This is a genomic window from Moellerella wisconsensis ATCC 35017 (assembly GCF_001294465.1).
Classification (GTDB): domain Bacteria; phylum Pseudomonadota; class Gammaproteobacteria; order Enterobacterales; family Enterobacteriaceae; genus Moellerella; species Moellerella wisconsensis.
This window is the reverse complement of sequence record NZ_LGAA01000019.1, coordinates 1-115,343: the sequence shown is the minus strand read 5'-3', so window position 1 is coordinate 115,343 and position 115,343 is coordinate 1. Positions and strand designations below refer to the sequence as shown.

The window sequence follows — 115,343 nt, the reverse complement described above, 5'->3', positions numbered from 1 at the left end:
CTTAATTGTTGATAAAGATATCAGCTTTACTAATCTGAAAGGAACATTGCATGATTTCCTGAATAACTTCTTCGAAGAGGAAGTACAGGTGCGTTTCCGTCCTTCTTATTTCCCATTTACTGAGCCGTCTGCAGAAGTTGATGTCATGGGCAAAAATGGTAAATGGCTAGAAGTGTTAGGCTGCGGTATGGTTCATCCAAATGTTCTGCGCAGTGTTGGCATCGATCCTGAAGTTTACTCCGGCTTTGCCTTCGGTATGGGAATGGAGCGTTTAACCATGTTACGTTATGGTGTTACCGATCTCCGTGCATTCTTCGAAAATGATTTACGTTTCCTCAAACAGTTTAAATAAGGCGGGATTATCTCATGAAATTCAGTGAACTCTGGTTACGCGAGTGGGTAAATCCAGCCATTGATAGTGAAGCATTATCTGATCAAATCACAATGACTGGCTTAGAAGTTGATGGTGTTGAGCCGGTTGCGGGTGAATTCCACGGTGTTGTAGTCGGTGAAGTTGTTGAGTGTGGACAGCACCCAAATGCCGATAAACTGCGCGTAACAAAAGTGAATGTAGGCGGTGAACGCTTACTGGATATCGTTTGTGGCGCACCAAATTGCCGTTTAGGGCTAAAAGTGGCTGTAGCTACTGTTGGCGCAGTATTACCAGGTGACTTCAAAATTAAACCGGCTAAATTGCGTGGTGAACCGTCTGAAGGGATGCTGTGCTCATTTTCTGAGTTAGGTATTAAAGAAGATCACAGCGGCATTATAGAATTACCGGCGGATGCTCCGATAGGCACAGATATTCGTGACTATTTAAAATTAAATGATCACGCGATTGAAATCAGCATTACACCAAACCGTGCCGACTGCTTAAGCATTTTAGGTGTGGCTCGCGATGTCGCAGCAACCAACAAAATGACGCTGATTGAACCAGAAATTGCCGCAGTAAAAGCGACAATTAATGACAGTTTTCCTATCCGCGTTGATGCTCCAGAAGCTTGCCCTCGCTTTTTAGGTCGAGTGATTAAAGATATCGATGTAACAGCACCTACGCCAATGTGGATGCAAGAAAAACTGCGTCGTGGCGGTATTCGTTCAATTGATCCGGTGGTAGATATCACTAATTTTGTATTGCTTGAACTGGGTCAACCACAACATGCTTACGATTTAGATAAATTGAACGGTGCTATTATTGTTCGTATGGCGCAACCCGACGAAACGTTAGTCCTACTCGATGGTACACAAGCTAAGTTAACTCAAGATACATTAGTCATTGCAGATGAAACTGGCGCGTTAGGGATTGCGGGTATTTTCGGCGGTGAGCATTCAGGGGTTAACAATGGGACTAAAAACATTCTGTTAGAATGTGCGTTCTTTAATCCATTATCGATCACTGGCCGTGCACGTGGCTACGGATTGCATACTGATGCATCTCATCGTTTTGAGCGCGGTGTTGACCCACAATTACAATTTAAAGCGATGGAGCGTGCTACTCAGCTGATATTGGATATTTGTGGCGGACAAGCTGCGGATATTATTGATGTTACTCATCAAGAGTATTTACCGAAAGCATCTACGATCACTTTAACGCGCAAAAAATTAGATCGCTTATTAGGTCATCATATTGATGATTCACAAGTCACTGATATTTTGACTCGTTTAGGTTGCCAAGTCACAGTTAACTCGGGCTCATGGGATGTAATTGCCCCGTCATGGCGCTTTGATATGGCTATCGAAGAAGATTTAGTCGAGGATGTTGCCCGTTTATACGGTTATAACAATATTCCTGATGTACCAGTGCGTGCTGATTTAATTATGACGCAGCATAAAGAAGCTAAATTGCCATTGAAACGTGTTAAAACTTTGCTGGTTGACCGTGGTTATCAAGAAGCGATTACCTACAGTTTCGTTGATCCAAAAATTCAGGCATTAGTCCATCCAGAACAAGAGGTTCTGATTTTACCTAACCCAATTTCAGCAGATATGTCTGCAATGCGACTCTCGTTATTGACAGGATTACTGACCACTGTAGTCTATAATCAAAATCGTCAGCAAAGTCGTGTGAGATTATTTGAAACGGGTCTGCGCTTTGTTCCTGATACTAAAGCAGAATATGGAATTCGTCAGGAATTAATGCTGGCAGGTGTCATTGCGGGTAATCGTTTTGAAGAACACTGGTCACTTGATAAACAAATTATCGATTTCTTTGATTTAAAAGGGGATCTGGAAGCTGTTTTAGAATTGACTGGCAAGCTGAATCAAATTACATTTAAACAAGAAGCTCATTTTGCGCTTCATCCGGGTCAAAGTGCTGGAATTTATCTGGAAAATGAATATATTGGATTCATCGGTGTTATTCATCCAGAACTTGAACGCAAACTGGATCTAAACAGCCGCACAGTAGTATTTGAAATTCGTTGGGATGCGATTGCAGAGCGTATACTGCCTGACGCGAAACAGATTTCACGCTATCCAGCGAACCGCCGTGATATTGCTGTGGTGATACCTGAAAATGTGGCTGCAGCTGATGTGCTAGCTGAATGTAAAAAAGTTGGCATAAATCATATAGTTGGCATAAACTTGTTTGACGTGTATTGTGGTGAAGGGATAGCAGAAGGTTATAAAAGCCTTGCTATTAGCCTTACCTTCCAAGATACCCAGCGTACCATGGAAGAAGAGGAAATTACCGCGACCGTTGATCAGTGTGTTGCTGCGTTAAAACAGCGATTCCAAGCATCCTTGAGGGACTAAACCTATGGCGCTTACTAAAGCTGAAATGTCAGAAAATCTGTTTGAAAAACTTGGTGTTAGCAAACGCGATGCCAAAGAGCTCGTAGAATATTTCTTCGAAGAAGTTCGCAGTTCTTTAGAAAATGGCGAACAAGTTAAATTATCTGGATTTGGTAATTTTGATTTACGGGATAAGAATCAACGTCCTGGACGCAATCCAAAGACAGGCGAAGATATTCCAATTACAGCTCGCCGTGTTGTCACTTTCCGCCCAGGCCAAAAATTAAAAAGCCGAGTAGAAAAAGCAACACCAAAAGAATAATTGAGTTAGAGTTCAGTTAAAAGACCGCCTAGGCGGTCTTTTATTTTACGCAGCTTGCTAATACGCGGTAGAATTCAATTCTTTATTATCACTGATGACTCATCTAATTTCCCATGCAAACGACAAATCTTATTCAACAGTTTAATCAGCGCCAAAAACGAGCAGATAGCCGCTTTATTCTGCTTTTGGTCGGTTTTTTATTGGTTATTATGTTGTTTGCATTAAGTGCTGGCGAAATTTGGCTGTGGCCGACGTCGTGGAGCAGTGATGCGGCACAGTTATTTGTTTGGAATATTCGCTTGCCACGTGTGTTAGCGGTGATAGTGGTTGGTGCTGGGTTAGCAGTTACCGGCGCAGTTATGCAGGCGCTGTTTGAAAATCCGTTAGCTGAACCGGGATTACTAGGCATCAGTAATGGGGCGGGGGTTGCGGTAGTATTCATTGTTTTACTTTATCACGGGATAGCTCCTTATTGGTTATTGAGCCTTGGGGCGATAGCAGGAGCACTGCTATTAACTTTTATTTTATTATTTTTTGCCCGTCGAAAGCATTTTAGTAACACCAGTCTTTTATTGGTTGGAGTGGCGCTAGGTGTAATTTGTGGCGCCATCATGACATGGATGGTGTATCTCAGTAGCAGCTTAGATTTACGTCAATTATTATATTGGATGATGGGCAGTTTTAGTGGCGTTGATTGGCGACAGAGTTGGATGTTGATAGCCAGTATCCCCTGTTTATTGGGGTTAATATTACAGGGCCGAGTATTAAATTATCTTTCATTAGGGGATATCCAAGCTTATCAATTGGGTGTTTCATCATATTATTGGCGTTTAATTTTGATTGTGATGAGTGGAATTTTAATTGGTCTCAGCGTGGCGATTGCCGGAGCGATTAGTTTTGTTGGCTTAGTAGTACCACATTTGTTACGTTTAGCGGGATTAACTGATAATCGGATGTTATTACCAGCTTGTGCCTTGGCGGGTGCCGCAGGTTTATTACTAGCTGATATATTATCGCGATTATTATTATCTAATGCAGAAATTCCGATTGGCGTAATTACCGCGACTTTGGGGGTCCCTTTATTTATCGGTTTATTAATACGCAATAATCACTGGCGTTGAAATGAGGCTAGATAGCTATTATGCAGCCAATTATTACACCTACGATAAAAACAACAAAACAGCCAAGTATATTAATTGAGATTATTAATTTATTTATTGATCAGCGTCTGAAAAATATTTCTCAACAGGTATACGCTGGTGAACAAATACATTTAATCGGCGCGAATGGTTCGGGTAAAAGTTCATTAATTTCAGCGCTTAGTGGATATTTATCGTATCAAGGTCAAATTTTTATCGGTGGTCATGAGTTAGCTAAATATTCAGCAGCAGAATTGGCAGTAATCCGCAGTTATTTATTACAGCAATCGACATCAATACCCGCATTAAAAGTATTTCAGTTTTTAGCGTTATGTTATCCAACTGTGGCTTTAGACAGTAAGGTGTTGGAATTATTATGTGATGATTTTCAAATACATCCATTATTATCTAAATCTGTCGAACAGTTATCGGGAGGAGAGTGGCAACGGGTGAAAATTATTGCTGCTTTTTTACAGGTCTGGAAGACGGGTTCTTTGGCAGGACATTTTATTTTATTTGATGAGCCAAAGAATAATTTAGACATTATTCATCAAGCTAATTTAGATAAATGGATTAAATATTTCTGTCGGAGAGAAGGAACCGTTATAATGAGCGGGCATGATTTAAATCATTCTTATGAGCATGCCAGCCGAATATGGTTAATGCGGCAAGGTGAATTATTAGCATCGGGTCAACCTGAATATGTTATGACCGAAAAAAATCTTTCAGACGTATTTGGTGCCCCGATAAAATTGAGTGAAAAATCAACTAAACAGTTTTGGCAGGTAATTAATTTTGACGGCTAAACAAAAAGTTGTTTTAATCACTGGTTTTTAGCACATATACATAAAATAAATTAACAGTTGATGCTTGGTTAAATTAGCATTAGCTAAAATATTTTTTCATTTGGCAAAACTAGGCTGCATAGATATGAATAATTTTCTTCCTTTTTCTCGTCCAGCAATTGGAGATGAAGAGGTTAACGCAGTAGAACAGGTGTTGCGTTCTGGGTGGATTACGACAGGGCCGCAGAATCATCAGCTCGAAGAGGATTTTTGTCAGCGTTACGGCTGTAAACATGCCATCGCATTAGCCTCTGCAACTGCGGGTATGCACGTTGCATTAATGGCGCTGGGTATTGGCCCTGGCGATGAAGTGATTACTCCGTCACAAACCTGGGTATCAACTATCAACATGATTACGTTGCTGGGTGCTGAACCGGTCATGATTGATGTCGATCGCGATACATTGATGGTACAGCCAGACGCAGTTAAAAATGCCATTACTGCCAAAACCAAAGCGATTATTCCTGTTCACTATGCAGGGGCGCCATGTGATCTTGACGCTTTACGTGCTATCGCTAAGAACGCAGGTGTGGCGTTAATTGAAGATGCTGCTCATGCTGTTGGTACTCGTTATAAAGATGTTTGGATTGGACAAACAGGCACCGCTATTTTTTCTTTCCATGCAATAAAAAATGTGACTTGTGCGGAAGGGGGATTATTGGCGACTGATGACGATGAACTCGCAGCCCGTGTTCGCTGTCTAAAATTTCATGGATTAGGTGTCGATGCGTTTGATCGTCAAGTTCAAGGTAGAAAACCGCAGGCAGAAGTAGTTGAGCCCGGCTTTAAATATAATCTTTCCGATATTCATGCCGCGATTGCCGTAGTGCAATTATCGCGAGTCGAGCAATTGAATGCTCGTCGTGCTGCTTTAGCTACACGTTATCGCGAAGCATTGAACGATTCGCCATTACAATTATTAAGCGTGCCTGATTATCCACATATTCATGCCAATCATTTATTGATGGTACGAGTAGATAAAGATCGTTGCGGTATTGATCGCGATAGCTTTATGGAAAAATTAAAAGAAAAAAATATTGGGACCGGATTACATTTCCGTGCTGCTCATACTCAAAAATATTATCGTGAGCGTTATCCTGAACTGTCATTACCGCATTCTGAATGGAATTCAGCAACATTATGTTCGCTGCCATTGTTCCCAGATATGACAGATGCTGATGTTGATCGCGTTGTTAAAGCAATAAATGAAATCCTTTTGGAGTCGAAATAGTGTCTTTTAAAGATGAATTTGAAGAAATAAAAAAAGTTTCAGTCGTTATTCCTGTTTATAATGAAGAGCAGAGCCTACCTATTTTGCTGGAACGGACTATTGCTGCGTGTAAGCAATTATCTCAAACTTATGAGTTAATCTTAGTGGATGATGGCAGCAGTGATCGCTCCGCTAAATTATTAACCGAAGCGGCTGAAAATCCAGATAATCATGTTATTGCTATTATCTTAAACCGTAACTACGGTCAGCATTCGGCGATTATGGCCGGTTTTAATCAAGCTGATGGTGATTTAGTTATTACGCTGGATGCTGATTTACAGAATCCGCCTGAGGAGATCCCTCGTTTAGTGAAAACTGCTGAGCAAGGTTACGATGTTGTTGGTACACGTCGTGCGAATCGTCAAGATTCTTGGTTCCGTAAAACCGCTTCAAAAATGATCAACTCAATGATCACTCGTGCAACCGGTCGTTCAATGGGCGATTATGGTTGTATGCTGCGTGCTTATCGTCGCCATATTATTCAGGCAATGTTGCAATGTCATGAAAGAAGTACCTTTATTCCTATTTTGGCCAATACTTTTGCGCGCAGAACTATCGAAATCGATGTAGCGCATGCCGAACGTGAATTTGGCGATTCCAAGTATAGTTTTATGAAGCTGATCAACTTGATGTATGATCTGCTTACCTGTTTGACTACTGCGCCATTACGTTTGCTGAGCGTTGTTGGCAGTGTGATTGCCGTCTCTGGCTTCCTCTTAGCAGTATTATTAATTGTGCTGCGTCTTATTTTTGGGGCAATGTGGGCCGCGGAAGGGGTCTTCACATTATTCGCCATACTCTTTATGTTTATAGGCGCACAGTTTGTTGCTATGGGCCTACTCGGTGAATATATCGGTAGGATTTATAATGATGTACGTGCACGCCCCCGTTATTTTATTCAAAAAGTAGTCGGTACAGATGTTAAAGCCGACAAAAATCAGGAAGAAAACTAATGAAAGCTATTGTTTTTGCCTATCATGATATTGGCTGTGTTGGGCTGAAAGCGCTTAAAGAAGCGGGTTTCGATATTCAAGCTGTCTTTACGCATACCGATGATCCTAGTGAGAATCACTTTTATTCATCTGTCGCGCGTGTCAGTGCGGAGATGGAACTTCCGGTTTATGCGCCAGAAGATGTAAATCACCCATTATGGGTAGAGCGTATCCGTGAACTGAAACCTGAGGTAATCTTCTCTTTCTACTATCGTGATATGTTGAATGAAGAACTGCTGGCATTAGCGCCAAAAGGTGCATTTAATCTGCACGGTTCTTTATTACCAAAATACCGCGGCCGTGCACCGATCAACTGGGCGGTATTGAAAGGCGAAACAGAAACAGGCGTGACGCTGCATAAAATGGTCGCTAAAGCTGATGCTGGTGATATCATCGCACAAGAAAAAGTGACTATTACCGAGACAGATACTTCACTGACTGTGCATGCAAAAGTGCGTGAAGCGGCAGCAACATTGTTAACGCGTGTGTTACCACAAATTGAAAAAGCGACGTACACAGCAATAGCTCAAAATGAGAGCGAAGCGACGTATTTCGGTCGTCGTACCGCGGCTGATGGCTTGATTGACTGGAATCGTTCTGCGAAAGAAGTCTATGACCTGATCCGCGCGGTTACTGAACCCTACCCAGGCGCCTTCACTTACCTCGGTGAGCGTAAGATGATTATCTGGCGTGCACGTATTCTGGCTGAAAATAGCGACAAACGTCCGGGGACGGTTATCTCTACTAACCCGCTACGCATCGTTTGTGCTGAAGGTATAATTGAAGTTATCAGTGGTCAAAGCGAATCTGGCTTATATATGCAGGGTAATCGCTTAGCGACAGAAATGGGGATCGTCACTGATGTCCGTGTTGGCGCTAAACCAACCGCGCTTATCAAACGCCGTAAACGTGTTTTAATTCTGGGCGTCAATGGCTTCATTGGTAACCATTTAACTGAACGTTTATTACGTGATGGTAACTACGAAATCTACGGTATGGATATCAGTTCTTCGGCAATTGACCGTTTTATTGGCGATCCTAATTTCCACTTTATCGAAGGTGATGTCAGTATTCACACCGAATGGATTGAATACCACATTAAAAAATGTGACGTTATTCTGCCATTGGTGGCAATTGCAACGCCTATCGAATATACCCGTAATCCATTACGTGTATTCGAGCTAGATTTTGAAGAAAACTTAAAAGTAGTTCGCTATTGCGCTAAATATAACAAACGCATTATCTTCCCATCGACGTCAGAAGTTTATGGCATGTGTGATGATAAAGAGTTTGATGAAGATAACTCACGTCTGATTGTTGGCCCAATCAATAAACAACGTTGGATTTATTCTGTTTCTAAACAGTTGCTTGACCGAGTTATCTGGGCATACGGCGAGAAAGAGGGCCTGAAATTTACCTTATTCCGTCCATTCAACTGGATGGGACCGCGTTTAGATAGCTTGAATTCTGCGCGTATCGGTAGCTCTCGTGCTATTACTCAGCTTATTTTGAATCTGGTTGAAGGTTCACCTATCAAGTTAGTTGACGGTGGTGAGCAAAAACGTTGTTTCACTGATATTAAAGATGGTATCGAAGCATTGTTCCGTATTATCGAAAATAAAGACGGCAAATGTGACGGCCAGATCATCAATATTGGTAACCCAACTAACGAAGCAAGTATTCGTCAATTAGCAGAAATGCTGCTTGAAAGCTTTGAAAAACATCCATCACGCAAATATTTCCCTCCATTTGCTGGCTTCCGTGAAATTGAAAGCAGCAGCTACTATGGTAAAGGATATCAGGATGTTGAACACCGTAAACCAAGCGTAGAAAACGCCCGTATTCTATTGGATTGGGTACCTACTATTGACATGAAAGATACTATCGATGAAACGTTAGATTTCTTCTTGCAAGGTGCGGTAGAAGAGTTAGGTAAAAACTGATGAAAAAAGTTGGCTTGAGAATTGATGTGGACACCTACCAAGGTACTAAACAAGGGGTTCCACAACTGCTTAAAGCACTCAAAAAGCATGACATTCAGGCCAGCTTTTTCTTCAGTGTTGGGCCGGATAATATGGGGCGTCATTTATGGCGCCTCTTACGGCCTAAATTCTTATGGAAAATGCTAAGGTCAAATGCTGCATCTCTGTACGGGCTGGATATTTTACTGGCAGGCACTGCGTGGCCAGGTAAAAAAATCGCCAAAGATTTAGGTTATCTGATGAAACAAACCTTGGATGAAGGCCACGAAGTCGGTCTGCATGCGTGGGATCATCAGGGATGGCAGGCGAAAGTCGGACGTTGGTCAGAACAGCAACTTAACCAACAAGTTAAGCTGGGTGTTGATGCACTGCAGCAAGCGATTGGGCAGCCAGTTATGTGCTCCGCGGTTGCAGGATGGCGTGCTGATGAACGAGTACTTGATGTTAAGCAGGGCTTTGGTTTTCAGTATAATAGCGATTGTAGAGGGCAGTATCCTTTCCGCCCGATCCTGACTGATGGTTCGATAGGTACGGTACAAATACCTGTGACATTGCCAACTTATGATGAAGTGGTTGGAACTATTATCAGCGATAATGATTTTAATGACTACATCCTACAAGCGATAAAAGACGATCAGGGCGTGCCGGTTTACACCATCCATACTGAAGTCGAAGGGATGTCAAAGGCGGCGCAATTTGATGCGTTACTTGAAAAAATACAACAAGAAAATATTCAATTCTGTAAACTCACTGAGTTACTACCTGATGATATTCAATCGCTTCCGCTCGGTAAAGTTGTGCGTTCATCTTTTCCGGGAAGAGAAGGTTGGCTGGGCTGTCAGCAAAAGGGATAAATAAATATGTTGAATAAGCGGGCTAGCAAAGTAGGCGCCTTTCTGTTGGCTCTGTTTTTTGCCTTGACCTACCTACTACCACTTAATGGTCGCCTTATTTGGCAACCCGATGAAACTCGCTATGCAGAAATTAGTCGTGAAATGCTACAAAGTGGCGACTGGATAGTCCCTTATTTTCTGGATATACGTTATTTTGAAAAGCCAGTCGCAGGATACTGGATTAATAATATCAGCCAGTTACTGTTTGGCGAAAATAACTTTGCGGTTCGATTTGGTTCAGTATTTTGTATTTTTGTGAGTGCCTTATTGATTTATCAAATGGCAAAAATGATGTGGCGTAATAGCCATATTGCCTTTGTCGCCAGTTTTATTTATGTATCGATGTTCTTAGTTTTTGCTGTCGGTACATATAGCGTGCTCGATCCAATGTTCTCCTTATGGATAACCGCCAGTATGTTTTGTTGTTTATGGGCACTGCAAAGTTCCAGTGTGCGTAGCAAAATAGTGGCATGGATTATGTTAGGTTTAGCTTGCGGTATGGCCTTTATGACCAAGGGATTCTTAGCGCTGGCAATTCCGGTTATTGCGATGATCCCGGTGACTTTATACCAGAAAAGATTCCTTGAAATGGTAAAATTTGGTCCACTGGCTATTATTTCTGCGGTATTAATTAGTTTACCGTGGGCATTGGCGGTGGCGAAACAGCAGCCTGACTATTGGAATTATTTTTTCTGGATTGAGCATGTAAAACGCTTTACTGCGGATGATGCTCAGCATGCCTCCCCGTTCTGGTACTATATTCCGGTGATCTTATTAGGGGCTATCCCATGGTTAGGATTGTTGCCGGGGGCGCTAGCTAAAGGCTGGCGGGAGCGTAGATCTCATCCTGAAATGTTCTTCCTCTTTTGCTGGTTAGTGATCCCATTCATATTCTTTAGCATATCTAAAGGTAAATTGCCGACCTACATGCTGCCATTTATGGCACCTCTGGCGTTAATGATGGCTAAATTTGGTGTTGATTGCGTACGTAATGGCAACATGAACCCAATGAAAGCTAACGGCATAATCAATGTTAGCATTGGGGTATTAGCGGTTATCGCGTTAGTTATTATGGGATTATTTGTTAAGCATCCTATTTTTGAACCAGATGAATGGCCAAAATTAGTTTTAGGGATAGTGGCCTTTGCTATTTGGGGTATTATTGGTTATTTGAGCTTAGTTTTAAATGCCAAGCATTGGTTATGGGCAGCAGCATGCTCATTAGCGGTGAGCCTATGTATTGGCAATGCGCTGCCACAAAATACAATTGACTCTAAACTGCCCCAGAATTTTATTCATCAGAATCATGATATTTTGATGGATAGCCGTTATATCGTGGCTAATAATGTGGGGCTGGCGGCTGGATTAGCATGGGAAACCAAACGGTCACAAATTTATCTGTACAATAGCAGTGGCGAGTTAACTTATGGACTGGAATATCCTGACAGTCAACATCGTTTAATCAAAGCGGATAATTTTGCGCAGTGGTTAGCAAAAGCACGTAAAGAAGGGCAAGTTACAGTGGTATTCTTGCTGCGTAAGCGGGAGCCGTTACCGGATATTCCACCGGCTGATGAAGTGTTTAGTAATTCTCGTATGGCACTTGCGGTGTATCATCAACAATGATCGGACAATTATTATTACTGTTGTTGGTGAGTCTACTGACCTGCGCAGGGCAAATCGCCCAGAAACAAGCTGTAGTTTGTTGGCAGGGTGAGCGTATTAACAAGTCAGTATCGGCGATTAAATGGCTGGTGCTGGCGCTGTTATTGCTCGGTTTTGGTATGCTATTTTGGCTTAAACTACTAGAAACTATGCCGTTAAGTTTAGCTTATCCGATGCTTAGTATTAATTTTGTGTTAGTCACCCTTATAGGCCAATGTGTTTATCATGAAAAAACGGGTAAACAACATTGGTTAGGGGTGTTGGCGATTATGGTCGGAATTTTACTTATGAGTCTTAACGGATGAAGGGCTATTTTTGGGGCATTGGCAGTGTGCTATTGGCGACTGCTGCCCAACTTTGCCTGAAAATAGGCGTAGTTGGGCTTCCTTCGTTTGAGTTAGGTTGGCATTGGCTACAAATTGATTGGTTTGTAGCCAATAAAATGGCATTGGGAAGTATTTTTATTGGCTTGATTTTTTATGTACTCTCTATGCTGTGTTGGTTATTAGCATTAAGATATATACCGCTCAATAAGGCTTATCCATTGATTAGTTTGAGTTATGTCTTTGTTTATTTGCTAGCGGTATTCTTACCGTGGTTCAATGAGACAGCCAGCGGTTTAAAAACGTTAGGAATTATTTTTATTCTATTTGGTATTTGGTTGATAAGCCAACCGATGAAACCAGACAAATCGCCAGCGACAAAACAGTAACTCATTATATTGATTAGTTGACACTAAACTTGAGGTTGGGGTATTAATTACTGGGGCGGTTATTGTCCCTACTTTGGGTAATGATTAGCAAGACGGTTATCACATTCAATACGGATAAATAGGCGCCTAATGAGACTAACAATACACCACTGGCCATTATTATTAAGTTTATTATTAATCGGTTGTAGTTCGGGTCCGAAGCATTCGCCCCCGCCATTAAAAACACAACTATCAGACCCTATAATGACTATTGCTCAATTGAAAGATCAGTTAGAACAATGGTACGGTGCGCCTTATCGTTATGGAGGATTAGACCGAGGTGGTGTTGACTGTTCTGGTTTTGTGTATCGTACTTTTAGCGATCGCTTTGCTATACAATTACCGCGAACTACGATTGCTCAAACTTCACTTGGCACACAAATCCGCAAAGATGATTTAATGCCTGGAGATTTAGTATTCTTTAAAACGGGTTCAGGTGAAAATGGATTACATGTTGGTATTTATGATACAGATAATACCTTTATCCACGCCTCGACGAGCAAAGGAGTGATCCGCTCATCGATGGATAATGTCTATTGGCGCAAAGTCTTTTGGCAAGCACGACGAATTTAATTCCAGCCTCTAATATGCGGTTCTCTTGGCGGTACGGCTATCCCCTAAACAGCCTTGATATGCTATCTTATAAAAAAGTCATATTGTTATGAGATAGCTTATGTCATCCCTTCGTTTATTAATATCAGAATCCTATGATCCTTGGTTCAACTTAGCGGTTGAAGAATGTATTTTTCGCCAAATGCCGGCTGATCAGCGGGTTATGTTCCTCTGGCGTAATGCGGATACCGTAGTTATTGGCCGAGCTCAAAATCCGTGGAAAGAGTGCAATACCCAGAAAATGGCTCAAGATGGAATTAAGCTGGCTCGTCGCAGTAGCGGCGGTGGGGCAGTTTTTCATGATTTAGGCAATACTTGCTTCACGTTTATGGCCGGTAAGCCTGAATATGACAAAACGGTGTCGACCCGAATTATTGTTGATGGTTTAGCGAATGTGGGTATTGATGCTGAAATTTCAGGCAGAAACGATTTATTAGTAAATACTACCGAAGGCGCGAGAAAAATATCGGGTTCGGCTTATCGTGAAACACTTGATCGGGGTTTTCATCATGGGACTGTATTGATTAATGCAGATTTGAGCCGTTTGGCTAATTATTTGCATCCAGATCCCAAAAAGTTGCAAGCGAAAGGAATAACTTCTGTACGCAGTCGTGTGGCTAATTTAGCTGAATTGATGCCTGAAATATCACATCAAACTGTTTGCCAAGGAATAATTGATAGTTTCTTTGCCTTTTATGGTGAAACCGTCGCTCCTGAATATATATCGCCAGAAAAACTGCCCGACTTACCTAATTTTAATGCGACTTTTGCTAAACAATCTAGCTGGGCATGGAATTTTGGACAAACACCGCTATTTTCTCAATTAGCAGATACCCGTTTTACTTGGGGTGGGGTTGAGTTGCATTTTAATATTGAGAAGGGCGTGATTAGTGATTGCCAAATTTTTACTGATAGTTTAGATCCGTCACCGCTTGAATGGTTAAGTGAACATTTACACGGGCAAAATTATCAAGTCGATACAATGAGAGCATTAACTCAGCAAATGTATCAGCAATGGCCAGATCTCAGGTCGCAATTAGTCGAGTTGGAAGCGTGGTTGATTCAGCAAGTGAGTTAATTATTGATACAGCAAAGCCGGTATAAAATGACCGGCTTTAATCTGCTTATATTATTGTTGTTTTCTTAAGTGTTCACTTCTTAGCTTTTTGAAGCATTAATTTTTCATTTCTTGATTAATAATCAATGTATCTGGTTATCAAATTAGTGACGGTTACTGCAAGACATAAAACCTTTACATTCAGGGATTTGACCATTTTGACGAAATTTTGCAGGTGTGGTATCAAAATGTTTTTTAAAGATCCGAGTGAAGGTCGCTTGTGAACTAAAACCATATTGTAAAGAAATATCTAAAATAGATGAATTACCTTCGCGTAATGATTTAGCGGCTTCAAGTAAGCGACGTTTACGCACATATTCTCCCAGCGTACAACCTTTGAATTCTTTAAATACTCGCTGTAAATGCCATTTAGAATAACCACTTTTATCAGCGATAGAATCTATTTTAATCCCTTCATTACGCTGTAATTGAGTTTCCAGCCATTTAACAATATCGTTAACTATACTCTCTGACATATTTGACTCCTAACAAGGCGGATGATAACTCATTTAAAATAAATAATAACGTAAGAAACTACAGTCTATTCTTATCAATTCTAGATAAAATCGATAGGCAGAACGTGCTATTTTAAATTGGTAATAATTATCACTGAGATAGGTGAAATCAAACTCAATATCAGTGTAATTGATAAATTTTAAAAATAATACTTAATAATATCAATTAATTATATGTTGGTAGAGACCATTAATTTTGGTTGAATTATAGATGATTGATTTGATTGTTCAGAAATATTGTTGCTCTTCATCGATTTTATTTAGCAAGAAAATGAAAAACCTTCTCTACATTAATTATCATTATTAGAATTATTTTTCTATTTAATAATACGGAATTATCGAGTTATATTGTTTTTTATACACGCTATAAATATTGAATAAGTTAGGGTTAATAACTGGTTTTCATCTAAAAGCTGGTGATAAATAAAACAATATTACATCTCTATTTCAGTGAATTGATTGTGACTCTTTTATTATGATCATGACTAGGATTATAGCTCAATAGCGTAATTATTGTTAAATCGAATCGATAGGCAAAATGTATGCCCCCTTTAAGCTAGATTTATTGACTTAAAGGGGCGAGGAAACAAAAGGCAGGTCGCGTTATGGCGAGCTACTTTTGAAATGATTATTGACGCAGATAAATTTGTGGTACTGCGGATTCAGGGTGAGGGAATACGCCTAAATCAGCTTTATACCAACGATTTAATTGTGTTTCAGTTAGTACTTCTGTAGGAGTACCTGTCGCGACCAGTTGACCTTGATGGATTAAATACACCCGATCCGCATACAGTGCGGTTAGGTTGAGATCATGCAGAATACAACAAATTCCTAGCGGTTGTTCACGGCTTAGGCGATGTAGTAGACGTAAGCTATGTTGCTGATGATATAGATCCAATGCAGAGGTTGGTTCATCTAGAAATAGACAGCTAGGGGTGGGGGTCGGTTGCCACAATTGCGCCAGTACGCGCGCTAATTGAACTCGCTGCTGTTCACCGCCAGAGAGTTGACGATAATCTCGATGGCGTAAATGTAGGCTATCTGTTTGGGTTAATACTGCCAGTAATGCCTGTTCTAAATACGCACTGCCATGCGGTGAGCGCCCCATGGTAATGACATCCTCGACACTGAATGGAAAGTTCAGTTGGCTCTGCTGTTTCATTACGGCGCGCTTTAAGGCTAATGATCTATTATCCCATTGCGTTAGTGGTTTATTGTCTAATAAACATTGTCCGCTGGTGGGTTGGCTAAAACCAGTTAATAGCTTCATTAATGTTGATTTTCCGGCACCATTTGGGCCAATAATTGCAATCAACTCGTGTTGATGAAGCGACACACTAATATCGCGGATAATCTGTTGTTCTCCAAGGGTAAATTGCAGATCCTTGGCTTCGAGTAATAACGTTTTATTCGATATATGCATGATTACATTTTTCCGACAGGCTGGCGCAGGATCAACCATAAAAAGTAAGGTCCACCGATCAGCCCTGTCAGTAAACCGACGGGAATTTCGGCCGGAGCGACTAAGGTTCTGGCAATCGTGTCGGCAATTAATAGCAATATTGCGCCAACCAACGCCGAGCCGGGGAGCAACCAGCGGTGATCAGGCCCAAAAGTCATGCGGATTAAATGGGGGACGACTAAACCGATAAAGCCAATCACACCGCTCATGGCGACAGCACAACCAATTAATAGAGCGCTAAGTAATAGCAGAGTAAATTTAGTACGCTCAACTTGTAATCCTAAATAATGAGCATCTTCATCACCGAGCTGCAATAAATTTAGCTTTTTTCCTTGCAAGAAGCACATAAAGCAGGTGGGTAAAATTACTGAAGTGGCGATTAACAACGATTGCCAATCAACTTTACCTAACGAGCCCATCATCCACAGGCTAAAGGTGCGTAATTGCTGGTCGTCGCTAATGTAGCTAAGCACGCCAACAAATGACATACACAAGGCATTGATAGCGATCCCGGCGAGTAGCAAACGGGAGAGGTTACCGCTCGAGAGTCTATTTAAGCTAAAAATAATCATCGAAACAGCTAAGCTACCGACAAATGCCGCGCTGAGATGACCATAATTAGCTAAAATGCTGGGCAGTGAAAATGGGATCACAATAAAGGCCGCGACCGCTAATGCAGCGCCACTACTAATGCCTAATAACCCAGGATCAGCTAAGGGGTTACGGAATAATCCCTGCATTATTGCCCCTGAAACGGCTAAGGCTAAACCAATGAGAATGGCCAGTAATATTCGCGGCAAACGAATATTGAGCCAAATTTGCCACAGTGGATCTGACATTGGCAGTTGCCATAGCATTGAAAATGAAAGTGACATGGCGCCCAGATTAGACACGATCAACACAATGATAATTAAGCTTAATAGCAATAAACAGAGACCCATCGCAGGATATTTAAAACGGTTCATGGTGTCGTCTCTAACGCTCCACGGATCTGCTGCATAACTTGCGGTGTATTGAGGCTAAATCCAAGCAGCCCCATATCATCGACTACTAACAATGCCCGATGTTTAGCGGCTGGAGTAAGTGCGATGCCGGGCAATTGCCAAATTTTATCGATACCGCCGAGGGATTTAATTCCTTCTTCGGTCATTAAAATCAAATCGGGCTGACTGGCTATCACACCTTCTTGAGAGAGTGGCCGATAGCTAGTAAATCCTTGCATCGCATTTTTAGCGCCAGTGGCTTGGATAATGCTATCGGCGGCGGTTTTTTGCCCGGCAGCCAGTGGCATAACGCCCCCATGGCTCATGATAAATAAAACTTTTTTGTCAATGGGTTGAGTCGATATTTTAGCCAGTTGTTGATTGAATTTAACTATCAACGCTTCACCTTGCTCGGTACTGTCAAGAGCCTCAGCAAGAGTACGTATTTTCTTAGGAATGGCTTCTAATGCAGGTTCACCGGTCACATTGATAATCTTGACGCCACTTTTTTCGATTTGTGTCAATGTAATGGAGGGCTTGACCAGCTCACTGGCTAATACCAATGTCGGGCGCATTGATAATACACCTTCGGCATTAAGCATGCGCATATAACCGACATCTTTCAGCGCCAAAGCCGCTTGTGGATGACGACTGGTGCTGTCACGAGCCACCACCTGTTTTCCTGCACCTAAGGCGAAGACTATCTCGGTGATATCGCCACCTAAAGTAACAATACGTTCAGTGGCCTGGGCTGAAAAAGTGAGCAGGGCAGACACTGCAAGAAGAAACCATTTATTCATATTTTCAGTTCCGAAGATTAAATTTTTGGAAGTGCAGTCACTTGATTGCGCCATTGTGTTTGTTCTGGCGTGCCTTCAGTGCGTTGTCCATACATTTGGACAATTTGATTTCCTTGATTATCAAAAACTTCCAGACTGGTAACAAAACCATCTTGAGTTTGCTTCCGCGTTACCCAGCATTCCGCCACACCGTTCTCAATCATATGCAGTGTAAAATCCGGATTGAAAATGTTCAGCCATTTTAGTGGTGAACCTTCAGCTTGATAAGGCATCAAACGCTCAATTCGGCCAGTAAATATCTGGGTACAGCCACGGTTACCGACAAAAATCATGATTTCATTTTGGTCAGCAAATGCGGTTTGTGTTAATTGATTAAATGAATCTAGCGGAACTTGCCACGCTAAATCATCGCTGACTGCGCGGAACACTTGCTGACGGCTTAAATTATTATTTTTTAATAATTTAAAGAATTGATGAACATCCGTCATATTACGCCATTCTTGCTCTAACTGATTTTTCAGTTCTTCACTGATCGGCGTTTGAGTGAATGGCTCCGCGGGTTTAAGGGCTAATAGTGGATTTTCATCACTCACATATTGTTCGATTAATGCCTGCCATGCTGCCATATCCGTATTTTCGGTGGTATATACCTTATGTATCGCATCACCATGATGGTCGAAAAATTGAATACTATGACGTTCCCCATGTTTCGACGCCTCAGTTAAGGCAAAAACACTGGCCCAGTGACCAAAAAACATTCTTAAATCTAATGCGCGAGGATTGAGGATTAACCCTGCATGTGGGCTAAAGCGAGCGTTTTCATAGCGACCAACTTGTTCGTGTACTACATATTCATTGCGAGTGATTGCTTTTACTTCGCCGACTTTTTCCAATGCGGTTAACAAGGTTGGTGCATCTACATCTAGGCGTTTAGCACCATCAATCCCAACACGCGCATACAGAAGCTCAGCTTCTGAAACGTCGAGATAGGCAGCTAAATCACGAGCGTATTTCGCTTTATTTTCTGTTTTAGCCTGTTGATAACGCTCATAAAGTGATGAATTCACAGTGTATCTCCTTGAATATTAAGTGAATTACCATTGATAGCTGACAAGCAGCTTGGCATTACGGCCATCCTGTGGGATGCCTTGTGATGAATAATATTGTTTATCAAATGCATTGCCTAAAACCACGCTAGAGCCAAATCCATTAAGTGAGCCTTCACCTTGGTAGCTTAGATAGAAATCGCTTACACCATAACCGGATTGCTGTTGCATTTTGTCTGAATCTGAATAATCAGTGTGTTTGGTGAATTCGCCAATCCATCCCACGGCAAAGCCGCTATTTTGAATAGGGACATTTAAGGTACTGGTAATTGAGTCAGGTTTGATAGAAGTTAACGGTGTGCCCGTTTGTGGGCTTTTACCATTACTTGCGGTATGGTTATATGCTAGATCCCAATTGAAATAGTCGGTGTTATAGCTTAGTGTGGCATCGACACCCCAAATTTTAACATCATCAATATTTACCGATTGAGTGGTCATTTTGGCCATATCAACGTAGGTATCGATATAGTTTTTAGCTTTGGTATCAAAGTAACTGGCTTTGAATTGTACGCCATCGTTATCCAGCAGTAGATTGTCGAATCGTAAGCCAAAGCCATATTCTTTGGTTTGAGTCGATTCAGGTTTTAGGTTTGGATTAGGTACCCAATAATTAACTCGTCCACGGATCTCAAAATGTTTCGCATCATTATACATTTCTCCCATACTTGGGGCGCGGAACGCTTCAGAATAGGAGGCAAACAACATCGACCAATCGGTTGGGGTAATACTTACGGCGCCTTTTGAGGACCAATTATTTGCGGTAATATTGCTATTACCATCTGATTGACTTTTGAAATGGTCGTAGCGGGTACCGGCAATAAATGAAATCGGCAGATCTTTAAGTGTAATTTCATCTTGCAAGAAACCCGAGCCATAAGTGATTTTAGCGTTAGGAAAGCTGGTGGTATTTGCAAAAGGATCTTGTTTTTGTTGATAAGTTTCAGCCCCATAAGTCAGATTATGTGCGGCAATAGGCAAATTATATATGTTGCTACGATTGTCTACTTTCAGCCCATAGGTTTTCTGCTGACGGCCTTCATAGCCAGTATTTATCGCTTTGGCGGTTGGTCGGGCCGTAATATTGACCTCTGAATAATAGGCGGTCGTTTTGAGATTCAGCCAATCTTGATCTGCGGGTTTGAGCTGATAAGTGAGCTGTGTATCTCGTTGCCGAGTTGTGCGATTCGTGTCAGGATTAGATTTGTCGTTTGATTTAACTTCTTGCGGGTTTTTAGGCTCGTAAGCATCGTTATTATAATAACGCAATTGCCCGCTTAATTTTTGGCTATCATCAATCAACCAACTCCCTTTGGCTAATAGGTTGCTGATAGTTTCATCGTTTGTCGTTTCTTCGCCACCACCTTGGCGAATATTGCCGACATCTTTGGCAACAAAGCTAAATAAACCATCGAATTTTTCGTTACGACCAAAAGCTGAACCACCAAATCCGAAACTGTGATCGCCACTAGCAGCGGTAGTAAAGACTCTAAAGCCTAAATTTTGATTATCTTTTAATAAATCTTTAGCATCGACAGTTTCCCACGCTATAACACCGCCCATAGCACCACTGCCGTATAATAATGCCGAAGGGCCACGGATAATTTCGACTTGTTTAATTAGGGCGGGATCAATAAAGGTACCATTAATATGCCCAGTATCAGTGCCTTGGCGTACATTATCTACCAGGGTCAATATATCTTTTGGCCCAAAGCCACGCATTGAAACATCTTGGCCATTAGTGCGACCCGTACCAGAAACATCAATTCCTGGTATTTTTTTCAATATATCATTGGCGGTGCTAGCGGTTTGGGTTTGCGGTGAATTATTTTTGATGACGGTCACCATCATCGGAGCTTCAAAGCTGTCACGCTGGTTACCAGTCGCATATACGGTGATGATATCTTTAGATTTTTTTTGTGAGTTTGCTGTCTCTTTTTCTGCAGCTTGTGCAGGGGATAATACACTAGCGATGGTGGCTGCGAGTACTGACAGGCGTAAAATAGCTGACATTAAGACGATCTCCATGACATAAATTTAGGTGGTAATGCGCGTTCAATCGCACTATTACATGGCTATTGTTTAATTAAAAAAATTAATCAATCACCACTAATCGCGAGTATTGAAATGGAGGAACTGGCGCTCAAAGGAGCGACTATATTTTCACTCTCGTTGTTATGATTGCTTGGGGTATGTGTGGAAGTACGCTTAAGCGTCGCATCAGATAAATAGATTTTTTGAGGCGTAACAGCAAATGCAGACATCAGTTTTAACTCCATAGGAAATCCTTTCCTAATTGTATGGATGTGAAAGCTGGCTGCCTGGATACGGAGATCTGGGTGGCTTGCAGAGTAAAATAAACACTAAATTAAGTATATATAATCGATAAAACAGTCGTTATTTGGTTAAAATCAGCTTTCCAGCTTGGGTTTGCCTAAGCTGATAAATTTCACCACGATGGCGAATATGTATCCGTCCGTTTTTACCTAATAGCTGGTGGCTGTCGATATAATCAACAACGTCAGATGATGATTTCTGTGAGTTATCTTCTTTTAAATGCTTAAGATGCAAATCAGACATAGTTTATCAATATAAGTTAATAGTTTATCGTTACAATCTAAGTGATAATCTCTTTAATAGTGAGAATCATTATCTTTAACTTGTGAGATAACATCAAGTATTATTTACAACTAGAATTAATATTTAACATATAATTAGCGATTGATTACCTATCGAGTATTGCTCAATAATTTATTGCCGCAAATCATAATCTAAGAAGCAAGAAGCAAGAAGCAAGAAGCAAGAAGCAAGAGCAAGAAGTCTTTAGTCACTAGAAAACACAGAAAGTCAAAATGAAGAGGGCTGGCAGATGAGGACACCACAGTATAAAAGCCAGAAAGTGAGTGATCTTCTGGCTTTATAGATTACTGCGATTGCTAGTTGTGCAGTATTTGGGCGTGATGATAGACGTTGAATTTAAAAACGACTGTCAACTGCTTCGGCTAATAATGCCAATAACAGTTCAGTATCTTGCCAGCTAAGACAAGGATCGGTAATCGATTGGCCATAAGTCAATGGTTGGCCGGCGATCATTTTTTGTGTGCCTTCTAGCAGAAAACTTTCAGCCATAACGCCGGCGATTGCACTTGAGCCATCTTTGATTTGCTGGGCAATATCACGGGCAACATCTAATTGTCGGCGATGGATTTTCTGGCAATTGCCGTGACTAAAATCGACAACCAAATGCTCTGGTAAATCGAATTCGCGCAATTTATCACAGGCATCGGCAATATCACCGGCTGAGTAATTAGGCCGCTTTCCGCCGCGCATAATGATATGTCCGTACGGGTTGCCTTGGGTTTGATAAATGGTCATTTGTCCGGTCTTATCCGGGGACAAAAACATATGCCCGGCACGTGCAGCACGGATTGCATCAATCGCAATGCGTGTATTGCCATCGGTTCCATTTTTAAAGCCCACAGGACAAGAGAGCGCAGAGGCCATTTCTCGGTGAATTTGGCTTTCAGTCGTACGTGCGCCAATAGCCCCCCAGCTAATGAGGTCGGCAATATATTGGCCTGTGACCATATCGAGAAATTCAGTGGCAGTCGGAATGCCTAATTGATTCACATCGATTAATAATTTTCTTGCTAGGCGAATACCTTTATTTACTTGGCAAGAGTTATCCAGATTAGGATCAGAAATTAAGCCTTTCCAGCCAACCACCGTGCGAGGTTTTTCAAAGTAGGTACGCATGACGATTTCGAGTCGATGGTGATATTTTTCACGTAATACCGTGAGTTTTTGTGCATATTCTAACGCTGCATCAATATCATGGATCGAACAAGGACCAACTATTACTAGTAGGCGAGGATCATCACCGGCTAAAATAGCTTCAATACGTCTGCGTGACATTGTCACATTTTCAGCGACAGCCAAGGAAATCGGGTATTCATCAGCCAGTGTTTGCGGAGTGATCAGGCTCGCAACTCTCTGGGTTCGTAGTTCATCAGTTTTATGCATCTTACTTTCTCAATATGTTTCCAAAGGCCATGCTGCATTAGTGATAGAGATCACAATAAACGAAAACACGTCAAATTCAACCGCTAGCGATAGGTTATTACAGATTTTATGCAAAATAGGAATTTAAAACATACGACGCTGTAGCCCCATAATATCAATCACTTTGGCCGAAATTTCTTCAACCGAATAATTAGTTGTATTTAAATAGTTGATTTTATTCTTTCTAAATAAAGCTTCGACTTCTGCGATTTCAATTCGACATTGGCGTAATGATGCATAGCGACTATTTTCACGGCGTTCTTCACGGATTGCAGCTAATCTTTCTGGGCTGATGGTTAAACCAAATAGTTTATGGATATGCGGTTTTAAATCTACCGGTAATTGCAAATTATCCATATCATCTGCTGTAAAGGGATAGTTAGCCGCTTGAATACCAAATTGCATGGCTAAATACAGGCTGGTGGGCGTTTTTCCGCAGCGTGAAACACCGATTAAAATGACTTGCGCCTGATCTAAATTGCGTAAAGAAACACCATCATCATGCGCTAAGGTATATTCAATTGCCGCTATACGAGCATCATATTGATTTAAATTTTGGCGTGATAATCCATGGGTACGATTTAATATCGGCTCAGGCTCTAAACCCACTTCTTTTTGAATAGGTGCGACTAAGGTTTGCACGATATCTTGGCAAAAACCGGTGCTTTGGGTAATTATTTTGCGCACTGAAGGTGAGATAATTGAATAAAAAACTAACGGTCGGGTGTGTGTGCTTTGATAAATACTGTCTATTTTTTGTTTTATTTCTTCAGCGCGTTGTTCTGTGGTGACAAATGGCAACGTATAAGAAACAAATGTTAGTGGAAATTGAGAAAGAACTGCATGGCCTAAAATTTCTGCCGTAATCGCTGTGCCATCTGAAATGAAAAAAACAGTTCTTTGGGTATTATTAGTTTCATTAATTACGCTATTTGTCAGGGGAGTCATATTGTGACCTTTGAGTTATATAGATAAATATTCAAAATTAGTAGGGTTTTATAAACAAAACTAATAATCTACCGATATTTTATTTAATTTAAAAAAATATTCTTATAAGTGGAACGATTCACCTGTCTATCTCGATGAAAAGTATGTGCTAGTCTATTTCACGCGGCGATATATCGCCAATGGGATTTTAACGATTTGTACTTTGTCACTAGATTGTTTAAAAGGATCGCATTCAATGTCCAATAATGGCAGCACTCCGTCTAATGTACTTTGGTATAACCAATTAGGAATGAACGATGTTGACCGCGTTGGAGGTAAGAATGCCTCCCTCGGGGAAATGATCACTAATTTGTCTGAGCTCGGTGTGTCTGTACCGAATGGATTTGCGACAACATCACAAGCATTCAATGATTTTCTAGAGCAGAGCGGAGTTAATCAGCGTATTTACCAACTGTTGGATCAGGTCGATGTTGATGATGTTAATCAGCTGGCCACCGCAGGTACGCAGATCCGCCAATGGGTAATTGATACGCCGTTTACACCTCAGTTAGAGAAAGATATTCGTTCCGCTTATGAACAACTTGCCGAAGGTGCAGTGGGGGCATCATTTGCAGTTCGTTCTTCAGCCACCGCAGAAGATATGCCTGATGCGTCCTTTGCTGGGCAGCAGGAAACATTTTTAAATGTTCGCGGTATTGACGCGGTCATGGTGGCTATTAAACATGTCTTTGCATCGCTATTTAATGATCGCGCTATTTCTTATCGTGTACACCAAGGATATGACCATCGGGGGATTGCATTATCTGCGGGTATTCAACGTATGGTACGTTCTGATTTAGCCTCCTCTGGGGTGATGTTTACTATTGATACCGAATCGGGCTTCGATCAAGTGGTCTTTATCACTTCGGCTTATGGTCTCGGTGAAATGGTCGTTCAGGGGGCGGTTAATCCTGATGAATTTTATGTTCATAAACCAACGTTGTTGAAAGGTCGTCCTGCGATTGTTCGTCGTAATTTAGGCTCTAAAAAACTACAAATGGTGTACGCAGAAAGCCTAGACCATGGACAACAAGTTAGAATTGAAGATACCCCTGATGCATTATCGCAGCGTTTTTCTCTGGAAGATCACGAAGTCGAAGAGTTGGCTCGTCAAGCGTTGTTAATCGAACAACACTATGGCCGTCCTATGGATATTGAATGGGCAAAGGATGGTGAAACGGGGCGGTTGTATATTGTACAAGCCCGTCCTGAAACCGTTCGCTCTAATCAACAAGTAATGGAGCGCTACCAGCTAAAAGAACAGAGTAATGTGTTAGTAGAAGGGCGTGCGATTGGTCATCGTATTGGTGCTGGAGCTGTAAAAGTTATCCATAATTTGAAAGAGATGGATAGGATCCAACCGGGAGATGTTTTGGTTACAGACATGACTGACCCTGATTGGGAACCCATTATGAAAAAAGCCGCGGCCATTGTGACAAATCGTGGAGGAAGAACTTGTCATGCGGCGATTATCGCCCGTGAATTAGGTATCCCAGCGGTTGTCGGTTGTGGTGATGCAACTGAGCGTTTGCATGAAGGTCAAGAAGTGACTGTCTCATGCTCTGAAGGTGATACAGGGTTTGTCTATGCTGAGAAACTAGACTTTGATATTCACAGCTCACAAGTTGATACCATGCCGGATTTAGCGTTAAAAATCATGATGAACGTTGGTAACCCTGACCGTGCATTTGATTTCGCTTGCTTGCCAAATGAAGGCGTCGGCTTAGCACGTTTAGAATTTATTATTAACCGCATGATTGGTGTGCATCCGCGTGCGTTGCTAGAATTTGACCAACAATCGCCACAGTTGCAAGCGGAAATCCGCAGCATGATGGCGGGGTATAGTGATCCTGTTGAGTTTTATATCAGCAAATTGACCGAAGGCATTTCAACCTTGGCGGCGGCGTTCTGGCCAAAACGGGTGATTGTTCGTTTATCTGATTTTAAATCAAACGAATACGCAAATTTGGTTGGCGGCGATATTTATGAGCCAGAAGAAGAGAACCCAATGCTTGGTTTCCGTGGCGCGGGGCGTTATGTGTCTGATAGCTTCCGCGATTGTTTTGCGCTGGAATGTGAAGCGGTTAAGCGGGTACGTAATGAGATGGATTTGACTAACGTAGAAGTCATGATCCCGTTTGTACGTACCGTGGCTCAAGCTGAAGCTGTAGTTGCTGAGTTGGCAAAACACGGTCTGAAACGTGGCGAAAATGGTTTAAAGCTGATCATGATGTGTGAAATCCCATCCAATGCCTTATTAGCGGATCAATTCTTAGCACACTTTGATGGATTCTCTATTGGTTCGAATGATATGACCCAGTTAACGTTGGGTCTGGACAGGGATTCTGGCGTTGTTTCTGAGCTATTTGATGAGCGTAATGAAGCAGTTAAAGCCTTGTTGTCGATGGCAATTAGCGCGGCTAAACGTCAAGGTAAATACGTCGGTATTTGTGGTCAAGGCCCTTCAGATCATCAAGATTTTGCCCAATGGTTGATGGATGAGGGGATCGATAGCTTGTCATTAAATCCAGATACGGTGGTTCAAACTTGGCTATTATTGGCAGAAAATCAGCACTGATGGTGTTTATTGATGCTTTAATGATTAATCCATCAATATTCGGTCAATAAACCTCCTTAAATGTGATGAATAAATATTTGGCTCAGCAAATCTTGTTTGCTGAGCTTTTTTCATATGTAGGCGCTGAACCTTAGGCTCTTGTGATTAAATTTAGGTTTAATTCAAGAGATTTAAACTATATTTAAGTCATTAAGTCAAATTATAATCTAAGCTAAATCGATTACTATACTTTAGAAAGGGAGAATAATAGCTATGATTGATTTAGTCCTAGGATAAATAAGTTGGTAGATTAATCAATAATGTGGCTAAAATAATCGATTCAGCTAATTGGATATTGAAAAAATTGAATAAATAGTCACTAAAAAGTTAGCTTAAGTTAGCATTAGTATGGCGATATGATATTCGAGTAATAGAGGCTAACTAATTAATAATTAGAGGATATTTAAAAATTATAATTGAGTTTATTCTTTTATAAATAATCAGTTAATCAAGCTGTGAGCAATTAAAATATAATTATTACTTATTCAATATATTGAATGAAATTACGATTATCTATTTTTTATTACGAAAAGATATAATAGCTTGAGGTTTTTAATATAAGAAAAATAAATAAAAAAAAAGCCTATCATGGGCTGACAGGCAAAGACTACACACAGCAATTCTTTTTTAGCAGATAGTATCTAAAATTTTAGATTATATTACCGACCCTATCTTAAATTTATAAACACATTACGTATTCGATTTTTGTATCATAGTATAAGTTAATATAAATAGCACTAAGATTTTTCTCAATGAAATTCTTAGTTATTGTAACTAAACGAAAAAATAATGATTTAAAATATTATTTTGATTAAAAATAACGATAAATAATAACCTAATGTTAAATCATGTTTCTAAATATTTCATATTTACCCGTTTTACGATAAAAAAGAATAAGAGCAAATTACACTCTTATTCTTTTTTATCTGTATTTATTTTTTCATTTTAAATTCTTGTTCTAAAAATCTTTCTGTTTCACTTAAGTCATTGGACGGTTCAGCCACTTCATTCATCCAAGCTCTTAGCAAACTATAAGAGACGGCTAAAACAACCGGACCAATAAACAGACCTATCATGCCAAAAGATAATATTCCGCCAATAACCCCAATTAGAATTAATACCATGGGTAAATCAGCGCCCATTTTAATTAACCAAGGCCTTAATACTCCATCCATAGTCGCTACAACGGCACTCCATACCGCCAAGATAATTGCCCAAGTGGTATCACCGGTCCAAAATAACCAGATTACAGAAGGAACCATAACAAGCAGAGGTCCTAACTGAGCAACACAGCAGACAAACAGAATAATGGTAAAGATAGCGGCATAAGGAATACCAGAAACCGCGAGACCAATCCCCCCCACGACAGCTTGTACTAAGGCAGTAACTACTACGCCCAAGGCAACGGCGCGGATAGATTGTGCCGCCAGCACCACCGCTGCATCACCACGAATACCTGCTAGGCGCGTCGCGAAGTGACGAATACCTAGCATGACACTTTCACCTTTCATATATAACAGTGCACTAAACAGTAACATGATGGCTAAGTGGAACATAAATCGACCAACATTGACGGCTTGAGTTAAAAACCAGCCAGCCGTTTGTCCAATATAAGGTTGCAGTTTAGCTAAAATCGCATTACCTCCGCTGGCAATTAGACTATGCCAGGTGTAATACAGTTTACTTCCTACCATCGGAATACTTTGCAGCCAATCTAAATCTGGTAGCGTGATATTACTCGGCGATTTGGCCAGTTCAAATAATGGCCCACTATTTTGTACAATGCTACCAATTAAAATAGCAAATGGGATAACAAACAGAAGCAAGATTAATAGAGTCATTATACTTGCCGCCAACCAGCGTTTACCGCCGACACGTGCTTCTATTTTTTCCAGCAGTGGCCATGTTGCAATTACCACCATACCGGCCCAAACGAAGCCTAAAATAAACGGATTCAATACCCAAATACAGGCTGCTGTGAGCAATAAAAGTCCCAGTAGACCAAAAACAATCTTGGGTAAATCTGTTCGTTGCTGAGATTTTTCCATCAAATAGAGATCCTTTAACAATGAAAATACTGCGAGTAAGTGTTTTTTCTAGGCAAAAATAATGTAATTCTAATTCCCACTTAAAAAATCACGTTATTATGATATGGTGCTGTATAGACAGTATAAGCCTGACATTCAGCTACCATAATTTCAACGTATAACGTTATTTTAGCGCCCGAAGTTAAAATTATGGGGGATGATTAAACAGCGCGCAGTAAATAAATATCAGAATGTTCGGTTTTTGAAGGACGTTAATCCGATAATGTGAATCAAATTAACTCTCCTCAAGCTAAATTTATAGCGTTCTGATTTAAAATTATCGGTCAATAAGGTGTTTGTGGTGCCGTGAATAATTGATAGTCACGAGTGATACCGTAGGATAATTCTTCGTCACTAGGCGTTAGCCGAATAACCAGCGGTTGAACAATTGTCGGTATGGTATCTGACGCTAGGCTACCCAATAATAATCGTGTACCTAATAATATTGAACTGAAAATAACATATTGTCCTAACGAGCAATGCTAACACTAATTAACAAGAGTCATCCTAAATAATGATCCCTCGTATATCAGAAGCACCTCACCTAAGCGAATTGGCTAAAAATTATTTAACGCAGCTAGAAGCCGCAGGATTTACTGGCGATGTAGAAACCCGTTATTCTGAACGGCTTACTATGGCGACAGATAACAGCATCTATCAATTACTTCCTCAAGCTATTATTTTTCCTCGTTCGACCGCTGATTTACAGCTATTAACCCGAGTAGCAGGTCGCGAACAATTTGCTGCACTAACGTTTACTCCACGCGGTGGTGGAACCGGCACTAATGGCCAGTCCTTGACCGAGGGTATTGTGGTTGATATGTCGCGTTATATGAAACGTATTTTAGATATTAACCTTCAGCAAGGTTGGGTAAAAGTAGAAGCGGGAGTGATTAAAGATCAGCTGAATGAATATTTGAAACCGTTCGGCTATTTTTTCTCACCAGAATTATCCACCAGTAACCGAGCGACACTTGGCGGCATGATTAATACCGATGCTTCAGGGCAGGGATCATTAGTGTACGGTAAGACTTCTGATCATGTTTTAGGGGTGACGGCTGTGCTGCTGGGGGGAGAAATTTTAGAAACCCGGGCTCTGTCAGTCGCTATCGCGGAATCGATTGCCTCGGAAGATTCAGTCGTGGGGCGTATTTATCACACCGTGCTAAATCGTTGCCGCCAACAGCGAGAGCTTATTCTCAAAAAATTTCCTAAATTAAATCGTTTTTTGACTGGTTATGATTTGCGTCATGTCTTTAACGAAGATATGAGTCAATTTGATTTGACGCGTATTTTAACCGGTTCAGAAGGTTCATTAGCTTTTATTACTGAAGCTAAACTGAATATTACCCCCATCCCCAAAGCGCGCCGTTTGGTTAATGTGAAATATGATTCCTTTGATTCTGCGCTGCGTAATGCGCCGTTCATGGTGACAGCTCAAGCATTATCGGTAGAAACGGTTGATTCTAAAGTGCTGAATCTTGCTCGTGAAGATATTGTTTGGCATTCGGTGAATGAACTGATCCTTGATGTGCCTAATAAACAGTTGCTTGGATTGAATATTGTCGAATTTAGTGGTGACGATGAGCAACAAGTTGACGCGCAGATGAACGCGTTATGCCAACAGTTAGATGGGTTGATGGCAGACAATCAAGCGGGGATTATTGGTTATCAGACTTGCCGTGATTTGGCTGATATCAATCGTATTTATGGAATGCGCAAAAAAGCGGTTGGCTTATTGGGCAATGCAAAAGGGGCGGCGAAACCTATTCCTTTTGTTGAAGATACCTGTGTTCCGCCAGAACATTTAGCTGATTATATTGCCGAATTTCGCGCATTATTAGATGGTTATCAATTAGATTACGGAATGTTTGGTCATGTTGATGCCGGGGTATTACATGTGCGTCCGGCATTGGATATGTGCGATCCCCAGCAAGAAATATTGATGAAACAAATTTCTGATCAAATTGTTAAGTTAACTGCCAAATATGGTGGATTACTGTGGGGCGAGCACGGTAAGGGTTTCCGCGCTGAATATAGTCCTGAATTCTTTGGTGAAATTTTATATGGTGAATTACGCCAAATTAAAGCTGCATTTGATCCGCTTAATCGATTAAACCCAGGCAAAATATGTCCACCTGCGGGGGTAGATGCGCCAATGATGCGAGTGGATGCAACTAAACGCGGAACTTACGATAGAACTATTCCGATATCTGTACGGCAGTCATTCCGTGGCGCAATGGACTGTAACGGTAACGGGCTATGTTTTAACTACGATGCGAAAAGCCCGATGTGCCCCTCAATGAAAATCTCACAGCAGCGTATACATTCGCCTAAAGGGCGAGCAACCTTGGTCAGAGAATGGTTACGTTTATTGACTGAACAAGGGGTGACACCACAATTGCTAGAAAATGGCTTTAATATATCGCGTCCATCACTAAAAGGGTTGTTGGATAAAACCCGTAATAGTTGGCGTGCTCGTCACGGAGAATATGATTTTTCTCATGAAGTAAAACAGGCAATGTCAGGGTGTTTAGCCTGCAAAGCGTGTTCAACTCAGTGCCCGATTAAAATAGATGTACCTTCATTTAGGGCTAAATTTTTGGCGCTCTATCATGGGCGATATTTACGTCCTGCTCGTGATCATATTGTGGCAAATGTTGAGGTAACCGCGCCATTAATGGCGAAAGCGCCCGCAGTATTTAATTTCTTTTTAAAACAGCCATGGGTTCAAAAAATCAGTGAGCGCACGATTGGTATGGTTGATTTACCGCTGTTTTCTCAACCTTCACTAAAACAGCAGTTATCTGGGCACACGGCTTCACGGGTAACATTAGAACAATTAGAGCAAATGAACGAGCAGCAACGCCAATCTTATGTGCTGGTGGTGCAAGACCCATTTACCAGCTACTACGATGCTAAAGTGGTGGCAGATTTTGTCCGTTTAATTGAAAAATTGGGTTACCAGCCGGTATTATTACCATTCTCACCAAATGGTAAGGCTCAGCATATTAAAGGTTTTTTAGCTAAATTTGCTAAAACCGCACATAAAACGGCTGATTTTCTTAATCGTGTTGCGCGTTTACAATTACCGATGGTCGGTGTCGATCCAGCATTAGTACTTTGTTATCGTGATGAATATCGTGAAATATTAGGGAGTCAACAGTGTCAATTTACGGTGTTATTAGCCCACGAATGGCTAGATAGTTTACCTGCGCCACAGATTGATTCTAGCCATCAAACATCGAACAATAATCAATCGCCATGGTACTTATTTGGTCATTGTACCGAAACAACCGTATTGCCGAATAGCAGTAAACAGTGGGAAAATATTTTCCGCCGATATGGACAATCATTAGCCAATATTAGTGTAGGATGTTGTGGCATGGCAGGAACTTACGGTCATGAAACGGCTAATTTAGCATATTCAAAAGGGATATACGCACTATCTTGGCAGCCAGCAATAGAGAAATTACCGCCCGCACGTTGTTTAAGTACCGGCTATTCTTGTCGCAGCCAAGTGAAACGCATAGAGGGAATTGAAATGAAACATCCGCTACAAGCACTGTTAGAGGTGCTCGCATGATCTGGCGTCGTGAGTTTACTTTAGAACAACTTAATACTATGGCATCAAGCTGCATGCTGGGAACTTTAGGGATCACTATTACCGCCTGTGGAGATGATTTTATTGAAGCCAGAATGCCCGTGGATCAACGTACCAAACAGCCGTTTGGTTTATTGCATGGCGGAGCATCGGTGGTTTTAGCTGAGTCATTAGGTTCTATGGGCGGTTATTTATGCACTGAAGGGGAGCAAAAAGTGGTTGGGTTAGAAATTAACGCAAATCATTTATGTTCTGTCCGTTCGGGCTGTGTTACCGGTGTCGCCAAACCAATCCATTTGGGACGGCGTCAGCAAGTTTGGTCGATTGAGATTTTTGATGATAAACAACGGTTATGTTGTATTTCACGCTTAACTACCGCAGTATTATCTGATTAATCCAGATTTTTGTGCTGTTATCATATTTAACTCCCTGTTTTGTGAGTATCTAAGTGCAGTTCACGGACAGGGAACCGGAACAAAGCAATATTTACACTATATTTTCATTTTCACTATATCTTCAACATCATCCCCTCACTGTATGTTTAATATCTCCTTTAATACCCACATTTATTTTGTGTTTATCTTTTTTTATCGATGATTTCATTAAGTGGTATAATAAATACCAGTTTATTAATTAATGCTTTTTTTAAATTTAGTTCAGCGAGAATAAAGAAAAAAACATAAAAAATAAATCCTTTTAATTCATTTAGATATACAATATCCATCCAAATGAAATAGATACTTTTATCGCTAATTGTTTAAAAAATGGTCTTAAATAGGTATATCCTCTCAAAACAAATGGTTGAAGTGATAACGGTTATCGCTACCATGGAGTTATTGGGTATAATAATAGGCAACTGGCTGAAAAACCATAGGATTAGTGAGGTCAAAAATGACTCAGAGCTTACAAAATAGTGGGGATAAGCACGCAGAGCAGGGCGTAGAAACATTCTCACTTGATGAAACTAACTGGCAAGGCGTAAGCCTGACCGAAAGCGCCGCTGCACAAATCCGTAAACTGATGCAGCAAAACCCGAAGAGCAAAGGGCTCTCACTAGGGGTTAAACAGTCAGGCTGCGCCGGGTTTGGTTATGTATTTGAAATGATTGATAACCCAACAGATCAATATTTAGTGTTTGAGCAACAAGGCGCATTTTTATTTGTGTCTAAAAAAGCCATGCCGTTTATTGATGGTACTGTGGTTGATTATGTTCGTGAAGGACTTAATCAAATGTTTAAATTTAATAACCCTAAAGCTCAACATGCCTGCGGGTGTGGTGAAAGCTTTGGCGTATAAGTGAAGTCAGATTATGTCTCAGAGCAATGTAGAAATTGGCGATGAAGTTCAAAGCTGGCTGAGCGACAGTCGCTATAAAGAAGGCTTTTTTACTGAACTAGCCACAGATGAAATGGCTAAAGGTCTAAATGAAGACGTTATTCGTGCCATTTCAGCTAAACGAAATGAACCGGATTGGATGCTGCAATTCCGTCTGGATGCTTATAATCATTGGAAAGATATGGAAGAGCCTCACTGGTTGAAGGCTAACTATCCATCGCTTGATTATCAAGATTACAGTTATTATTCCGCACCGTCTTGTGGTTCATGCGACGATAATTGCAGTTCACAAGAGGGGGCGACTCAAAGTACGGGCGCAGAGGCGAACACCAATTATCTGACCGCAGAAGTTGAAGATGCCTTTAATCAGCTCGGTGTTCCGGTGCGTGAAGGTAAAGCTGTTGCTGTGGATGCTATTTTTGATTCAGTATCAGTTTCAACAACTTATCGTGAAGAGTTAGCGGAACATGGTGTGATCTTCTGTTCTTTTGGTGAAGCAATTCATCAATATCCTGAATTAGTAAAACAATATTTAGGATCGGTAGTTTCCAGTCACGATAACTTTTTTGCGGCATTAAATGCAGCAGTCGCCTCAGACGGTACCTTTGTTTATATTCCTAAAGGTGTTCGTTGCCCGATGGAATTATCAACTTATTTTCGTATTAATGCGGCTAAAACCGGACAATTTGAACGAACTATTTTGATCGCAGATGAAGGCAGTTATGTCAGCTATATCGAAGGATGCTCTGCACCTGTTCGCGATAGTTATCAGCTGCATGCGGCAGTAGTTGAAGTGATCATTCATAAAGATGCTGAAGTTAAATATTCTACCGTACAGAATTGGTTCTCGGGTGGTGATAGTGATACTGGCGGGATCCTTAACTTCGTGACTAAACGAGCATTGTGTGAAGGTGAAAATGCTAAAATGTCGTGGACTCAGTCTGAAACTGGCTCGGCGATTACGTGGAAATACCCCAGTGTTATTCTCAAAGGGGATAATTCGGTTGGCGAATTCTTTTCTGTAGCATTGACCAATGGCAACCAGCAAGCAGATACCGGCACTAAGATGATCCATATCGGGAAAAATACCAAGTCAACGATTATCTCGAAGGGAATTTCTGCGGGTAAAAGCCAGAATAGCTATCGTGGATTAGTTAAGATTCTCCCAAGTGCAGAGAATGCACGTAATTTCACTCAGTGCGATTCCATGTTGATTGGTACCGAATGTGGTGCACATACGTTTCCGTATGTTGAAGTTAAAAATAACAGTGCCCAGCTAGAGCACGAAGCGACGACTTCGCGTATTGGTGAAGATCAGTTGTTCTATTGCTTACAGCGCGGTATCAGCGAAGATGATGCTATCTCAATGATCGTCAATGGCTTCTGTAAAGATGTTTTCTCTGAGTTGCCATTAGAATTTGCAGTGGAAGCACAAAAATTATTGGCAATCAGTCTTGAGCATAGCGTTGGCTGATTGAAATTTATTTTCTTAAGAGCGTTATATCGTTCGAAGGCATGTTGATATGTTAAGCGTTAAAAATTTGCATGTGAGTGTTGAAGGTAATGAGATCCTCAAGGGATTGTCGTTAGAAGTAAAACCCGGTGAAATTCATGCCATTATGGGTCCTAATGGATCAGGTAAAAGTACTTTATCTGCGACATTAGCTGGTCGTGAAGAGTATCAGGTCGACAGCGGTGAAGTTCAGTTTAACGGTAAAAACTTACTGGAATTAGACCCTGAAGCTCGCGCTGGCGAAGGGATTTTTCTGGCGTTTCAATACCCAGTTGAAATTCCTGGTGTAAGTAATCAATTCTTTTTACAAACGGCAGTAAATGCGGTTCGTGAATATCGTCAACAAGAGCCATTAGATCGTTTTGATTTTCAAGATTTTATTGAGGATAAAATTGAGTTATTAAAAATGCCTCAAGATTTGCTGACGCGCTCAGTGAATGTTGGTTTCTCCGGCGGTGAGAAAAAACGTAATGATATCTTACAGATGTCAGCGTTAGAGCCACAATTATGTATTCTCGATGAGACTGATTCTGGGCTGGATATTGATGCTCTGAAAATTGTCTCCAATGGTGTTAATGCGCTACGTGATTCTAACCGGTCATTTATTATCGTTACCCATTACCAGCGTATTCTCGATTATGTCAAACCAGACTTTGTACATGTGCTGTATCAAGGCAAAATTATCAAATCTGGAGATTTCAGTTTAGCTAAGAAACTGGAGGAGCAAGGATATGGCTGGCTTATTGACCAACAGTGAAAAAGCAGAGAAACGCCAGCAGCTTGATGAATTAAATCAACAGGCGTTACAGAGTTTTGCTCAGGTATTTAAATTGCGCCATCGCGAGTTATCTCAGCACGCAGCTGGGCATTGGGATAAAGTGCAAGCAATAGGCTTCCCTGCATACCGTGATGAAGATTGGCATTATACACCGCTGGCATCCGTGCTAAAAGCTCAATACCAGTTAAGTTGCCAGCCTGTCGATGAGGCACAGTGTGAAGCCTTAGCCTTGCCGATTGACGCGTATCGGATTGTTTTGGTTGATGGACATTTTATTCCAGCGTTGAGCTCAACCGATTTTGGCGAATTCCAAGTGTCTTTATTAGATAATAAAGATGAGTTACCTGAGGCAATCAAAGGTGAGGTTTTTTTACATCTCACCGAAAGTCTCGCTGAACAGCCGTTATTGATTAATTTGCCGGCGAATAAAATAGCTGCAAAACCATTTTATGTGCTTAATATTTCTCACGGTTCAGAAGATATGTCTAGCGTGACGACGAGTCACTACCGTTATCATTTTAAATTAGGTGCCAATAGCGCGGCAGAAGTGATTGAACATTTTGCCAGTGTGAATGAAGACAGTGTTCACTTGACCGGCGGACGTTTGAGCGCAGAAGTTGGCGATAATGCCCGTTTTCAGCATTTAAAATTAAATTTTGAAAATGCACTCGGTCAGCATTTTGCGCATAATGATATCTTGGTGGGTCGCGATAGCCAAGTACACAGCAGCGCCTTTTTACTCAGTGGATTATTGTCTCGCCACCATACGAGCGTGCGGTTAGAGGGTGAGAATGCCGACCTGAGTTTAAATAGTTTACTGTTGCCAAGAAATAATCAAATTGCAGATACTCGGACATATCTTGAGCATAATAAAGGCTATTGCCAAAGCCGACAATTGCATAAAGTAATTGCGATGGACAAGAGTAAAGCGGTGTTTAATGGCATGATTAAAGTAGCACCTGCGGCATTAAAAACCGACGGCCAAATGACTAATAATAATTTATTATTAGGTGCGAAATCTGAAGTAGATACTAAACCGCAACTCGAGATTTATGCTGACGATGTAAAATGTGGGCATGGTGCGACAATTGGGCGTATCGATAATGAACAACTATTTTATCTGCGCTCGCGGGGTATCAGTGAAAAAGCAGCGAAGCATATGATTATTATTGCTTTTGCTGCGGAATTGACTGAACAGATAGAAAATGAGGTAATTAAAGAGACCTTAATGACTCAGATCCGTAAGCGCTTGGCGGAGGTTTAAGTATGTCATTGCCGGTTAAACAGACTTTAGCTGAACATATGGCTCAAATAAGACAGGATTTTCCGGTCTTAGCACAAGAAATTAATGGGCATCCATTAGTTTATCTTGATAGCGCTGCCAGTGCTCAAAAACCACGCCAAGTGGTGGAGCAAGAAAGCCAATTCACACTTCATCATTATGCTGCGGTACACCGAGGGATCCATACATTAAGCGCCGAAGCGACGGCACGTATGGAACGCGTTCGTCAGCAGGCTGCGGATTTTATTCATGCGGCTTCAGCAGAAGAGATTGTGTTTGTAAAAGGAACGACAGAAGCGATTAATTTAATTGCTAATAGTTTCGGGCGAAAATTTATTCAGCCGGGCGATAATATCGTGATCACGGGTATGGAGCACCACGCTAATATCGTGCCATGGTTTATGTTAGCCGAAACACTGAACTTTGAAATTAGAGTGATCCCAGTTAATACCGAGGGTGAGCTAGTACTAACCGATTTAGCTACGCTAATCGATAGTCGTACCCGTTTATTAAGTTTTACACATATCTCTAATGTATTGGGAACCTTAAATCCCGTACAGTCGCTTATTCAGCAAGCGCGTCAAATTTCCCAGCAATGTGGTGGTAATTTAGCGGTATTGGTGGATGGTGCTCAAGGGATCACTCATCAAATTGTTGATGTGCAGACGCTCGATTGTGATTTTTATGTTTTTTCAGGGCATAAATTATATGGTCCGACTGGTATTGGCATCTTGTACGGCAAAAAAGCGCTGTTAGAGCAACTTCCCCCTTGGGAAGGCGGTGGAGCGATGATAGCTGAAGTTAGTTTAACCCACGGAATTACTTATGCCGGTGTCCCTTGGCGGTTTGAGGCCGGTACACCAAATATTAGTGGCATCATTGGCTTAGGTGCAGCATTTGATTATTTAAATCAACTTGGTTTGGACAATATTTTTGCTTATGAAGCAGAAATTATGGCCTATGCAAGCCAACGACTGGCAGAAGTCGACGGCTTACAACTTTACGGCCCCTCAACACGAGAGGGCGTAATTGCTTTTAATTTAGGTCATCACCATGCCTACGATGTTGGCTCTTTCCTCGATCAATACGGGATTGCTATTCGTACCGGGCATCACTGTGCTTTACCATTGATGGAGCACTATGCAGTACCGGCGATGTGTCGTGCATCAGTTGCACTTTATACAACCAAGGAAGAGATTGATTCGCTGGTGAACGGATTACAGCGGATTAAAAAATTGTTAGGATAACAATTATTATTAAATTGATTAAAGGATGTTGTGATGGCCGCTTTACCAGATGAAAACAAACTGTTACGGAACTTCTCACGTTGTCATAACTGGGAAGAGCGCTATCTGTATATGATTGAGCTGGGTGGCGCATTAGCACCATTGACGGAGCAGCAACGTAGCCAAGATAATCTGATTGCAGGGTGTCAAAGCCAAGTTTGGATTGCTATGGAGCCGCAAGCAGATGGACAGATCCTATTTGCAGGTGACAGCGATGCTTCGATTGTTAAAGGCTTAGTCGCTTTAGTGATTATTTTGTTTCAAGGCAAAACTGCTGAGCAGATCCTTGCGACTGATGTAAAATCGTTTTTTCATCAACTATCATTGGAACAACATCTTACTCCTTCACGGACGCAAGGGTTGAACGCAATGATCAGAACGATATTACAGCGAGCTGAGTTATTACGCCGCTAATCAAGAACTCATAATTAATCATATAATCACTAATTAGCTAATCTATGAACTAACGCTGGCTGAGGCTGGCGTTAGTTTTTTATTCTACTAAATTTTTTAGCCAAGCTAGATTTTTTAGATCTATACATATTCTGGATTGCTGTTGCGACCAAGTAATAATTGCCATGAGTCTATTGCCTCTCATTCATAGTTGAGTATAGTTTAGGTTATGGCTTATATTTGTTTTATATAGCTAAGCTTATCGAATACGTAGTACAACTTTATCTTTAGTATTTAATTCACGTCTCTTGAGCAAACACTTTATGATTTGTGCCTCGATTTATTCAGCGCATATTAGTAAAATACAGCGCGATATAGAAATACCATTAAAACAAGGTTGGATAAAGTTACACCCAAAGGCGGGTTTATTGTAAATACGCTCTAGCCATATTGATTGTATTACTGATTTTCTCTGGAGTAAGTATGAAACGAATATTAGCCCTTGCCGGATTATTAGTCTTTAGCTGTATACTGCCGACGGCGGAAGCGAAAAATTATCTATTGCCAGAAACAACCGCGCGATTAATTGGTGAGAATGAATATTATACAGTTCCTAACGATGGACGACCTTTAGAAGCAATAGCCAGCGAATATCAAATTGGTCTGTTGGCAATGCTGGAAGCAAATCCTGGCACCGATCCCTATTTACCGCAGGCAGGCAAACAATTAATTATTCCTAGCCAAATGTTGCTACCGCCTACGGAAAAAGAAGGCATAGTGATTAACCTGGCTGAATTGCGTCTGTATTATTATCCTGCGGGCAGTAACGAAGTGATTGTTTATCCTATCGGGATAGGGCAGTTAGGGCGAGATACGCCAGAAATGGTTACTTCAGTAAGCCAGTTAATTAAAGATCCGACTTGGACACCGACAGAAAATATTCGCAAAAATTATGCGGCTCAAGGTATTACTTTACCGGCGGTTGTGCCTGCAGGACCTGAAAATCCGATGGGATTATATGCACTGCGGTTAGCTTACGGGCATGGTGAATATTTAATTCACGGGACTAACGCTGATTTTGGTATTGGCCTGCGTGTGAGTTCGGGCTGTATTCGTTTACGACCTAACGATATTGAAGCATTATTTAATACCGTACCTAAAGGCACTCGGGTTCAAGTCATCGATCAGCCAATAAAATTCTCCAAAGAGCCGGATGGCAGCTATTTTATTGAGGTACATCAGCCGTTATCAAAAACAGATTCTGATGACCCACAGACGATGCCGATTGATTATTCCGATGAGTTTAAAGCCTTTCTGGAAGATGAACAAATAGACCAACAATTAGTTCAACAAGCAGTAGAAAGACGTTCGGGATTACCGGTGAAAGTAAATAAAGTTGCTGAGATGAATAGAAAGACTAATTATCGCTCTGAATGGGTAGATTAATCTGCTTAGCCAATCGATATTACTGAGAACATCAAGGTAAAAAAATGAGGATCCCGCAATAGGATCCTCATACCGACAATATTTAGCCCATAAAATGATGAGCCTTAAATAGGCGATTTATTTTTTGTAAGTACGAACTTGGTTGTCTAGACGTTGGTTAGCACGTGTAGCTTCTTGTTGTGCTGCTTGTACGTCAGTACGCAGAGATTGAACATCGTTACTTAATTGATCAACTTTACCATTCAGTGTTTGAACATCTGAAGAGAGTTTCTGCACTTCAGTGCTGTTAGAACAACCCGCCAGTAGTGCTGAAGCTAGAACAATAGAGCCCAGTAGAAGTTTAGTACGAATCATTTTTTTACCCTCTAAATTTGGTTTATCTCAAACTATTGCCGTAAGTATTTGACCGAGTAACAAAGATAGAAATAGTAGTCCTATTTTGGTTACCCTCTCACTCGCAGAATATTTGAGTGTCAGGTAACGTATACTTACTCCTTCTTATGCTAGTACTAAATTTACATTTTGGCTAGAAATACTTTAATTTCATCAGCTAGAAATTAGTTAATGATCAAAAGATAGCAGAAAAATATCTGAGATTTATTCATTATAGAGGGTAAATTGACAGTACATAAGCCACAGGAAAATTAAGCTGGAATGGGACTAGATAAATAAACATAAAAAAACCGCAGAGCGAATTTCCCTGCGGTTCAATTGATTGAGTCTAGATTAGCACCAGGCTCAACAGACTCTATCTCAGATAGCGTCTATTACAGAACATGAACTGATGAAGTATTTGTAGTTCCACTTGGTACTAATGCACCTGAAATCAATACGATAGCATCGCCTGATTTAGCTAAACCACTTTTCAGTGCCGCTTCTTTACCGATACGATAGAAATCATCAGTAGAAGAGAAACCTTCAACCATTTGAGGAATGACGCCTTTAACTAATAATAGTTGACGAGCTGTTTCTTCATTGGTTGTTAGCGCTAAAATAGGCGCAGTTGGGAAGTATTTACGCAGTGATTTTGCTGACTTACCGCCATAGGTCGCAACAACTATCAATGGTACTTCCAGTTTTTCTGACATTTCGACAGCGCCACGGCAGACTGCTTCAGTAACACGTAGTTTCTGACCTGGCTTTTGGCAGTCAATACGTGTATGCATTACACGGTCTGTACGTTCACAGATAGTTGCCATAATAGTCACGGCTTCGATAGGATATTTCCCTTTCGCACTTTCACCCGACAACATGACCGCATCAGTACCATCTAAGATAGCATTTGCTACGTCACCCGCTTCTGCGCGAGTAGGGCGTGGGTTTTTAATCATTGAATCTAACATTTGAGTTGCTGTAATCACGATTTTACGTGCAGCAACACATTTATTGATCATCATTTTTTGTGCGAAGATAACTTCTTCAACAGGGATTTCAACGCCTAAGTCACCACGAGCAACCATAATGCCGTCTGATGCTTCTAAGATCTCGTCAAAGTTATTCAGACCTTCTTGGTTTTCGATTTTAGAAATAATCTGGATATGCTCGCCACCATGCTGTTTTAAATGCGCACGGATTTCTTCGACATCAGAACGTTTACGAATAAATGAAGCGGCAACGAAATCAACGCCTTGCTCACAACCGAAAACTAAATCTTCTTTATCTTTTTCAGCTAAAGCAGGCAAGCCGATAGAAACGCCCGGTAAGTTAACGCCTTTTTTCTCGCCTAAATCACCGCTGTTCAAAACTTCACAAACAACTTCTGTCGCAGTGACATTTTTAACACGCATACCAATTAGACCATCGTCAACCAGTACAGTATCGCCAGCTTTTAGGTCGCGTGGTAAACCTTCATAAGTTACCGCCACGCGATCTTTATTACCGATAACAGAGGTATCGATAGTGAAGGTGAAATCTTGACCAGCAACCAGAGAAACGTCATTGCCGCCTTCCAGTTTCATGGTACGGATTTCAGGGCCTTTAGTATCGAGTAGGATAGCGGCTTGTTTACCTGTTTTAGCGCAGACAGCACGTAAGTTTTTGATACGTTGACCATGTTCTTCATAGTCACCGTGAGAAAAGTTGAGACGCATGACATTCATGCCGGCATCAAGAAGTTGATTCAGTTTTTCTTCTGATTCGGTTTTTGGACCGATGGTACAAACAATTTTAGTTTTTTTCATGGCAGTCTATCTAAGGTTAAAAGGAAAATTGTATACTGCACACCTTGTGTTAGTAGCAATGTAAAATCTTGGTTTGTTGCGCAACAGTCACTACTCACGGGGTGGCGGCAGCCGGTATTTTAACGGGTTAATTTAGTGATGTAGATCACATAGTTAAATTATTAATCTTAGTTATTCACGTGCAATACTATCACTAACTTACTGATTATTCTTTGATGAAACCTTTCAGCTACTGGAATAACATTATAGACATTAATTTATGTGAGTTAAATCAAAATTTAAAAAATCAGTTTAAAAAATATCTATTATCAAAAAAACAGCCAATAAGTAAGAGCTTAGGTAACAGATTGTTAAATGTCGTTGCGCAAATCAACATAATCCAAGGGACATAATCACTCTAGCTGATACAGCAAAAGTGTTATTTCAAATATTATAGGAGATCTAAGATTATTATGCTAATGATTGAATTGATGAATGGGCATATAGAGAATTATTTGTGATTAAGCTTGGAATTTTGGATTAGTAAAACAGGATTTTAGTAAAGCTAAGCAAAATAAATAGTGTTAAGTAAATAATATAATTGATAAATAAGTAGAAATATACCAAGGGAAGGGGATAAGAAAAGTATTGAACAGTAAAATGGTGCGTCCGAGTAGACTCGAACTACCGACCCCCACCATGTCAAGGTGGTGCTCTAACCAACTGAGCTACGGACGCATCGTTAAATCTTTATATTATTACTACTCAACTAACAGTAAATGGTGCGTCCGAGTAGACTCGAACTACCGACCCCCACCATGTCAAGGTGGTGCTCTAACCAACTGAGCTACGGACGCATCGTTGAATTGTCTGGGTGACAACGGGAACGAATATTAACGTTCTGTTGTCATTCTGGCAAGAGGAAAAATGCACTTTATTGTTTGATTGCTCGTATTTGCAGCTATCTGGTTGAAAAACCACAATCGTGGTTGAAAAATTATGCACGATTGTGGTCCATTTAAGTAAACAGCTTAGCGCATAGAGCGTTGCAATACCAAAGCATCTGGTTGACGATGGATCCACCAAATTCGCCATGCCATCATAATAGCGGCGGCGCTCAAACCAATAATAAATCCAATCCAGAATCCTTCAGGGCCCATATGCGGCACGATAATATCGGTTAAACCTAATATATATCCACTCGGTAATCCTAAAATCCAATAGGCAATAAAGGTAATAAAGAAAATTGAACGTGTATCTTTATAGCCACGCAGGATACCAGCCCCAATAACTTGCACTGAATCCGACAGTTGATAGATAGCGGCAAATAGCATCAGGTGCGAGGCCAAAATAACCACTTCTGGATTTTTGTTATACATAAGAGCAATAGGTTCACGTAAGGTCACAGTAACTAATGCAGTCATACAGGCTAGAATTAATCCGACCACGAGACTGGTATATGACGATACTTTTGCCGCCGCGGTTGAATCCTGACCTAAGCTATACCCAATACGGATGGTTGCCGCTATCCCTAATGAAATCGGGAACATAAACATCAACGAACTGAAATTCAGTGCCACTTGGTGCCCTGCGACGGCCACTACACCAAGTGGTGCAACTAACAGTGCGACTATAGCAAACAGCGTAACTTCAAAAAATAGAGCTAAACCGATAGGCAGCCCTAAAACAAAGATACGTTTGAGCATGACTGGATCGGGAGCCGCAAATTTTTTGCTGGCACGAATATCACGTTGTGAAGGAGCTTTTTTAGTATACCAGCGCATAAAGAAAAACATTGCCCAGAATACGGAGGCAGTCGCCACACCACAGCCTACGCCACCAAGTGCTGGTGCGCCAAAGTGACCATAGATAAAAATATAGTTAATCGGGATATTTATTAGTAATCCTAAAAATCCGATCACCATGCCAGGTTTAGTTTTAGATAATCCCTCGCATTGGCTACGATATACTTGATAAAATAAGTATCCCGGTGCTCCCCACATAATAGCGTGCAAAAAACGTACTGCTTTATCGGCTAATTCCGGGTCAATATGTGGCATATTGCCGATGATCCATTTGCTGTTATATAAAACCAAGATCACCATGATGGATAACAGAAATGCCATCCATAAACCTTGTTGGATAGCATTTCCAACTAGATTTCGTCTCCCAGAGCCATTCATTTGAGCGACCACTGGCGTTAATGCCATCAATAAACCGTGGCCAAATAGTATGGTCGGTAGCCAGATAGATGTTCCAACAGCCACTGCTGACATATCTGTTTCACTGACGCTTCCTGCCATGACAGTATCAACGACACCCATCGCAGTTTGCGAGAATTGAGCGAGGATAATAGGGATCCCTAGAGCGAGCAAACTACGCGCTTCGGTAAAGTATTTCTGCACGTATACACCTTTTGTTGAATAATTTATAATGATGAAATAACGATGATTTATGATAAATCAAACGGTTAATCTGATGCTGCATTCTATATACTTTGTTAATTTAAGCCAACAAAGATAATTATGATTTATCGTTCATTTAAACGCTAGATCTATACTATTTGTGAGGTAAACTATGTTGAGAAAGATATAATATGGAGAAGCGTGATGTTTACTGGTATTGTGCAGGGTAAAGCCCTGATTATTGATATTATTGAAAAACCAAATTTTCGTACACATGTAGTCAAATTCCCCCCTGAATTGCTTCCCGGGTTAGAAACCGGAGCCTCTGTTGCTCATAACGGCTGTTGTCTCACTGTGAGTAAAATTGATGGCGATAATATCAGCTTTGATTTAATTAAAGAAACATTGAGATTAACTAATTTAGACCAATTGGAAGTAGGCTCATTGGTTAATATTGAACGTGCAGCTAAATACGGCGATGAAATTGGTGGTCATGTAGTTTCTGGACATATTGTCACTACGGCTGAGATAGTAAAAATCTTCACCTCTGAAAATAATCATCAAATTTGGTTTTCTGTTCATGACAAAACCGTGATGAAGTATATCTTACATAAAGGTTTTATTTCTATTGATGGTATTAGTTTGACCGTTGGTGAAGTGGTTAATAATCGTTTTTGTGTGCATTTGATCCCAGAAACTTTAGAAAGAACCACTTTAGGTGCCAAACGTCTGGGTGATACGGTGAATATCGAAATTGATCCACAGACACAAGCTATCGTAGATACAGTTGAACGTGTGTTGGCGCAGCAGCAGTACAATGTTGTTGGATAGTTGATAAATTGAAAATTATTAAATGGCTAAGGAGTGTTAATAATTATTAAACTTTTTTACCATAATATTTTAAAAAAATAACTCTCCGGCATGAGCTAGAGAGTTATTTTTTATTAAATAATTGAGGCAATGTTTTATTCTCTCGGGATGAGTTAACGCGGAACTCGGATCCCACCTGAAACACCTTCAGGGCTCCACAATATTTGCCACAATTGAATATCTCGAGCTCGGAAGGCTCCGGCACAAGCATTCAAATAATAACTGAACATGCGTTTAAAACGGGGAGTATAATTTTGTTCTATTTCTTCCCATGCGCTCAGAAAACGCTCATACCACGCCATCAATGTGCGGTCATAATCTGCACCAAAATTATGCCAATCTTCCATAATAAATTTACCTTCACTGGCATGGGCAATATTTTCAATTGAGGGCAGACAACCGTTGGGGAATATATATTTGCCAGTCCAAGCATCGACATTGACTTTATGTTCATTGGAGCCAATAGAATGCAATAAGAATAGACCATCATTTTTGATATTACGACGCACGACATCGAAATAAGTGGCATAGTTTTTCGGGCCGACGTGTTCAAACATCCCTACTGAAACCACTCGATCAAACTTATCATTGAGGTCACGATAATCTTGCAGCAGGATAGTAACATCTAAGTCGTGGCAGCGTTGTTGTGCTAACTTTTGCTGTTCTTTTGAAATAGTGACGCCCGTGACGGAAACATGATAATGGCGTGCTGCATAGGCTGATAGTCCGCCCCAACCGCAGCCAATATCCAATAATCTCATTCCCGGCTTTAAGGCTAATTTGCGGCAAATTAAGTCGAGTTTATTTTCTTGTGCTTGGGCTAAATTATCTGCGTTATTCCAGTATCCACATGAATACTGCATATTAGGGTCTAGCATACGAGAAAATAAATCGTTGCCTAGATCATAATGCTCTTCACCGACCATCCAAGAACGTTTTTTAGTTTGTAAATTGCGTAACCGGGCCATGGCTACTTTCATTATATCGGTTAAGTTGTTGGGCAGTTTCTTATCTAATTTAGCGCGTAATACGCGATCGAAAAACATATCTAGCCGCTCACAATCCCACCAGCCATCCATATAACTTTCGCCCAAGCCTAATGAACCTTGCTGCAATACACGCTTGAAGAATTCATTATTATGCACCTGTATATCATAAGGGCGGGTACCGTTAATTTCGATACCGGCTTGATTTAATAATTCACTGGCAATTCGTTGCCAAGAATCGATGCTTGTTTTTGGATCTTCTACATCAGTGCTCATATGCTCTCCAACATAACACGAAGGATTTCGAGATGATTAAATATTTCAAGGGAGTCGATAAGCCTAAATTATTGATATTTTATAAGTTATTACGACAACCTTTTACTATCTATGTAGAGGTAAAAATTAAACTGAGATACTTCCAGACCAATATTTAGACAATTATTACCTAATCAGACGGGATAATGGAACCGATTAAGATTAGACGTTATTATTTAGATGTTATTATTCACCTATTATTATGATCACTCAAAAATCACTTCGTAAAAAATAAGAAGTGACATAAGTATATGAGCCAAAGGTTAATTTCTCAATGACTAAAAAAGCCACTCTTATGAGTGGCTTTTTATTTAAGAATAATCCTAAATTTTATTCGATTATTGCTCGACGGCAGTAATCGTATTTTTAGATACAGCTTTTTTATATTGGATAATATATCCAATAATCATTGGAATAATAGTTCCAGCCATTACTGCGGTTGTTGCGATAAGTGGATTTTCAGCTAAAGCAGAAACCAATAAGCTAGCAAAGAAGCACAGACCTAACTGCAGCGAGTTTTGTAATGCAGCCGCTTTACCGCTGGCATTTGGGAATGCCCCCAACGCGTTCCCCACAGCAATAGGATAAGATGCACCATTCACTGCCGCCATAAAACAGAATGGAATTAAAATTACAAATAAGCTCGGTGAGCTATATACCGATATTATAAATAATATCGCCATACTTATTGCATAACCAATGAGCAGCAGGGGAAATAAAGTTTCACTTTTTATTTTGGCTAATAAGAAACGGCAACCATATCCACCAATAATAAAGGCGATAGTCTGTGGAATATAGCTAAGGCCGATATCCGCAGGGTTATAACCCATATCGCGTAAAATAAAGGGAGAACCGGTGAGCCAAGCAAAAAAACCGGCACTGCAAGAGGCATAAATTAATACATTTCCGCCAAAGGTTTTGGATTTAAATATTTGCCAAAATGACACTTTTTGCTTTGGCTCTGTGGCTTGTGTTTCTTGGTTATAGGCTTGTGGACGAATATTTTTTAATAATAGTGTCGGTATTAATAACAGCAGAGTAACGAACATTAAGATTAAAAATATATATTCCCATTCACCGTGGACTAATACCCAAGCACCTAATAATGGCGCTAATGCCGGAGATAAAGCGACGAGAGGCATAATGGTGGCAAATACTTTTTGCGTCTGAGTTGAATCATAGCGGTCAATCACTAAGGCCTGCCATAAGACGGCTGCCGAGCAAACGCCGACGGCTTGTAAGAAACGTAATACTAATAATTGCGTAGCATCCGTTACCCAGATCATACCGAGGCAACTTAAGGTGAATAGCGATAACCCGATGATTAAAACTGGCTTGCGGCCTAATTTATCAGACAGCGGACCCCACAGTAGTTGAGCAAATGCAAAACCGGCTAAAAAAATACTTAGTGACGCACTAATTGCGCCCTCTGAGGTATTTAATGAGATCTGCATCGCACCAAAGGCGGGCAAATACATATCAATAGCTAGATAGCCAAGCATGCTTAGTCCAGCGAGATAAAATAGAAATCCGGAAGAATTTTTTACAGCGTTCTGTGTCATTTTATTAATCTTTTAGATGAAAAATTGAGTGATATCCACGAGCTATCAAGAGGCTGATGCAGAATTTATTTTACTGACAGCTCAACCTTATTATGACTCACTATTAGCAATCGACTAATAATAATCTTTATTAGTTAGTCTTTATTATTGCTTAAATTTGGATACCCAGCAGGTGTTGAATCGAGATTTATTACGACTCAAATTATTTGGAATATAAATTTAATCGATGCTTCATTGTATCGTCTGTCATTTTTCAAAGTAAAACGGTAATATTTGCATAATGCTGTTAAATTTTTTGAAGGGAAGGTTATGTGGTCAGCGTATTCATTGGAAGTTATAGATGCTGTTGCTAGAACCGGTAGTTTTAGTGCAGCAGCCGTTGAGCTACATCGAGTTCCTTCTGCGATTAGCTATACAGTTAAACAATTGGAAGAATGGCTGGCAATACCATTGTTTGAACGGCGTCATCGTGATGTTGAACTTACTGAAGCTGGGCGGGTATTTATTAAAGAAGCGCGCGCTGTTATCAAAAAAATGGATGATACTCGTCACCATTGTCAACAAATTGCCAACGGTTGGCGTGGACAGCTAAGTATTGCGGTTGATGGAATAGTTAAACCTCAGCGAACGGAACAACTTATTTTAGATTTTTATCAACATTTTCCTGATGTAGAGCTGTATATTTATCCCGAAGTTTTTAATGGCGTTTGGGATGCTTTAGCCGATGGTCGGGTAGATGTTGCTATTGGTGCAACTCGCGCTTCGCCAATTGGAGAACGCTACAGCTTCAAAGATATGGGATTTATGCCGTGGCGCTGTGTGGTTAATCATCGACATCCATTGGCAAGTGTGGCAGGTCCATTGACCGATGATCAATTACGACCGTTTCCCAGTTTATGTTTAGAGGATACTTCAAGAAATTTACCTAAAAGAGAAACGTGGGCGTTGAATAATCAGCAGCGAATGATAGTACCGAGTTGGGAAAATGGGTTAGCGTGTTTAAAAGCAGGATTATGCATGGGAGTAATCCCAGAACATCGGGCTTTACCGTTATGTGAACAAGGGATTTTAGTTGATTTACAACTTTGCCAGCCATTCCCTGAAAGTCCGTGTTGCTTAACGTGGGTCGAAAACCATGCGTCTCCGGCATTAAGTTGGCTGCTCAATTATTTGGGCGACAGCGAAACACTTAATGCCGAATGGTTGCGATAAACGTTATCGGCGGTAATCGATAAAAGGACCGTCCGCTACTGAGCGGCGTTCAACTAAGCGTGGATGCACTTCAATGGTTTGTACATCTTCGCGTTTATTGATAATCCGATCTAACAGCATAGAAAAGGCCATCTGACCTAAACGTTCTTTAGGCTGATGGATTGTGGTCAGTGCTGGCGTAAAATAGCGCGCATTGCGTACATTATCATAACCGATAATTGAAATATCTTGTGGAACGCGCAAGCCCATTTCATCGGCAGCACAAATTGCACCCATCGCCATAATATCCCCACCACAGAATACAGCCGTAGGTTTGTGCTTATGACTTAGAATTTCGCTCATGGCGGAATAACCTGATTCGGGCTCAAAATTGCCTTGGACTATCCACTCATCACGTAAGGTAATTTTAGCTTCTTCCATCGCCTTTTTAAAACCATTTAAGCGCCCAATTCCCGTATTGCGTTCTAATGGACCGGGGATAATCCCTAAATCACGATGACCGCGATCAATAAGATAACGCCCTGCGAGATAACCGCCATGAAACGCATTATCAATAATGGTGTCAGTAAAATCACCTCGTGCTTCTCCCCAATCCATGACAACCATAGGGATGTTCCGATATTCTTCTAACATAGTAATCAAATGGTCAGGGTATTCTGAACACATGACTAATAAGCCATCAACACGTTTTTGCGCTAACATTTGTAAATAGGCTTTTTGTTTGCCTAAATTATTATGAGAATTACATAAAATTAGCGTGTATCCTTTGTCGTAACAGCTATTTTCAACCGATTCAATAACTTCAGCAAAATACGGTGCCTCACTTGAGGTTGCCAGTAATCCAATAGATTTGGTGTGATTAACTTTCAAGCTTCTCGCAACTGCACTAGGTGAATAGTTCAGTTCTTTAATTGCCGTCCAGACGGCAATCTTAGTATTTTCGGCGACGAAACGCGTTTTATTAATAACATGGGATACGGTTGTGGTAGAGACGCCTGCGCGTTTTGCCACATCTTTAATCGTTGCCATGATGTAAAAAGACTCCTGACCAATAAGTGGTCTTATAATATAATTTTATTAAAAGTTGTCAGTATATTGAGGCATAAGAGGTTGTCTGACAATAATTTAGCGATTTGTCATGAATTTTGTCTGATCTAGCGCAAAAACGAAAGTAATAATTGATGTTATAACATGTGATATATTGCGTGGTTTTAATTTTTTACTGTGAGATACTAATTAGTAGCTAGTCAATTTTAGTTATTTGATGGAGCTTTATAAGCATCAGCTAGCATAGTTAAATATTATAGCATCAGCATATAACGTTATTGGAATATCAATAGGAGCAAATATCATGGATACAGATCTTAAATTCGGACTCTGCACCGCATTAGGTGCATTAGTGATGATTATTGCATTTGTAGCACATATTTTTTAATTGTTCTGGCTGCTAAAAGCAACAATTGAAATCATTAGATTAAGGGCGGGATGAATGTCTCGCCCTTAATCTATCAGTAAGAGTCAAAAGCTATCTCTGCTCTTACTTTATTAATCATTAAGCCAGATTTTCTTCAACAAACTTCCAGTTAACCAATGCCCAGAAGTTGTCCATGTATTGAGGACGAGCATTACGGTAATCGATGTAATACGCGTGTTCCCAAACATCAACGGTCAGAAGAGGTTTATCTTCACCTGAGATTGGAGTGGCTGCATTTGACGTATTAACAATAGCTAGGCTGCCATCGGCTTTTTTTACTAACCAAGTCCAACCGGCACCAAAGTTTTTAACCGCAGAATCAGTAAATTGCTGTTTGAATTCAGCAAAAGAACCAAATGCTTGGTTAATAGCTTCTGCGACTTTACCTGTAGGTTCGCCACCTGCATTTGGAGCTAAGCAGTGCCAGTAAAATGTGTGATTCCAAACTTGAGCCGCGTTATTGAATACGCCACCTTCAGAAGATTTGATAATCTGCTCTAAAGATTTATCTTCAAATTCAGTGCCTTTGATCAGATTATTCAGGTTTACAACGTATGTATTGTGGTGTTTACCGTAGTGATACTCAAGAGTCTCAGCAGAGATGTGTGGTTCGAGCGCATTTTTTGCGTAAGGTAGAGCGGGTAATTCAAATGACATTGCATACTCCTTGTTAAACTATTGTATTTCATAGTTTGCTACTTTGGGTTTTGCTCGATAATTGAGCCAAAAGGGTGCTTCTATTTCTAAGGACAGCATCGTTAAGATCAACTGCCTCTATTTTACTTATCATATTAACAACATTAGATAAAAATCACAGTGTCTTATAATACAAAATATTTATATATTATTTATAAGTTCATTTTAATTCATCTTGAGATTAGTCATCAGACGGGTTAATAATAGACACCATGCAGGGATAATGATCCCTTTTTTAAACCGGTAATGTTATAGTAATGTATTATTGTAAACAAAATGCATATTCTAGGTAGTGTGTTTGATTACATGGAGTAGGCAGCCTGCATTGAAACGGCACCGCCCAAAATGTGTGTTTTACTATTATAAGTATACCGATTAGGTATACAGATACTGGATCTGATGTGGTCGGTTTGGTATCGGTATAGACAAAGACACATACAATGTTCAGGTATTGAACTTTTTAATTCAGCTGCAATTGTTTTATCTACAATTGTTTAATATTGTTTATTACAGCAATATTGGGCTGACAGACCAGCACATATTAGTTTTAAGGAAGTAAGAATGACAACTATTGAAAAAATTGAGCGCCAAATCAAAGAAAACCCAATTCTATTATATATGAAAGGCTCTCCAAAACTTCCAAACTGTGGTTTTTCCGCGCAGGCTGTACAAGCACTCTCTGCATGTGGCGAGCGTTTCGCTTATGTGGATATTTTACAGAATCCAGATATTCGTGCCGAGTTACCTAAATATGCTAACTGGCCAACATTTCCTCAATTATGGATCGATGGTGAATTAGTCGGCGGATGTGACATTATTATGGAAATGTATCAGCGCGGCGAATTGCCTAAGTTGATTAAAGAAACTGCGGATAAATATCGTTCAGCTGATGAAACAAAAGCTGAGTAATTATTAAGCTATTTCGCTAGTATAAAAAACCGCAGGAGAATGTTATGTTCTCTGCGGTTTTTTTATGGATTAATTACTCGTTGATTATTCAGTAATAGCTAACGGCCAGCCACCTAATTTTTTCCATTTATTAACTATTTCACAAAACAGTAGGGCAGTGCGATCAGTGTCATAAAGCGCACCATGAGCTTGTTTAGCATCAAAAGGTATGCCCGCAGTCAAACAGGCTTTGGCTAAAATAGTTTGACCAAATACCAAGCCACTTAATGCGGCAGTATCAAAGGTTGCGAAAGGGTGAAATGGATTACGTTTTAATCCCGCGCGTTCTGCCGCATTAATAACAAAACTATGATCGAACGTCGCATTATGAGCAACTATAATTGCCCGGTGGCAATTAGCGTTTTTCATACCCTTACGAACCATTTTAAAAATAGCATGCAGTGCGTCATATTCACTGACTGCACCGCGTAATGGATTGTTGGGGTCGATACCTGTAAAGGCCAGTGCAGCAGGTTCAAGGATAGCACCTTCGAAGGGATTAACATGAAAATGTAAGGTCTCGTCTGTTTTCAGCCAGCCATCGTGATCCATTTTTAAGGTAATTGCTGCTATTTCGAGTAATGCATCTGTTTTGGCATTAAACCCGCCCGTTTCCACATCAATGACCACAGGATAATATCCTCTGAATCTATTAACCAGAGCGTTTAAATTATTTTTATCAGACTTTTCAGACATTAGAATTTCATTTACAGTTTTTGAGGTTAATTCATATTATGCCAAAATCAGCATAATTTTGCAGGGATGAATATTGAAGAACCCTCAGAAAAATCACAGCATAGCGATTTTTCCAAGAGTTAAGCACTCTTAGCGGATGGAGTAGTTAGGATCCGAACTTAGAATGCGTGCCTATAAATCTAGGCGTAATATTAGTTGCCGAGGCCGTGACTAGCACTTTTATTTTCGATGAGCTCAATTTTATAGCCATCGGGATCTTCAACAAAAGCAATAATGGTTGAACCCCCTTTTACTGGACCTGCTTCACGGGTTACCGTACCGCCAGCTTTTTTGATATCGGCGCATGTTTGGGCGACATCATCAACACCAAGAGCGATATGACCATAAGCATTACCCATGTCATAGCTGTCAACACCCCAATTGTAGGTTAACTCAATGACAGCACCTTCGCTTTCATCACTGTAGCCTACAAACGCTAGAGAATATTTATATTCGGTATTTTCGCTAGTACGCAAAAGACGCATTCCTAATACTTTAGTATAGAAATCAATCGAACGTTGCATATCACCAACGCGTAGCATGGTATGAAGTAAGCGCATAATAACCCTCTCTTATGTTGACTATTTGAATCAAAAATCGATTTAGCACCTAATATAACGCGTATGCACATGATAATACAATTGATCTGCCTGATATTTTAAGGGTATAAGTGAAAGAGCTATAATTAATAACATGATAAATGTGATTTTATTTTAGGGGATAACAATGGCGGAGCAACTTGAGTTTTTTGAGCTTCAAAGTCCTTGCCGGGGTATTTGTCAAACTAATGAGCAAGGTTACTGTCGAGGCTGTTATCGTACCCGAGATGAGCGTTTTAATTGGATTAATTATTCAGATAGTCAGAAAAGAAATCTGTTACGTCTTTGTCGTCAGCGATTTATACGCTTTACACGTCAACAAATAGTAGAACAAAATAATGATACACAGCAACAAAGTTTATTTTAATAAATAGCATATTAATTATATTTAATTAGAGCAATAATTGACTCTATTTGTAATTTATTCAAAATAAGTATAATAAAGTGAAGTTCACAAAATCAGATAAATGCTTTTAAGACTAACTATACTACTTTGTTTTTAAATGTGTTTTATTTAATGTTATTCACTTTATGTAAATTAAACATAATATTAATGTAAAAATAAATAGATTAGAATTTAGAGTAAGGATATTCTTATTGCACTGTCTATCTGCGTGACTATTACCTATAGATAAAAAAATGGATTTGATTAAATAATATTAATTGAAATCAGATTATTGTTGTTAGGTCACAATGTATCAGTGTGATAGTTATTATAACGAGGTATTTTTATATTTTTTGTTCGTAAATATAACTATAAATGTTTATATGTTCTGTGAAATAATTTTTTGTTGATGTAATTTTTAACGGCTGAGATATTCTATTTTAAGGAGGGAAAATTGGAATCGAAAATAGGAACTGATCTAGCTCGTTTGGTACGTGTATGGAGGGCTCTGATAGACTATCGATTAAAACCATTGAAACTGACACAGACTCATTGGGTGACATTGCATAATATTAGTCAATTACCGCCCGATCAATCTCAGATTCAGTTGGCTAAAGCGATAGGAATCGAACAACCTTCATTGGTAAGAACGCTTGATCAACTTGAGGAAAAGAAACTTATCACGCGTCATACCTGTGCGAATGATCGACGAGCTAAAAGAATAAAACTAACTGATGAATCAATACCATTCATAAAACAAGTCGATGATGTGATTAGCTCAACTCGAGATGAAATTTTGGGAGGGATCACAGAAGCAGAATTATTCACGTTATCATCACTAATATTAAAATTGGAAAAGAATATTCTTCATTTGCAAAGTAGATAGTTTTTATTTTTTTAATAATAATATGCATATTAAATCATTCATTTATTATATTTAATGTATATTAGTAGCAGCATAGAAAATTATAAACAATCATTGTGTATGCATAATGTATGATTATGGGAACTATCATACGATGATTTATTATGTATATGCTTTGATTGTTGGTAATTAATGAAGCAAAACAAGGCATTACTCTATATTGACACGAATAAAATAGTTTCTTCCAGTACCAATTTTTAATCATATAATTAAATAACCTCTAAATAAATATATACACAATAAAAATAGGATTGCTTTGGGTTCATTGATTTATGATATATTAAATAAGCATCTACAATACATAATAATAATTAATACTATAGCTATATTAAAATCATACTAAGCTCCTATAGAAAAGTATGATCAAGGTCACATCTAAAGTATCTTGATCATAAATAGTTTAAAAAATTATTAATTAATAAACTTAATATTGCATATAGAATAATTCTATTTTTATAATTAAACGCTATTCAGTATGGCGGAGGATAATTAAACCAATCAGAAATGAAGTGCAAAGAATCAAAAAAAATTAAATGTTATTCGAGTGGATCTAAAAGGATTATGGCTTGGAACAGCGAGATTTAGTTCAGTAAACTGCTAATAAGAAATAATTAAATATAAACTCACCTGCAGTGGATGCAGGTGAGTGATAGCAAGGGAGGATTAGCGAGGAGAAACAGTCACTGAACCACCGCTGTTAGCAATTAATACGCGTTGGCCAACAGTAAAGGTACTTGGATCTTCTTTTTGTACCACAACGATATTTTTACCGCTGTCTAGACGAATTTCTAACTGAACGCCTTTGGTTTTATTGACTGCACCTTCGATATTTTGACCAGCGACCCCTCCGGCTATTGCTCCCGCCGCAGTTGCCAATGTGTTCCCTGTGCCACCGCCGATGGTATTACCTAGCAGGCCACCAAGTACGGCGCCTCCGATAGCTCCTAAGATATTTTCATCACCACCGGCTTGGATATTTACCGGACGGACATTAAGAACGGTACCATAAGTGACAGTTTGTACTTGTTTGGCTTGGCCAGCAGAGTATGTATCACCTGAAAGTGTGCTGGTATTCACACAACCTGCGAGCGATGTCACAGCAACCACACCAATGAGAACTTGCTTAAGCATAAAAACTCCTATTAGACTTTACTGATTAGGTTATCGCAGCGCGTAAATAATCATATTCAGTATGGCCTTATCATGCGCTATTAAAGAAATAAGTGATTTCTAAAATATTGATTGTGATCTAAATATCGTCTAAACACTAGGGAAAATTTCTCAAAAATAGTAAATATTAATTTCTCACTCTGTTTATGAATCATACCTCAGTGTAGAGCAATGATTATTTGTTTTAATAAATAACTATTTATATGAAAATAAAGCGCTTTATAGTAGTAACCATATTTATTATTTAAAGGATAAACAAAATGTTGCAATCGGGTCGTTATATCGGCGTTATGTCAGGTACCAGTCTTGATGGTGTTGATGTGGTTATGGCTGCTATTAGCGATAATATGGTTGCTCAGCAAGCCAGCTTATCTTATCCCTTCCCAATAGCATTGAAACAGCGCATTTTAAATATTTGCCAAGGACAGCTGACGACATTGTCTGAAATAGGAAAAATTGATTATCAATTAGGTACATTGTATGCAGAAGCTATTAATACACTACTGGAATCAACGGCTTTAACTGCAGATCAGATACTAGCGGTGGGTTGTCATGGGCAAACAGTGTGGCATGAGCCTGAGGGCGACTTTCCTTTCACCTTGCAGCTGGGCGATAATAATCGGGTGGCTGCATTAACGGGGATCACCACGGTAGGGGACTTTCGTCGCCGTGATATGGCTTACGGTGGTCAAGGCGCACCATTGGTACCTGCGTTTCATTTAGCTGTGCTAGGTGAGCCACATGAAAGGCGCATTGTATTGAATATTGGCGGAATTGCTAATATTACGGCATTGCTGCCAGGTTCTGCGGTGAAAGGTTATGATACGGGACCGGGTAATATGCTGATGGATACTTGGATTTGGCGGCATCAGCAACGCCCGTATGACGAAGCTGGCCAGTGGGCTCAGCAAGGGCAAGTATCTCAATCTTTATTGATAAAGATGCTCAACGATCCTTATTTTGCACGCTCGGCACCAAAAAGTACCGGCAGGGAATATTTCAATATACAGTGGTTAGAATCACAATTAATTGATTACTCTGATTTATCACCGGTTGATGTACAGGCAACATTACTCGAACTAACCGCAATGTCGGTGGCGCAGCAAGTTCTATTATCAGGTGGTTGTGAGCGCTTAATTGTCTGTGGTGGTGGGGCTAAAAATAGTTATTTAATGCAGCGTTTGGCTATTTTATTACCGGGGACAGAAGTCACGAATAGTGATAAATTTGGTTTAAGCGGTGATGATTTAGAGGCGCTAGCATTTGCTTGGTTAGCCGCGAGAACTCTGTCAGGATTGCCCGGGAATTTGGCTTCTGTCACCGGAGCATCACAAGAAACGGTCATAGGCGCCATTTATCCGGCGAATACAATAACTGATTAGCGAGAGGACATACAATAAATGAGTGGCGAACATCAAGTCGATCTTACTGCTATGCGCAGAGAATATATTAAAGGTGGATTGCGCCGTAATGACTTAACCTCTGAGCCATTAGCGTTGTTTGAACATTGGTTAAAACAGGCCTGTGAGGCACAATTGAGTGATCCGACCGCGATGTGCGTTGCTACTGTCGATGAAACCGGTCAGCCTTATCAACGGATTGTATTACTTAAGCATTTTGATCAACATGGGTTGGTTTTTTATACCAATCTCGGCAGTCGCAAAGCGCAACAATTAAAACATAATAATAAAGTCAGCTTGCATTTTCCGTGGTATCCGTTAGAGCGGCAAGTCTGTTTTCTTGGCGTAGCTGAAAAACTATCGCCCTTAGAAGTGCTTAAATATTTCCATAGCCGACCTAAAGATAGCCAGATAGCTGCATGGGCATCACATCAATCATCGCGTATATCCACTCGGGGTATTTTAGAGGGTAAATTCTTAGAATTAAAACAAAAATTTAAAAATGGTGAAGTACCTTTACCCAGTTTTTGGGGGGGATTTAGAGTAAAATTTCACAGTGTCGAATTTTGGCAAGGAGGCGCGAATCGCTTACATGACCGTTTCTTGTATCAAAAAGAGGGATTAGGCTGGAATATTGAACGCTTAGCACCTTAATATACTGGATGACAATTGAGGATAGAAGCTGATTAGCCTGTCTGCAACTTGATGTATAATAGGTATAAATAAATGATTTTTTAGCTGGCACTTAATTGTTACGGGCTTTATGCTATAGGTTCGTTTATGGGAACTAAAAAGTTTACTTAATAACATAATAGACAAAATACAACCGATGGAGTCATTGATGTCTAGCAATAACCTGATTAAACAATTGCAAGAGCGGGGCCTAGTTGCCCAGGTAACGGATGAGGACGCGTTAGCAGAGAGACTGGCGCAAGGCCCTATCTCTCTCTATTGTGGCTTCGATCCTACCGCCGACAGCCTGCATTTGGGACATCTGGTTCCCTTGCTGTGTTTAAAACGATTCCAACTAGCCGGGCATAAGCCTGTGGCGTTGGTCGGTGGCGCAACGGGTTTAATTGGTGACCCGAGTTTTAAAGCGACTGAACGTAAATTAAATACTGCAGATACAGTACAAGAGTGGGTAGCAAAAATCCGTAATCAGGTTTCGCCTTTCTTGGATTTTGATTGTGGTGAAAATAGCGCAACAATTGCCAATAACTATGATTGGTTTGGTAAAATGGATGTGCTGACTTTCCTGCGTGATATCGGCAAACACTTCTCTGTAAACCAGATGATCAACAAAGAAGCGGTCAAACAACGCCTTAACCGTGATGATGTAGGTATTTCTTTTACTGAGTTCGCTTATAATCTGCTTCAGGGCTATGATTTTGCGAATTTAAATAAAGAGCATAGCGTAGAATTACAAATTGGCGGCTCTGATCAATGGGGTAATATTACTTCAGGGATTGATTTAACTCGTCGTCTTAATCAAAAACAAGTTTTTGGTATGACGGTGCCGTTAATCACTAAGGCTGATGGTACCAAGTTTGGTAAGACAGAAGGCGGCGCTGTGTGGTTAGATCCGAAAAAAACCAGCCCGTACAAATTCTATCAATTCTGGATTAATACGGCGGATGCAGACGTCTATCGCTTCTTGAAATTCTTTACTTTCATGTCGCTGGAAGATATTGCCGCATTAGAAGAAGAAGATAAAAATAGCGGGAAAGCACCTCGTGCACAATACGTATTAGCCGATATGGTTACTGAATTAGTTCACGGTGCTCAAGGTCTGGCGGCAGCAAAACGTATCACAGCAAGCTTGTTCTCTGGCGCAGTCTCTGAAATGACCGAAGCTGATTTCGAGCAGTTAGCCCAAGACGGCATGCCAACTATTGATATGGAAACTGGCGCTGATTTACAGCAAGCATTAGTCGATTCTGAATTGGTGCCATCACGCGGTCAAGCACGCACCGCGATCAGCTCAAATGCTGTGTCGATCAATGGTGAAAAACAAGCTGAACCGATGTATGTTTTCAGTGATGCCGATCGCCTGTTTGGACGTTTTACACTTATCCGTCGCGGTAAGAAAAATTATTGCCTGATTAACTGGAAATAATTGTCGTTATGCCCTAAATAGCCGGTATTATTTGGGGCATATTCAATATTAACATCTCGGATTATCGGTTATTTTTTCCGCTTATAATACTTTCAATATTAGGCATCGAATGAAAAGTATTCTCTCAATTCAATCACATGTCGTCTATGGACATGCTGGAAATAGTGCAGCAGTTTTTCCTATGTGCCGAATGGGGGCAGATGTTTGGCCACTCAACACAGTACAGTTCTCTAATCATACGCAGTATCCTCAATGGACTGGAATGGTATTCCCCGCTCAGCATCTAACTGATATTGCACAAGGTTTGGCTGATATTAACCAATTAGCTCAATGCGATGCAGTATTAAGCGGCTATATTGGTTCAGCGGAGCAGGGACAAAATATTCTGCATATCGTTAAACAGGTTAAAGCAGCTAATCCCAATGCGGTTTATTTTTGCGATCCTGTGATGGGACACCCAGAAAAAGGCTGCATTGTGGCTCCCGGTGTTGCTGAATTCTTTTGCCAACAAGCGTTGGCGGCCAGTGATATCATTGCACCTAATTTATTAGAGTTAGAAACGCTGACCGATCAACATATTAGTTCTGTGGCGCAAGCGGTGAATGCGGCGCGTTCATTATGCCAGCAAGGGCCTAAAACAGTATTAGTGAAACATTTAAGCCGAGCTGGATATCGCGCTGATAGATTTGAAATGATTTTAGTTACTGCAGATCACAGCTGGCACGTTAGCCGCCCATTAGTGGATTTTGGTGTTAAGCAGCCGGTAGGCGTCGGTGATTTAACTAGTGGCTTAATGCTGGTTAATTTGCTCAAAGGTGAAAGTTTGCTGAAAGCATTAGAGCATGTCGCGGCGGCAGTTTATGAAGTAATGCTACAGACCAAAGTAATGAATAAATATGAACTACAGTTAGTTGCTGCCCAAGATAAAATGGTCAGTCCGGTACATCATTTTTGTGCTACACAACTCGACTGAGGTTAGCTTTCTCCAGGCCATTTGACCTGGAGATTATTGATTTATAAGTTTTTAGTGCGATCTATTAGCAAGAGGCGTGAATAATTAATTTTAAATCAGGCCTTCAATTTGTAGCGCTTTTTGTACTTCAGGACGTTGGGTGATTTTTGCCAAATAGTTCTGTAAATGATGTAATGCCGAAATATCTATTCCAACCAATTTATTCCAACCGCCGACCGTAAATAAATAAGCGTCAGCCACAGTGAAATGTTCACCGCAAATATAGTTTTGTTGTGCTAGCATTTTATCAAGATAGGCAAACTTTTTGAGCAAATTAGTCCGAACACTGTGCTTATATTCTTCAGGCGTACCCGGTGTAAATAGCGGTGCGAAACTTTTATGCAATTCGGTAGAAATATAATTTAGCATTTCAAGTTGATGATAACGCTGAAGTGTTCCTTTCTCTGCAATCAAATTTCTAGCGGGTGTTTGATCGGCAATATACTGCACAATCACCGCGCCTTCAGATAAGGTATCTCCGCTGTCTAACACTAAAAATGGAACCTGACCTTTAGGATTGATAGTATTAAAATCAACTCCGTGTTCAGTTGTTTTAGTTTTAAGATCAACGCGTTCAATTGAAAAATCGATACCGGCTTCGCGCAGGATAATATGCGGCGACAAAGAACAGGCCCCCGGAGAGTAATACAATTTCATTATAAACTCCTTGATGATAATAGAGATGACCTATTTAGCCTATCATTGAGATGAAGATTTAACTACTTAATATTAGGTATGCTGAATAATTTATATTGCTACTGTAGAAGCAGCTTTACTTGATAATATCGATTATTTTGATGTAATTTATTGAAATAAAAAGATAATAAAAGAACTTGTTTATTTAATTGACTTTTTATCTATAGCTTAAGAATTTAATAATGACCATAAGTAACCATTTTGGAGTTATATAAAATATATTTATTTTATATATATGCTGAAATAGCATCGTTGGTTATTACATAATTATTTGAATGAATTTTAAAATAATAATAAGGATAAAAAACCAATCTAATTAATTATAATTAAACGAAAATGAGAGCTAAATATTAACATTTATCATGACTTGTATTTTTAGTATTTTTATCTTTCTGATCAGAGTTATCATAACCTATTATTTTCACATAAATTAAATAATTAGATACTGAAAGAACTGTATAAAGTGTTTTTTTGTTAGGATAGACAGAAAGCGCTTTAAGCAAAATTTAGAAAGTAATTCATCTTTGGATAAATAGTAATCAATAGGAGCTATAAAATAATCTAGTGGCTTGTGCTAATTACGATACTACCAATTATTCGATACTTAGCAGAAAAGTATCGAATGTTTAAATATAAGCCGATCAACAATATAACATGTGAGAGTAGAACTGGAAAAAATTAATACAGCATAATCATATAAAGCTTATAGCCAGCTAAGGTCTTTTGAATGTTTATATCACTCTAATATGAATAAATGCTCATAAACTTTAAGGATTATAATATCAGTAATAGCCATAGACTGTAAATTAATTAATAAATACACCTATATTTAATAAGGATATGTAGGGGTATTTATTTTTTAATGATTAATTGTAAATTATTGTAAAGTAAAAAGTTAAAATAATGATAAATATAATTATAAATATTATATTTTAATTTAATGTAAGATGATGATTTCTTTAATTTTTGTAATTTTTGAATTGGAAGTGTCGAAACAGGTTAATAACCGTAAATAAAATGTATATTTTTTCTTATTTTTCAATGTGGTAAACATAGCTATAATCACGTGGTTTATTTTATTTTTATTCTTATTTAGCAATAATGTTAACGTTAGCATCCACTATTACTAAGAGATTGGGACAAAATAGCATGGATATTTTTATGTCTTAATTAAATGTAATTTTTTTGTTAAAAATAAAACTTTTTGTGTTATTAATTATTTCATTTTATGTCAATGTGACTTTTAATTACTGTGAAAAAAGCAAGAAAATTAGCTAAAAGAGAATGAGATAGTAACCGCTATACACAATATAAGAGTATATCTGAAATAGTTGGTGTTTGTTAAATCTAATAGAATAAATTAAATTAGTTTCACTTACCGAATGTGGATAATCTATTTAATTATTTTTTAAATCATATTAATTAATATTAGATGTTCTGGTGATAAAAATGAGTTTTACAGATGAAATGTTAAATGATGTTGCATCATCATTTTTAAAGAGGGTAAGAAAGCAAAACGGTATTACCGAAGGCGAATTGGCAATATTACTAAAAATAAGCCAACAGCAAGTATCTAGATATGAAAATGGAAAGACGAAGTTAACTATAGGACGTATTAATCAATATTTGGATATTTTTGGTTTAAATTGGAAATGCTTTGCCAATGAAATAATTAAAAGCACAGAACAATTTAAAAATAATTGATTTTATTTTATAAAAATAATATTTATTTTTATAAATGACTATTGCTCTGTGTGACTAATTATTTTTATTTTAAATAAATATATTAATTTGGAGTATATATGAATCTTAATAAAAAACTTGCTATGTTGTCTGTTGTTATTTCTTCTATCGTTTGTGGTTCTGCATTTGCAGAAGATGAGCCTCTTCCAGCACAAGTAGTTAGTGGTGGTAATATTACATTTAATGGCGAAGTAACATCGGGTCCATGCGCAGTTTCAAGTTCAGATGCTGATAAAATTGTTACATTAGATACTGTTAAGTCTACAGTGTTTACTGCTGCTGACCAATTAGCAAATGCAAGTAAACCATTTAATATCAATTTACTTGAATGTGATACAGATGTTCGTAAATCAGTTCAAGTTACATTTAATGGACAAACAGTAGAAGGTAAACCTGGTTTATTAGCTAATACTGCGGGTGTAGGTTCAGCTAAAAATGTTGCGCTGCAGTTGTTCAATCCAGACGGTAGTACATTAAACATTGGTGCCTTAAGCTCTAAAATAAATTTAGCTGAAACTACTACTATTCCATTATCTGTGGATTATAAATCAACCGCAGCAGCTGTTACAGCGGGTAAAGTTCAATCTGTTGCGAATTTCACGTTAACGTATAATTAATTTTATTAAAATATAATAAATTGATGATTAATCATTATGATTAATCATCAATTACGGAGTTTTTATGTTAAAAAAAACAACCCTATTTTTTTGTCTGTTATTTTTTATTCAATATGTTTATGCAGGTGGGATATCTTTAAGTGCAACTCGATTGATTTATCCTTCGGATAAAAATCAAATATCACTAAAATTATATAATAGTGATAAAGATGGAAGTTATCTTATTCAATCGTGGGTATCAGATGAAAATGGAAATAAGGTCTCTAACTTTATTGTAACTCCACCATTATTTGTTATAAAGCCTAATTCAGATAGTTTATTAAATATTGTCTATACCGGAGATAAAAATAAATTACCTAATGATAGAGAAAAAATATTTTTTCTAAATTCAAAAGTTATACCTTCGTTAACAGAAGAAGAGCAGAAGTTAGATAATGCATTATTAATTTCAACAACAACAAAAATAAAATTATTTATTAGACCTAGTTCAATTACTGAGAGTTCATTTAATTCTTATGAAGAATTAAAATGCTCTTATGAAAAAAATAGACTAAAAGTTGAAAATCCTACAGCTTTTTATATGAATTTATCCTCATTAGCTATTAATGGAAATGAAATATCTAAAGCCGAAACTATACCTCCTAAGTCAAACATTTATTTAAATGTAGAAAATAAGAGTATAAGCAAAATTCTAAGCTTCAATTTTATTAACGACTATGGTGTTCAAATAAAAAATAAGCAATGTGTTTTTTAATTAAATTTGGAAATATATCTATGCGCCCAATAAAAAGAATATTTTTTTTAACAATTTTAATTCATATAAATAATTCATATGCGCAAGATTATTTCAATCCATTGTTTTTAGGCTCGGATGTTGATTCAATCCAAGATTTATCGTATCTATCAGCAGGTAATAATGTTACTCCAGGTAAGTATTTTTTAAATCTAAATATAGATGATAAATTCATTAAAAATATTAATATTGAGTTTATAGAAGAAAAAAATAAAAAAGTTATACCATGTTTTACTACAGAAGTTATTAATGCTATTCCTTTTAATAATGATACATTAAGTAAATTAAAAGTATTACCAGGTAATGAATGCATAGATATAAGTAAGTATATAAACAATTTTAGTTATGATGTTGATTTGTCTAAATTAACATTAATATTATCAATACCTCAGATTTATCTTAAATCCATTAGATCAACATTAGCTGATGAATCTGATTGGGATGATGGTATCCCAATGTTTCTGATGAATTATAATTTAAATGGATCATTTTCTAAAAATAAAAATATAGATAATTATTCATCACTTTTTTTAAATTTAAATAATAGATTGAATCTAGGATCGTGGCGAATACAGTCAAATTTATATTATAATCAAAATAAAGTTGGATCTCGTACATATCATGACTGGAAATCTAATAATTCATCAATATCAAGAAATATAAATTCTATAAAAAGTAATCTCGTTATTGGTCAGAGTGTTTTAGGTTCAATGTTATTTGATTCAGTATCATATACGGGAATTACGCTCGCTACAGCTAATGAGATGCTACCTGATAGTGAAAGAGGATATAGCCCAACGATTAAAGGTATTGCAGAATCAAGGTCTAAGCTCACCATTAGGCAGAATGGTAATATATTATATCAAGAATATATCAATCCTGGACCTTATAATATCGATAATTTAAATTCAGTAGGAACAAGTGGTGATTATGAAGTTGAATTGACCGCAGCCGATGGAACAGTCGTAAAATATAACGTTCCTTATTCTTCTTTACCAAATTTATTACGTAAAGATAGCTTTAATTATTCTGTGACTTTAGGGCAATTAGATATTACGTCAGCAAAAAAAAATAAATTTTCTCAAGGGACACTAGGTTTAGGATTACCTTTAGATAGTACAATTTATACTGGTTATCAAATTGCTGATGATTACTTTTCTGCTGGATTAGGCTTAGGAAAGGATATGGGAAAACTTGGTGCATTATCAATTGATGCTATGCAAGCGCAAGCTAAAATATATGATAAGAGTTACACCGGTGGTTCATATCGAATTTTATACGCAAAATCATTCAGTGACTCAGGAACCAATATTCAATTAACAGGTTACCGCTATTCTACATCAAATTATTATACATTTACTGAAGCAAGTTATAGGAATAATTATAGAAATAACTTTAACTATACTCTATTTGATTATAATGAAAGAAAAAAGAATAGCTTTCAAGTGAATTTATCTCAAAATTTAGGTGATTATGGTCAACTGTATTTATGGGGTAATATAAATTCGTATTGGAACAGTGATTATAAGTCTAAAAATATTCAAGCCGGATGGAATAAAACATTTTCTGAATTTAATAATATAATTATATCGACTAGTTATAATAAAAACACCTATATAAATAATACTGAAAATATTTTATATTTATCAGTGTCAGTTCCATTATCTAATACCATAGATAAAAATACGGTGTATTTAACTAATAGTATAAATTACAATAAATCAAAATATAATAACTCAACTAGCTTATATGGTTCAGCTTTAGATAATAAATTAAATTACAATTTTTATCAAACTGTGAGTAATAATAGTGAAAATAAATCAAATTTAAATTTACGTTATAAAGCAAATGTTGCCGAATTTAGCACGGGTACGTCTTATTCTAGCTCTACAAAAGAATTTGATTATGGCGTTACTGGTTCTGTACTTGCTCATCAAGATGGAATTATATTTGCAAGAGAAGCAAATGATACTGCAATATTAGTACAAGCAATAGGAGCTAGTGGTGCCAGGATTGATAAATCTGGGGAAAATATCACTATTGGAGATAGTGGATATGCACTTATTCCTTACGCTACCGCATATCACTATAATGATGTCGGACTTTTCCCAGAAACATTTGGTATGGGTTACGATATAGATGGAAAAGTGATGAAAGTAGCGCCAACTAGAGGCGCTATAAGTAAAGTTGTTTTTGATGTACGTAAAGGATATAACTTTTTAGTATCACTTAACTATCAAGGACAAAAAATCAAGTTTGGAACTCTTGTTATAAATAATGATGATAAGATGACATCAATAGTAAATGATGATAGTACAGTTTATTTAACTGGAGTTAAATCAAACTCAAGTTATACCGTTAAAATAGATAAGAATACAACTTGTCAATTTACTATTAATTATCATGAGAATGATAAGATGAATAATATTAATAAAGCTAATGTTATTTGTAAGTAATGGAAATCTCATAATGAAAAATAGATTTATTTTATTTGTACTTTTTTTGTTTTGTTTTTCTGCATATTCTGTAGATGTAACATTAAATCTTAATGGGGCTATATTAGGACAAAGTTGTAATATTTCTAGTAATGATCTAATTAAAAATATTAACTTTCAAGAATTAAATCCAGGTGATTTTAATAATGTAGGTGCTGTTAGTTCAGAAAAAGCAGTTTCAATACATTTGGAAAATTGTAGTGGTAATGTGAATAATATGATGTATCAATTTTCAGGAGAAGAAGATGCAAGTGATCCTACACTATTAAAAATAATAGGAAAATCAGGTAGCTCAATGGGTGAATTAGCCACTGGACTAGCAATAGAAATATTAAATAATAATAAAGATAGAATTGAAATAAATACAAAAAAAATCTTTAATGAAACAATTACTACAACGAGTTATGATTTTACTTTCTATTTAAGATATATATCGACAAATCAAAGTGTCAGCCCAGGTGATGCTTCTTCATTACTCTATCTGGATATTTATTATGAATAAAATAGCCTTATTTTTTTTTACATTATTTATCTTTCCAAGATTAAGTATGAGTGATCGAGTAACTATTAATATTAATACGAATGTTATTGAGAAAAGTTGTACAATTTCAAAAAACTTATCAGATTTAACGATTACATTAGGATCAAACGATTTAAGAGATAAAAAAGTAGGAATTCCATTTGGAGAAACTCCTTTTACAATAAGTCTAGAAGATTGTCCTGCAAATATCTCTACTGCATATATTAAATTTACAGGAGAAAGTGATGCAATAATGAATAACTTACTCAAAAATAATAATAATACAAATGAAGGAGCAAAATCAGTATCTATAGGGATATATGATGTTAATAAAAATAATATTGATATAAAAAACAACAAAATATCACTTAATATAAATCATGATGAAATTTATAATACATTTTATTTTTTTGCTTATTATATTAAAACTAGCCAGGATTCATCTCCAGGAAAAATAACAAGTATTGTTAATTTTGAGATATCTTATGATTAATAAAGCTATAATAGTTTTTTTTATTTTATTTGTGAACACTGCATTTAGCGGAGTCACTATTGTTGGAACTAGATTTACTATAAACCAAGATGATAAGTATACCAATATTAAAATAATTAATGATAATGAGAATGAATACCTGATAAAGAGTGAGATAGATGATAATAATTTTATTATTTCCCCACCTTTATTCTTGATTTCAAAGAATAGTAGTAAAAATATAACTATTATTCCAACTAATAAATTAAATTATCATACAGATAAAATTATAAATTTAATAATTATAGCAATACCGAAATCAGAGTTTGATAATAATATATCCTCCGTATCTTTAGCCATAAGAAGTCATTTTAAATTAATATTTCGTCATGCAGAGTTAAAAGAGAGTGATTTTAAATTAATTAATATAGTAAAAGAAAATAATCAATATTTTTTATTCAATAAGTCTAAATATGTATTTACTATCTCAATTTCAAATAAAAAAATCTCTGAAAATGAAAAAATATTTAATATTTCACCTAATGATAAATTCGCATTAAATAATATATGTAACTCAAGCCTCTGTGATTTATTTGTTAATTTCTATAATGAAAATAATGATGTAGTAAAGGTAATAAACTTATCGTATAAATAAATTTAGGATTAAAATATGCAAATTTTTAATATAAAATATATAACATTCTTTATTATGTTATTACAAATGAGCTATTCTTTTGCTATGCCAGAAGTTACTTATAATACGAATTATCTTGGTACTATTAATATTTCAGGTCCTGCCGATAGAACAACTTATGGCTCTGTTATTGCAAACTCCGGTTCTAGGGCCGGTATAAAAATCTGTAATAATAGTGATATTGAATATACGCTGAGTAGAATAGATTATGAGCCTATTGCACCATGGACCGGACAAACATACCAAGCTACTAGTGCGCATCCAGTGATTAATTTATTTGAAACTGGAGTTTCTGGATTCTCATTCTCCCCATTGGGAGGATTTAGTTATACTACAGATAGCTTTCGACCTTTGCCCGCTACGACAACTACGGTTTGGCAAGGGAGTGTAAATAATAGCTCGCGTATATCTTCGCCAAAGGCTGTTACTGTCGGTGTTTATATTTATAAAGGTCCTGATAGAATTGTGGGGAGTATTGCTTTACCGTCAAAAATAATGTATCGCTATGTTTGCTTCGATGAAACGGGAAAAGCACAAGAAGCAACCAATATACAGTATAATACTATTACTGTTAATGCTACCGTTACTAGTTGTGAGCCAACGACTAAAGTAATGACATTAGATATGGATAAGATCCCAGCGAGTTCTATTGAGAATTCTGATGCATCAGTCAATATAGGAATGAAAAAACAAACATTTTCATTACAATGTGATCCTAATATTGACGTTTTGGTCTCTTTTGTTGATTTAACTGATACAACTAATAAAACCAATGTCGCAAATTTAACCCCTGATTCAACTGCATCCGGGGTTGGTTTTGTTGTCACTGGTGGAAGTGACCAGCGATTTTTATTTGGGCCTGATGGTTCTGCTGCGGGTATCCCTGGACAGCAAAAATATTATGTACAGCGTTCTGGAACTGCAGATAAAAACAATCCGATGAGCTTTACTATAGGTTTCAGCTATGTAAGGAAACCGGAAGAAACATTTAAGACTGGATCAGCTAAGGCGATGATTGGTTTAACTTATTCTTATCAGTGATGTGCGAGTTATTCGTTTATAAGAATATGAGATGACAAATCCTAAAAGAAGTATTAAATAGTTTTAAATTGAGTGTCAGAAATAGCATGAAAGAGAGAATGTTAGGATATCATTAAATATCTGATTTATATCGCTAGCATAAAAATCCCCACCTAAAGAATTGTTCTCATCGGCGGGGATTTTTATTTAGTGAATAGAAATTATTTTAGTTCCAGTTCGTTCATTGCGGCGATGCTGAAACCGCCATCAACATGAACTACTTCACCGGTGATCCCCGCAGCTAGATTTGAGCATAAAAATGCCGCTGTATTACCCACATCTTCAATCGTTACGGTACGACGAATAGGGGTAACAGCTTCACAATGTGCCAGCATTTTACGGAAATCTTTAATACCTGAAGCGGCTAATGTACGGATAGGTCCCGCAGATACAGCATTAACACGAATTCCCTGAGGGCCCATCGCATTTGCCATATAACGTACGTTGGCTTCTAAAGAGGCTTTCGCCAGACCCATTACGTTATAGTTAGGAATTGCGCGTTCAGCACCTAAGTAAGTCAGAGTAAGTAATGAAGCATCAGGCGTTAACATAGGGCGGCAGGCTTTAGCCATCGCGACAAAGCTGTATGCGCTGATATCATGGGCAATTTTGAATCCTTCACGGGTGACAGCATCAACATAATCACCGTCTAATTGGTCCGCAGGGGCGAAGCCAATTGAGTGAACGAAACCATCAAATTTTGGCCAGGATTTTCCTAATTCAGCAAACATCGTTTCGATGCTTGCATCGTCAGCAACGTCACATTCGAGAACGATAGAGGAATCCAATGCGGCGGCAAAGCCTTCAACACGCGGTTTTAATTTGTCATTTTGATAGGTGAACGCGAGTTCAGCGCCTTGGTCGCGCATGGCTTGCGCAATACCATATGCGATTGATAATTTACTGGCAACACCAGTGATCAGAATGCGTTTGCCGGTTAAAAAACCCATAGCATTATCCTTGTATATTTTCGATTAAAAACGCGAATATATCAGAAGACCCATGGTCTTGAATAGAATTACACGTTTTGTAGTTAATAAATCTAGTTAATAAACCTAGTTAATAAATCTAATTATTTTATCAAATATTATTTTAACATGTATTTGATACAGAAGTGCAATCTGCGTGTCTGCTCGGAGCAGTCACTGATAAATTTACACTGTATCTTGTCGCCATGCTTCAATAGATAGTGGCTCGCCAAAGTGGCTTTCGATCAATTTACGTGTCACTTCATGCAGTGGGGCGGCTAACACCTCGGCAGTATTTCCTCTTTCGACTACTTCGCCCTTATCCATAACTAAAACTTTATCGCTGATATGTTTCATCATGCCTAGGTGCTGAGTGACATAAATATAAGCAATTCCATGTTTTTCCTGCAATTCTAGCATTAGATTAATAATTTGTGAGCGCATTGACATATCCAGAGATGCCAATGCTTCATCAGCAATAATAATTTCGGGCTGTAAAATCAACGCGCGTGCGAGAGCAATGCGCTGTTTCTGCCCTGCTGCTAGCATATGAGGATAATATTCGGCGTGATCAGATAACAAGCCCACCTGCCGTAGGGTTTCAATAATCCGTTTTTGGCGTTCACTGGCTGTTAAATCGGTATTTAATTTTAGCGGATTTTCCAGTGTTTGCCCGATACGTTGTCGCGGATTGAGTGAGGTACTAGGGTCTTGAAAAATCATACGGATCCTCTGGCTCCGGTAACCATAATCGCCATATTCTAGCTGATGATTATTAATAAAAATTTTTCCAGAGGTAGGTTCAGTTACACCGGATAACATGCGTGCAAGAGTAGATTTCCCCGAACCATTAGCACCAATAATAGCTAAAGTTTGACCTGCTTGCAGATTAAAGCTTACAGGTTTGACCGCTTCAAGCTGGTGTCGCTTAAATAATCCGGTACGAAAGCGAAAAGTTTTGGTCAGATCTCTGACTTCAAGCAGAGTTTCAATCATCAGCTTTCCTCGGTATTGAGCGGAAAATGACAGGCAAAAGCATGATTTCTTACGTTACGTAGCGGCGGAGCAACGATACAGGTTTTTTGAGCGTATGGGCAGCGTGGCCCTAGCCGACAACCTATGGGCAGATGCTCTAATGAAGGAATAGCGCCAGACAAAGTATTTAACCGACCTTTATGCGGAATAGGGCTTTCAAAATCAGGAATTGCACGAATTAATGCTTGGGTATAGGGATGATGCGGGCGCGTTAATAGATCATTCGGAGTAGCGCTTTCTACCGTTTGTCCACAATAAAGAACATTAATACGGTCGACCAATTTTGACATAATTTGCAGATCATGGCTGATCAGCAAAATAGTCATGTTATTGTTTTGATTAAGTTTATCTAGCAGACGAAAAATCTGTGCTTGAGTCGTTGGCTCCATCGCATTCGTCGGTTCATCGGCAATTAATAATCGAGGTTGATTAGCGATAGCAATGGCAATCATCACTTTTTGGCATTCACCTTCGGTTAATTCATACGGATAACTGCGCATGATATCTTGGTGATCTTTAATTCCAACGCGATGTAATAATTCAATAGCTCGGCGCTTACGCCAGTTAAAGCGTTGCCACCAGCGGCCTTTATAGGTCCAACCCGGAATGGATTGAATCAACTGCTTTCCAATACTTTCTGCAGGATCTAAACAGGATTGCGGTTCTTGGAAAATCATCGAAATATTATGCCCGATCAGCTTACGCCGTTTACGTGGGCTAAGTTTAAGTAGATCAATATCTTGGAATCGAAAACGGTCAGCAGTTACCCGCAAGTTGTCTTTAGTCACACCACTAATAGCTTTAGCTATTAAGCTTTTACCTGAACCTGATTCGCCAACTAAGCCACGGACTTCACCTTCTGATAACGTGATAGAGACGCTTTCCACGGCTTTGACAGGGCCGTTCGCCGTCATAAATTCAATCGTTAGATTGCGAATATCAAGTAGCGGCATTATTCCACTCCCGCATTAATAGCTCGATGTAAACCATCACCCAATAGATTAACCAGTAATACGCTGATCATGATAGCTGCACCAGGTAGGATAACTGCCCAAGGGGCGACATATATTAATTCCAGCGTATCGCCGAGCATCGCTCCCCATTCAGAAGAGGGAAGTTGAGCGCCTAAATCTAAAAATCCGAGTGCGGCGATATCTAAAATTGCGATCGAAAGAGCTCGAGTTAATTCAGTCACTAAGATAGGCGTAATATTTGGTAGTACGGTATACCACAGAATATAGATATTAGATGCGCCGTCCAGTCGTGCGGCGACAATATATTCTTTATCCAGTTCATCATGCACTGCAATATATAGCGTTCGAACCATTCTTGGAATTAAGGCCAACCAAATCGCTAGCATGGCATGCTCTAAACTAGCGCCGACAAAGGCCACCACAATAATTGCCAGTAATAAGGATGGAATCGATAATAAGGTATCTAAAATGTGATTTAAAATTGCTGATTTAATTCCGTGGCTCATGCCTGCTAAGCAGCCTAATACTAATCCAACGACAGTTGCTGCGAAGGTGACAATAATCGCGGAGCCGAAAGTGGATTTGGTCCCAATTAATAAGCGGCTTAAAATATCGCGGCCTAAATCATCAGTCCCTAAAAAAAACGCTACGTTGCCATAATGCGACCAAGACGGTGGGATCAGTTGATAGCCTAAAAATTGTTGGTCGATAACATAAGGCGCAATATAGCTGCCAAAAAAGGTCAACAGCAGTAATAATAATACGCCATAAAAACCAATCATCGACACCACATCGGAAGAAAATAAATTCCACACAACACGTGCCGGTGAAGGCATTTTTTGTTCGCGATAAAAATTATCTGAGGACATACCAATCCTTATGTTTTAGAGGATCCATCATGGCCCCTAAAATATCCGACAGGACATTAACCGTTATGACTAACGCACCAATTACCATCACACCAGCAGAAATAGCCGAATAATCCTGCTGGCGAATGGCAGCAACTAACCAACGACCTAATCCTGGCCAGTTAAACACCAACTCGGTAACCATAGCTAATGTGAGCATGGTCGAAAATTGCAATCCAAGTTTAGGGATAACTGGGGGAATAGCATTATGCAATACATGGCGACGAATAATGGTTAAGCGTGATAGTCCACGCGTAGCTGCGGCTTTAATATAGTTTTCGCTAGCGACTTCTTCTGTACTATTACGAACTAAGCGGATCACCTCGGTTAATGGAGCTAATGCCAGCGTTAAAACAGGTAATATCATGTGTTCTAATACATTGATAATCATCTGGTTTCTATATGGAGAGTCAGATAACCATGCATCAATAAGAGCAAAACCAGTGACGGTATCTAAATTATACAATAAATCAATACGCCCAGACACGGGTAGCCAGCCTAATCGTAATGAGAAAAATAAGGTTAGCAGCAGCGCTAGCACAAATACGGGGATAGAAAACCCGACTAAAGCAAAGGTACTGATGGCAAAATCTATCGGTTTATTACGCCAGAAGGCAGCAATAATACCGAGAGGAATACCAATCACTAAGGCTAGCATAAAGGCTAAAATACACAGTTCCATGGTGGCAGGGAAGGTATCTTTTAATTGTTCGGTGATGGGTTCGCCGTTAATACTGGATACCCCAAAATCCCAATGAATTAATCCATTGAAATAGAAGCCATAAGCATCAAATAAAGACGCGCCACTTAAAGGAGCATTCGGGGTAAAATAACTTAGGCTAAAGCTTACCAGTGACAAAAAGAACAGTGTCACTAGCAGCAGTAAAAAGCGCCGCAGTGAATAGATAATCATGGCTGTATCCCTTCGGTCTTTTTATCTTCAGTTTCATCGCCAAGATCACGATAAGCGCCAGCAAAAGAAGCATTACCAAAGGCACTGATTACTAATCCTTTCATATCATAGCGATAGGCTTGTAATCGCAAAGAATAGGCCAGCGGTAAAATCGGTAAGTCTTGCGCTAAGATAGCCTGTGCTTGATGATAATAATCAATACGTGCAGCTAATTGCTGAGTTAATAACGCTTTATGCAGAATCTCATCAAATACCGGATCACACCAATGGCTTAAATTAGTTTGTGAGTTAATCGCTGCACAGCTTAATAATGGACGGAAAAAGCTGTCGGGATCATTACTGTCTGTTGACCAACCCGCTAGCGTCATATCGTGTGCGCGATCCATTAATTGATTCTCTAAAAAACGACCTTCAACCGGGCGAATATTCATGGTAATCCCAACTTGTGCTAAATCTGCTTGAATTAATTCAGCCATTTTTAATGGGCTAGGATTAAAAGATTGAGAGCTGACAGGAACCCATAAATCCAATTTTAAACTGTTTAATCCCAGCTCGGTCAAAATCTGTTTAGCTCGTTGCGGATTGTAGTCGGTAACTTGTGCTTGGTTATCATACGCCCATGATGCTCTTGGTAAAATTGATGCCGCAGTTTCTGCCGTTCCGTAATAAATTGATTGCATTAGACGTTCATTATTGATGGCATAGGCAATAGCTTGACGTACTTTTAGCTGATTAAGAGGGGGCTTATTAGTATTAAAGGCTAAATAGGCGATATTCATACTTGAACGCATCGATAAACGCAAACGAGGGTCATTACGCAGTACTTTAAGCTGGCTGGCGGCAGGATAGGCCAGCACATCACATTCGCCGGTTAATAATTTAGAAATTCTGCCAGTTCCCCCCGCACCCATATCAATTACTACCTCTTCCATACGAGGTTCACCTTTCCAATAGGCTCTATTCCGCTGTAATTTAACAAATTGTCCAGATTGATAATCATCAAGCATAAAAGGCCCGGTACCTACAGGACGCCAGTCAATGAGCTCTTGGCGATTTTGTAGGGCTAGTTTTTCCGCATATTCAGCGGAAAGGATCGGCGCATAGTGAGTGGCTAAATGCCATAAGAATGAAGCATCAGGAGACTTTAATTTAAATTCGACAGTCAAGTTATCGATTTTACGGATACTTTGCACACTTTCAGCAAATTGCAAACTGTCAAAATAGGGATAGCGGCCACCATTAATGTAGTGATATGGATGGTCTTTCTCGAACATGCGGGCAAAACTAAATATCACATCATCAGCGTTCATTTTACGGCTGGGCGTAAACCACTCAGTGGTTTGAAATTCAACATCTGGGCGCAAATGCAGCCGATAAGTAGCGCCGTTATCGGTTATTTCCCAGCGCGAGGCAAGCTCAGGAGTGAGGCGATAGGTAAAGGTATCCACATCAAGAAGGCGGTCATAAATTTGCGCACCTAGCGGGTCAATAATTAAACCATTACTGGCCAGCTGCGGATTAAAGGTGGTGACTATGCCATTGACACAGTAAACAAAACCTTTTGTGCGGATATCGCGAGGTACCGTATTCGCAGTCATATTATCAAGCGATGTGGAACCACTAAATGCTTGCGATATTGCAGTAAATAAGAAAAGGAACCAATATATCAAATGACGCATAAATAAGATGTCTTTAACCTAAGTTGCCGTATTATAGCGTAAAATCGCCGCCTGCCCAAACTGGTCGTAATGTTGAGAATAGATATTATCTCTTTTTTAGCATAATAAATCACTGAATACTGAGAAGATGGATGATAAACAGAGATTCGCTATGCTCTAAAAAATAAATCCATGTTATTCAATAGATTAAATTTTAATGAGAAAAATTCTCATAAAACCACTTTACAAATACTATTGATAACCATTATCATTCGCTTTGTCGGTTGAATAACTGAGTTATTTCAACCAACACGACATTGCTCACATTGCTTCCAGTATTTCTTATAGCCAGCTTGGGTGCTGGCTTTTTTTTGTTCTCACGCCTTGTAAATCAAAACTCACTAAACTAATTTACTAAATTACCTACTAACTAAATTACCTACTAAATTAGCCCACTAAAATAGATAATTAACTCGCGAAATTAGCTAAATATTACTGATTAAGCATAAATCGATGATTTCTGAGTTTATTGAATAATATCAATATATTAATTAATACTTTTATTTCAAGCAGCGACTAAACAATCGGTTAAGTAAGCTCTGTCTCGTCACTGAGAGCAGTGATATATCGATAGACTAATTACCGCTTAAATTATGTTTTTTAATTAATCCGCGTAATTGATCATAACTGAGCTGCAATAATTCGGCGGCTTTACGTTGATTGTATTGACTTTGGATCAGTGCTTGCTCTAAAAATTGTTTTTCTGAGTCCAATTGCCATTGCTTTAGATCACAAGGTAATGGAGGCAAGACGATGTTAGATATGTCGGTATTAGGTGAGTTAGCATTAGACAAGTCTGGGTCGGGTAACGTCATGTGAGATAATGACGTCGTCGGTTTTAGATCTAAAGCTCCAACGGGAGCTAAGGCATCACCGAAAGGATTGATCACAATATTATCGAGCTGAGTATCACTGCTGCCGTGGCGATATACCGATCGCTCAATCACATTTTTTAATTCTCGTACATTACCGGGCCATGAATAGCTAAGTAATTGTTGCTGAGCATAGTCACTGAAACCAGTAAAATAGGGCAGCCCTAATTCGCGTATCATCTGAATGGCAAAATGCTCAGCTAATAACATAATATCAGGTTTTCTATCTCGTAAAGGCGGTATACGAATGACCTCGAACGCTAATCGATCGAGCAAGTCAGCACGAAAACGACCTTCCGCCGCTAATTGCGGTAAATTAGCATTCGTTGCACAAACTAAGCGCACATCTACCCGTAGTGATTGACTACCCCCAACGCGTTCTAATTCTCCGTATTCAATGACTCGTAGCAATTTTTCTTGTACAGAAAGTGGCGCTGTTGCTAGTTCATCGAGAAATAGCGTTCCTCCATCCGCACGTTCAAAACGACCTTGATGTCTTTTTTGTGCGCCAGTAAACGATCCCGCTTCATGGCCAAAAAGTTCTGATTCGAGAAGATTATCATTTAATCCGCTGCAGTTAAGTGAAACAAATGCTTCTTGCCAGCGTGGGGAGAGATAATGCAGCCGATTAGCTACCAGTTCTTTACCGGTGCCACGTTCTCCGATGACCAGTACTGGCTTATTTAATTTCGCCAACGCTGAGGCTTGCTCCAGTACTTCAATAAAATTAGTTGAAACAGCAAGAATGTTATCACTAGCAGATTTCATGGTTTATTTGACCTCATTTTGGCTATATTTACCATATTTTCATTATCAATTAACTATAGAGCAAATTAATCAGAAAGAAAGATAGTTATAATACTTGTTAATTTTCAATGTGTTATTGTTTATTGGAAAAGTTGGCATAGCATTTGCTAACTATTAAATACATCTAATTATATTAATAGTGACACTATTTGAGCATCACCACGGATGAAAACCCGATTTAGGTTGAGGCTCTAATGAATGACAACATCCAAAAGAGGTAACAATTATGGGTATTTTTTCACGTTTTGCCGATATCGTTAATGCCAATATTGCATCATTACTGGATAAAGCGGAAGATCCACAAAAAATGATCCGTTTAATGATCCAAGAAATGGAAGATATGCTGGTAGAAATCCGTTCAACATCAGCGAGAACGTTAGCTGAGAAGAAAGGATTAGAGCGCCGTATTGAAATGGGCGTAAAACAGATTGCTGACTGGCAAGAAAAAGCAGAATTAGCGCTGGTGAAAGATAAAGAAGACCTGGCACGTTCTGCGCTGATAGAGAAACAAAAAGTGGCTTCAATGGTGGATACCTTGAAACACGAATTGATTATTGTTGATGAAACTTTAACGCGCATGAAGAGCGAAATTACGGAACTTGAACAAAAGTTAAGTGAAACTCGTGCTAAACAGCAAACTATGGTCTTGCGTCAAAAAGCGGCTGAATCAACCTTAAATGTTCGTCGTCAGCTCGACAGTGGTAAACTAGATGCGGCGATGGCTCGTTTTGAACAGTTCGAACGTAAAATTGATCATATGGAAGGCGAAGCCCAAAGCTACAGTTTTGGAAAAGAAAAAACACTGGACCAGCAATTTGCTGAGCTAAAAGCTGATGATGAAATTAGTGCACAGCTGGCAGCATTAAAAGCTAAATTAGCGCCTAAAGATGAAAAGTAAGTAAAAAAAGTAAGTAAAATAGATAACTCCATTTGAATATAAGGAAATGTGATGGCTTATGTTTTTCTGGTGCCGGTATTACTGATATTTATTATTTTTATTTTACCCGTATGGCTATGGCTGCATTATAGTCGACAAGGGAAAGGTAAAAATCAGTTAACCGACAGTGAAATACAACGCCTAGTTCAGTTAGCTGAACAGGCTAAATCAATGCAGCAACGAATCGATACCCTCGAACAAATATTGGATGCTGAGCATCCACATTGGAGAGAGCGATAATGAATAATTTGCAAAATCGTAAACTTTATCGATTAAGCGATAACCGCATGTTGGGCGGTGTATGCTCAGGAATTGCTCAGTATTTAGGCATGCCGGCTGCGTTAGTAAGAATTTTAGCGGTAATTGCCTTATTCTCAAGTTTTGGGCTTACGTTGATTGTGTATGTGGCTATGTGCTTTTTTTTGGAAAGTGCACCACAAGATTACCAACAAACCGCAGAAGGTGGGCCAGAGGTCAATCATTTAATTAATGAAATTGATCACCAGTTGAATTCAGGCGAAATACGTTTGCGTCAGATGGAACGCTATATAACTTCAGATAGCTATTCGATTAATAATAAATTTCGCCAGCTATAACGCAGAGTAAGGCCATCACATCCGCTGAGATAACCTATATGCAGGGGATCTCAGCGATTTACCTTTGTCTTTAGATTGGAGGAATGATGAGAATAAAAAATGGTTTTATCCGTAACAACCAACCATTAAAAATAGCACCTAGCTTAGAACCTAGTTTAGGCCATAGTTTGGGGCATAGTTTAGAATCTCATTCCAACACTTATTTTTCAGCGGAGCATACACCAACGATGGCAAAAAAAAGCGTACAAAAAATAGCTCTGAGTGGTCTAAAATTAGCCACTAGTGTGGCTATCCATTACGGTCCTGCTGGAATTGTGGCAGGATTACTAAAAGTGGTCACGCGTAAACCGTTACGCTGGTTGATATTAATGATTATGCAGCCCATATTAAGTGCATTGCTAGTACGCATTGCCGCTTTGTTACCTTGGGAGAAACATGAAACGCCTGCAAAATGAATTATCAGATTTGGTGAATCGCGGGGTTGATCGTCATGTGCGCCTTGCAGTCACGGGATTAAGTCGGAGTGGTAAAACTGCCTTTATTACTTCGTTGGTTAATCAACTTCTCCATGTTCATAGTGGTGCGCGATTACCATTATTTTCAGCGGTACGTGATGGGCGATTATTGGGCGTAAAACGGATCCCACAGCGAGATTTTGGCATTCCTCGTTTTACCTACGATGAAGCGCTAACCTCTTTAAATAGTACTCCGCCAGAATGGCCAGTGCCTACCCGTGGGGTCAGTGAAATTCGGTTGAAGTTACGTTACCGCTCAGAAGATTCTATTTTTCGACATTTTGTTGAAACTTCATCTATTTATGTTGAAATTGTCGATTATCCCGGAGAATGGCTACTGGATTTACCGATGCTTGATCAAGATTTTTTAACTTGGTCACGTCAGATGAAAGTACTGTTAAAAGGCGAGCGATTAGCTTGGGCACAAGAATGGTTGGATTTATGTAATAGCTGTGATCCATTAGCGCCGGCAGATGAAGGTTTATTGGCGCAAATTGCTGATGCTTATAGTCGTTATTTATCTTTATGCAAAGAGAAGGGACAGCATTTTATCCAGCCCGGCCGTTTTGTACTACCTGGTGAATTAGCTGGGGCGCCTGCCTTGCAGTTTTTCCCGTGGTGGGATATCGATAAAGTGGGCGAAGCAAATTTAGCCCGTGCGGATAAACATTCAAATATCGGAATGTTAAAACAGCGATATAACTATTATTGCGAACATATTGTTAAAGGCTTTTACAAAGATCACTTCCAGCGTTTTGATCGCCAAATTGTGCTGGTCGATTGTTTACAGCCACTAAACAGTGGCCCGGATGCATTTAATGATATGCGTATGGCATTGACTCAGTTAATGCGCAGTTTTCATTATGGAAAGCGAACTTTGCTGAGACGAGTATTTTCTCCGTGTATTGATAAATTGCTATTTGCTGCCAGTAAAGCCGATCATGTTACTCCCGATCAACATGCTAATTTAGTTTCTTTATTGCAGCAGTTGGTGCAAGAAGCGTGGCAGAATGCCGCATTTGAAGGAATTAAAATGGATTGTATTGGCTTAGCATCCATTCAAGCTACTGAAAGTGGCATCGTTGAATATCAGGGCGAACATTTGCCGGCATTAAAAGGCCACCGATTGAGTGATGGCGCACCGCTGACATTTTATCCGGGCGAAGTACCTCAGCGCTTACCCAATGCGGAGTTTTGGCACAAACAAGGTTTTAGCTTTGAAGATTTTCGCCCGCGACCAAACATGATAGATCAACCATTACCCCACATTCGGATGGACAGTGCGTTGGAGTTTTTATTGGGAGATAAACTGAAATGAGTGAGCCTTTAAAACAACGGGTTGATTTTAGCCAACAATCTGCGGTTGATGTTGATAGCCCACTAACATTAAAACAGGCGCAGGCATTTGATCCACAGACGCTAGAGCGTTTTATTCCCCAAAATCCAGAACTAGAACAGCAAGAACAAGAGGGTGAAGTCGAAGGATTAATTAATGCTGCACTTAAGCCCAAACGTAGCTTTTGGCGCCGTTTAGTGACGGCGGCTATCGCTATTTTTGGTGTCAGTGTATTAGCTCAATTAGGGCAGTGGACCTATCAATCGTGGGTAACTCAAGATTGGACCGCATTAGGCGTCGCGGCGGCGGGTAGCATGGTTGTGGTGGCTGGGGTTGGTTCTTTGGTCACGGAGTGGCGCCGTTTATATCGCCTACGTGAACGAGCCGAAGAAAGAGATACCGCGCGCGAATTACTGCATAGTCATGGCATGGGGCAAGGCACTGAATTTTGTGAAAAATTGGCTAAGCAGTCGGCTCTACCGCCACAGCATCCCGCATTACAGCGCTGGAAAGCGATGTTACACGATAGCCATAATGATCGCGAAGTAATTGAGCTATATAGTCAATTAGTTCAACCCGTATTAGATGAGCAAGCACGTAAAGAAATTAGTCGCTCTGCAGCTGAATCAGCGTTAATGATTGCTGTCAGTCCGTTGGCGATTGTTGATATGGCTTTTATTGCTTGGAGAAATATACGATTAATTAATCGTATTGCAGCTATTTACGGTATTGAGCTAGGTTATTATAGCCGGATTCGATTATTCCGTTTGGTATTATTAAATATTGCATTTGCTGGTGCATCTGAGCTTATTCGTGAAGTTGGTATGGATTGGCTGTCTCAAGATTTGGCGGCACGATTATCAACACGCGCTGCACAAGGAATTGGGGCCGGTCTATTAACTGCCCGTCTAGGGATTAAAGCGATGGAGTTGTGTCGTCCTTTACCATGGATTGATAATAAACCACGTCTGAGTGATTTTCGTAGCCAGCTTATCGGGCAGTTAAAAACAGCAATGCCGCGTAAATCAACGAAAAAACAGACGGAAGTTTAATTTTTCTTTTATCGCAGTGAAATGAAACAATGTGAGCGCTAACAGGTTATTTGTTGTGGCTAAGATAAAATACAACACTATGTTTAACTGGCATTTTTACTTGACAGATAAGTCGTAATGCCAGTTTATATCTCAAATTTTTTTCGGCAGCAATGTAATATACTGTGATTGATATCAGTTAAATAGACTAATTAGTAGCAAGTCTAGCTTTATATTCAGTGTATTCACTCACTAAACAGAGAGCTGTCAACATTTTTTGACACAAAGGCTGCATTTAGCCAGAATTTATCTATAATAGCTCCAATCATCATGGTTATTTAAAGAAGGTTCTCATTCATGCGTCTTGAAGTGATTTGTCAGGATAGAATAGGATTAACTCGTGAACTTTTGGACCTGTTAGTTCTGCAAAATATCGATTTAAAAGGTATTGAGATTTCGCCCCAGCGAAGGATTTATCTTAATTTCGCCCAAATAGATTTCCATATATTTAGTTCATTGATGAGCGAAATCCGGCGGATTAGCGGAGTTATCGATGTGCGTCGTGTGTCATTTATGCCCTCAGAACGAGAACATAAAGCCATGTGGACATTGCTCGAATCTTTCCCTGAGCCGGTTTTATCCATTGATACTAAAATGAATATTGAGCTGGCTAATCCAATCTCACTGGTCTTATTTGGCTTAGATGAAAATCGTATCAAACAGAAAACGTTGACTCAATTGATCAGCGATCACGGTTTACACCGCTGGTTAGAATTAGATGATCCCCAGACGTACTCCGAAAAAGTGTTAATTAAAGGGCGAGATTATTTAATCCAAGCTACACCGATAATACTAACCGATGAAAATAATCATTCGCATTGTACCGGGGCGGTTATCTTGCTTAAATCAGTGGCAAGCATCGAGCAGCAGCTTAAACAAATCACTATTAATGACGATCGTAGCTTTGATCAAATTGTCGCCGTCAGTCCCGCTATGTCTCAATTGGTTGAGCGGGCAAAAAAAATCGCCATGCTCGATGAGCCACTATTAATAGTCGGTGAAACCGGGACCGGTAAAGATATGTTAGCGAAAGCCTGCCACTTACGTAGTGCGCGTGGACATGCTCCATTTTTAGGCCTCAATTGTGCTTCATTGCCCGACGATGTCGTGGAAAGTGAACTTTTTGGTTATGCCGCAGGAGCTTATCCTAACGCCCTAGAAGGGAAAAAAGGCTTTTTTGAACAAGCTAATGGCGGAACTGTTCTGCTGGATGAAATTGCAGAAATGTCGCCACAGATGCAAATTAAATTACTTCGTTTTCTTAATGATGGTACCTTCCGTCGAGTGGGTGAAGAGCATGAAGTAAAAGTTAATGTGCGGGTAATATGCGCGACTCAAAAAAATCTACTGGAGCTGGTGGCACAAAAAAAATTTAGAGAAGACCTCTATTATCGGCTCAATGTATTGACCATCACTATTCCGCCTTTGCGCGAGCGACAGGCTGATATTTTGCCATTAACGGAAATGTTTATTCGCCGTTTTTCTGAAGAGCAAGGCATGGAAAAACCAACGCTTTCCTCTGATTTACCGGCTCACCTTGCGAGTTATTCGTGGCCGGGTAATGTACGTCAATTACGCAATGCGGTTTATCAGGGATTAACTCAGTTAGAGAGTGGCATTTTTGGCCCGCGTGATATTGCGTTGCCGGGAAGCGAGATGACGCCTGTAGTCGCGGTTGATTGTTTAAATGGCAGTTTAGATGAGATAACCAAGCGCTATGAGGCTTCTGTCTTAGAAATGTTATATCGTGATTATCCGAGCACCCGGAAATTAGCCAAACGGTTAAATGTTTCTCACACTGCGATTGCGAATAAACTGCGTGAATATGGATTAAGCAGTAAAAAAGAGGATGAATAGCCAATTCGTTTAAATAGCTAATTATATCAACGATACGCAGCTAAATTAGCCAGCTAATACGTATACCTCAGCGAGTAACGTTCGTTTGAGGTATTTTTTTGTTTAAAATGTGATCGTTACAAAGTTATTGCGACAGAATATCCATGGCTGTGTTTTTATCTTATCTATACTTAAATAATTAATAGCGGCTAACCATAGGGGGCATATAGCCAGTAATGGGGTTGAATATTCATACTTACATTAAGGAGTTGCCATGGATCATTTTGTGATTAATTTTATTGTTGGTATGAAAATTAGAGACTATCTAAATAGTCGTCATTATCAGCGCGATATGCTTGAATCTGCCGCCTCTGCTGCAGAAATTTATCGATACAATAAGGCAGCAGCGATTTATTTATCGCAAAAGAATCGTTTCACGTGGGAAGATTTAGTTAAGAATGGTAATAAACCAAGAGATTTGATTATTGATATTGTCACCACTTTTTGTCCCGCAAATGGAGAGCAGGCGATGAAAATATTAGGGGCGATAACCCACTCACTGATCGGAGTAATGAAAGATAATCCGCTCTTTATTAATCAAGTGCATGCTAAAATTCATAAGCAAACAAATTGGTGGTACATCTAGCTGATGTAAAATATAGCGACTGATAAGTTAGTTATGATTAAAAATACAGCCAGCCTGTGAGGGCTGACTGTTATATTTTTTGACTGAACTATGATTAACTATAATTCAACTAGTTACTGTTATTATTTCAGTGCAGCTAATGCGCTGTCATAATCTGGTTCTTCAGTAATTTCATTTACCAGTTGGCTATAAATGACGTTGTTAGAACCGTCGAGAATAACTACAGCGCGAGCATTCAGACCTTTTAAAGGCCCGTCAGCAATAGCCACACCGTAATCTTCACTGAACTCTGGGCTACGGAAAGTAGACAGGGTGACTACATTATCTAGCCCTTCAGCGCCACAAAAACGTGCTTGTGCAAAAGGTAAGTCCGCAGAAATACACAATACAACACTGTTATCTAATTCACTGACTAATTGGTTAAATTTACGTACTGATGCTGCGCAAACACCGGTATCAACGCTTGGGAAAATATTCAGGATTTTACGTTTGCCTTGATAGCTTTCTAAAGTAGCTTCTGACAAATCTTTCGCCACTAATTTAAAATCTTTAGCAGTATTTCCAGCCTGTAAAAAGGTTCCCTTAACGGTGATATCATTACCTTGAAGTTTTACTGTCTGTGACATTATTAGCGTCCTCTCATATTATCGTTGATTCGAGTAACGCAGGTATCCTACCTGCGAGTATACATAAATAACAATTAGTAAAAAAAACTAACATACTCATATAATTTTTACAATTATAGAGCAAACTCGTTACTTAATCATATATAACTAAGCTTAGCTGAAAATAATATTTTTTGCGCGTAAAGACTTTCTTAAAAACCAAGTTTCTCTGATTGTTATCCTCTCGAGAGGTTTTATAATAGTAGCTAAATAAATTAAAATTCATCAGGATACATGATGCTAAAACGCACACTGTTGCCGCTCACTTGGTGGCTATTAAGTTCATTGCTCGTAGTAACTCCAAGTTATTCTGCCAACGTACCTGCTGGCTCAATATTAGCTGAGAATCAGGAAGTGACTCGCCATCTTAAAGATGAGCCAGCTTCATTAGATCCAATAAAATCGGTTGGTTTAACTGAAGCACAAGTGATGCGAGATTTATTTGAAGGTTTAGTTAACCAAGATAGTCGCGGGCAGGTAATACCGGGCGTCGCTGAACATTGGCAAAGTGAAGATAATCGAGTGTGGATATTTAAATTACGTTCAAATGCTCGTTGGTCAAATGGTGAGCCAGTTACTGCGAATGATTTTGTGTATAGCTGGCAGCGTTTAGTTAATCCTAAAAATACCTCACCTTTTGCTTGGTTTGCTGCATTGGCTGGTATTAACCATGCACAGCAGATTATTGATGGCCAAAAAGATATCGGCGATTTGGGTGTGGAAGCGATCGATGATTTAACCTTAAAAATTACACTGGATAAACCGGTGGCCTATTTCCCTGCGTTAACCACCAATTTTAGTTTATTTCCTGTACATCAAGCAACAGTCGAGCGTTATGGTAATGATTGGATCCGCGTAGGCAATATTATCGGCAATGGCGCATTCCAATTACACGACCGCATTGTGAATGAAAAGATTGTCTTGATACCGAACCCATATTATTGGGATCATAAAAATACTCAGCTCACAAAAGTTACTTTTGTACCAATAAACCATGAATCACAAGCGACTAATCGTTATTTAGCTGGTGATTTAGATATTACCGAATCATTTCCTAAGCAGCGTTATCATAAATTAATGCAAGAAATTCCTGAGCAGGTGTTTATTCCTGATCAGCTTGGTACGTATTATTATGCGTTTAATACTCAGCGTGCACCGACTAATGATGTCAGAGTGCGTAAAGCATTATCGATGACGATTGATCGGCAAATTATTGCTCAGAAAGTGTTGGGAACGGGTGAAAAACCAGCGTGGCATTTTACTCCCGATGTTACTGCTGGATTTACGCCACAGCCTGGGCTGTATCAGCGCTATTCACAACAAGAGTTGGATCAACAAGCACAAATTTTACTGGCCTCAGCAGGTTACGGCTCACATCATCCATTAAAATTAACCTTACTGTATAACAGCTCAGAGAATAATCAAAAAATTGCTATTGCAGTATCATCGATGTGGAAGAAAAAACTTGGTGTACAGGTTAAATTGGTTAATCAAGAATGGAAAACTTATATCGACAGCCGTAATAGTGGAAATTTTGATGTTATTCGAGCATCATGGGTGGGAGACTATAATGAGCCTTCTACGTTCTTATCGTTGCTGACATCCAAACATAATGGCAATATCCCACAATTTCGCCATGATGAGTACGATCAATTGATTGAATCGGCAAGCAAAGAAACTGATCCTAAAGTACGAAATGATGATTATAATCAGGCAGAGGCGCTTATTGCAGAATATGCGCCAATTGCGCCTATTTATCAATATACTAATGGCCGTTTAATTAAGCCTTGGCTCAAGGGATATCCTATCCAAAATCCTGAAGATACCGCATATAGCCACACTTTCTATATTTTAAAACATTAATTTAGCTTAAATAGCGCGGCAAATAATGCCGCGCTGTGGATGACGATAAAATATCAAGCTAAATAAATAGATTTATATTTAATATCATAACCACTTTTATTATTTTAAATAAGTTGACTTATTGATAGGGTTACTAATTTGCATATTGTTAAATTAACTATTAGATTAATCTTTAATTAAACTTTTTAACTAATTAAAAACGATAACCTATGCCGATATTAAATGCTTTCAGTATTTCATCTTTTTTTCTAAGGCTAGTTTTTGCACCCTCATAACCAACTTTAATAGCGATAGACTCGATAGGATTAATCATAAAACCAGAGCCCCACGCTAATCCACGATTCTTAGAGAGATTAGTTATTCCATGTTTACTTGTTTTTTTCAGTTCTGAACTGGTGGCTAAATGAAATCCAATAGAACCGTATACAGAAACATAAGGATTAAAGCGCCAAATAGGTCCAGAAGTTAAACTAAGGTAGTGGAATTTTTTATTGATATCAATAACTTTATTATTATGTGTACCTTTTGATGATGCTTTGCCATTAACCCAACTTAATGAGGTTAAAATACCTAATTGATCATCAAATTCTAAGGTATAACTACCATGTAGGCCATTATACAGAGTATTGGTAAAATAATATCCGCCATATCCCAGATTAAAAGTATGTTTTTGGGATGATGCATCATTCGATAATGCATTAGAGGAATAAATTAAAGGTAAGAGCATAGAAATAATTAATGTTTTTTTCATATTCATCCTTGAATTGAATAGGTAATTTTGGCTTGCGTATTTTGTGTTATTTTTTAATTAATTTCAATATTAAATTCAATTTCAAAATTAATTATCTTTATTCTTTATATACATTAAATAATATCGTTCTGATTTATATTTAATATTTTAATTCTAAATACAATAAATTCTAGCGAATAGCTTGTAACTGTTATTATTATTGTTAATATTTATATCAATATTTATTGGTGAGGAAGCAAGTCGAATGGCGACAATTTATGGTTCCCTGTTTCAGAATTCAGATCCGGTACATGGCTTTCAATTAGATGGTAGGGGAGGTGTGTTACCGATTGATCTAAATGCGAGCGCGACGCAAAATAATCCATTTTGGCTGCATTATGATTATAAAAATCAACAAAGTAAACAATGGATACAGCAGACTGATTTATTGAATGATACGGCGAAAGCTGCACTGAGTGGAGAAGAAGGTCGCTGGCGAATTTTACGAGCCGGAGATGGTTTATTACTCACATTACAAACTCTAAATAATAATCCCGGGCACTCTCCAGAGCAGTTGGTGGCATTTCGGATATTTATTAATAATCGGTTAGTCATCTCTAGCCGTCACCGCAAAGTACAATCACTTGAAACGGTAGTCAGTGAATTCTCGATGGGAAATGGTGCAGAATCTACCGCCGATTGGTTAGTCGAAACTGCCGATGCAGTGACCGATGAAATTAGTGAATTCACCGATACTTTGCATGATAGATTAATTTCTATTGAAGATAGCTTACTGCATGATCAAATACCTGAACGTGGCGAGTTAGCATTACTGCGCAAGCAAATTATTGTTATTCGCCGTTATATGGCGCCACAGCGTGATGTATTTTCACGTTTAGCCACTGAAAAATTATTATGGGTTGATGATGCATCACGGTTAAGGATGCAGGAAATTTCAGATAGATTAGGGCGTTGTATTGAAGATCTCGATGGTTTTGTGTCTCGTACTGCAATTATTGCGGATGAGATATCTTCCATGATGACTGAGATGATGAATCGACGTATTTATACTATGTCTATGTTGGCAATGGTTTTTTTACCAACAACCTTTCTAACCGGATTATTTGGTGTAAATTTAGGTGGAATACCGGGTAATGAATTTCGTTTCGGATTTAGTTTATTCTGTATATTACTAACCTGTTTAATTGGTATCGTTGTCTGGTGGTTAAGAAAAAGTCGCTGGCTGTAGTCTGAAGGCTTAATAAGTGGTAATTTGAGCTATATCAATAAATAAATGGCTTATTTAAGGCAGTATATACCCTGCAGGTGAATGCAACGTTGAGCGATGAACGTTGTGCTCCATAATTGTAGTTTTTCTCATGTTGAGTTTTTATACAGAATAATAAATCACTGTAATGCCGATGTTATCTCAGACATCGGTTTTTTTTTACGTTTAATTATTCCCACAAATAACCTATATGATGAACCACCGTTAATTGAAAACTTCACGGTGGTCAGATAAATAATATTCGAAAGTTACTGTGGCATTATTTTGTTTTATTGCACTTCAATAACATCAACGCGAGTATGGGTAAAATTCGACTGATCATCTTCATCAATCTTTGGCTGCACCGGAAGTTCTTCCCTGTCAAAGGCTAGATCCCCACCATCAACAACTTCACTACCATGAGTGATATGATAAAAATCAAATAGTTCGGTGTCACATAAATGAGAAGGTACGACATTACGTGTTGCACTGAACATCGTTTCTATCCGTCCTGGATAACGTTTATCCCAATCACACAGCATTTCTTTGATGACTTGTCTTTGTAGGTTTGGTTGTGATCCGCACAAGTTACAGGGAATGATAGGAAATGCTTTGGCTTGAGCAAAACGTTCAATGTCTTTTTCACGGCAATATGCTAATGGACGAATGACAATATGTTTGCCATCATCACTCATTAATTTAGGTGGCATTCCTTTTAGTTTCCCACCATAAAACATATTTAAAAATAGGGTTTGTAAAATGTCATCGCGATGATGCCCTAATGCAATTTTAGTTGCTCCTAGCTCCGTGGCGGTGCGGTACAAAATACCTCGACGTAAACGAGAACACAGAGAACAGGTCGTTTTGCCTTCTGGAATTTTATCTTTAACTATCGCGTAGGTATTTTCTTCAACGATTTTATATTCAATTCCCAGTTGTTCTAAATATTCAGGCAAAATATGCTCAGGAAATCCGGGCTGTTTTTGGTCAAGATTAACTGCTATTAATGAAAAATTAATCGGAGCATTTTTTTGTAGGCTTTGTAAAATCGACAGTAGGGTATAACTGTCTTTCCCTCCCGATAAACAGACCATAATTCGATCGCCGTCTTCTATCATATTAAAATCGGCAATGGCCTGTCCGACATCACGACGTAGTCGTTTTTGTAATTTATTAAAATTATATTGCTCTTTTTGAGTATTCATTTTCTACTGTTCTATATTGTTGCTGACTGTTATTTAATTTGATGATAATTAAGTGTTTTATTGTTTATTATTGCCCTAGCTGTTTCTGATTAATTCCCTTCTTGCAAACACTCGTGTATAACGTGGTGTATCACACGAGAGAGCTAGCATGGCTGAAATAAACAAACTTACAGACACAAAACTTAAAAACATCTATGCCAAAATTTATGGAAAGGAGTCAATGATAGCAGATGGTAGGGGACTTTCGATACTATTCGATATTAATAAATTATATAAACCTCTATATTAATAAGTGTATAAATTGCATGCCATAGAAAATGGCCCTCATCACGTAAGGGCACTGAATAAAATAATTATAAGACAATGTTTATCACTATTAGAGCATAAATCCCCGTATATTTGTCAACCAGAACCATTATAGGTTAGGGGGCTTTATAGTAAACAGATAAATATTAGTGTAATTTATCATTTTTACAATATACGAATAGGGATAATTCCGATGATTCATGTATTATATTTCAATGGAATATCGATTTTTAATCATGATTTTATTTATGTTTATTGTTAGGTAAAAAGTAATAGCCACATTTAGGGCAAATAATCGTAATATTTTCATGCATGTTACGTTTATTTTGTGCTGAAACATAAGTGCAATTAGGGCAGCTTATTTTGATTTTTTTATCATTAAACATCTTTAGAGCATTGAAGATACTCATAACTTTTACCACGTCGATGTACGGTGACTGAGTATACAACAACCTTGTGATGATAGCTTATAGATTAACCAAAAGTTATCTGGATTTATCTTATCTGCAGATATTATTTTATGAGTGTCTTTTTAGCAATAAGTGATATTTTTTATGATACATAGGGAGAGACTCTTACTATTGATGTAAATGTACTAATAAGACAGTATTTATTCCTAGCCGTTATGAATTTGATAGACTTATTAATGAGTACTATTTTTATTACTAAATATATTTAATTCATTTTTATTATGATGAGTGAAATGGATTTATTAGGCATATACTAGATCAATAGCTGATTATATTAATGGATCAAGTTAATTTTTTTATAAGAAATTTTTAATTATTTTCGAGTTGAATAAAGAAAATGTTTAGTTTACACACTATTGATTATTTATAATCAACCACTGTCATTAAAGTAAATATATAGCATAGATCAATAATTAATAAATTAACTTATTAATCATCTAAACTTAGTCCTAAAATATTATTTTTTAATAGGGAAAGAAAGATTATTATGGTTTTATTATGTTTGTAATATACGAATCAAACTTAATTAACTACGGTAATCTGGAATTTAAAAGAAATTTTCTGTATAAGAGAGATTGATTGAATATCTATTGAATATAATCATGCCATCTTAATTTTGGTTAAATTTTATATAATTTTTGTAATTGAAAACTATAAGGATTAAGCGTGAATATATATATTTTAAATACTATCTATATATTGATTTGAGTTAATATGAAAAATAAAAATATATCTAATTTTCAATTATTAAGTACTTATATTTGTGACTGTGTTAAAAACAGTAGCTTATGTAAAAGCTATGATTTACAAAATAATTCTAATCGATTAGATATCACCTTATATTTAGATCAGCAAAATGAACTAAGAGTTGAGCTGCGTAGTAGTTTTCTTGGTGAAAAATCTGTTTTTTTGTTGCTAATCCGAAATGATAGTCACTGGAACAAGGTGACACGGATTTATTTAGTACCTACTAAAAGTAATTCATGGCGTATTCTTTATTTAAAAAAATATAATCGGCGTTATCGTTCACTTTTTTTTAAGCGTAATTTTAACTATAATATATTTAATAGTTATTTATCTGATTTTACATATAATGAAATAAATATTGTTAAATAATATATTAATTAATTCATTAATATATTATTTATTTAACTGTATTATTGAATAATGGTCTTCAATTTATTTTACAATTAATGATGTTAATAAATAATTGAGTAATTCAATCTATTGATTAATCTAATTAATAGATATATAGATATATAGATATATAGATATATAGATATATAGATATATAGATATATAGATATATAGATAATAAGATTATGTGCTATATATTTACCAGTCTATAGGTATAATAACAATTATAGCTATATCGCTATTTATGGTTGGTTTTAAGAAAATAAAAGCAATTATCTTGAGAGGGTATCTTTTTTATACTGGTATCTTTGGTTGTTTTTTGATGGTCTATAATATGATTGCGCTCCCTAAATATATAAAAATTAATTAGTAGCTTGATTATAGAGAGAGCAATCTTTAAGCTAACAAAATTCTAATTAATTAGAATTAATCAAGAAAAGATAAATAACAGCAATAATAAAGATGAGATCTAACAGTAAGATGATGTTGATTGATTAGTTTAGTAGCAAGGAAGTAAACGAATAAAAATAGTGACGCCCATTAGTACATATTGGACGTCACTTATATTTAATTATTGCTTATCTGAATGGTGCATTTAATGGTACTTCCGGATCTGGCTGATGCGTAATACGGTTTCTTAAATCACGACGCACGATTTCAATTGACCAGAACCAAACTGCATGACCAAAAATCTCTGAAATATATTCATCAATTGGCAGCATAGATAGTGGAGGTGTTAAACCTAACAGTGGAAAGCTAATACCATGAACTGCAACAGTAGCTAACAGACCGGCCATGACACCTTGCCACATTTTAATTTTAGGAAAGCGCTCAGCAATGATACAGTAACCAATCGCAAAAACTAAAGAAAAAATAATGTGGGTAATCATCACTGGATTGATAATATGTTCTGAGAACGTATATACAGTGGATGTCGGATCAATACCTAAATAATCACGTAAGAATAAATAAGGTGGATTGAATTCATTACGGCCACCAGTAAAGGTTCTCGGTGGCAGTGGAACCTCAGCTCCCCATTTAACAAAAGCAGAGATAAAGCCTGCAATTATTCCTACGAAGATTGCTACACCATAACGACGACGAGATTTGTCAGTTTGAGCAAATAGATCTTTTAACGCCATATAACATCCCTTAAATATTTATTTTTAATCTATTTATACTAAAGTTCATTTTTGTGACTTTTGCAATATTTTTCTCGTTATATTTATTGATGTAGATCACTGTTTTTTTAAAAATAGGTTAAAATGAGCATTATTTAAGTATTAATAGATGCAAATATTATGAGTGATGAATAATTACTCTATTATGAAAAATTAAATTATGGTTATTATTTATGTTTTAATATTAAATGCAAAATTAGTTTATTTATATGGAGAATATTATCACTAAATATTAAATTAATTTACCAATTAAGAATCTAAATCAATAATTAATATAAATATAGGCAAGAAATTGAAGGTTTAGATATTCGCCACCTATATCTATAGTGAGTATTGAAATCCATTAAAATACAAAACTTCAAGGTGGCGAAATTTTAGGCTAAATTAGCTTTATTAATCTGGTTTTTTATTAACAATAACTGAGACTTCAAATCCTAATAAATATAGCGCTTGTTCAAGTGTTTCTACTTTAGATGCATGATTAACATCAAGTAGGCGATCTATCTGTGGAGCTTTTTGATTTAATTTTCGTGCGAGATCTGCTTTACGCGTACCCGTTTGGATCATGGCATTATGTAGGGCTATTTTCAAACAGACTAAGAGAGGCAAATGAACAACGATATTAGTATCATTTATTGGTTTTGAAGGAGCAGGGACAGGAATGCGTGAGGCAATTAAATCCGCTAATCCGGCAATTAGGATCTCAGAGGCATCTAGTTCTATATCTTCTTCTGCGTATGCTACTCCTTGTAATTCACTAAAATCATTATAAGCTATTTCATAACACTCTGTATCTTCATCATATTTTACAGTAGCAGGATAATTAAACATGGTAATATCTCGGTTTGGATAAAGCGATGGCAGTATCATCTATTATTTTAGCCATTATCATATCAGATAAGATTAAAAAAACAACAAATATGTTGTGTTTTGAAAGGGTTTATACGAGATGTTCAACCTTATTTTTCGTTTAATATTAGTAGGTTACTTTAGTTATCAAGAGGTTACTGCGGTTAAGTGATTATTTATAGAAATTAAAATAATGTTTTTTTATCTTATAATTAGTGGTGATCTCTTATTAACTAAAGTGATTAAATAAGCCTCGATTTGACCGGTTAAAATAAATACTGCATTTCTATTTTCAATTAATGACCTATTATGATGACCGTGTAGGCTGATTAAAGATAGCTATTTAAATGATTATTGTCATAGATCTCATTTATATCTTGATTTAGAAGACAATCGATCGTAATTGTTTATACTTTTCTTATTTGCTTTAGCTAGTTTTAAGATGAATATTCAAGATGAATAGGAGTGTGTATGTATACTACAATTTTGGTTCCGATTGATTTAACCGAAGATGAGTTAACCAGTAAAGCAGTCCGTCATGCACTCAATCTAGCCAAGCAATCTGGGGCTAATCTGCATTTGATCCATGTTTTACCGATTTCTTCAGCTATTATCAATGCTTATGCTTTGGGATATATGGAAATCAAAGATAGAGCTACGGTAAAAGCTGAAAATGATATGAAAATATTGATGGATACTATAGATCTACCAGTGGATAAAATTAGTTATACCATCACTTTTGGTTCACCGCGTGATGAAATAATCAATACCGCTAAGGATGTTGATGCCGATATTATCGTGATCGGTTCACGTCGTCCGAATATTAGTACTCATTTGTTAGGCTCAACAGCGGCTGGTGTAGTCAGATACGCAGAATCATCGGTACTGGTTGTACGATAATTGTCATTGAGTGCTGTCAAATGACGTGCTTTAAAATGCAGGTTAAATTTAATCTACCTGCATTTATTGAATTATTTTTTAGCTGATTTAAAATAGATGTACTCTAAATATATTTTAATATATGAATACTTTATTTTGATAGTTGGAAATAAATATGGAGAGATTTTCCAAAGAATTACTCAGAATTGATCATTTTATTTTGAGAGTGTTACGTTTTTATTGTTTATCTGTATTGATCTTCTTTTTAGGATTACTTCCTGGGATTATAGGGTTTTATTTTATCGAAGGGCATTCATTAACTGAATCCATGTTAAATGCATTATCTATGCTGAGTGGGCAATCAATTAATCCTGCGCCAGTAACTTCAGTGGGACGTTTTTTTATTGCTATTTATGGCCTATTTTTACAAAGTGTATTTATTATTACTATTGGGTTATTAGTTACTCCTTTTATTCATCGTGTTTTACATAAATGGCATTTAGAAGAGACAGAATAACGGATCAGAGTATAATAAATGGATTAGTGCATATAGAGATAGTGGATTTTTGGATTTAATCGATATAAATAATATTATGTCGGATGATAAATTTAAATGACTTGAGAACTTAATTAGATTAGAGAAATGATTGTCGTAATAAAAGTACTCTGAAGAGTGATTAGTACGATAATATCATCATGGATTATATGAGAGGCATTACATGTACAATACAATCTTAGTTCCTGTAGACATCTCTGAAAATATATTAACCGATAATGCCCTGAAACATGCATTATATTTAGCTAAAATGTCAAATGCAAAAATTCATTTATTTCATGCGATACCTGATATCTCTCGTTTCTCGATGAGTTATAGCTATCATTATGATTTATTGTCTTCTTTTGCAAAAAAGGCGATTGAACGTTCAGAACAACAATTAAAAGAATTAATTCAACAAATTGACTATCCACAAGAATTACTATCTTCTAGCGTAGCTTTTGGTTCACCGAGAGATAAAGTATTGTCTACGGCGCAAGAAATTAATGCAGATTTAATTGTGATTGGTTCTCGACGCCCTAATATATCTACTCATTTGCTTGGATCCAATGCTTCGGGGATTGTCTCATATGCAAAAATATCTGTTTTAGTCGTGAGATAGATGGTCAGAAATATAAGGGATAAAAACGGCTCATTGATGGATTTAATAAGCCGTTCAGAAACAAAAACACCCCATAATAGTGTGCAATATATGGGGTGTTTTTTATTAAGAATAAGGTTTTAATCTTATATAGATTGAGACTTAACCGAGATCTCCTGAAGCCTTCGCTTGTTTAATCGCTTCAACAGCTTGCCCGCAGGCATTTTCTTGCTCTGCTTCAGGGTAAGAAGCTAAGGCTTTTTTTGCATCAGTTAATTGTGCTTTCATCGCATCTATTTGTGCTTTCATTTCAGGTGCACCTTTATTTTCTTGTTCAGCAAGCTTAATTAGATTATTCATCTCGCTGAAATAGGTGTCACAATTTTTTCCTGCATGCGCGTTCAGTGCAGAAAGTGATAATACACAGCCAACAATCAGTGGAAATAATTTTTTCATGGTATCTTCGCTTTCATTTATGAATTTTTTTCAGCATAACATTAGCACTATTAAAACGCATTAGTTGTGAGAAAATATTGTAAAAATTCTAAGTTAAAAGTTTTTTAACTGGATAAGAAATATCAATATGGGTGATTGTACCCACTTATATGCTGTATATAAGCAAGTCTTGTAAAGATTGAGCAGGCAAAGACAAAATTACAGTTATTTTAAGTAAGGGCTTACAGGATGATCCAAGCTATTGTGCGCTAATCTGCGAAAGATCATGTTAACTGTATAGGGTTAGTTTTATGATGTTTCGGCTTATATAACTAACTATACAGTATGAATGGTTGAGTGGTAATAAGCTGAGTTGGTGTAAGTTAATTGAGCATTGTCACGCAATAATATGACTAAACTGTGTTATTGAGTTTATGATGCTGAATAAATCATTAAGCTAATTTTGAGTAAATATGTGATGGAACAAGTGGCTAGCGTTAAAGATACGTCAATTGAGACGCAAAGAGAGATCACCCGATTATGTATTGAATGCGGTTTGCTATTATTGCAGCATGGCGCAGAAAGTATGTTGGTCGAAATGTTGGCCACGCGATTGGGTCGAGCATTAGGTGCTGATCAAGTAGATAGTGCGATTTCATCAAATGCTATCGTACTGACAACGATTATCGACAATCACTGTATTACCTCAACACGAAAAATTATTGATCGCGGTATTAATATGCATGTGGTGACTGAAGTTCAGCATGTAGTAATTTTGGTTGAACATCATCTTTTAGACCGTGGCCAAGTGCAGAAAAAACTAGACTCTATTAAGCCGTTACGTTATCCGCGCTGGATGATGGTGCTGATGGTGGCTTTATCATGTGCCTGTTTTAGTAAGTTAAATGGTGGCGGCTGGGATGGTTCGATGGTTACATTTCTTGGCAGTGGCTGTGGTATGTATATTCGGCAGGTTCTCACTTCCCGTCAGATTAACCCATTGATAAATTTCTGTATTACTGCCTTTGTTGCGACCAGTGTGTCGGGATTAATTCTTAAATTATCTTATTTTGCGCCAACAGCGACTATTTCGATGGCGGCCAGTGTTTTATTACTTGTTCCAGGATTTCCGTTAATTAATGCAGTGGCTGATATGTTTAAAGGGCACGTTAATACCGGATTGGCGCGTTGGACGATGGCAAGCCTGCTTACGTTGGCGACTTGTATTGGTGTGGTGATGGCTATGTCAATTTGGGATCTGAGGGATTGGGCATGAGTTTTTTATTCGCATTAGTGCAAGATATGATTTTAGCCGCAATCCCTGCCGTAGGATTTGCTATGGTGTTTAATGTCCCCAAACGCGCCCTAAAATATTGTGCTTTGCTTGGCGCGATAGGGCATGGTTCACGAATGGTGATGATGGAACTGGGTCAAAATATTGAATGGGCGAGTTTTTGTGCTGCTATTTTAGTCGGTATTATTGGTATTCAATGGTCTCGCTGGTGGTTAGCGCATCCTAAAGTCTTTACGGTAGCAGCTATTATTCCGATGTTCCCGGGAATTAACGCTTATGTTGCTATGATTTCGGTAGTTAAGATATCGCATTTAGGATATAGCGAGCCCTTATTTGAAACTCTGGTAACTAATTTTTTACAAGCCTCATTCATTGTTGGTGCACTTTCTATCGGCTTATCATTACCAGGTTTATGGTTATACCGTAAGCGCCCCAGTGTTTAATTAAACGTGTAGAGGACGAGCTATTTATAGGCTGTTCTCTACGGATTTAATAGCATTAAATGTAATATCTAATCCATTCTTATCTGCGAAATGAAACTGAATTTTTAAATTATTTTCAGTGAATTGAGGTATTCCCACTGTAATATCATCATTTTCTGAATATTTTTTAGTAACGTTAATAAGCTCTGATATTAATTGATCTAATAATGTGTTCATTGTAGTACTCGATATTTAATATGATTTATTGTAAATATTTTAAGCTAAATAAATTTTAATTATATAAAAGATAGAAGAGAAAGTTTATATTTCAGTCGTCTTAACAAATTTTGATAAGACAATCTGCAATGAATTGCTATATTCTTAAGTTCACCCACTTAATTGTATTACTTAACGTTCTCCATAATGGTATTTACTTTGAAACAGTCATATGTCAGTCGTATTATAGGATTCGCTTCTATTATCTTTTTTAGCCTATTTACTCTTTCTACTGTTGCTGCGCCATCGTCTTTTGATGAAGCTAAAAAATTAGCGCGTACGCAAGTTTATCATGACCAATCTAAACAGGGTGAAGGTACACTATATTGTGGTTGCCAATGGGATTGGTTGGGTGCCAGTGGTGGGCGGGTCGATCTTAACTCGTGTGGTTACCACGTTCGAAAACAGCAAAATAGAGCAGAACGTATTGAATGGGAACATATTGTTCCTGCTTGGGTTTTTGGTCATCAACGTCAATGCTGGCAGCACGGCGGACGTAAAAACTGTATCGCCGACGATCCGGTATTTCGTACTATGGAAGCCGATTTACATAATTTAGCCCCATCAATTGGTGAAGTTAATGGCGATCGCAGTAATCTGAGTTATGGGCAACTGGCGGGTAATGTTGAATATCCGTATGGCCAGTGCCGTAGCCGCATCGATTTTAAAGCGCGAGAATTTGAACCGAGAGACAGTGTAAAAGGGCAAGTGGCGCGGGTATATTTCTATATGCACGACCGTTATGATTTATCGATGTCTGAACAACAGCAGAAATTATTAAAAGTCTGGGATAAGCAATACCCAGTCACTGCTTGGGAGCAGGAACGAGATAATAGAATTGCTAAAATTATGGGACATCACAATCCGTTTGTTACTGGTGAGCAAGTATGGCAGTTAGGACATAAAAATAGTGCATCTGGGCTATTTTCTGATATTTCACAGCATAAACCTTCAGCCAATAAAGCGGTAATAAATGAGAATGCGACAGTAAAAGGTAATGTGAAAAGCAAAATTTATCATTTATCTCACTGTTCTGGTTATAAAACTACGGACGATAAAAATGCCGTATTATTTGCCTCTGAACAGGATGCGATAGCCGCTGGTTATCGTCAGGCAGTAAATTGTAAAGTAAAATTATAATTAATATGAATTTTGTTTACTCACTAGAATAATAGCTATTTCTTAGGCGAGTAAATAGAGTATCAGCGGTTAAGTCAATTTATATTCTTAATCGCTGATTTTACATCAATTCAATATAAATTGATTTTCTGTTAGCACTGTTAATTAGTGCTATCAGTTAGAACTCGCGGTAAAAATCATTTATTACACGATGAATTTTTATCGTTATTAATCTGCACTGTCCATGACATCGTGGCGCATTTGATGATAGCCCTCTTCATTATAGCCATGGCGCCAATAAGGGACAGCATGAATATGTTGGCGATCATAGCCTTTATCGTGGCGAATATACCGGCGTAAAGGTTTGATTATTTGTTCTTCTCCGGCAAACCAAAATACGACATCTTTTGTGGGCAATGTCCAGGTTTTGAAGCAATTGATTAGCTGCTCTGTGGTAGAAATATCGCCACAAATCCACACAATTTCAATTTGTTCTGGCGCCTGTAATGAATAAATATCAGCTTGATTATCTACTCGTAAAATAACCTTTCCTTGGGCATTTTCCGGCATATTTTCCAGCAATGCTGCAATTGCAGGCAGTGAACTGGCATCACCGGCCATAAAGTAATGACTAGCTGGTGATAATAGCGGCTCAGATCCTCCAGGGCGGCTGATCCCAAGCCAATGACCGATATCAGCATCGCGCGCAAATTGATAAGCAGGGCCTTCTATACCCTCGTGCATGGCAAATTCTATATCGATTTCTTTTTTTGCTGGGCGAATAGCTCGTACAGTATAAGTTCTCACTTTAGGCCGAGGTTGATCTTCAGGCCATGAAGGGCCTTTAGGGCCGAGAACTGGCAATAGTGGGGGGATTGTTGCATCGGCAGATAGAAATATTTTTAGATGCGCACCTGCACAATTGGCTGGATAAGTATCCAGATTTTCACCGTGAAAAGTGATCCTTCTGATGGCAGGAGAGATATCAATGATTGATTTAACGTGGATTAATTGAGGGGGGATCGGACGTTGTCTATTTGGATTATTATTAGCTGTTGCCACAAACAATCTCCTTAAGGATTGATCGGTAAATTTGAATAAATACTTAATAATAGTAATTATTATCATTATCAACTGTATTATCAAGATGATTTTACCCTTAGAGCACTTAAGGCAACTGTTATCGGTCTCAGTTATAAGCCTCTATTATAGAAAAATGTCATCATAATGGCAGACAGCATCAGGGTAGATGGGATGCGACGATGGGAGCCCCTTCACCGTGCGTTAGATAGTAAAGGGGAATAATAATTCTAGCGATTATTTAATTTTCATTCCTGCCGCGGTCATCAATCCGCGAAATAATGACGATACGGCAAACAGTGCGACCACACTGGATAGCCAAATAATCACCATCCAAGAGAGTTTTTTCCACCATGGGGAAGGCATCACTTTAGTGATAACCTTGCTCGGGATTAATTTTTCCTCTGAAGACATAATAACTCCAATAGGTATAGACCAAAATAATAGGAATAATAAATAGAGCACCGACCAGCATAAAGCCCAGACTTTCGGGTGCGCTAGCGGCCTCTCTAAAGCTGATCACTGGTGGGATAAGATATGGCCAAATGCTAATGCCCAATCCAGTAAAACCTAAAAAAATTAGTAATAAGGCCGCTAAGAAAGGCCGATAATCGTGTTTTTGCTGTTGCACTGAATGAAGAATAATAGCTGCGGCTAATATCACTAGTAGAGGTACGGGGAGAAAAAACCATATATTCGGCAGAGTAAACCAGCGGTCAGCTATAGATTGGTTTAGCAAAGGAGTCCATAGACTGATAATGGCGATGACTATTAACATTAAAAAGGTTAATGGGCCCGCTATCCGATACATAGTTTGGCGCAGATGGGCTTTAGTTTTCATGATAAGCCAGCCACAACCGAGTAACGCATAAGCGACAACTAAGCCAAATCCACAGAACAGCGGAAAAGGTGCAAGCCAGTCAAAATAGCCACCCATAAAAGTTCGATTAGTAACGGGGAAACCTTGAATAAAAGCACCGACTACTACACCTTGCACAAAAGTAGTGATGATCGACCCACAGATAAAGGCTTTATCCCAAATATGCTGTTGTTTATGATTGGCTTTGAAGCGAAATTCAAACGCCACTCCTCGGAAAATCAACGCCAGCAACATTAGGGTTAGAGGGATGGATAAGGCATCTAATACAATCGCATAGGCTAAGGGAAATGCCCCTAATAATCCGGCACCTCCTAAGACTAACCAGGTTTCATTGCCATCCCAGACGGGCGCCACACTGTTCATCATGACATCACGGTCGTGTTTATCTTTGACCATGGGATAGAGAATACCAATACCGAGATCAAAGCCATCCATCATAATGTACATCATTATGCTAAATACAATTATCACAAACCAAATTAGCGCTAAATCAATGCCCATGACTGTTCTCCTCGGTTATCCCTTGGCGAATTAATTTAATCATATAGATATATCCAATCCCAAACACGCTGGCATAAACCATAATAAAAGTCAGCAAACTGACGCTCATATGAATATCACCATGTGCACTTACCGCATCGGCGGTGCGTTGTAGTCCATAAACCACCCAGGGTTGCCGACCAATTTCAGTGGTAAACCAACCAGCAAGAATGGCTATTAGCCCAGAAGGCGCCATTAATAACATGAAACGTAAAAATGGTTTGGATTGATATAAACGTTGTTTATAACGTAGCCATAAGCCAATAACTCCGCCGGCAATCATTAATAGCCCAAGGCCGACCATGACGCGAAATGACCAAAACACCATAAACACATTGGGGCGATCTTCTGCGGGCCAATCTTTCAATGCCGGAACTTGTTTATCGAGACTATGGGTTAAAATCAGGCTGGCAAGATATGGGATCTGAATAGAATATTCGGTTTTTTCACTGACCGTATTAGGCAGTCCAAATAAAATAAGCGGAGTCGCTTCGCCGGGTTTATTTTCCCAATGGCCTTCCATAGCAGCAACTTTAACTGGTTGATACTTTAACGTATTTAAACCATGAGCATCGCCAATCAGTGCCTGTAATGGTGCCAAAACCAAAATCAGCCATAGCGACATAGAAAACATTTTTTCCATCGCACTTGATCGATGGCCTTTAAGCAGATGCCACGCTGCCGAAGCACCGATAAAAAAGGCTGAGGCTAGAAAAGCTGCGGTTGTCATATGCAATAATCGGTAGGGAAACGATGGATTAAAAATAACCGCTAGCCAATCAACAGGAACCAGTTGCTGATTAATAATTTCGTAGCCCTGTGGCGTTTGCATAAAGCTGTTTGAGGCTAAGATCCAGAACGTCGACATGATAGTGCCTAAAGCCACCATGCAGGTCGCGAAAAAGTGTAGCTTTTCACCTACGCGTTGCCAGCCAAATAACATCACACCGAGAAAACCAGCCTCTAAGAAAAAAGCCGTTAACACTTCATAAGTTAACAGGGGACCGGTAATTGAACCGGCAAAATCAGAGAAAAAACTCCAATTAGTGCCAAATTGGTAAGCCATTACTAAACCAGAGACCACTCCCATACCGAAATTGACGGCGAAAATTTTGGCCCAAAAATCAAACATCTTTTTGTAATCGGGGTGACGCGTTTTAAGCCATAAGCCCTCTAATACGGCGAGGAAACTGGCTAAACCGATAGTAATTGCCGGAAAAATAATGTGGAAAGAGACCGTAAAAGCAAACTGAATACGGGCTAATTCCAGGGCACTCAATCCAAACATATTGACCTCAAAAAATAGTGACCTCAAATAGGTAAGATAAAAATACAATCCATGTGTGGATAAGTAGACCATGAGAGACTAAACTATAATAGTAACAATTTTGTCGTTTTTGACTATAACAGTTGATGTAAGGACTAGGTATGACCCGATACGAGCAACTAGCAGCACAAATCCGTCAGCAAATTGAGGATAATATTTGGCAAGTGGGTGATCGACTTCCTTCGTTGCGAGAAAGCGTAAAGCAATCTGGGCTAAGTTTGATGACGGTGGTTCAGTCGTATCAATTATTGGAAAGCCAAGGCTGGATTATTGCGCGCCCACAATCTGGTTATTATGTCGCTAAAAGCAAAACCAGTTTTGCGGCAGCGAAGGGGGGTAAGGGGTCGCATCTAAGTGAAAATGTGGAGATTAATGCCTCTATTTTCGGTGTGCTGCAAGCCTGTAATGACCCAGATATTATTCCTTTTGGCTCGGCATTTCCTGAGTCAGCACTGCTTAATGAGCCAAAATTAGCCAAATCATTAGCCTCGGTTGCTCGACGCATCACTCAGCAAAGTGCAGTGGCTAATTTGCCGCCGGGCAATGAAAAGTTACGCCGTAACATAGCTCAGCGTTATGCCATGCAGGGGATCCACGTTTCTCCCGATGAAATAGTGATCACGGCTGGAGCGATGGAGTCCTTAAGTTTTAGCCTACAATCAGTTACCGAGCCCGGCGATTGGGTTGTTATCGAATCCCCTGCATTTTATGGCTGTTTGCAGGCAATAGAGCGCTTAAAACTAAAAGCAGTGGCGATAAAAACCGATCCTATTTTTGGTTTGGATTTAGATGCACTCGAGGATGTGGTTAAAAATTATCCGATTAAGGCTTGCTGGTTGATGACTCATTATCAAAACCCTTTGGGGGGAACCATGCCCATAAGGAATAAAAAACGCTTAGTCGATATTTTAAATCACCGTCAAATCGTCCTAATAGAAGATGATGTGTATGGCGAACTGTATTTTGGTAATCAGCAACCAGTAGCGGCTAAGAGTTTAGATACGTTGAATAATTTTTTTCATTGTTCGTCTTTTTCTAAATGTTTAGCGCCAGGATTTCGGGTCGGTTGGGTGGCTGCTGGCCGGCATGCGACCAAAATTCAACATTTACAAATGATGAGCACAGTCTCTGCCAGTGTGCCGACACAATTAGCTATCGCCGAATACTTATCGCAAGGCGGTTACGATAATCATCTTAAAAAACTGCGTATGACCCTCGAACAACGCCAGCATCGTTTATTAAGCGCGATTGCACAATATATGCCTGATTCGGTTAAAGTAAATACGCCGAAAGGTGGCTATTTTCTATGGTTAGAATTTGAGCCACCCTTTAATGCAGTGCGTTTATATCAATTGGCATTAACGCAGGGGATAAGTATTGCGCCCGGAAGTATGTTTTCGACCAGCGATCAATTTAACCATGCCTTTAGACTCAACTGTTCTTTTACTTGGAGCGCTCAATTAGAAGAAGCAATGAAAATATTGGGTCGCCTGTGTCACCAATTACTGAATGAGAAACGAGATTAATCACATTTATTAGCCTAGCTGATTGCACTAAAAAGTAAAATTTGTCACTCTGCTAAATCACCCGTAAGTCATTTTAGCCAGTCAATTTGCGAGGGACGATGAAAATAAGATGCTTTGATGGTTCGGTTAATGCCACCTCCAAGGCTCAACAACAGAGGCATGAAATCGTTTGTTGGCCGGTCGCTTCTGATTTCTCATGGTGTGCGCAAATTGACCGATTTAGCCAAGCTTACCAGTTACCGGCAATGCCGGAGATTGATCACTACTTGGTGCTGCTTAATGACAATACGCTGGTGCTTACCTATGATGCTGATAGCAAATATATCTTTATCGAAAAAGGTCAATCCTTTTGTTGTCGTGGTGAGGATAATCCCCAATTATTGGCACAAAATGGTCCAATAGTATTATTAAATATTAGTGTTCGGCGAGGATGTTGGAAGCCGAAAATTAGCGTGGTTACTGAAAATCAATTATTACCAACTAATAGTGCTGGTGTCATTTATGTATTAGAAGGGCATTGGCAGATCCAAGGCGCGAATTGCAGTCAATTGATTGCAGAGCATGGTTGCTGGTGGTTACCTGATATTCGCCAAGGGCGAGTGAGTCCGCTGCAGCCAAATAGCTGTTTAATATGGATTGATTTGATGAACGGCTAAAATAAACAATTATATTAATAGTCAGTTATACTATTTTCATTATTTCTCTATTTGCCTAGTGAACCAAATTGAGGAAATATTGTTTAGGGGAGGCTGTTTAGCATAAATCGTTGATGCAAAAATTCTCTCTCAGAAAGGACATTAGCTTGATATATTTTAAATACCATCATAATCCAATCATTGAAATAACAAATAAATACATTATTGTAAATTAATTAGTAATATCATTTCTCAAGTTTACTTTATTCCAGTTGCTATAATTAACCAATCTTTATACTCTTTTAGAAGATCTAAATTAAAATATGACAAGCGTCAAAATAAGGCCGTAAAAAAAAGAGAGTACAAGTAAGATTATATAAAAAATCATATAACGGTATATTCGCCTTTTTATTTTCATTATTAATTATTAAAAGAGCAATGCAGATGGATAAAAAAATAGAAAACTATACTGGCCCTGCGGCTGGGTGGGGAGCAGTTAAAGCGGTAGCTGAAGCTATTCGCGGACAAATGGAAATCGGTCACGATATTATCGCGCTATTTGATATGAATAAACCTAACGGCTTCGATTGCCCAGGGTGCGCATGGCCAGATCCTAAACATACCGCGTCATTTGATGTGTGTGAAAACGGTGCAAAAGCAATGGCTTGGGAGGCTACAGCTAAAAAAACCACCCCACAATTTTTTGCACAACATACAGTCACAGAGTTACTCACTTGGGATGATTACGATTTAGAAAATGAAGGGCGTTTAACGCACCCATTAAAATATAATCCTCAAACCGATAAATATCAGGAAATTGAGTGGGAAACCGCATTTGCTGAAATAGGCCAGAGATTACAATCTTACCAAGATCCCAACAGTGTCGAATTTTATACCTCGGGCAGAACATCTAATGAAGCGGCGTTTTTGTATCAATTATTTGCCCGTGAATATGGGACTAATAACTTCCCCGATTGTTCAAATATGTGCCATGAGCCGACTAGTGTGGGTTTAGCTGCTGCTATTGGGGTAGGTAAAGGGACAGTTTTATTAGACGATTTTGATCAAGCAGATTTAGTGATTTGTATCGGACATAACCCCGGTACCAACCATCCTCGCATGCTGAGTACTTTGCGAGAAGTTTCTAAGCGTGGTGCAAAAATCATTGCAATCAATCCATTGCGTGAACGTGGACTAGAGCGCTTCACCTATCCGCAAGATCCGATTGAGATGCTGACGTTGGAATCAACCCCCTTGGCGAGTAGCTATTATAAAGTACGGATTGGGGGAGATACTGCCTTACTAAAAGGTGTGATGCGCCTCGTAATTGAGAAACATCTTGCTGCGATTAATGCGGGCCAGACACCAATATTAGATATTGATTTTATCGAGCAGCACACTACAGGGTATGCTGAGTTACAACAGGATATTTTGTCGACAGATTGGCAAGATATTTTACGGGTTTGTGGATTACAGCGCAGCGAATTAGAACAAATTGCTGAGGCTTATATTGCGGCGAAAAGTACTATCATCTGTTATGGCATGGGGATCACTCAGCATCAGCATGGGACGCAAAATATTCAGCAACTGATTAATTTATTGCTGCTAAAAGGCAATATAGGGCGTGAAGGCGCGGGTATTTGCCCATTGCGTGGTCACTCTAATGTGCAAGGTGATAGAACGGTAGGGATCACCGAAAAACCAAGCGCAGGCTTATTAGCCAAGATTGAACAGCGTTTTGGCTTTAAACCGCCTAAAGAATTCGGACATGCTGTTGTGGCTAGTATGCAGGCACTAGCTGATGGTAGTGCTAAAGCATTGATTAGTATGGGGGGGAACTTAGCTGTTGCGATGCCAGACCATGATTTAACGTATGCAGGAATGAAAAATTTAGATCTGGCTGTACATGCAGCGACTAAATTAAATCGTTCGCATTTATTGACGGCTAAACACACGTATTTATTACCGGTGCTCGGACGCACTGAAATCGATAAACAGCAAAGTGGCGTACAGTGTATTACCGTCGAAGATTCTATGTCGATGGTACATGCTTCACGCGGTATGTTAAAACCGGTGAGTCCGTGGTTAAAATCAGAATGTGCTATTGTCGCCGGTATGGCGAAGGCGACCCTGCCTAACTCAACAGTTGAATGGGATGATTTTATCAATAACTATGATTTGATCCGTGATGCGATGGAAGCAGTATTGCCTGATTTTAATGATTATAATCAGCGAATTAAACAGCCTGGTGGTTTTCATTTACCCAATGCGGCAGCACAGCGTCGTTGGTTAACCACGTCAGGGAAAGCCAATTTCTTGACCACTGAAGGTGTTATTGAAGATCCGGAATCAGCCGTTAACAGTGAATTAGTACTGGCGACTGTGCGTAGCCATGACCAGTATAATACAACGATTTATGGCATGAATGATCGCTATCGTGGAGTATTTGGTCAGCGTGATGTGCTATTTATCAGTGCAGCCGAAGCGCAAAAGCAAGGCGTAAAAGCAGGAGATAAAGTCAACGTTATCGCGCTGGATAAGCAACAACAGCCAACCCAAAGACGCCTAGATAACTTAACTGTGGTTATTTACGATATGGCCGACCGCTCAGTGGCGACTTATTTCCCCGAAGCCAATAATTTGATTGCGCTAGATAATTATGATCCACAAAGTGGCATTCCAGCTTATAAGAATATTGCAGTAAAATTAGAAGTGGTGGCTTAATTATCGATTATTAGCTGATAGAACAAGTTAGTTATAGCTGAAGCTCGTGGTAGTAGAGATTAATATCTAAGGGTCATGACATGAAATCATGATCCTTTTTTATATCTGCTATATTTTATTCTGCTTATATTGACAATAAACATATACAAACTTATTTATTTTTTATAGAAATGGAATTTTCTGTATTCATTTATTATAGTTAATATAATCGGTTAAGAGCCAATAATAATTTACTTCAGTTATTTATTTTATTATTGACTCTCAATATAAATAATAAGTTATTTTTTAGTGCTTATTATTAATCGACTCATCTGCAACATAATAACTAACCAAGGAGTTATTTTATGAACAGTACGAGCGAGTATACAGGCTATGATAATAATTTTTCATTAGATGGAAAAATTGCCGTGATTACTGGCGGTGCAGCAGGGATTGGTTTGGCAATTGCTGAATTATTTATCGCTAAAGGCGCAAAAGTTGCATTAATCGATAGGGCAGACTCGGTGATTGAAACAGCGACATCGTTAACTCATGCGATAGGTATTCCCTGTGATATTACTTGTGCCGATTCAGTGACTTCTGCGATAGATGATGTGGTTCAATATTATGGAACATTAGATATCGTGGTCAACTGTGCCGGCATGGTAGCGTTGTCACCTGCGGAATCATTAAGCGAAACTGATTGGGATAACACCATGAATGTTAATCTAAAAGGAACTTTCTTAGTATGTCAGTGCGCGGGAAAATTGATGCTGAAAAATGGGCACGGTAAAATTATTAATTTGGCCTCTCAAGCAGGAGTTATTGCTCTTCCTGAACACGCGGCTTATTGCGCCAGTAAAGCGGCAATAATTGGCTTAACTAAAGTATTAGCTTTGGAATGGAGCCCAAAAGGTATTCAAACTAATGCTATCTCACCTACTATTGTGCTCACAGAATTAGGCAAAAAAGCATGGTCAGGGGAAAAGGCTGATGCAATGAGACAAAAAATTCCTACCGGACGTTTTGCCTATCCTGATGAAATTGCTGCTTGCGCGTTATTTCTAGCTAGTGATGCCTCCGATATGATCAGTGGGCATAATTTAGTGATTGACGGTGGTTATAGCATTCAATGATCATTGGCATTAGTATTCTAATTTAACTTATTACGACATAAATATAGCTTGAAGTGTATGAAAAAATATTAACTTTACTATACACTTCTTTATTTATAATATAACAATCACCATATGATACAATTAAATATTTAAATAATAAAAATATAAGATAATTCAATTAAGTAATATAATTTTTAGAAACTATTATATTTTTGTTTCTATTAAAGTTTAATATATTTATTATCATTAATTGTTATATTTTAGCTTTGTGATAAATATTATAAAATTTATGTGATCTCAGCCTTAAATATAACGTATTAATAAAAAATAGTGTGATAGTTGTTCAATTTATACATTAATAGTATTACTTAATTCCTCTAACTGTTATATATATTATCCAGTCTAACTGTACTAGCTCCTCACTTAGAAGGAAAAAAGTATGTTCTCATCCTATAATGTTCTCATCCTATTAGGCGGTTTCTTCAGATTGAAGAAATGGTTTAATATTGATATCGATCTAGCTTTTTTCTTCCCTCAAAGATAATCCTTTTTATTTTTTATTTTTTAAATTTAACAAACCCTCTTTTTTATAAAAGACTATGGTTTCTTTAAGAATTTAATTTTATATCAAAGGTATTATCGTGGCTAAACGAATTGTAGAACCCTTCCGTATTAAAATGGTAGAAAATATCCGTATTCCTTCACAAGAAGAACGCGAAGCTGCGCTCAAAGAGGCTGGATATAATCCATTCTTATTACCAAGCTATGCCGTATACATTGATTTATTAACGGACTCTGGTACTAATGCTATGAGCGATAAACAATGGGCATCAATGATTACCGCTGATGAAGCTTACGCAGGTTCAAGAAACTATTATGAGTTAAAAGATAAAGCCAAAGAATTATTTGACTATGACTATATTATTCCTGCACATCAAGGGCGTGGTGCTGAGAATATTCTTTTTCCCGTATTATTAAATATTAAGAAAAAAAATAGAAAAGTAGAAAATCCCGTCTTTATTTCTAATTTCCATTTTGATACTACCGCAGCGCATGTCGAATTAAACGGATGTAAAGCAATTAATATTGTTACCGAAAAAGCATTTAATTCTGAGCAATATGATGATTGGAAAGGTGACTTTGATATTCAAAAGTTGAAGAAAAATATTGCGGAATATGGCGCGGATAATGTAGTTGCTATTGTTTCTACTGTCACTTGTAATAGTGCCGGTGGGCAACCTGTTTCAATGCATAATTTAAAACAAGTTTATGAAATCGCTAAAAAGCATGATATTTTTGTTGTCATGGACTCCGCGCGTTTTTGTGAGAATGCTTATTTTATAAAACAACGTGATCCACAATATAAAAATGCCAGCATTAAAGAAATTATTTTTGATATGTATAAATATGCTGACGCATTAACTATGTCAGCTAAGAAAGACCCACTGTTAAATATCGGAGGGTTAGTCAGTATTAAAAATAATGAAGAGGTATTTACATTAGCCCGTCAACGCTGCGTACCTATGGAAGGATTTGTAACTTATGGAGGGTTAGCGGGGCGTGATATGGCGGCTATGGTCCAAGGTCTAGAAGAGGGAACGCAAGAGGATTATCTGCATTATCGTATCGGACAAGTTCAGTATTTAGGTGACCGTTTGCGTGAAAATGGTATTCCAATTCAATATCCTACTGGTGGACATGCGGTATTTGTCGATTGTAAAAAATTGGTTCCGCATATTCCAGGCGATCAATTCCCTGCCCAAGCGGTGATTAATGCCTTATATTTAGAATCTGGTGTACGAGCCGTTGAAATTGGGTCATTCCTTTTAGGTCGTGACCCAGTAACAGGTCAACAAAAACATGCCGATATGGAATTTATGCGCTTAACCATTGCTAGACGCGTGTATACCAACGATCATATGGATTATATTGCAGATGCATTAATTGAATTAAAAGAAAAATTTGCGACCCTGAAAGGGTTAGAATTTGAATATGAACCTCCAGTATTAAGACACTTTACCGCTCGACTGAAACCTATCAAATAAACCGTCACTAATAATGGCTTCCATGCAATATGGGAGCCTTATCCTTATACTTTTAAGGAATGAATATGAGCATGTCTATAATTACCAAAGAGCCTTCAATTATGGTAGGTGGATTTGTGCTAGGCGGCGCAATGATAGGGGCGGGAATGTTTAGTTTACCGACCATTATGTCAGGCGCTTGGTTTATTAACGCTATTTTTATTTTATTAGCAGTTTGTTTTTTTATGTTTCATTCTGGTATCTATATTCTTGAATGTATTTCAAAATATGGAGAAGGAACCAATTATTTTCATATATCTAAACATCTATTACCCAGATGGGTATGTTATTTTGCTAACATTTCACTAATGTTCGTATTATATATATTAATTTACGCATATATCTCGGCTGCAGGTTCAGTTATTTATGAAGCCTTTTTATTGCATGGAATAACTATTAATCTAAAAATAGTATTTATAATATTTACTATTATATTAGGATCTACTATCTGGTGGGGAGGGGCATATGCGAGTCGTTTAACCTCAATATTTTTATCAATTAAAATAATATTATTCATCTTGGCTTTTTCTGGTTTATTTATTAATGCTAAAAGCACATTACTTTTTAGTCAAACCATTAATGGTGAAAGCCAATTATTCTTAATACCATTTATTTTTGTTATTATTCCTTACGCGATTACCTCATTCGGTTATCACGGTAATGTCTGTAGTTTATATAAACTATATCATCAGAATGAATGGAAAGTAGTTAAAAGCTGTATTATTGGTTGTGTATTAGCCCTAGTTATTTATATCTTCTGGATGATTGGCACAATGGGAAATCTACCCAGAGAACAATTTATTACTATAATACAGCAAGGAGGGAATTTAGATGCATTTATAAACTCACTCTATACTGTGTTAAATAACGAATATATTAAAACATTCATATTATGGTTTTCTATTAGTGCTGTTTTTTGTTCATTTCTCGGTGTGGCGATTGGGCTATTCGATTATATTCTGGCATCATTAAAATTTAAAGATAATTCACTAGGGCGATTAAAGACCTCGTTCTTATGTTTTGCTCCTCCGTTATTATTGTGCATGTTTTTTCCTAATGGTTTTTTAATTGCAATTGCTTATGCAGGGATGGCTGCCTGTATTTGGGCAATTATTTGTCCAGCATTTATGGTATTAAAAGCCCGTGAGAAATTTGCTGGTTCAGGGTTTAGAGTCTGGGGCGGTAAAGGGCTTATTTATGCTGTAATTGCATTTGGTATTGTTGGGATCAGCTGTCAATTATTAGCTCAATTTAATCTATTACCGATTTATCGTTAACTGTTATTAAAATAATGTACGAGTCCGCTTATTGGATAAATTTTGCTAATTCGCTAGGGATACATGGCTAAAGTAAATAGTCTGTTAATAGCGAGGTCAATTTTGCCAGTAGGCGACTCTATTGTAGGATAGATATTGATGAGCACGTTATAGTATTACTCACTATTTTATTAATTATTATTTTGACTGTCCCTCTCGTTATGCGGTTAAATCATTCGTTGTTGATGTTATTCATGTTATGTTTAGCCGCTAATAAATATAATTAATTATTATGAGTCGTTAACGTATCAAAATAAGGCAGTAGATATCATGTCGTTAAAGGAAATAGCAAAACAGCTCGGGCTTTCTGTTACCACTGTCAGTCGTGCTTTGAATGGGTATGATGATGTGTCAGAAGAAACTTATCAACGAGTAAAAGCTGAAGCTGATCGACGTGGATATCGCCCTAACTCATTTGCCCGTCGCTTGAAAATGGGCAAAATTGATGCCGTTGGATTAATTTTACCGACTAATATTGAACGCTTGAATGATGCGGCCTTTATGAATACCGTCGGCCATATTAGTCAATCTTTATCGAAAAAAGATATCGATTTGTTATTAATTGCCGATGATTTCGATCCGCAAAAGTCTATGTTTATGCGTATCATTGGTAGTCGCCGAGTCGATGCGTTGATTGTGGCGCATACTTTAGAAAATGATCCACGATTACAACAGTTACAACGCTTAAAATTTCCTTTTTTAGCTTTAGGTCGTAGCCAATTATCAGAGCCATATGCGTGGTTTGATTTTGATAATTATGCGGGAACACAGTTGGCTACTCAGCATTTGATTGATCAAGGACATCAGCGAATCGCTTTCTTTAGTGAGGGTAATGACCAGTCATTTGTTATTCAGCGGTTAAATGGTTATCTCGATACCTTGAAAAAAAATCAGCTGAGCTTTTGTTCACAGTATTTATGCCAAGGTGTAACTACCCGCCGTGATGGGTATTTAGCGACTCAAAGATTATTGGCTTTAGATACTCCTCCAACAGCGATTATTACCGACTGTAATATGCAGGGAGATGGTGCAGCTATGGCATTAGCTCAGGCAGATAAATTACAAGGGCCTTCTGCTATTTCATTGATTGTATTT

108 protein-coding genes, 2 tRNA genes and 1 other RNA gene (1 of these 111 running past the window's edge) are annotated in these 115,343 nt (G+C 38.4%); 67 read left to right on the top strand and 44 right to left on the bottom strand.

Annotated features, from left to right (window positions below; genetic code table 11):
• From pheS to lplA, 14 genes are all read left to right on the top strand, one after another.
• Positions 1-352 carry the final stretch of a phenylalanine--tRNA ligase subunit alpha gene (gene pheS, locus M992_RS10955; RefSeq protein WP_053908640.1) on the top strand. It extends 632 nt beyond the left edge of the window, so only the last 352 of its 984 coding nucleotides appear in the window; its start codon lies off the left edge, out of view; its stop codon occupies positions 350-352.
• Between the two features lie 14 nt (positions 353-366).
• Positions 367-2,754, top strand: coding sequence for a phenylalanine--tRNA ligase subunit beta (gene pheT, locus M992_RS10950; RefSeq protein WP_053908639.1), 2,388 nt, complete (start codon positions 367-369; stop codon positions 2,752-2,754).
• 4 nt (positions 2,755-2,758) lie between these two features.
• Positions 2,759-3,055 (top strand): integration host factor subunit alpha, encoded by a 297-nt coding sequence (gene ihfA, locus M992_RS10945; RefSeq protein ID WP_047255523.1) that lies wholly within the window; start codon positions 2,759-2,761, stop codon positions 3,053-3,055.
• Positions 3,056-3,168: 113 nt separating this feature from the next.
• Entirely contained in the window at positions 3,169-4,176 is a 1,008-nt protein-coding gene (btuC, locus tag M992_RS10940) for a vitamin B12 ABC transporter permease BtuC (protein WP_053908638.1), read from the top strand.
• A 20-nt stretch (positions 4,177-4,196) separates the two neighbouring features.
• Entirely contained in the window at positions 4,197-5,000 is an 804-nt protein-coding gene (locus M992_RS10935) for a vitamin B12 ABC transporter ATP-binding protein BtuD (RefSeq protein ID WP_053908637.1), read from the top strand.
• Positions 5,001-5,124: 124 nt separating this feature from the next.
• The gene (arnB, locus tag M992_RS10930; RefSeq protein WP_053908636.1) at positions 5,125-6,270 is read left to right on the top strand and encodes a UDP-4-amino-4-deoxy-L-arabinose aminotransferase; all 1,146 of its coding nucleotides are present in this window, start codon (positions 5,125-5,127) and stop codon (positions 6,268-6,270) included.
• Positions 6,270-7,262 (top strand): undecaprenyl-phosphate 4-deoxy-4-formamido-L-arabinose transferase, encoded by a 993-nt coding sequence (arnC, locus tag M992_RS10925; protein WP_053908635.1) that lies wholly within the window; start codon positions 6,270-6,272, stop codon positions 7,260-7,262. Before arnB ends, arnC begins: the two co-directional genes overlap by 1 nt.
• Positions 7,262-9,244, top strand: a complete 1,983-nt coding sequence (arnA, locus tag M992_RS10920) for a bifunctional UDP-4-amino-4-deoxy-L-arabinose formyltransferase/UDP-glucuronic acid oxidase ArnA (RefSeq protein ID WP_053908634.1) — start codon at positions 7,262-7,264, stop codon at positions 9,242-9,244. The genes arnC and arnA overlap by 1 nt, the downstream gene beginning before the upstream one ends.
• Positions 9,244-10,137 carry a 4-deoxy-4-formamido-L-arabinose-phosphoundecaprenol deformylase gene (arnD, locus tag M992_RS10915; RefSeq protein WP_053908633.1) on the top strand — a complete coding sequence of 298 codons (894 nt, stop codon included), beginning with the start codon at positions 9,244-9,246 and terminating at the stop codon, positions 10,135-10,137. Before arnA ends, arnD begins: the two co-directional genes overlap by 1 nt.
• A 6-nt stretch (positions 10,138-10,143) precedes the next feature.
• Entirely contained in the window at positions 10,144-11,802 is a 1,659-nt protein-coding gene (gene arnT, locus M992_RS10910) for a lipid IV(A) 4-amino-4-deoxy-L-arabinosyltransferase (RefSeq protein WP_053908632.1), read from the top strand.
• Positions 11,799-12,146 (top strand): 4-amino-4-deoxy-L-arabinose-phosphoundecaprenol flippase subunit ArnE, encoded by a 348-nt coding sequence (gene arnE, locus M992_RS10905; protein ID WP_053908631.1) that lies wholly within the window; start codon positions 11,799-11,801, stop codon positions 12,144-12,146. Before arnT ends, arnE begins: the two co-directional genes overlap by 4 nt.
• Positions 12,143-12,553, top strand: a complete 411-nt coding sequence (arnF, locus tag M992_RS10900; RefSeq protein WP_053908630.1) for a 4-amino-4-deoxy-L-arabinose-phosphoundecaprenol flippase subunit ArnF — start codon at positions 12,143-12,145, stop codon at positions 12,551-12,553. Before arnE ends, arnF begins: the two co-directional genes overlap by 4 nt.
• A 129-nt stretch (positions 12,554-12,682) precedes the next feature.
• Positions 12,683-13,165, top strand: coding sequence for a C40 family peptidase (locus M992_RS10895; protein ID WP_053908629.1), 483 nt, complete (start codon positions 12,683-12,685; stop codon positions 13,163-13,165).
• A 100-nt stretch (positions 13,166-13,265) separates the two neighbouring features.
• Positions 13,266-14,282, top strand: a complete 1,017-nt coding sequence (gene lplA / locus M992_RS10890; protein WP_053908628.1) for a lipoate--protein ligase — start codon at positions 13,266-13,268, stop codon at positions 14,280-14,282.
• 143 nt (positions 14,283-14,425) lie between these two features.
• Here lplA and M992_RS10885 read toward each other — a convergent pair whose 3' ends face one another.
• The 9 genes from M992_RS10885 to ppsR all read right to left on the bottom strand — a co-directional run bounded on the left by M992_RS10885 (position 14,426) and on the right by ppsR (position 24,194).
• A complete protein-coding gene (locus M992_RS10885; protein WP_047255536.1) occupies positions 14,426-14,797 on the bottom strand; it encodes a helix-turn-helix domain-containing protein in 372 nt (123 codons plus the stop codon).
• Between the two features lie 667 nt (positions 14,798-15,464).
• Complete coding sequence (locus M992_RS10880) at positions 15,465-16,259, bottom strand: heme ABC transporter ATP-binding protein (RefSeq protein ID WP_053908627.1); 795 nt, start codon at positions 16,257-16,259, stop codon at positions 15,465-15,467.
• Between the two features lie 2 nt (positions 16,260-16,261).
• Positions 16,262-17,263, bottom strand: coding sequence for a FecCD family ABC transporter permease (locus tag M992_RS10875; protein WP_053908626.1), 1,002 nt, complete (start codon positions 17,261-17,263; stop codon positions 16,262-16,264).
• Positions 17,260-18,081, bottom strand: a complete 822-nt coding sequence (locus M992_RS10870) for a heme/hemin ABC transporter substrate-binding protein (protein ID WP_047255539.1) — start codon at positions 18,079-18,081, stop codon at positions 17,260-17,262. Before M992_RS10870 ends, M992_RS10875 begins: the two co-directional genes overlap by 4 nt.
• Positions 18,082-18,098: 17 nt before the next feature.
• A complete protein-coding gene (locus M992_RS10865) occupies positions 18,099-19,148 on the bottom strand; it encodes a hemin-degrading factor (RefSeq protein WP_053908625.1) in 1,050 nt (349 codons plus the stop codon).
• Between the two features lie 27 nt (positions 19,149-19,175).
• Positions 19,176-21,197: a TonB-dependent hemoglobin/transferrin/lactoferrin family receptor gene (locus M992_RS10860; RefSeq protein WP_053908624.1), complete on the bottom strand. Its 2,022-nt coding sequence runs from the start codon at positions 21,195-21,197 to the stop codon at positions 19,176-19,178.
• A gap of 384 nt (positions 21,198-21,581) precedes the next feature.
• Positions 21,582-21,764 (bottom strand): hemin uptake protein HemP, encoded by a 183-nt coding sequence (gene hemP, locus M992_RS10850; protein ID WP_053908622.1) that lies wholly within the window; start codon positions 21,762-21,764, stop codon positions 21,582-21,584.
• Between the two features lie 396 nt (positions 21,765-22,160).
• A complete protein-coding gene (locus M992_RS10845) occupies positions 22,161-23,207 on the bottom strand; it encodes a 3-deoxy-7-phosphoheptulonate synthase (protein ID WP_053908621.1) in 1,047 nt (348 codons plus the stop codon).
• 123 nt (positions 23,208-23,330) lie between these two features.
• A complete protein-coding gene (ppsR, locus tag M992_RS10840; RefSeq protein ID WP_047255544.1) occupies positions 23,331-24,194 on the bottom strand; it encodes a posphoenolpyruvate synthetase regulatory kinase/phosphorylase PpsR in 864 nt (287 codons plus the stop codon).
• Between the two features lie 235 nt (positions 24,195-24,429).
• Here ppsR and ppsA point away from each other — a divergent pair, with 235 nt between their 5' ends.
• Positions 24,430-26,811: a phosphoenolpyruvate synthase gene (gene ppsA, locus M992_RS10835; RefSeq protein ID WP_047255545.1), complete on the top strand. Its 2,382-nt coding sequence runs from the start codon at positions 24,430-24,432 to the stop codon at positions 26,809-26,811.
• A 610-nt stretch (positions 26,812-27,421) separates the two neighbouring features.
• Here ppsA and rprA read toward each other — a convergent pair.
• The 3 genes from rprA to M992_RS15230 form a co-directional block, all read right to left on the bottom strand.
• An RNA gene (gene rprA / locus M992_RS14765) (antisense sRNA RprA) lies at positions 27,422-27,539 on the bottom strand.
• A gap of 243 nt (positions 27,540-27,782) precedes the next feature.
• Entirely contained in the window at positions 27,783-28,898 is a 1,116-nt protein-coding gene (gene ydiK / locus M992_RS10830) for an AI-2E family transporter YdiK (protein WP_053908620.1), read from the bottom strand.
• Positions 28,899-29,221: 323 nt separating this feature from the next.
• Positions 29,222-29,359, bottom strand: a complete 138-nt coding sequence (locus M992_RS15230; RefSeq protein WP_162200743.1) for a hypothetical protein — start codon at positions 29,357-29,359, stop codon at positions 29,222-29,224.
• Positions 29,360-29,451: 92 nt separating this feature from the next.
• Here M992_RS15230 and ydiJ point away from each other — a divergent pair, with 92 nt between their 5' ends.
• From ydiJ to M992_RS10785, 9 genes are all read left to right on the top strand, one after another.
• Positions 29,452-32,523: a D-2-hydroxyglutarate dehydrogenase YdiJ gene (ydiJ, locus tag M992_RS10825; protein ID WP_053908619.1), complete on the top strand. Its 3,072-nt coding sequence runs from the start codon at positions 29,452-29,454 to the stop codon at positions 32,521-32,523.
• Positions 32,520-32,936 carry a hotdog fold thioesterase gene (locus M992_RS10820; RefSeq protein ID WP_053908618.1) on the top strand — a complete coding sequence of 139 codons (417 nt, stop codon included), beginning with the start codon at positions 32,520-32,522 and terminating at the stop codon, positions 32,934-32,936. The genes ydiJ and M992_RS10820 overlap by 4 nt, the downstream gene beginning before the upstream one ends.
• A 496-nt stretch (positions 32,937-33,432) precedes the next feature.
• Positions 33,433-33,837 (top strand): Fe-S cluster assembly scaffold SufA, encoded by a 405-nt coding sequence (gene sufA / locus M992_RS10815; protein ID WP_047255549.1) that lies wholly within the window; start codon positions 33,433-33,435, stop codon positions 33,835-33,837.
• Between the two features lie 13 nt (positions 33,838-33,850).
• Positions 33,851-35,350, top strand: a complete 1,500-nt coding sequence (sufB, locus tag M992_RS10810) for a Fe-S cluster assembly protein SufB (protein WP_047255550.1) — start codon at positions 33,851-33,853, stop codon at positions 35,348-35,350.
• 49 nt (positions 35,351-35,399) lie between these two features.
• Positions 35,400-36,146 (top strand): Fe-S cluster assembly ATPase SufC, encoded by a 747-nt coding sequence (gene sufC, locus M992_RS10805; RefSeq protein WP_053908617.1) that lies wholly within the window; start codon positions 35,400-35,402, stop codon positions 36,144-36,146.
• Positions 36,121-37,431, top strand: a complete 1,311-nt coding sequence (sufD, locus tag M992_RS10800; RefSeq protein WP_053908616.1) for a Fe-S cluster assembly protein SufD — start codon at positions 36,121-36,123, stop codon at positions 37,429-37,431. The genes sufC and sufD overlap by 26 nt, the downstream gene beginning before the upstream one ends.
• A gap of 2 nt (positions 37,432-37,433) precedes the next feature.
• The gene (gene sufS, locus M992_RS10795) at positions 37,434-38,696 is read left to right on the top strand and encodes a cysteine desulfurase SufS (protein WP_053908615.1); all 1,263 of its coding nucleotides are present in this window, start codon (positions 37,434-37,436) and stop codon (positions 38,694-38,696) included.
• A 33-nt stretch (positions 38,697-38,729) separates the two neighbouring features.
• Positions 38,730-39,149 (top strand): cysteine desulfuration protein SufE, encoded by a 420-nt coding sequence (gene sufE, locus M992_RS10790; protein WP_047255554.1) that lies wholly within the window; start codon positions 38,730-38,732, stop codon positions 39,147-39,149.
• A gap of 462 nt (positions 39,150-39,611) precedes the next feature.
• Positions 39,612-40,574, top strand: a complete 963-nt coding sequence (locus M992_RS10785) for a L,D-transpeptidase family protein (protein ID WP_082335426.1) — start codon at positions 39,612-39,614, stop codon at positions 40,572-40,574.
• Between the two features lie 117 nt (positions 40,575-40,691).
• On the opposite strand, the gene M992_RS10780 is transcribed toward M992_RS10785, so the two are convergent.
• The 5 genes from M992_RS10780 to M992_RS10760 all read right to left on the bottom strand — a co-directional run bounded on the left by M992_RS10780 (position 40,692) and on the right by M992_RS10760 (position 45,138).
• Positions 40,692-40,928, bottom strand: coding sequence for a major outer membrane lipoprotein (locus M992_RS10780; protein WP_053908614.1), 237 nt, complete (start codon positions 40,926-40,928; stop codon positions 40,692-40,694).
• Positions 40,929-41,341: 413 nt separating this feature from the next.
• On the bottom strand, positions 41,342-42,754 hold the full coding sequence (gene pykF, locus M992_RS10775) for a pyruvate kinase PykF (protein ID WP_053908613.1): 1,413 nt from the start codon (positions 42,752-42,754) through the stop codon (positions 41,342-41,344).
• Between the two features lie 640 nt (positions 42,755-43,394).
• Positions 43,395-43,471, bottom strand: a tRNA-Val gene (locus tag M992_RS10770).
• A 42-nt stretch (positions 43,472-43,513) separates the two neighbouring features.
• Positions 43,514-43,590 (bottom strand) — tRNA-Val (locus M992_RS10765).
• A gap of 174 nt (positions 43,591-43,764) precedes the next feature.
• Positions 43,765-45,138, bottom strand: coding sequence for an MATE family efflux transporter (locus M992_RS10760; RefSeq protein ID WP_053908612.1), 1,374 nt, complete (start codon positions 45,136-45,138; stop codon positions 43,765-43,767).
• 204 nt (positions 45,139-45,342) lie between these two features.
• On the opposite strand from M992_RS10760, the gene M992_RS10755 reads away from it, so the two are divergent.
• On the top strand, positions 45,343-45,969 hold the full coding sequence (locus M992_RS10755; protein ID WP_053908611.1) for a riboflavin synthase: 627 nt from the start codon (positions 45,343-45,345) through the stop codon (positions 45,967-45,969).
• 152 nt (positions 45,970-46,121) lie between these two features.
• On the opposite strand, the gene cfa is transcribed toward M992_RS10755, so the two are convergent.
• Positions 46,122-47,270: a cyclopropane fatty acyl phospholipid synthase gene (cfa, locus tag M992_RS10750; protein ID WP_053908610.1), complete on the bottom strand. Its 1,149-nt coding sequence runs from the start codon at positions 47,268-47,270 to the stop codon at positions 46,122-46,124.
• 377 nt (positions 47,271-47,647) lie between these two features.
• Positions 47,648-48,871, bottom strand: a complete 1,224-nt coding sequence (punC, locus tag M992_RS10745; RefSeq protein ID WP_053908609.1) for a purine nucleoside transporter PunC — start codon at positions 48,869-48,871, stop codon at positions 47,648-47,650.
• 309 nt (positions 48,872-49,180) lie between these two features.
• Here punC and punR point away from each other — a divergent pair, with 309 nt between their 5' ends.
• A complete protein-coding gene (punR, locus tag M992_RS10740) occupies positions 49,181-50,083 on the top strand; it encodes a DNA-binding transcriptional activator PunR (protein ID WP_053908608.1) in 903 nt (300 codons plus the stop codon).
• 3 nt (positions 50,084-50,086) lie between these two features.
• Here punR and purR read toward each other — a convergent pair whose 3' ends face one another.
• Positions 50,087-51,112 carry an HTH-type transcriptional repressor PurR gene (gene purR, locus M992_RS10735; protein WP_053908607.1) on the bottom strand — a complete coding sequence of 342 codons (1,026 nt, stop codon included), beginning with the start codon at positions 51,110-51,112 and terminating at the stop codon, positions 50,087-50,089.
• A gap of 322 nt (positions 51,113-51,434) precedes the next feature.
• Between purR and cydH the strand changes: the two genes are divergently transcribed.
• A complete protein-coding gene (cydH, locus tag M992_RS15630; protein WP_134473792.1) occupies positions 51,435-51,518 on the top strand; it encodes a cytochrome bd-I oxidase subunit CydH in 84 nt (27 codons plus the stop codon).
• Positions 51,519-51,635: 117 nt separating this feature from the next.
• On the opposite strand, the gene sodB is transcribed toward cydH, so the two are convergent.
• The gene (gene sodB, locus M992_RS10730; protein ID WP_053908606.1) at positions 51,636-52,214 is read right to left on the bottom strand and encodes a superoxide dismutase [Fe]; all 579 of its coding nucleotides are present in this window, start codon (positions 52,212-52,214) and stop codon (positions 51,636-51,638) included.
• Between the two features lie 600 nt (positions 52,215-52,814).
• Between sodB and M992_RS10725 the strand changes: the two genes are divergently transcribed.
• Positions 52,815-53,162, top strand: coding sequence for a Grx4 family monothiol glutaredoxin (locus tag M992_RS10725; protein ID WP_053908605.1), 348 nt, complete (start codon positions 52,815-52,817; stop codon positions 53,160-53,162).
• An 84-nt stretch (positions 53,163-53,246) separates the two neighbouring features.
• On the opposite strand, the gene rnt is transcribed toward M992_RS10725, so the two are convergent.
• Entirely contained in the window at positions 53,247-53,897 is a 651-nt protein-coding gene (gene rnt, locus M992_RS10720) for a ribonuclease T (RefSeq protein WP_053908604.1), read from the bottom strand.
• Between the two features lie 191 nt (positions 53,898-54,088).
• Positions 54,089-54,496: a lactoylglutathione lyase gene (gene gloA / locus M992_RS10715; protein WP_047255567.1), complete on the bottom strand. Its 408-nt coding sequence runs from the start codon at positions 54,494-54,496 to the stop codon at positions 54,089-54,091.
• A 166-nt stretch (positions 54,497-54,662) separates the two neighbouring features.
• On the opposite strand from gloA, the gene M992_RS10710 reads away from it, so the two are divergent.
• Together M992_RS10710 and slyA are read left to right on the top strand one after the other, a co-directional pair.
• On the top strand, positions 54,663-54,902 hold the full coding sequence (locus tag M992_RS10710) for a DUF1289 domain-containing protein (protein ID WP_053908603.1): 240 nt from the start codon (positions 54,663-54,665) through the stop codon (positions 54,900-54,902).
• Between the two features lie 472 nt (positions 54,903-55,374).
• On the top strand, positions 55,375-55,806 hold the full coding sequence (gene slyA, locus M992_RS10705) for a transcriptional regulator SlyA (RefSeq protein ID WP_047255569.1): 432 nt from the start codon (positions 55,375-55,377) through the stop codon (positions 55,804-55,806).
• A gap of 702 nt (positions 55,807-56,508) precedes the next feature.
• Here slyA and M992_RS10700 read toward each other — a convergent pair.
• On the bottom strand, positions 56,509-56,976 hold the full coding sequence (locus tag M992_RS10700; protein ID WP_047255570.1) for an outer membrane lipoprotein: 468 nt from the start codon (positions 56,974-56,976) through the stop codon (positions 56,509-56,511).
• 299 nt (positions 56,977-57,275) lie between these two features.
• On the opposite strand from M992_RS10700, the gene anmK reads away from it, so the two are divergent.
• The 4 genes from anmK to pdxY all read left to right on the top strand — a co-directional run bounded on the left by anmK (position 57,276) and on the right by pdxY (position 61,504).
• A complete protein-coding gene (gene anmK / locus M992_RS10695) occupies positions 57,276-58,397 on the top strand; it encodes an anhydro-N-acetylmuramic acid kinase (protein ID WP_053908602.1) in 1,122 nt (373 codons plus the stop codon).
• Between the two features lie 18 nt (positions 58,398-58,415).
• A complete protein-coding gene (pdxH, locus tag M992_RS10690) occupies positions 58,416-59,069 on the top strand; it encodes a pyridoxamine 5'-phosphate oxidase (RefSeq protein WP_047255572.1) in 654 nt (217 codons plus the stop codon).
• A 187-nt stretch (positions 59,070-59,256) separates the two neighbouring features.
• Complete coding sequence (gene tyrS / locus M992_RS10685; protein WP_053908601.1) at positions 59,257-60,531, top strand: tyrosine--tRNA ligase; 1,275 nt, start codon at positions 59,257-59,259, stop codon at positions 60,529-60,531.
• A gap of 109 nt (positions 60,532-60,640) precedes the next feature.
• Positions 60,641-61,504, top strand: a complete 864-nt coding sequence (pdxY, locus tag M992_RS10680; RefSeq protein ID WP_053908600.1) for a pyridoxal kinase PdxY — start codon at positions 60,641-60,643, stop codon at positions 61,502-61,504.
• A 90-nt stretch (positions 61,505-61,594) separates the two neighbouring features.
• On the opposite strand, the gene gstA is transcribed toward pdxY, so the two are convergent.
• Positions 61,595-62,200, bottom strand: coding sequence for a glutathione transferase GstA (gstA, locus tag M992_RS10675; protein WP_053908599.1), 606 nt, complete (start codon positions 62,198-62,200; stop codon positions 61,595-61,597).
• Positions 62,201-63,688: 1,488 nt separating this feature from the next.
• On the opposite strand from gstA, the gene M992_RS10670 reads away from it, so the two are divergent.
• The 8 genes from M992_RS10670 to M992_RS10635 all read left to right on the top strand — a co-directional run bounded on the left by M992_RS10670 (position 63,689) and on the right by M992_RS10635 (position 70,614).
• Entirely contained in the window at positions 63,689-63,943 is a 255-nt protein-coding gene (locus M992_RS10670; protein WP_053908598.1) for a helix-turn-helix domain-containing protein, read from the top strand.
• A 98-nt stretch (positions 63,944-64,041) separates the two neighbouring features.
• Positions 64,042-64,599, top strand: a complete 558-nt coding sequence (locus tag M992_RS10665; protein ID WP_053908597.1) for a fimbrial protein — start codon at positions 64,042-64,044, stop codon at positions 64,597-64,599.
• A gap of 64 nt (positions 64,600-64,663) precedes the next feature.
• Positions 64,664-65,353, top strand: coding sequence for a fimbrial biogenesis chaperone (locus M992_RS10660; RefSeq protein ID WP_053908596.1), 690 nt, complete (start codon positions 64,664-64,666; stop codon positions 65,351-65,353).
• A gap of 20 nt (positions 65,354-65,373) precedes the next feature.
• Positions 65,374-67,848, top strand: a complete 2,475-nt coding sequence (locus M992_RS10655) for a fimbria/pilus outer membrane usher protein (protein WP_072165950.1) — start codon at positions 65,374-65,376, stop codon at positions 67,846-67,848.
• A gap of 13 nt (positions 67,849-67,861) precedes the next feature.
• Positions 67,862-68,389, top strand: a complete 528-nt coding sequence (locus tag M992_RS10650) for a fimbrial protein (RefSeq protein ID WP_053908595.1) — start codon at positions 67,862-67,864, stop codon at positions 68,387-68,389.
• Complete coding sequence (locus M992_RS10645) at positions 68,382-68,900, top strand: fimbrial protein (protein WP_053908594.1); 519 nt, start codon at positions 68,382-68,384, stop codon at positions 68,898-68,900. Before M992_RS10650 ends, M992_RS10645 begins: the two co-directional genes overlap by 8 nt.
• Positions 68,893-69,534, top strand: coding sequence for a fimbrial biogenesis chaperone (locus M992_RS10640; RefSeq protein WP_053908593.1), 642 nt, complete (start codon positions 68,893-68,895; stop codon positions 69,532-69,534). The genes M992_RS10645 and M992_RS10640 overlap by 8 nt, the downstream gene beginning before the upstream one ends.
• Positions 69,535-69,549: 15 nt before the next feature.
• Positions 69,550-70,614, top strand: coding sequence for a fimbrial protein (locus tag M992_RS10635; protein WP_053908592.1), 1,065 nt, complete (start codon positions 69,550-69,552; stop codon positions 70,612-70,614).
• A 200-nt stretch (positions 70,615-70,814) separates the two neighbouring features.
• Here the strand turns inward: M992_RS10635 and fabI are convergent, their stop codons facing one another.
• The 7 genes from fabI to pspF all read right to left on the bottom strand — a co-directional run bounded on the left by fabI (position 70,815) and on the right by pspF (position 78,809).
• Positions 70,815-71,603, bottom strand: coding sequence for an enoyl-ACP reductase FabI (gene fabI / locus M992_RS10630; RefSeq protein WP_047255576.1), 789 nt, complete (start codon positions 71,601-71,603; stop codon positions 70,815-70,817).
• A 204-nt stretch (positions 71,604-71,807) separates the two neighbouring features.
• A complete protein-coding gene (gene sapF, locus M992_RS10625; protein WP_053908591.1) occupies positions 71,808-72,617 on the bottom strand; it encodes a putrescine export ABC transporter ATP-binding protein SapF in 810 nt (269 codons plus the stop codon).
• A complete protein-coding gene (sapD, locus tag M992_RS10620; protein WP_053908590.1) occupies positions 72,617-73,609 on the bottom strand; it encodes a putrescine export ABC transporter ATP-binding protein SapD in 993 nt (330 codons plus the stop codon). Before sapD ends, sapF begins: the two co-directional genes overlap by 1 nt.
• Entirely contained in the window at positions 73,609-74,499 is an 891-nt protein-coding gene (gene sapC / locus M992_RS10615; RefSeq protein WP_047255579.1) for a putrescine export ABC transporter permease SapC, read from the bottom strand. The genes sapD and sapC overlap by 1 nt, the downstream gene beginning before the upstream one ends.
• Complete coding sequence (gene sapB, locus M992_RS10610) at positions 74,486-75,451, bottom strand: putrescine export ABC transporter permease SapB (RefSeq protein WP_047255580.1); 966 nt, start codon at positions 75,449-75,451, stop codon at positions 74,486-74,488. The genes sapC and sapB overlap by 14 nt, the downstream gene beginning before the upstream one ends.
• On the bottom strand, positions 75,448-77,130 hold the full coding sequence (gene sapA / locus M992_RS10605) for an ABC transporter substrate-binding protein SapA (RefSeq protein ID WP_053908589.1): 1,683 nt from the start codon (positions 77,128-77,130) through the stop codon (positions 75,448-75,450). Before sapA ends, sapB begins: the two co-directional genes overlap by 4 nt.
• A gap of 614 nt (positions 77,131-77,744) precedes the next feature.
• Entirely contained in the window at positions 77,745-78,809 is a 1,065-nt protein-coding gene (pspF, locus tag M992_RS10600; protein WP_053908588.1) for a phage shock protein operon transcriptional activator, read from the bottom strand.
• A gap of 265 nt (positions 78,810-79,074) precedes the next feature.
• On the opposite strand from pspF, the gene pspA reads away from it, so the two are divergent.
• The 8 genes from pspA (at position 79,075) to M992_RS10560 (ending at position 85,805) form a co-directional block, all read left to right on the top strand.
• Positions 79,075-79,746 carry a phage shock protein PspA gene (pspA, locus tag M992_RS10595; RefSeq protein WP_047255583.1) on the top strand — a complete coding sequence of 224 codons (672 nt, stop codon included), beginning with the start codon at positions 79,075-79,077 and terminating at the stop codon, positions 79,744-79,746.
• A gap of 51 nt (positions 79,747-79,797) precedes the next feature.
• The gene (gene pspB, locus M992_RS10590; RefSeq protein WP_047255584.1) at positions 79,798-80,025 is read left to right on the top strand and encodes an envelope stress response membrane protein PspB; all 228 of its coding nucleotides are present in this window, start codon (positions 79,798-79,800) and stop codon (positions 80,023-80,025) included.
• Entirely contained in the window at positions 80,025-80,381 is a 357-nt protein-coding gene (pspC, locus tag M992_RS10585) for an envelope stress response membrane protein PspC (RefSeq protein WP_053908587.1), read from the top strand. Before pspB ends, pspC begins: the two co-directional genes overlap by 1 nt.
• An 83-nt stretch (positions 80,382-80,464) precedes the next feature.
• Positions 80,465-80,836, top strand: coding sequence for a phage shock protein PspD (locus M992_RS14975; protein ID WP_082335425.1), 372 nt, complete (start codon positions 80,465-80,467; stop codon positions 80,834-80,836).
• Positions 80,817-82,214, top strand: coding sequence for a YcjX family GTP-binding protein (locus tag M992_RS10575; protein WP_047255586.1), 1,398 nt, complete (start codon positions 80,817-80,819; stop codon positions 82,212-82,214). Before M992_RS14975 ends, M992_RS10575 begins: the two co-directional genes overlap by 20 nt.
• Positions 82,211-83,284: a YcjF family protein gene (locus M992_RS10570; protein ID WP_047255587.1), complete on the top strand. Its 1,074-nt coding sequence runs from the start codon at positions 82,211-82,213 to the stop codon at positions 83,282-83,284. Before M992_RS10575 ends, M992_RS10570 begins: the two co-directional genes overlap by 4 nt.
• Before the next feature lie 336 nt (positions 83,285-83,620).
• Positions 83,621-85,180 (top strand): transcriptional regulator TyrR, encoded by a 1,560-nt coding sequence (gene tyrR / locus M992_RS10565; protein ID WP_053908585.1) that lies wholly within the window; start codon positions 83,621-83,623, stop codon positions 85,178-85,180.
• A 253-nt stretch (positions 85,181-85,433) separates the two neighbouring features.
• A complete protein-coding gene (locus M992_RS10560) occupies positions 85,434-85,805 on the top strand; it encodes a hypothetical protein (RefSeq protein WP_053908584.1) in 372 nt (123 codons plus the stop codon).
• Between the two features lie 122 nt (positions 85,806-85,927).
• Here M992_RS10560 and tpx read toward each other — a convergent pair whose 3' ends face one another.
• Positions 85,928-86,431 carry a thiol peroxidase gene (gene tpx / locus M992_RS10555; RefSeq protein ID WP_053908583.1) on the bottom strand — a complete coding sequence of 168 codons (504 nt, stop codon included), beginning with the start codon at positions 86,429-86,431 and terminating at the stop codon, positions 85,928-85,930.
• Between the two features lie 276 nt (positions 86,432-86,707).
• Here tpx and M992_RS10550 point away from each other — a divergent pair, with 276 nt between their 5' ends.
• Entirely contained in the window at positions 86,708-88,333 is a 1,626-nt protein-coding gene (locus M992_RS10550) for a peptide ABC transporter substrate-binding protein (protein WP_053908582.1), read from the top strand.
• Between the two features lie 193 nt (positions 88,334-88,526).
• Here M992_RS10550 and M992_RS10545 read toward each other — a convergent pair whose 3' ends face one another.
• On the bottom strand, positions 88,527-89,084 hold the full coding sequence (locus tag M992_RS10545; RefSeq protein WP_053908581.1) for an Ail/Lom family outer membrane beta-barrel protein: 558 nt from the start codon (positions 89,082-89,084) through the stop codon (positions 88,527-88,529).
• A gap of 244 nt (positions 89,085-89,328) precedes the next feature.
• Here M992_RS10545 and zntB point away from each other — a divergent pair, with 244 nt between their 5' ends.
• Positions 89,329-90,312, top strand: coding sequence for a zinc transporter ZntB (gene zntB, locus M992_RS10540; protein ID WP_053908580.1), 984 nt, complete (start codon positions 89,329-89,331; stop codon positions 90,310-90,312).
• A 308-nt stretch (positions 90,313-90,620) separates the two neighbouring features.
• On the opposite strand, the gene ttcA is transcribed toward zntB, so the two are convergent.
• Together ttcA and M992_RS15485 are read right to left on the bottom strand one after the other, a co-directional pair.
• Entirely contained in the window at positions 90,621-91,535 is a 915-nt protein-coding gene (gene ttcA, locus M992_RS10535; protein ID WP_053908579.1) for a tRNA 2-thiocytidine(32) synthetase TtcA, read from the bottom strand.
• Positions 91,536-92,083: 548 nt separating this feature from the next.
• A complete protein-coding gene (locus M992_RS15485) occupies positions 92,084-92,251 on the bottom strand; it encodes a YnfU family zinc-binding protein (protein ID WP_218026259.1) in 168 nt (55 codons plus the stop codon).
• Positions 92,252-93,025: 774 nt separating this feature from the next.
• Here M992_RS15485 and M992_RS10530 point away from each other — a divergent pair.
• Positions 93,026-93,427 (top strand): hypothetical protein, encoded by a 402-nt coding sequence (locus tag M992_RS10530; RefSeq protein WP_053908578.1) that lies wholly within the window; start codon positions 93,026-93,028, stop codon positions 93,425-93,427.
• Positions 93,428-94,026: 599 nt separating this feature from the next.
• Here the strand turns inward: M992_RS10530 and M992_RS10525 are convergent.
• Positions 94,027-94,590: a YagU family protein gene (locus M992_RS10525; RefSeq protein ID WP_053908577.1), complete on the bottom strand. Its 564-nt coding sequence runs from the start codon at positions 94,588-94,590 to the stop codon at positions 94,027-94,029.
• A gap of 432 nt (positions 94,591-95,022) precedes the next feature.
• Positions 95,023-95,460 (bottom strand): type II toxin-antitoxin system HicB family antitoxin, encoded by a 438-nt coding sequence (locus M992_RS10520; RefSeq protein ID WP_053908642.1) that lies wholly within the window; start codon positions 95,458-95,460, stop codon positions 95,023-95,025.
• Positions 95,461-95,949: 489 nt separating this feature from the next.
• Between M992_RS10520 and M992_RS10515 the strand changes: the two genes are divergently transcribed.
• The 3 genes from M992_RS10515 to M992_RS10505 all read left to right on the top strand — a co-directional run bounded on the left by M992_RS10515 (position 95,950) and on the right by M992_RS10505 (position 97,514).
• Positions 95,950-96,378: a universal stress protein gene (locus M992_RS10515; RefSeq protein WP_053908576.1), complete on the top strand. Its 429-nt coding sequence runs from the start codon at positions 95,950-95,952 to the stop codon at positions 96,376-96,378.
• 154 nt (positions 96,379-96,532) lie between these two features.
• A complete protein-coding gene (locus M992_RS10510) occupies positions 96,533-96,874 on the top strand; it encodes a hypothetical protein (RefSeq protein WP_053908575.1) in 342 nt (113 codons plus the stop codon).
• 202 nt (positions 96,875-97,076) lie between these two features.
• A complete protein-coding gene (locus tag M992_RS10505; RefSeq protein ID WP_053908574.1) occupies positions 97,077-97,514 on the top strand; it encodes a universal stress protein in 438 nt (145 codons plus the stop codon).
• A 141-nt stretch (positions 97,515-97,655) separates the two neighbouring features.
• On the opposite strand, the gene M992_RS10500 is transcribed toward M992_RS10505, so the two are convergent.
• Positions 97,656-97,949 carry a DUF5339 domain-containing protein gene (locus M992_RS10500; protein ID WP_053908573.1) on the bottom strand — a complete coding sequence of 98 codons (294 nt, stop codon included), beginning with the start codon at positions 97,947-97,949 and terminating at the stop codon, positions 97,656-97,658.
• A gap of 457 nt (positions 97,950-98,406) precedes the next feature.
• Between M992_RS10500 and M992_RS10495 the strand changes: the two genes are divergently transcribed.
• Together M992_RS10495 and M992_RS10490 are read left to right on the top strand one after the other, a co-directional pair.
• Positions 98,407-99,204 (top strand): threonine/serine exporter family protein, encoded by a 798-nt coding sequence (locus M992_RS10495; protein ID WP_053908572.1) that lies wholly within the window; start codon positions 98,407-98,409, stop codon positions 99,202-99,204.
• The gene (locus tag M992_RS10490) at positions 99,201-99,665 is read left to right on the top strand and encodes a threonine/serine exporter (RefSeq protein ID WP_053908571.1); all 465 of its coding nucleotides are present in this window, start codon (positions 99,201-99,203) and stop codon (positions 99,663-99,665) included. The genes M992_RS10495 and M992_RS10490 overlap by 4 nt, the downstream gene beginning before the upstream one ends.
• Before the next feature lie 24 nt (positions 99,666-99,689).
• On the opposite strand, the gene M992_RS10485 is transcribed toward M992_RS10490, so the two are convergent.
• Entirely contained in the window at positions 99,690-99,881 is a 192-nt protein-coding gene (locus M992_RS10485) for a hypothetical protein (protein WP_053908570.1), read from the bottom strand.
• 198 nt (positions 99,882-100,079) lie between these two features.
• Between M992_RS10485 and M992_RS10480 the strand changes: the two genes are divergently transcribed.
• Positions 100,080-101,060 carry an endonuclease gene (locus M992_RS10480; protein ID WP_390892499.1) on the top strand — a complete coding sequence of 327 codons (981 nt, stop codon included), beginning with the start codon at positions 100,080-100,082 and terminating at the stop codon, positions 101,058-101,060.
• Positions 101,061-101,267: 207 nt separating this feature from the next.
• Here the strand turns inward: M992_RS10480 and M992_RS10475 are convergent, their stop codons facing one another.
• The 4 genes from M992_RS10475 to M992_RS10465 form a co-directional block, all read right to left on the bottom strand.
• Positions 101,268-102,101, bottom strand: coding sequence for a siderophore-interacting protein (locus M992_RS10475; protein ID WP_053908569.1), 834 nt, complete (start codon positions 102,099-102,101; stop codon positions 101,268-101,270).
• 255 nt (positions 102,102-102,356) lie between these two features.
• The gene (locus M992_RS14755) at positions 102,357-102,533 is read right to left on the bottom strand and encodes a DUF2474 domain-containing protein (protein ID WP_072165947.1); all 177 of its coding nucleotides are present in this window, start codon (positions 102,531-102,533) and stop codon (positions 102,357-102,359) included.
• Positions 102,490-103,500 (bottom strand): cytochrome d ubiquinol oxidase subunit II, encoded by a 1,011-nt coding sequence (cydB, locus tag M992_RS10470; RefSeq protein ID WP_053908568.1) that lies wholly within the window; start codon positions 103,498-103,500, stop codon positions 102,490-102,492. The genes M992_RS14755 and cydB overlap by 44 nt, the downstream gene beginning before the upstream one ends.
• Positions 103,490-104,827, bottom strand: a complete 1,338-nt coding sequence (locus tag M992_RS10465; protein WP_053908567.1) for a cytochrome ubiquinol oxidase subunit I — start codon at positions 104,825-104,827, stop codon at positions 103,490-103,492. The genes cydB and M992_RS10465 overlap by 11 nt, the downstream gene beginning before the upstream one ends.
• Before the next feature lie 140 nt (positions 104,828-104,967).
• Here M992_RS10465 and M992_RS10460 point away from each other — a divergent pair, with 140 nt between their 5' ends.
• The 8 genes from M992_RS10460 to M992_RS10430 all read left to right on the top strand — a co-directional run.
• Positions 104,968-106,392 (top strand): aminotransferase-like domain-containing protein, encoded by a 1,425-nt coding sequence (locus M992_RS10460; protein WP_053908566.1) that lies wholly within the window; start codon positions 104,968-104,970, stop codon positions 106,390-106,392.
• A 98-nt stretch (positions 106,393-106,490) separates the two neighbouring features.
• The gene (locus M992_RS10455) at positions 106,491-107,048 is read left to right on the top strand and encodes a HutD family protein (RefSeq protein ID WP_053908565.1); all 558 of its coding nucleotides are present in this window, start codon (positions 106,491-106,493) and stop codon (positions 107,046-107,048) included.
• Between the two features lie 423 nt (positions 107,049-107,471).
• Entirely contained in the window at positions 107,472-109,751 is a 2,280-nt protein-coding gene (locus M992_RS10450) for an FdhF/YdeP family oxidoreductase (RefSeq protein ID WP_053908564.1), read from the top strand.
• A gap of 344 nt (positions 109,752-110,095) precedes the next feature.
• Entirely contained in the window at positions 110,096-110,866 is a 771-nt protein-coding gene (locus tag M992_RS10445; protein WP_053908563.1) for an SDR family oxidoreductase, read from the top strand.
• Between the two features lie 421 nt (positions 110,867-111,287).
• Positions 111,288-111,392 (top strand): tryptophanase leader peptide, encoded by a 105-nt coding sequence (gene tnaC, locus M992_RS15625; protein ID WP_072165946.1) that lies wholly within the window; start codon positions 111,288-111,290, stop codon positions 111,390-111,392.
• A gap of 97 nt (positions 111,393-111,489) precedes the next feature.
• Complete coding sequence (locus M992_RS10440; RefSeq protein ID WP_053908562.1) at positions 111,490-112,893, top strand: tryptophanase; 1,404 nt, start codon at positions 111,490-111,492, stop codon at positions 112,891-112,893.
• A gap of 65 nt (positions 112,894-112,958) precedes the next feature.
• On the top strand, positions 112,959-114,209 hold the full coding sequence (locus M992_RS10435) for an aromatic amino acid transporter (RefSeq protein WP_053908561.1): 1,251 nt from the start codon (positions 112,959-112,961) through the stop codon (positions 114,207-114,209).
• Positions 114,210-114,518: 309 nt separating this feature from the next.
• A partial coding sequence (locus M992_RS10430) for a LacI family DNA-binding transcriptional regulator (protein ID WP_053908560.1) occupies positions 114,519-115,343 on the top strand: 825 nt, incomplete at its 3' end.

Excerpts from the sequence above, each read along its gene's own strand:
- pheT (WP_053908639.1), top strand. The coding sequence starts at position 367 with ATGAAATTCAGTGAACTCTGGTTACGCGAGTGGGTAAATCCAGCCATT.
- ihfA (WP_047255523.1), top strand. The coding sequence starts at position 2,759 with ATGGCGCTTACTAAAGCTGAAATGTCAGAAAATCTGTTTGAAAAACTT.
- btuC (WP_053908638.1), top strand. The coding sequence starts at position 3,169 with ATGCAAACGACAAATCTTATTCAACAGTTTAATCAGCGCCAAAAACGA.
- M992_RS10935 (WP_053908637.1), top strand. The coding sequence starts at position 4,197 with ATGCAGCCAATTATTACACCTACGATAAAAACAACAAAACAGCCAAGT.
- arnB (WP_053908636.1), top strand. The coding sequence starts at position 5,125 with ATGAATAATTTTCTTCCTTTTTCTCGTCCAGCAATTGGAGATGAAGAG.
- arnA (WP_053908634.1), top strand. The coding sequence starts at position 7,262 with ATGAAAGCTATTGTTTTTGCCTATCATGATATTGGCTGTGTTGGGCTG.
- arnD (WP_053908633.1), top strand. The coding sequence starts at position 9,244 with ATGAAAAAAGTTGGCTTGAGAATTGATGTGGACACCTACCAAGGTACT.
- arnT (WP_053908632.1), top strand. The coding sequence starts at position 10,144 with ATGTTGAATAAGCGGGCTAGCAAAGTAGGCGCCTTTCTGTTGGCTCTG.
- arnE (WP_053908631.1), top strand. The coding sequence starts at position 11,799 with ATGATCGGACAATTATTATTACTGTTGTTGGTGAGTCTACTGACCTGC.
- arnF (WP_053908630.1), top strand. The coding sequence starts at position 12,143 with ATGAAGGGCTATTTTTGGGGCATTGGCAGTGTGCTATTGGCGACTGCT.
- M992_RS10895 (WP_053908629.1), top strand. The coding sequence starts at position 12,683 with ATGAGACTAACAATACACCACTGGCCATTATTATTAAGTTTATTATTA.
- lplA (WP_053908628.1), top strand. The coding sequence starts at position 13,266 with ATGTCATCCCTTCGTTTATTAATATCAGAATCCTATGATCCTTGGTTC.
- M992_RS10885 (WP_047255536.1), bottom strand. The coding sequence starts at position 14,797 with ATGTCAGAGAGTATAGTTAACGATATTGTTAAATGGCTGGAAACTCAA.
- M992_RS10880 (WP_053908627.1), bottom strand. The coding sequence starts at position 16,259 with ATGCATATATCGAATAAAACGTTATTACTCGAAGCCAAGGATCTGCAA.
- M992_RS10875 (WP_053908626.1), bottom strand. The coding sequence starts at position 17,263 with ATGAACCGTTTTAAATATCCTGCGATGGGTCTCTGTTTATTGCTATTA.
- M992_RS10870 (WP_047255539.1), bottom strand. The coding sequence starts at position 18,081 with ATGAATAAATGGTTTCTTCTTGCAGTGTCTGCCCTGCTCACTTTTTCA.
- M992_RS10860 (WP_053908624.1), bottom strand. The coding sequence starts at position 21,197 with ATGTCAGCTATTTTACGCCTGTCAGTACTCGCAGCCACCATCGCTAGT.
- hemP (WP_053908622.1), bottom strand. The coding sequence starts at position 21,764 with ATGTCTGATTTGCATCTTAAGCATTTAAAAGAAGATAACTCACAGAAA.
- M992_RS10845 (WP_053908621.1), bottom strand. The coding sequence starts at position 23,207 with ATGCATAAAACTGATGAACTACGAACCCAGAGAGTTGCGAGCCTGATC.
- ppsR (WP_047255544.1), bottom strand. The coding sequence starts at position 24,194 with ATGACTCCCCTGACAAATAGCGTAATTAATGAAACTAATAATACCCAA.
- ppsA (WP_047255545.1), top strand. The coding sequence starts at position 24,430 with ATGTCCAATAATGGCAGCACTCCGTCTAATGTACTTTGGTATAACCAA.
- ydiK (WP_053908620.1), bottom strand. The coding sequence starts at position 28,898 with ATGGAAAAATCTCAGCAACGAACAGATTTACCCAAGATTGTTTTTGGT.
- ydiJ (WP_053908619.1), top strand. The coding sequence starts at position 29,452 with ATGATCCCTCGTATATCAGAAGCACCTCACCTAAGCGAATTGGCTAAA.
- M992_RS10820 (WP_053908618.1), top strand. The coding sequence starts at position 32,520 with ATGATCTGGCGTCGTGAGTTTACTTTAGAACAACTTAATACTATGGCA.
- sufA (WP_047255549.1), top strand. The coding sequence starts at position 33,433 with ATGACTCAGAGCTTACAAAATAGTGGGGATAAGCACGCAGAGCAGGGC.
- sufB (WP_047255550.1), top strand. The coding sequence starts at position 33,851 with ATGTCTCAGAGCAATGTAGAAATTGGCGATGAAGTTCAAAGCTGGCTG.
- sufC (WP_053908617.1), top strand. The coding sequence starts at position 35,400 with ATGTTAAGCGTTAAAAATTTGCATGTGAGTGTTGAAGGTAATGAGATC.
- sufD (WP_053908616.1), top strand. The coding sequence starts at position 36,121 with ATGGCTGGCTTATTGACCAACAGTGAAAAAGCAGAGAAACGCCAGCAG.
- sufS (WP_053908615.1), top strand. The coding sequence starts at position 37,434 with ATGTCATTGCCGGTTAAACAGACTTTAGCTGAACATATGGCTCAAATA.
- sufE (WP_047255554.1), top strand. The coding sequence starts at position 38,730 with ATGGCCGCTTTACCAGATGAAAACAAACTGTTACGGAACTTCTCACGT.
- M992_RS10785 (WP_082335426.1), top strand. The coding sequence starts at position 39,612 with ATGAAACGAATATTAGCCCTTGCCGGATTATTAGTCTTTAGCTGTATA.
- M992_RS10780 (WP_053908614.1), bottom strand. The coding sequence starts at position 40,928 with ATGATTCGTACTAAACTTCTACTGGGCTCTATTGTTCTAGCTTCAGCA.
- pykF (WP_053908613.1), bottom strand. The coding sequence starts at position 42,754 with ATGAAAAAAACTAAAATTGTTTGTACCATCGGTCCAAAAACCGAATCA.
- M992_RS10755 (WP_053908611.1), top strand. The coding sequence starts at position 45,343 with ATGTTTACTGGTATTGTGCAGGGTAAAGCCCTGATTATTGATATTATT.
- cfa (WP_053908610.1), bottom strand. The coding sequence starts at position 47,270 with ATGAGCACTGATGTAGAAGATCCAAAAACAAGCATCGATTCTTGGCAA.
- punC (WP_053908609.1), bottom strand. The coding sequence starts at position 48,871 with ATGACACAGAACGCTGTAAAAAATTCTTCCGGATTTCTATTTTATCTC.
- punR (WP_053908608.1), top strand. The coding sequence starts at position 49,181 with ATGTGGTCAGCGTATTCATTGGAAGTTATAGATGCTGTTGCTAGAACC.
- purR (WP_053908607.1), bottom strand. The coding sequence starts at position 51,112 with ATGGCAACGATTAAAGATGTGGCAAAACGCGCAGGCGTCTCTACCACA.
- cydH (WP_134473792.1), top strand. The coding sequence starts at position 51,435 with ATGGATACAGATCTTAAATTCGGACTCTGCACCGCATTAGGTGCATTA.
- sodB (WP_053908606.1), bottom strand. The coding sequence starts at position 52,214 with ATGTCATTTGAATTACCCGCTCTACCTTACGCAAAAAATGCGCTCGAA.
- M992_RS10725 (WP_053908605.1), top strand. The coding sequence starts at position 52,815 with ATGACAACTATTGAAAAAATTGAGCGCCAAATCAAAGAAAACCCAATT.
- rnt (WP_053908604.1), bottom strand. The coding sequence starts at position 53,897 with ATGTCTGAAAAGTCTGATAAAAATAATTTAAACGCTCTGGTTAATAGA.
- gloA (WP_047255567.1), bottom strand. The coding sequence starts at position 54,496 with ATGCGCTTACTTCATACCATGCTACGCGTTGGTGATATGCAACGTTCG.
- M992_RS10710 (WP_053908603.1), top strand. The coding sequence starts at position 54,663 with ATGGCGGAGCAACTTGAGTTTTTTGAGCTTCAAAGTCCTTGCCGGGGT.
- M992_RS10700 (WP_047255570.1), bottom strand. The coding sequence starts at position 56,976 with ATGCTTAAGCAAGTTCTCATTGGTGTGGTTGCTGTGACATCGCTCGCA.
- anmK (WP_053908602.1), top strand. The coding sequence starts at position 57,276 with ATGTTGCAATCGGGTCGTTATATCGGCGTTATGTCAGGTACCAGTCTT.
- pdxH (WP_047255572.1), top strand. The coding sequence starts at position 58,416 with ATGAGTGGCGAACATCAAGTCGATCTTACTGCTATGCGCAGAGAATAT.
- tyrS (WP_053908601.1), top strand. The coding sequence starts at position 59,257 with ATGTCTAGCAATAACCTGATTAAACAATTGCAAGAGCGGGGCCTAGTT.
- pdxY (WP_053908600.1), top strand. The coding sequence starts at position 60,641 with ATGAAAAGTATTCTCTCAATTCAATCACATGTCGTCTATGGACATGCT.
- gstA (WP_053908599.1), bottom strand. The coding sequence starts at position 62,200 with ATGAAATTGTATTACTCTCCGGGGGCCTGTTCTTTGTCGCCGCATATT.
- M992_RS10670 (WP_053908598.1), top strand. The coding sequence starts at position 63,689 with ATGAGTTTTACAGATGAAATGTTAAATGATGTTGCATCATCATTTTTA.
- M992_RS10665 (WP_053908597.1), top strand. The coding sequence starts at position 64,042 with ATGAATCTTAATAAAAAACTTGCTATGTTGTCTGTTGTTATTTCTTCT.
- M992_RS10660 (WP_053908596.1), top strand. The coding sequence starts at position 64,664 with ATGTTAAAAAAAACAACCCTATTTTTTTGTCTGTTATTTTTTATTCAA.
- M992_RS10655 (WP_072165950.1), top strand. The coding sequence starts at position 65,374 with ATGCGCCCAATAAAAAGAATATTTTTTTTAACAATTTTAATTCATATA.
- M992_RS10650 (WP_053908595.1), top strand. The coding sequence starts at position 67,862 with ATGAAAAATAGATTTATTTTATTTGTACTTTTTTTGTTTTGTTTTTCT.
- M992_RS10645 (WP_053908594.1), top strand. The coding sequence starts at position 68,382 with ATGAATAAAATAGCCTTATTTTTTTTTACATTATTTATCTTTCCAAGA.
- M992_RS10640 (WP_053908593.1), top strand. The coding sequence starts at position 68,893 with ATGATTAATAAAGCTATAATAGTTTTTTTTATTTTATTTGTGAACACT.
- M992_RS10635 (WP_053908592.1), top strand. The coding sequence starts at position 69,550 with ATGCAAATTTTTAATATAAAATATATAACATTCTTTATTATGTTATTA.
- fabI (WP_047255576.1), bottom strand. The coding sequence starts at position 71,603 with ATGGGTTTTTTAACCGGCAAACGCATTCTGATCACTGGTGTTGCCAGT.
- sapF (WP_053908591.1), bottom strand. The coding sequence starts at position 72,617 with ATGATTGAAACTCTGCTTGAAGTCAGAGATCTGACCAAAACTTTTCGC.
- sapD (WP_053908590.1), bottom strand. The coding sequence starts at position 73,609 with ATGCCGCTACTTGATATTCGCAATCTAACGATTGAATTTATGACGGCG.
- sapC (WP_047255579.1), bottom strand. The coding sequence starts at position 74,499 with ATGTCCTCAGATAATTTTTATCGCGAACAAAAAATGCCTTCACCGGCA.
- sapB (WP_047255580.1), bottom strand. The coding sequence starts at position 75,451 with ATGATTATCTATTCACTGCGGCGCTTTTTACTGCTGCTAGTGACACTG.
- sapA (WP_053908589.1), bottom strand. The coding sequence starts at position 77,130 with ATGCGTCATTTGATATATTGGTTCCTTTTCTTATTTACTGCAATATCG.
- pspF (WP_053908588.1), bottom strand. The coding sequence starts at position 78,809 with ATGAAATCTGCTAGTGATAACATTCTTGCTGTTTCAACTAATTTTATT.
- pspA (WP_047255583.1), top strand. The coding sequence starts at position 79,075 with ATGGGTATTTTTTCACGTTTTGCCGATATCGTTAATGCCAATATTGCA.
- pspB (WP_047255584.1), top strand. The coding sequence starts at position 79,798 with ATGGCTTATGTTTTTCTGGTGCCGGTATTACTGATATTTATTATTTTT.
- pspC (WP_053908587.1), top strand. The coding sequence starts at position 80,025 with ATGAATAATTTGCAAAATCGTAAACTTTATCGATTAAGCGATAACCGC.
- M992_RS14975 (WP_082335425.1), top strand. The coding sequence starts at position 80,465 with ATGATGAGAATAAAAAATGGTTTTATCCGTAACAACCAACCATTAAAA.
- M992_RS10575 (WP_047255586.1), top strand. The coding sequence starts at position 80,817 with ATGAAACGCCTGCAAAATGAATTATCAGATTTGGTGAATCGCGGGGTT.
- M992_RS10570 (WP_047255587.1), top strand. The coding sequence starts at position 82,211 with ATGAGTGAGCCTTTAAAACAACGGGTTGATTTTAGCCAACAATCTGCG.
- tyrR (WP_053908585.1), top strand. The coding sequence starts at position 83,621 with ATGCGTCTTGAAGTGATTTGTCAGGATAGAATAGGATTAACTCGTGAA.
- M992_RS10560 (WP_053908584.1), top strand. The coding sequence starts at position 85,434 with ATGGATCATTTTGTGATTAATTTTATTGTTGGTATGAAAATTAGAGAC.
- tpx (WP_053908583.1), bottom strand. The coding sequence starts at position 86,431 with ATGTCACAGACAGTAAAACTTCAAGGTAATGATATCACCGTTAAGGGA.
- M992_RS10550 (WP_053908582.1), top strand. The coding sequence starts at position 86,708 with ATGCTAAAACGCACACTGTTGCCGCTCACTTGGTGGCTATTAAGTTCA.
- M992_RS10545 (WP_053908581.1), bottom strand. The coding sequence starts at position 89,084 with ATGAAAAAAACATTAATTATTTCTATGCTCTTACCTTTAATTTATTCC.
- zntB (WP_053908580.1), top strand. The coding sequence starts at position 89,329 with ATGGCGACAATTTATGGTTCCCTGTTTCAGAATTCAGATCCGGTACAT.
- ttcA (WP_053908579.1), bottom strand. The coding sequence starts at position 91,535 with ATGAATACTCAAAAAGAGCAATATAATTTTAATAAATTACAAAAACGA.
- M992_RS15485 (WP_218026259.1), bottom strand. The coding sequence starts at position 92,251 with ATGAGTATCTTCAATGCTCTAAAGATGTTTAATGATAAAAAAATCAAA.
- M992_RS10530 (WP_053908578.1), top strand. The coding sequence starts at position 93,026 with ATGAAAAATAAAAATATATCTAATTTTCAATTATTAAGTACTTATATT.
- M992_RS10525 (WP_053908577.1), bottom strand. The coding sequence starts at position 94,590 with ATGGCGTTAAAAGATCTATTTGCTCAAACTGACAAATCTCGTCGTCGT.
- M992_RS10520 (WP_053908642.1), bottom strand. The coding sequence starts at position 95,460 with ATGTTTAATTATCCTGCTACTGTAAAATATGATGAAGATACAGAGTGT.
- M992_RS10515 (WP_053908576.1), top strand. The coding sequence starts at position 95,950 with ATGTATACTACAATTTTGGTTCCGATTGATTTAACCGAAGATGAGTTA.
- M992_RS10510 (WP_053908575.1), top strand. The coding sequence starts at position 96,533 with ATGGAGAGATTTTCCAAAGAATTACTCAGAATTGATCATTTTATTTTG.
- M992_RS10505 (WP_053908574.1), top strand. The coding sequence starts at position 97,077 with ATGTACAATACAATCTTAGTTCCTGTAGACATCTCTGAAAATATATTA.
- M992_RS10500 (WP_053908573.1), bottom strand. The coding sequence starts at position 97,949 with ATGAAAAAATTATTTCCACTGATTGTTGGCTGTGTATTATCACTTTCT.
- M992_RS10495 (WP_053908572.1), top strand. The coding sequence starts at position 98,407 with ATGGAACAAGTGGCTAGCGTTAAAGATACGTCAATTGAGACGCAAAGA.
- M992_RS10490 (WP_053908571.1), top strand. The coding sequence starts at position 99,201 with ATGAGTTTTTTATTCGCATTAGTGCAAGATATGATTTTAGCCGCAATC.
- M992_RS10485 (WP_053908570.1), bottom strand. The coding sequence starts at position 99,881 with ATGAACACATTATTAGATCAATTAATATCAGAGCTTATTAACGTTACT.
- M992_RS14755 (WP_072165947.1), bottom strand. The coding sequence starts at position 102,533 with ATGTCTTCAGAGGAAAAATTAATCCCGAGCAAGGTTATCACTAAAGTG.
- cydB (WP_053908568.1), bottom strand. The coding sequence starts at position 103,500 with ATGGGCATTGATTTAGCGCTAATTTGGTTTGTGATAATTGTATTTAGC.
- M992_RS10465 (WP_053908567.1), bottom strand. The coding sequence starts at position 104,827 with ATGTTTGGATTGAGTGCCCTGGAATTAGCCCGTATTCAGTTTGCTTTT.
- M992_RS10460 (WP_053908566.1), top strand. The coding sequence starts at position 104,968 with ATGACCCGATACGAGCAACTAGCAGCACAAATCCGTCAGCAAATTGAG.
- M992_RS10455 (WP_053908565.1), top strand. The coding sequence starts at position 106,491 with ATGAAAATAAGATGCTTTGATGGTTCGGTTAATGCCACCTCCAAGGCT.
- M992_RS10450 (WP_053908564.1), top strand. The coding sequence starts at position 107,472 with ATGGATAAAAAAATAGAAAACTATACTGGCCCTGCGGCTGGGTGGGGA.
- M992_RS10445 (WP_053908563.1), top strand. The coding sequence starts at position 110,096 with ATGAACAGTACGAGCGAGTATACAGGCTATGATAATAATTTTTCATTA.
- tnaC (WP_072165946.1), top strand. The coding sequence starts at position 111,288 with ATGTTCTCATCCTATAATGTTCTCATCCTATTAGGCGGTTTCTTCAGA.
- M992_RS10435 (WP_053908561.1), top strand. The coding sequence starts at position 112,959 with ATGAGCATGTCTATAATTACCAAAGAGCCTTCAATTATGGTAGGTGGA.